General features: G+C 35.3%; 90 protein-coding genes. 43 read left to right on the forward strand and 47 right to left on the reverse strand.

The genetic code is table 11. The features are described from left to right. The first annotated feature begins 103 nt into the window (after window positions 1-103). The 8 genes from ACQUQZ_RS15615 (at window position 104) to ACQUQZ_RS15650 (ending at window position 10,613) form a co-directional block, all read left to right on the forward strand. Window positions 104-1,009: a dihydrodipicolinate synthase family protein gene (locus ACQUQZ_RS15615; RefSeq protein ID WP_435355954.1), complete on the forward strand. Its 906-nt coding sequence runs from the start codon at window positions 104-106 to the stop codon at window positions 1,007-1,009. Between the two features lie 2 nt (window positions 1,010-1,011). Then, window positions 1,012-2,013, forward strand: coding sequence for a 4-hydroxyproline epimerase (locus ACQUQZ_RS15620; protein ID WP_435355955.1), 1,002 nt, complete (start codon window positions 1,012-1,014; stop codon window positions 2,011-2,013). 15 nt (window positions 2,014-2,028) lie between these two features. After that, on the forward strand, window positions 2,029-3,318 hold the full coding sequence (locus ACQUQZ_RS15625; protein WP_435355956.1) for an NAD(P)/FAD-dependent oxidoreductase: 1,290 nt from the start codon (window positions 2,029-2,031) through the stop codon (window positions 3,316-3,318). A gap of 87 nt (window positions 3,319-3,405) precedes the next feature. After that, the gene (locus ACQUQZ_RS15630; protein ID WP_435355957.1) at window positions 3,406-4,578 is read left to right on the forward strand and encodes an aminotransferase class V-fold PLP-dependent enzyme; all 1,173 of its coding nucleotides are present in this window, start codon (window positions 3,406-3,408) and stop codon (window positions 4,576-4,578) included. A gap of 439 nt (window positions 4,579-5,017) precedes the next feature. Continuing rightward, window positions 5,018-6,850 (forward strand): tetratricopeptide repeat-containing sensor histidine kinase, encoded by a 1,833-nt coding sequence (locus ACQUQZ_RS15635; RefSeq protein ID WP_435355958.1) that lies wholly within the window; start codon window positions 5,018-5,020, stop codon window positions 6,848-6,850. Window positions 6,851-6,853: 3 nt separating this feature from the next. Continuing rightward, window positions 6,854-7,585: a LytR/AlgR family response regulator transcription factor gene (locus ACQUQZ_RS15640; protein WP_435355959.1), complete on the forward strand. Its 732-nt coding sequence runs from the start codon at window positions 6,854-6,856 to the stop codon at window positions 7,583-7,585. 200 nt (window positions 7,586-7,785) lie between these two features. After that, window positions 7,786-8,115: a LytR/AlgR family response regulator transcription factor gene (locus tag ACQUQZ_RS15645; protein ID WP_435355960.1), complete on the forward strand. Its 330-nt coding sequence runs from the start codon at window positions 7,786-7,788 to the stop codon at window positions 8,113-8,115. A 41-nt stretch (window positions 8,116-8,156) separates the two neighbouring features. Beyond that, the gene (locus ACQUQZ_RS15650) at window positions 8,157-10,613 is read left to right on the forward strand and encodes an immunoglobulin domain-containing protein (protein ID WP_435355961.1); all 2,457 of its coding nucleotides are present in this window, start codon (window positions 8,157-8,159) and stop codon (window positions 10,611-10,613) included. A gap of 83 nt (window positions 10,614-10,696) precedes the next feature. Here ACQUQZ_RS15650 and ACQUQZ_RS15655 read toward each other — a convergent pair whose 3' ends face one another. From ACQUQZ_RS15655 to ACQUQZ_RS15670, 4 genes are all read right to left on the reverse strand, one after another. After that, a complete protein-coding gene (locus ACQUQZ_RS15655) occupies window positions 10,697-11,725 on the reverse strand; it encodes an LLM class flavin-dependent oxidoreductase (RefSeq protein ID WP_435355962.1) in 1,029 nt (342 codons plus the stop codon). Between the two features lie 4 nt (window positions 11,726-11,729). After that, a complete protein-coding gene (gene hemH, locus ACQUQZ_RS15660) occupies window positions 11,730-12,764 on the reverse strand; it encodes a ferrochelatase (protein ID WP_435355963.1) in 1,035 nt (344 codons plus the stop codon). Between the two features lie 81 nt (window positions 12,765-12,845). Next, window positions 12,846-13,613, reverse strand: coding sequence for a hypothetical protein (locus tag ACQUQZ_RS15665; protein ID WP_435355964.1), 768 nt, complete (start codon window positions 13,611-13,613; stop codon window positions 12,846-12,848). Between the two features lie 457 nt (window positions 13,614-14,070). After that, window positions 14,071-15,963, reverse strand: coding sequence for an amidophosphoribosyltransferase (locus ACQUQZ_RS15670; RefSeq protein WP_435355965.1), 1,893 nt, complete (start codon window positions 15,961-15,963; stop codon window positions 14,071-14,073). A gap of 135 nt (window positions 15,964-16,098) precedes the next feature. Here ACQUQZ_RS15670 and ACQUQZ_RS15675 point away from each other — a divergent pair, with 135 nt between their 5' ends. Further along, window positions 16,099-17,178, forward strand: a complete 1,080-nt coding sequence (locus ACQUQZ_RS15675) for a hypothetical protein (RefSeq protein WP_435355966.1) — start codon at window positions 16,099-16,101, stop codon at window positions 17,176-17,178. 20 nt (window positions 17,179-17,198) lie between these two features. On the opposite strand, the gene ACQUQZ_RS15680 is transcribed toward ACQUQZ_RS15675, so the two are convergent. The 3 genes from ACQUQZ_RS15680 to nuoL form a co-directional block, all read right to left on the reverse strand. Beyond that, window positions 17,199-18,668 carry an NADH-quinone oxidoreductase subunit N gene (locus ACQUQZ_RS15680; RefSeq protein ID WP_435355967.1) on the reverse strand — a complete coding sequence of 490 codons (1,470 nt, stop codon included), beginning with the start codon at window positions 18,666-18,668 and terminating at the stop codon, window positions 17,199-17,201. A gap of 94 nt (window positions 18,669-18,762) precedes the next feature. Then, window positions 18,763-20,340 carry a complex I subunit 4 family protein gene (locus ACQUQZ_RS15685; protein ID WP_435355968.1) on the reverse strand — a complete coding sequence of 526 codons (1,578 nt, stop codon included), beginning with the start codon at window positions 20,338-20,340 and terminating at the stop codon, window positions 18,763-18,765. Between the two features lie 213 nt (window positions 20,341-20,553). Next, a complete protein-coding gene (gene nuoL / locus ACQUQZ_RS15690; RefSeq protein WP_435355969.1) occupies window positions 20,554-22,626 on the reverse strand; it encodes an NADH-quinone oxidoreductase subunit L in 2,073 nt (690 codons plus the stop codon). Window positions 22,627-22,679: 53 nt separating this feature from the next. Here nuoL and ACQUQZ_RS15695 point away from each other — a divergent pair, with 53 nt between their 5' ends. Continuing rightward, a complete protein-coding gene (locus ACQUQZ_RS15695; protein ID WP_435355970.1) occupies window positions 22,680-23,159 on the forward strand; it encodes a VOC family protein in 480 nt (159 codons plus the stop codon). Window positions 23,160-23,167: 8 nt separating this feature from the next. Here ACQUQZ_RS15695 and ACQUQZ_RS15700 read toward each other — a convergent pair whose 3' ends face one another. The 15 genes from ACQUQZ_RS15700 to ACQUQZ_RS15770 all read right to left on the reverse strand — a co-directional run bounded on the left by ACQUQZ_RS15700 (window position 23,168) and on the right by ACQUQZ_RS15770 (window position 40,383). After that, on the reverse strand, window positions 23,168-24,109 hold the full coding sequence (locus tag ACQUQZ_RS15700) for a formylglycine-generating enzyme family protein (protein WP_435355971.1): 942 nt from the start codon (window positions 24,107-24,109) through the stop codon (window positions 23,168-23,170). A 100-nt stretch (window positions 24,110-24,209) separates the two neighbouring features. Next, window positions 24,210-26,072 carry a putative porin gene (locus tag ACQUQZ_RS15705; protein ID WP_435355972.1) on the reverse strand — a complete coding sequence of 621 codons (1,863 nt, stop codon included), beginning with the start codon at window positions 26,070-26,072 and terminating at the stop codon, window positions 24,210-24,212. A 214-nt stretch (window positions 26,073-26,286) separates the two neighbouring features. Next, a complete protein-coding gene (chrA, locus tag ACQUQZ_RS15710; protein WP_435355973.1) occupies window positions 26,287-27,468 on the reverse strand; it encodes a chromate efflux transporter in 1,182 nt (393 codons plus the stop codon). Window positions 27,469-27,594: 126 nt separating this feature from the next. Further along, a complete protein-coding gene (locus ACQUQZ_RS15715; protein WP_435355974.1) occupies window positions 27,595-28,554 on the reverse strand; it encodes an isopenicillin N synthase family dioxygenase in 960 nt (319 codons plus the stop codon). A 133-nt stretch (window positions 28,555-28,687) separates the two neighbouring features. Next, on the reverse strand, window positions 28,688-29,851 hold the full coding sequence (locus tag ACQUQZ_RS15720) for a DUF819 domain-containing protein (protein ID WP_435355975.1): 1,164 nt from the start codon (window positions 29,849-29,851) through the stop codon (window positions 28,688-28,690). A gap of 91 nt (window positions 29,852-29,942) precedes the next feature. Then, window positions 29,943-30,761, reverse strand: a complete 819-nt coding sequence (locus tag ACQUQZ_RS15725) for a DUF4405 domain-containing protein (protein WP_435355976.1) — start codon at window positions 30,759-30,761, stop codon at window positions 29,943-29,945. An 81-nt stretch (window positions 30,762-30,842) separates the two neighbouring features. Continuing rightward, the gene (locus ACQUQZ_RS15730; protein WP_435355977.1) at window positions 30,843-31,988 is read right to left on the reverse strand and encodes a 4-oxalomesaconate tautomerase; all 1,146 of its coding nucleotides are present in this window, start codon (window positions 31,986-31,988) and stop codon (window positions 30,843-30,845) included. Further along, window positions 31,989-32,768, reverse strand: a complete 780-nt coding sequence (locus tag ACQUQZ_RS15735; protein ID WP_435355978.1) for an NAD(P)-binding domain-containing protein — start codon at window positions 32,766-32,768, stop codon at window positions 31,989-31,991. It lies immediately after the preceding gene. Between the two features lie 21 nt (window positions 32,769-32,789). Next, entirely contained in the window at window positions 32,790-33,401 is a 612-nt protein-coding gene (locus ACQUQZ_RS15740; RefSeq protein ID WP_435355979.1) for a 4-carboxy-4-hydroxy-2-oxoadipate aldolase/oxaloacetate decarboxylase, read from the reverse strand. A 230-nt stretch (window positions 33,402-33,631) separates the two neighbouring features. Beyond that, window positions 33,632-34,348, reverse strand: coding sequence for a PIG-L deacetylase family protein (locus ACQUQZ_RS15745; RefSeq protein ID WP_435355980.1), 717 nt, complete (start codon window positions 34,346-34,348; stop codon window positions 33,632-33,634). 39 nt (window positions 34,349-34,387) lie between these two features. Beyond that, window positions 34,388-35,545: a dipeptidase gene (locus ACQUQZ_RS15750; RefSeq protein WP_435355981.1), complete on the reverse strand. Its 1,158-nt coding sequence runs from the start codon at window positions 35,543-35,545 to the stop codon at window positions 34,388-34,390. A gap of 118 nt (window positions 35,546-35,663) precedes the next feature. Further along, the gene (locus ACQUQZ_RS15755; protein WP_435355982.1) at window positions 35,664-36,617 is read right to left on the reverse strand and encodes a VOC family protein; all 954 of its coding nucleotides are present in this window, start codon (window positions 36,615-36,617) and stop codon (window positions 35,664-35,666) included. A gap of 29 nt (window positions 36,618-36,646) precedes the next feature. Continuing rightward, window positions 36,647-37,861: an MFS transporter gene (locus ACQUQZ_RS15760; RefSeq protein ID WP_435355983.1), complete on the reverse strand. Its 1,215-nt coding sequence runs from the start codon at window positions 37,859-37,861 to the stop codon at window positions 36,647-36,649. Window positions 37,862-37,936: 75 nt separating this feature from the next. Continuing rightward, window positions 37,937-38,821, reverse strand: a complete 885-nt coding sequence (locus ACQUQZ_RS15765) for an AraC family transcriptional regulator (RefSeq protein WP_435355984.1) — start codon at window positions 38,819-38,821, stop codon at window positions 37,937-37,939. Window positions 38,822-38,871: 50 nt separating this feature from the next. Continuing rightward, a complete protein-coding gene (locus ACQUQZ_RS15770) occupies window positions 38,872-40,383 on the reverse strand; it encodes a hypothetical protein (RefSeq protein ID WP_435355985.1) in 1,512 nt (503 codons plus the stop codon). A 143-nt stretch (window positions 40,384-40,526) separates the two neighbouring features. On the opposite strand from ACQUQZ_RS15770, the gene ACQUQZ_RS15775 reads away from it, so the two are divergent. The 4 genes from ACQUQZ_RS15775 to ACQUQZ_RS15790 all read left to right on the forward strand — a co-directional run bounded on the left by ACQUQZ_RS15775 (window position 40,527) and on the right by ACQUQZ_RS15790 (window position 43,585). Further along, window positions 40,527-41,612, forward strand: a complete 1,086-nt coding sequence (locus ACQUQZ_RS15775) for a hypothetical protein (protein ID WP_435355986.1) — start codon at window positions 40,527-40,529, stop codon at window positions 41,610-41,612. A 79-nt stretch (window positions 41,613-41,691) separates the two neighbouring features. Further along, window positions 41,692-42,288, forward strand: coding sequence for a type VI secretion system tube protein Hcp (locus ACQUQZ_RS15780; RefSeq protein WP_435355987.1), 597 nt, complete (start codon window positions 41,692-41,694; stop codon window positions 42,286-42,288). A 12-nt stretch (window positions 42,289-42,300) separates the two neighbouring features. Further along, window positions 42,301-42,858 (forward strand): hypothetical protein, encoded by a 558-nt coding sequence (locus ACQUQZ_RS15785; protein WP_435355988.1) that lies wholly within the window; start codon window positions 42,301-42,303, stop codon window positions 42,856-42,858. A gap of 520 nt (window positions 42,859-43,378) precedes the next feature. Next, window positions 43,379-43,585 (forward strand): hypothetical protein, encoded by a 207-nt coding sequence (locus ACQUQZ_RS15790; protein ID WP_435355989.1) that lies wholly within the window; start codon window positions 43,379-43,381, stop codon window positions 43,583-43,585. A 171-nt stretch (window positions 43,586-43,756) separates the two neighbouring features. On the opposite strand, the gene ACQUQZ_RS15795 is transcribed toward ACQUQZ_RS15790, so the two are convergent. Then, window positions 43,757-43,918, reverse strand: a complete 162-nt coding sequence (locus tag ACQUQZ_RS15795; protein ID WP_435355990.1) for a hypothetical protein — start codon at window positions 43,916-43,918, stop codon at window positions 43,757-43,759. Between the two features lie 240 nt (window positions 43,919-44,158). Between ACQUQZ_RS15795 and ACQUQZ_RS15800 the strand changes: the two genes are divergently transcribed. Next, window positions 44,159-44,413: a hypothetical protein gene (locus tag ACQUQZ_RS15800; RefSeq protein ID WP_435355991.1), complete on the forward strand. Its 255-nt coding sequence runs from the start codon at window positions 44,159-44,161 to the stop codon at window positions 44,411-44,413. Window positions 44,414-44,417: 4 nt separating this feature from the next. Here ACQUQZ_RS15800 and ACQUQZ_RS15805 read toward each other — a convergent pair whose 3' ends face one another. Both ACQUQZ_RS15805 and ACQUQZ_RS15810 read right to left on the reverse strand, forming a co-directional pair. Continuing rightward, window positions 44,418-47,756: a ligand-binding sensor domain-containing protein gene (locus tag ACQUQZ_RS15805; protein ID WP_435355992.1), complete on the reverse strand. Its 3,339-nt coding sequence runs from the start codon at window positions 47,754-47,756 to the stop codon at window positions 44,418-44,420. A gap of 33 nt (window positions 47,757-47,789) precedes the next feature. After that, window positions 47,790-48,431: a response regulator gene (locus tag ACQUQZ_RS15810; protein WP_435355993.1), complete on the reverse strand. Its 642-nt coding sequence runs from the start codon at window positions 48,429-48,431 to the stop codon at window positions 47,790-47,792. Window positions 48,432-48,592: 161 nt separating this feature from the next. On the opposite strand from ACQUQZ_RS15810, the gene ACQUQZ_RS15815 reads away from it, so the two are divergent. The 4 genes from ACQUQZ_RS15815 (at window position 48,593) to ACQUQZ_RS15830 (ending at window position 52,754) form a co-directional block, all read left to right on the forward strand. Continuing rightward, entirely contained in the window at window positions 48,593-48,910 is a 318-nt protein-coding gene (locus tag ACQUQZ_RS15815; RefSeq protein WP_435355994.1) for a LytTR family transcriptional regulator DNA-binding domain-containing protein, read from the forward strand. Between the two features lie 38 nt (window positions 48,911-48,948). Then, a complete protein-coding gene (locus ACQUQZ_RS15820; protein ID WP_435355995.1) occupies window positions 48,949-50,595 on the forward strand; it encodes a hypothetical protein in 1,647 nt (548 codons plus the stop codon). A 21-nt stretch (window positions 50,596-50,616) separates the two neighbouring features. Beyond that, window positions 50,617-51,708 (forward strand): M43 family zinc metalloprotease, encoded by a 1,092-nt coding sequence (locus ACQUQZ_RS15825; protein ID WP_435355996.1) that lies wholly within the window; start codon window positions 50,617-50,619, stop codon window positions 51,706-51,708. Between the two features lie 170 nt (window positions 51,709-51,878). Continuing rightward, window positions 51,879-52,754: a glycoside hydrolase family 16 protein gene (locus tag ACQUQZ_RS15830; RefSeq protein ID WP_435355997.1), complete on the forward strand. Its 876-nt coding sequence runs from the start codon at window positions 51,879-51,881 to the stop codon at window positions 52,752-52,754. A 79-nt stretch (window positions 52,755-52,833) separates the two neighbouring features. On the opposite strand, the gene ACQUQZ_RS15835 is transcribed toward ACQUQZ_RS15830, so the two are convergent. Then, window positions 52,834-54,729, reverse strand: a complete 1,896-nt coding sequence (locus ACQUQZ_RS15835) for a YgiQ family radical SAM protein (RefSeq protein ID WP_435355998.1) — start codon at window positions 54,727-54,729, stop codon at window positions 52,834-52,836. A 272-nt stretch (window positions 54,730-55,001) separates the two neighbouring features. Here ACQUQZ_RS15835 and ACQUQZ_RS15840 point away from each other — a divergent pair, with 272 nt between their 5' ends. Next, entirely contained in the window at window positions 55,002-55,556 is a 555-nt protein-coding gene (locus ACQUQZ_RS15840; protein ID WP_435355999.1) for a hypothetical protein, read from the forward strand. A 98-nt stretch (window positions 55,557-55,654) separates the two neighbouring features. On the opposite strand, the gene ACQUQZ_RS15845 is transcribed toward ACQUQZ_RS15840, so the two are convergent. The 6 genes from ACQUQZ_RS15845 to ACQUQZ_RS15870 all read right to left on the reverse strand — a co-directional run bounded on the left by ACQUQZ_RS15845 (window position 55,655) and on the right by ACQUQZ_RS15870 (window position 63,633). Next, the gene (locus tag ACQUQZ_RS15845; RefSeq protein WP_435356000.1) at window positions 55,655-56,866 is read right to left on the reverse strand and encodes a DEAD/DEAH box helicase; all 1,212 of its coding nucleotides are present in this window, start codon (window positions 56,864-56,866) and stop codon (window positions 55,655-55,657) included. Between the two features lie 308 nt (window positions 56,867-57,174). Beyond that, window positions 57,175-57,876, reverse strand: coding sequence for a hemerythrin (locus ACQUQZ_RS15850; protein WP_435356001.1), 702 nt, complete (start codon window positions 57,874-57,876; stop codon window positions 57,175-57,177). A 244-nt stretch (window positions 57,877-58,120) separates the two neighbouring features. Continuing rightward, the gene (locus ACQUQZ_RS15855) at window positions 58,121-58,684 is read right to left on the reverse strand and encodes a YceI family protein (RefSeq protein WP_435356002.1); all 564 of its coding nucleotides are present in this window, start codon (window positions 58,682-58,684) and stop codon (window positions 58,121-58,123) included. A 200-nt stretch (window positions 58,685-58,884) separates the two neighbouring features. Beyond that, on the reverse strand, window positions 58,885-59,742 hold the full coding sequence (locus ACQUQZ_RS15860) for a dienelactone hydrolase family protein (RefSeq protein ID WP_435356003.1): 858 nt from the start codon (window positions 59,740-59,742) through the stop codon (window positions 58,885-58,887). 157 nt (window positions 59,743-59,899) lie between these two features. Further along, on the reverse strand, window positions 59,900-60,916 hold the full coding sequence (locus ACQUQZ_RS15865) for a DUF3500 domain-containing protein (protein WP_435356004.1): 1,017 nt from the start codon (window positions 60,914-60,916) through the stop codon (window positions 59,900-59,902). A 167-nt stretch (window positions 60,917-61,083) separates the two neighbouring features. Continuing rightward, window positions 61,084-63,633: a TonB-dependent receptor domain-containing protein gene (locus ACQUQZ_RS15870; protein WP_435356005.1), complete on the reverse strand. Its 2,550-nt coding sequence runs from the start codon at window positions 63,631-63,633 to the stop codon at window positions 61,084-61,086. 422 nt (window positions 63,634-64,055) lie between these two features. Between ACQUQZ_RS15870 and ACQUQZ_RS15875 the strand changes: the two genes are divergently transcribed. The 9 genes from ACQUQZ_RS15875 to ACQUQZ_RS15915 all read left to right on the forward strand — a co-directional run bounded on the left by ACQUQZ_RS15875 (window position 64,056) and on the right by ACQUQZ_RS15915 (window position 78,736). Next, the gene (locus tag ACQUQZ_RS15875; protein WP_435356006.1) at window positions 64,056-65,099 is read left to right on the forward strand and encodes a sensor histidine kinase; all 1,044 of its coding nucleotides are present in this window, start codon (window positions 64,056-64,058) and stop codon (window positions 65,097-65,099) included. A 140-nt stretch (window positions 65,100-65,239) separates the two neighbouring features. Then, the gene (locus ACQUQZ_RS15880; protein WP_435356007.1) at window positions 65,240-65,977 is read left to right on the forward strand and encodes a LytR/AlgR family response regulator transcription factor; all 738 of its coding nucleotides are present in this window, start codon (window positions 65,240-65,242) and stop codon (window positions 65,975-65,977) included. 653 nt (window positions 65,978-66,630) lie between these two features. Next, window positions 66,631-67,377 carry a DUF6261 family protein gene (locus tag ACQUQZ_RS15885; protein ID WP_435356008.1) on the forward strand — a complete coding sequence of 249 codons (747 nt, stop codon included), beginning with the start codon at window positions 66,631-66,633 and terminating at the stop codon, window positions 67,375-67,377. Window positions 67,378-67,527: 150 nt separating this feature from the next. After that, entirely contained in the window at window positions 67,528-73,686 is a 6,159-nt protein-coding gene (locus ACQUQZ_RS15890; RefSeq protein ID WP_435356009.1) for a hypothetical protein, read from the forward strand. A 12-nt stretch (window positions 73,687-73,698) separates the two neighbouring features. Further along, the gene (locus ACQUQZ_RS15895) at window positions 73,699-74,082 is read left to right on the forward strand and encodes a hypothetical protein (RefSeq protein WP_435356010.1); all 384 of its coding nucleotides are present in this window, start codon (window positions 73,699-73,701) and stop codon (window positions 74,080-74,082) included. Window positions 74,083-74,498: 416 nt separating this feature from the next. Then, on the forward strand, window positions 74,499-75,860 hold the full coding sequence (locus ACQUQZ_RS15900) for a M23 family metallopeptidase (protein ID WP_435356011.1): 1,362 nt from the start codon (window positions 74,499-74,501) through the stop codon (window positions 75,858-75,860). Further along, a complete protein-coding gene (locus tag ACQUQZ_RS15905; RefSeq protein ID WP_435356012.1) occupies window positions 75,857-76,561 on the forward strand; it encodes a hypothetical protein in 705 nt (234 codons plus the stop codon). The genes ACQUQZ_RS15900 and ACQUQZ_RS15905 overlap by 4 nt, the downstream gene beginning before the upstream one ends. Window positions 76,562-76,568: 7 nt before the next feature. Continuing rightward, on the forward strand, window positions 76,569-77,309 hold the full coding sequence (locus ACQUQZ_RS15910) for a hypothetical protein (RefSeq protein WP_435356013.1): 741 nt from the start codon (window positions 76,569-76,571) through the stop codon (window positions 77,307-77,309). Between the two features lie 320 nt (window positions 77,310-77,629). Next, window positions 77,630-78,736: a pyridoxal phosphate-dependent aminotransferase gene (locus tag ACQUQZ_RS15915; RefSeq protein ID WP_435356014.1), complete on the forward strand. Its 1,107-nt coding sequence runs from the start codon at window positions 77,630-77,632 to the stop codon at window positions 78,734-78,736. A 7-nt stretch (window positions 78,737-78,743) separates the two neighbouring features. Here the strand turns inward: ACQUQZ_RS15915 and ACQUQZ_RS15920 are convergent, their stop codons facing one another. The 8 genes from ACQUQZ_RS15920 to ACQUQZ_RS15955 form a co-directional block, all read right to left on the reverse strand. After that, window positions 78,744-79,691 (reverse strand): glycerophosphodiester phosphodiesterase, encoded by a 948-nt coding sequence (locus tag ACQUQZ_RS15920; protein ID WP_435356015.1) that lies wholly within the window; start codon window positions 79,689-79,691, stop codon window positions 78,744-78,746. Window positions 79,692-79,701: 10 nt separating this feature from the next. Beyond that, window positions 79,702-80,232 carry a hypothetical protein gene (locus ACQUQZ_RS15925; protein ID WP_435356016.1) on the reverse strand — a complete coding sequence of 177 codons (531 nt, stop codon included), beginning with the start codon at window positions 80,230-80,232 and terminating at the stop codon, window positions 79,702-79,704. A gap of 29 nt (window positions 80,233-80,261) precedes the next feature. Further along, entirely contained in the window at window positions 80,262-81,551 is a 1,290-nt protein-coding gene (locus tag ACQUQZ_RS15930) for a DUF3570 domain-containing protein (RefSeq protein ID WP_435356017.1), read from the reverse strand. A gap of 48 nt (window positions 81,552-81,599) precedes the next feature. Beyond that, on the reverse strand, window positions 81,600-81,821 hold the full coding sequence (locus ACQUQZ_RS15935) for a DUF4266 domain-containing protein (RefSeq protein ID WP_435356018.1): 222 nt from the start codon (window positions 81,819-81,821) through the stop codon (window positions 81,600-81,602). Next, on the reverse strand, window positions 81,818-82,750 hold the full coding sequence (locus ACQUQZ_RS15940; RefSeq protein WP_435356019.1) for an FAD:protein FMN transferase: 933 nt from the start codon (window positions 82,748-82,750) through the stop codon (window positions 81,818-81,820). Before ACQUQZ_RS15940 ends, ACQUQZ_RS15935 begins: the two co-directional genes overlap by 4 nt. Next, window positions 82,737-83,180 (reverse strand): thioredoxin family protein, encoded by a 444-nt coding sequence (locus tag ACQUQZ_RS15945; protein WP_435356020.1) that lies wholly within the window; start codon window positions 83,178-83,180, stop codon window positions 82,737-82,739. Before ACQUQZ_RS15945 ends, ACQUQZ_RS15940 begins: the two co-directional genes overlap by 14 nt. Before the next feature lie 49 nt (window positions 83,181-83,229). Further along, complete coding sequence (locus ACQUQZ_RS15950; protein WP_435356021.1) at window positions 83,230-83,796, reverse strand: (2Fe-2S)-binding protein; 567 nt, start codon at window positions 83,794-83,796, stop codon at window positions 83,230-83,232. A 138-nt stretch (window positions 83,797-83,934) separates the two neighbouring features. Continuing rightward, the gene (locus ACQUQZ_RS15955) at window positions 83,935-85,305 is read right to left on the reverse strand and encodes a protein-disulfide reductase DsbD family protein (protein ID WP_435356022.1); all 1,371 of its coding nucleotides are present in this window, start codon (window positions 85,303-85,305) and stop codon (window positions 83,935-83,937) included. 312 nt (window positions 85,306-85,617) lie between these two features. On the opposite strand from ACQUQZ_RS15955, the gene ACQUQZ_RS15960 reads away from it, so the two are divergent. Next, the gene (locus ACQUQZ_RS15960) at window positions 85,618-86,385 is read left to right on the forward strand and encodes a CDP-alcohol phosphatidyltransferase family protein (RefSeq protein ID WP_435356023.1); all 768 of its coding nucleotides are present in this window, start codon (window positions 85,618-85,620) and stop codon (window positions 86,383-86,385) included. A gap of 59 nt (window positions 86,386-86,444) precedes the next feature. Further along, window positions 86,445-87,365 (forward strand): NAD(P)/FAD-dependent oxidoreductase, encoded by a 921-nt coding sequence (locus ACQUQZ_RS15965; RefSeq protein ID WP_435356024.1) that lies wholly within the window; start codon window positions 86,445-86,447, stop codon window positions 87,363-87,365. 150 nt (window positions 87,366-87,515) lie between these two features. Here the strand turns inward: ACQUQZ_RS15965 and ACQUQZ_RS15970 are convergent, their stop codons facing one another. Together ACQUQZ_RS15970 and ACQUQZ_RS15975 are read right to left on the reverse strand one after the other, a co-directional pair. Beyond that, window positions 87,516-87,830 carry a hypothetical protein gene (locus ACQUQZ_RS15970; RefSeq protein WP_435356025.1) on the reverse strand — a complete coding sequence of 105 codons (315 nt, stop codon included), beginning with the start codon at window positions 87,828-87,830 and terminating at the stop codon, window positions 87,516-87,518. 138 nt (window positions 87,831-87,968) lie between these two features. Continuing rightward, a complete protein-coding gene (locus tag ACQUQZ_RS15975; protein WP_435356026.1) occupies window positions 87,969-88,709 on the reverse strand; it encodes a hypothetical protein in 741 nt (246 codons plus the stop codon). A gap of 150 nt (window positions 88,710-88,859) precedes the next feature. Between ACQUQZ_RS15975 and ACQUQZ_RS15980 the strand changes: the two genes are divergently transcribed. From ACQUQZ_RS15980 to ACQUQZ_RS16035, 12 genes are all read left to right on the forward strand, one after another. Further along, window positions 88,860-89,975, forward strand: coding sequence for a YncE family protein (locus tag ACQUQZ_RS15980; protein ID WP_435356027.1), 1,116 nt, complete (start codon window positions 88,860-88,862; stop codon window positions 89,973-89,975). A 108-nt stretch (window positions 89,976-90,083) separates the two neighbouring features. Continuing rightward, window positions 90,084-90,689 (forward strand): RNA polymerase sigma factor, encoded by a 606-nt coding sequence (locus tag ACQUQZ_RS15985; RefSeq protein ID WP_435356028.1) that lies wholly within the window; start codon window positions 90,084-90,086, stop codon window positions 90,687-90,689. After that, window positions 90,679-92,268 carry a hypothetical protein gene (locus ACQUQZ_RS15990; RefSeq protein ID WP_435356029.1) on the forward strand — a complete coding sequence of 530 codons (1,590 nt, stop codon included), beginning with the start codon at window positions 90,679-90,681 and terminating at the stop codon, window positions 92,266-92,268. Before ACQUQZ_RS15985 ends, ACQUQZ_RS15990 begins: the two co-directional genes overlap by 11 nt. Window positions 92,269-92,623: 355 nt before the next feature. Continuing rightward, the gene (locus ACQUQZ_RS15995) at window positions 92,624-93,040 is read left to right on the forward strand and encodes a ubiquinol-cytochrome c reductase iron-sulfur subunit (protein ID WP_435356030.1); all 417 of its coding nucleotides are present in this window, start codon (window positions 92,624-92,626) and stop codon (window positions 93,038-93,040) included. Between the two features lie 100 nt (window positions 93,041-93,140). Further along, complete coding sequence (locus ACQUQZ_RS16000) at window positions 93,141-94,088, forward strand: DUF5777 family beta-barrel protein (protein WP_435356031.1); 948 nt, start codon at window positions 93,141-93,143, stop codon at window positions 94,086-94,088. Window positions 94,089-94,205: 117 nt separating this feature from the next. After that, window positions 94,206-94,754, forward strand: coding sequence for a YceI family protein (locus tag ACQUQZ_RS16005; protein ID WP_435356032.1), 549 nt, complete (start codon window positions 94,206-94,208; stop codon window positions 94,752-94,754). A 92-nt stretch (window positions 94,755-94,846) separates the two neighbouring features. Beyond that, entirely contained in the window at window positions 94,847-95,581 is a 735-nt protein-coding gene (locus ACQUQZ_RS16010) for a c-type cytochrome domain-containing protein (protein WP_435356033.1), read from the forward strand. 98 nt (window positions 95,582-95,679) lie between these two features. After that, window positions 95,680-96,228 carry a hypothetical protein gene (locus ACQUQZ_RS16015; RefSeq protein WP_435356034.1) on the forward strand — a complete coding sequence of 183 codons (549 nt, stop codon included), beginning with the start codon at window positions 95,680-95,682 and terminating at the stop codon, window positions 96,226-96,228. Between the two features lie 94 nt (window positions 96,229-96,322). Then, window positions 96,323-97,012 (forward strand): VIT1/CCC1 transporter family protein, encoded by a 690-nt coding sequence (locus ACQUQZ_RS16020; RefSeq protein ID WP_435356035.1) that lies wholly within the window; start codon window positions 96,323-96,325, stop codon window positions 97,010-97,012. Between the two features lie 102 nt (window positions 97,013-97,114). After that, on the forward strand, window positions 97,115-97,780 hold the full coding sequence (locus ACQUQZ_RS16025) for a hypothetical protein (protein WP_435356036.1): 666 nt from the start codon (window positions 97,115-97,117) through the stop codon (window positions 97,778-97,780). A 700-nt stretch (window positions 97,781-98,480) separates the two neighbouring features. Further along, the gene (locus ACQUQZ_RS16030; protein ID WP_435356037.1) at window positions 98,481-99,158 is read left to right on the forward strand and encodes a response regulator; all 678 of its coding nucleotides are present in this window, start codon (window positions 98,481-98,483) and stop codon (window positions 99,156-99,158) included. Window positions 99,159-99,252: 94 nt separating this feature from the next. Then, on the forward strand, window positions 99,253-100,617 hold the full coding sequence (locus ACQUQZ_RS16035) for a sensor histidine kinase (protein ID WP_435356038.1): 1,365 nt from the start codon (window positions 99,253-99,255) through the stop codon (window positions 100,615-100,617). Window positions 100,618-100,746: 129 nt separating this feature from the next. On the opposite strand, the gene ACQUQZ_RS16040 is transcribed toward ACQUQZ_RS16035, so the two are convergent. The 5 genes from ACQUQZ_RS16040 to ACQUQZ_RS16060 all read right to left on the reverse strand — a co-directional run bounded on the left by ACQUQZ_RS16040 (window position 100,747) and on the right by ACQUQZ_RS16060 (window position 115,261). Next, complete coding sequence (locus ACQUQZ_RS16040; protein WP_435356039.1) at window positions 100,747-101,649, reverse strand: aldose 1-epimerase family protein; 903 nt, start codon at window positions 101,647-101,649, stop codon at window positions 100,747-100,749. A gap of 77 nt (window positions 101,650-101,726) precedes the next feature. Then, a complete protein-coding gene (gene hslU, locus ACQUQZ_RS16045; protein WP_435356040.1) occupies window positions 101,727-103,121 on the reverse strand; it encodes an ATP-dependent protease ATPase subunit HslU in 1,395 nt (464 codons plus the stop codon). Window positions 103,122-103,520: 399 nt separating this feature from the next. Then, on the reverse strand, window positions 103,521-105,533 hold the full coding sequence (locus tag ACQUQZ_RS16050; RefSeq protein WP_435356041.1) for a T9SS type A sorting domain-containing protein: 2,013 nt from the start codon (window positions 105,531-105,533) through the stop codon (window positions 103,521-103,523). Window positions 105,534-106,367: 834 nt separating this feature from the next. Further along, complete coding sequence (locus ACQUQZ_RS16055; RefSeq protein WP_435356042.1) at window positions 106,368-109,868, reverse strand: hypothetical protein; 3,501 nt, start codon at window positions 109,866-109,868, stop codon at window positions 106,368-106,370. A gap of 143 nt (window positions 109,869-110,011) precedes the next feature. After that, window positions 110,012-115,261 (reverse strand): beta strand repeat-containing protein, encoded by a 5,250-nt coding sequence (locus tag ACQUQZ_RS16060; protein ID WP_435356043.1) that lies wholly within the window; start codon window positions 115,259-115,261, stop codon window positions 110,012-110,014. Window positions 115,262-115,343: the final 82 nt, after the last annotated feature.

Here is a 115,343-nt window from a genome sequence, read left to right on the forward strand (position 1 = left end):
CGAAATTAGGATAAGTTTTTGATTTTTCTGACTATTACTTTTGCACTACATTCAAAAACGGGCGGCGTTCCGCTTGTATCATTCACTCATTCAAAATTAGCAAATGAAACCAACATGGACTGGCGTTTATCCTGCCGTAACAACTCCTTTTTTCCAAGACGAAAGCCTTGATTTAGACATGTTCAATTTCAACATCGAAAAACAAATCGAAGCTGGAGTACATGGTATCATTATTTGTGGTTCATTAGGCGAAAATGGAACGCTTACAAATGACGAAAAACTAACACTTCTTGATTCAGCTAAAAAAACAATCGCTGGGCGTGTGCCATTAGTGATTTGTATAGCAGAATGTATCACTCGTGAGGCTGTGGCTCTCGCTAAAACTTATGAACAAGCGGGTGCTGATGGTTTTATGCTATTACCACCGATGCGTTATTCAGCTGATGAACGTGAGATTCTTCATTATTTACACCGTGTCGCTGATTCTACTGATTTACCAGTTTTGGCTTATAACAATCCTTTGGCTTATAAAAACTTTATTTCGATTCCAATGTTCCATGATTTGGCAGCGAATCCTCATTTTGAGGCTATGAAGGAATCTACTGGAGATGTGCGATACATGACTGATATTATCAATGAGTTTGGCGGACGTTTTAAAATCATGTCAGGTGTTGATGATTTAGCTTATGAAAGCCTCGTGATGGGTGCTGATGGCTGGGTAGCAGGTTTGGTTGATGCTTTTCCTCGTGAAACGGTTGTAATTTATGAATTAGTAAAACAAGGTCGCTACGAAGAAGCTCGTGCTATTTATCGTTGGCACTTCCCGTTGATGCACTTAGATGTTTCGACTAAATTTATACAAAATATCAAACTTGCACAAGTAGCAACTGGACTTGGCACTGAATGGGTACGTGAACCAAGATTACCTTTGGCTGGTGAAGAAAGAGAGCGAATTTTGAAAATAATCAATGATTCTTTGGCAACAAGACCTTTTTTACCGCAGATTTAATCATGAATAAATCATTCTTTTGCATAGATGCCCATACTTGTGGGAATCCAGTTCGTTTGGTAGCTGGTGGAGGGCCAAATTTAGAAGGTAAAAATATGTCTGAAAAACGTCAGCATTTTCTGCGTGAATATGACTGGATTCGTAAAGGTTTAATGTTTGAGCCACGAGGACACGACATGATGTCGGGAAGTATTTTATACCCACCACATGACCCACAAAACGATGTAGCAGTTTTATTTATCGAAACATCGGGTTGCCTTCCTATGTGCGGACATGGGACGATTGGCACAATTACAATTGCTATTGAACACGGGCTTATTCAACCCAAAAAGCCAGGTTTTGTGCGAATGGAAGCACCTGCGGGCTTAGTTATGATAGAATATAAACAAGAAGGCAATAAAGTAAAATCGGTAAAGTTAACCAATGTTGCTTCATTTTTAGCGGCTGAAAATATTGAAGTTGAATGTCCAGATTTGGGGACTTTGAAAGTTGATGTTGCTTACGGTGGAAATTTCTATGCAATTGTGGATGTACAGGAGAATTTTGCAGGTTTGGAAAATTACCGAGCTGATCAATTAATCACATGGGCAAAAGTTTTGCGTGAAAGAATCAATGAAAAACATACTTTTATCCATCCTGAAAATCCAACGATTAATGGTCTTAGCCATATTGAATGGACAGGAAAAGTGATTGATCCAACATCAACCGCTCGAAATGCAGTTTTCTACGGAGATAAAGCCATCGACCGCTCACCTTGCGGTACAGGAACTTCGGCACGTATGGCTCAATGGGCAGCTAAAGGTAAACTCAAACAAGGCGATGAATTTATTCACGAAAGTATTATTGGAAGTAAGTTTATCGGTAGAATTGAAGGCACAACTAAAGTTGGAGAGTTTGATGCAATTTATCCAAGCATCGAAGGTTGGGCAAGGATTTATGGCAATAATACTATCACTATTGACGACCAAGACGACCCTTATGCGTTTGGGTTTCAGGTGATTTAATTAACAAATATAAAAATGAAAACAACCATCATAGGTAGCGGAGTAATTGGCTTATTTTCAGCCTATTACCTCAATAAACAAGGATACGAAGTGACAATTATCGAACGCTCAAATGGCGATGATAGTTGCTCAATGGGCAATGCAGGTATGATTGTTCCAAGTCATTTTATTCCATTGGCAGTTCCTGGAATGATTGAAAAAGGTATTCGATGGATGTTTAATGCTGAAAGTCCATTTTATGTAAAACCCCGCTTAAATCTCGACTTAATTTCTTGGGGTTTGAAATTTTATCAAGCTGCTAACAAAAAGCAAGTCGAACAAGCCATGCCAGCACTTCGAGATATTAGTTTGTTAAGCAAAGCTTTATATCAAGATTTGGCAAAAACCGCAGATTTCGATTTTGCTTTTGAAGAAAAAGGCTTGATGATGCTATGCAAAACCCAGCATACTTTTGAAGAGGAAGTTGAAGTGGCACACCAAGCCAACGAACTTGGTTTAAAAACTAAAATTCTTTCTACCAAAGAATTACACGAATTTGAACCAGAAGTAAAGCCCGATGTAGCAGGAGCTGTTTTTTATGAGGGTGATGCTCATTTGTATCCAAATCAATTAGTAAAAAACCTAAAAAAACACCTCGAAAACAAAGGGGTAAAATTCCTCTACAATACTGAAGTAACAGGCTTTGAATTTGAAAAAAATGAGATAAAAAGTATTAAAATAAAACAATCAGTAGGCGAAGCAACTCAGAATCGCACGGCGAACCGTTCAGAACTCAAAACTCAGAACTTAATCATCGCTACTGGCTCATGGTCTCCGCTCTTAGCTGATATGCTCAACATCGGTTTGCCGATGCAAGCTGGAAAGGGTTATAGTGTAACTTATGAGCAAAACGAAGGCAAAAAACTCAATATCCCATCAATTTTGTTGGAAGCGAGAGTAGCTATCACACCCATGTCTGATAACCTAATTCGCTTTGGCGGAACAATGGAAATTGGGGGCTTGAATGATGAAATTAATATGAATCGTGTGCGAGGAATAATCAAATCAGTGCCAAATTACTTTCCTGATTATCAGATAGCTGTGCCACAAAAAGAACAGGTTTGGTATGGTTTACGCCCATGCTCGCCTGACGGCTTACCTTATATTGGCCGAACTAACAAATATAAAAATCTTGTAATAGCATCTGGTCATGCCATGATGGGTCTGAGCCTTGCTCCTGCCACTGGCAAATTAGTACAAGAGATTATTGAAAATCAAAAAAATAGTATAGACATTGGTCTTTACAAACCCGAAAGGTATGATTAATTTGATTATTTTTGTAGCATGATATACTGTGGCACACTTTGAAGTGTGCCACAGTTGTTTACTAATCATCATCTGCAAACAAAAAATATGATTTTAAACAACCAAAAACATCTATTCTCAATCGAAGATGGTGTTACCTATCTAAATGGTGCGGCCTACTCTCCTACCCTAAAAAGTTCGGTCGAACGAGGGATTGAGGGAATTCAGCTAAAAGCTTCACATACACACCTCATCAAAGGTAGCGACCATTTTACTCTACCTCAGAAAGTACAAAAACTTTTTGCTCAGCTCATTAACGAGCCTGATTATGAGCGAATTGCCGTTATATCATCTGTTTCTTATGGAATGGCGGTTGTTGCCAATAATTTTCATCGACTCCCTCATCTTTCAACTAAAAAACATATTATTCAGATTCAAGATGAGTTTCCGAATAATGTTTATGCTTTTGACCGTATTTGTCAAAAACATAATTTAACCTACAAAACAATCGCCAAACCTGATATTCTTGAAAATCGTGGTGGTCTTTGGAATCATGCAATTTTGGAAGGTATCAATGCAGAAACGGCAATGGTTGTCATGCCAAATATCCATTGGATATACGGAGTAAAGTTTGATTTGGAAGCTATTTCGAAACGTTGTAAAGAAGTAGGTGCATTGTTGGTAATTGATGGCACTCAATCAGTGGGGATTCTTGATTTTGATATTCAGAAAATTCAGCCAGATGCCCTTATTTGTGCAGGTTATAAATGGCTTTTGGGCCCATACAGCATCGGGGTAGCATATTTTGGAGAGTTTTTTGATGAAGGTGTACCCGTTGAAGAATCTTGGATGCATCGAGCCGAAAGCGATAATTTTGCTCAACTGATACGTTACGAGCGAGCTTACAGGCCTAAAGCCCAACGCTACAATATGGGAGAACATACGCAGTTTATTCAAGTACCGATGCTGGAAGATTCACTTACTCAAATCTTAAATTGGGGCGTTATAAATATGCAAAACTACTGTGCTGAAATCATCAAAAAACCCTTAAAAGCACTTCAAGAGTTAGGTTGTTGGGCTGAAGATTCAACAAACAGAGCTAATCATTTATTGGGTATTTCCTTACCACAATCAATTAATAATCAAACTTTTACAGAAAAACTTTCGGCCAATAAAATTTTTGTTTCTAATCGAGGGGTTGCCATTCGTGTTTCGCAAAATGTCTATAATTCCGAAGTGGATTTATGGGCTTTAGTTGAGGTATTGAAGGGAGTTTTATAAAACCTATTTACTAAGATTCAAGAGTAGATTCATATAAAGCAGAGAATTTTATTTAATTTACAATTATTATCTAAACTCAGTTTATTTGAGAGGCTTATGTAAAGCTATTGTAAATTAAATAGCTAAAACTTCGTTCTTGCAACAATAAGCTAAGTTTTGACCCAATAGACTAAATGATTGGTCAAAAGGACAAACATACAAAACTTCTTATCTCCTACCTTTGAATCAACCTTTTAGTATTTTTCTTTTTCAAAATCATTAAGAAGAATCAACTAAAATCAATCATTGCAATGCAATTTTGATGAAATAAATGATATAAAAATGTTGGTTCATTTTACGGATAAATTAACTTCCAAAAAAGTAAGATTCTGTGAAAGCTATTTATAAAAAGTTTTGTCTAATTTACACAGAAAAAATATTCAAAAAACACAGATTATTCATGAGAAAATATGTTCTATTCGTTTTTTTCATCTTTCAATCTGTATTTACTGTAAATGCACAGTCAATATCACTAAAAGACAGTCTTTTACAACTGCTAAAAAAACTTCCTAATGATACGAATCGGGTAATAGTACTTAATGAACTTGGTTTTGAATATCGACATACCAAGCCAGACTCGACCTATATATTAGCTCAACAAGCCGTTGAATTAGCACAAAAACTTAAATTTTTAGGTGGAGAAGCTCGGGCTTTGGGTACCAAAGCTGCTGCTTTTAAGTTTTTAGGCGATTATGCAAAATCTTTGAAAATGTATAATCAAGCATTTGAATTAAACTCAAAATTGGGTGATGATTACCGAAAAACGGTTATTCTAAACAATAAAGCCGACCTCTTTATGCAGCAAGGCGATTGGCCAAAAGCATTAAAAACCATGAAGGAGTGTTTTGTGATTTATAATACACTCCCCAACCCTCCAGCGGGCTCAAAACCTGTGTATTTTTCCAACATGGGTGAATGTTTTTTAAATTTGAATCAATTAGACTCAGCCAAATTCTATTTCACCCAAGCCTTGCCATTGGCAGAGGCAACTAAAGAAAGTATATTAACAACCATTTACTATTTGTTGGGGGATATGGCTTTAGCCGAAAACAATCTTAAGCAAGCCTACTCATTTTACAAAAAAAGCATAAGCAATGCCGTCACTGAAAATAGGTTTTCTGATTTGTTTGAAAGCTCTATTAGAATGGCAAAATTATTTCAAAAAACGAAAAAGTCAGACTCGGCTTTATATTTTGCAAAACAGTCATTAGTTTTTGCTCAAAAAGGAGCTTATTTGGGTGGAATATTGAAAAGTAGTGAATATTTAGCGAAATTGTATAAGGGCAAAAACGATACTGAAGCCTTGAAATACTATACCATTGCAGTAACTGCAAAAGACAGTTTATACAGCCAAGACAAAGTTCGTCAATTACTTTCCATCAATTTCGAAGAAAAAGAAAAAGCTCAACAAATAGAAGCGGAAAATATTCTTAATAAAAATAAAATCAGGCTTTCGATTCTTATTGGCATAATAACTATCATGATAGGTATTGCCTTAATATTGTATAAGAATAACAAACAAAAACAACAAGCCAATAAAATATTAAAAGATAAAAATGAAGAAATAGAAGAAACTGTAGCACAGCTTAAAGCTACACAAGTATCATTGAGAGCCAAAAACGCCGAAAATGAGTTGCTCTTGAAAGAAATTCACCACCGAGTAAAAAATAATTTGGAAGTCGTAGCAAGCTTAATAGCACTACAATCTGCCAAAATTAATGACCCTGAAATACAAGATGCGATGCTTGCGAGTCAAAATCGAGTACAAAGTATGGGAATTCTACACCAAAAGCTTTATCAAAGTGAACATTTGGGCTTTATCGAAATGAAAAACTACTTTCAAAATCTTTCTGAAAATATACTCGATTCTTATAACCAAACCGATAGAATTGAAGTTGATATTAACATGGAAGAAATCGAATTAGATGTTGATACTGCTGTTTCTGTGGGTTTGATAATCAATGAATTACTCACAAATTCCTTAAAATATGCCTTCCCGAATGAGAAAAAAGGCAATATAAAATTAAGCTTAGAAAATTTAGATAAAGATAATTTAAGTTTGAAAATTAGCGATAATGGCATTGGTAAAAGCCCGAATACAAAAACAATTGGTACGGGTTTTGGCACTCAATTGGTAGAATTACTTACTCGCCAAATTGAAGGAAGTTTTCATGAAAAAAATGATAATGGCACGATGATTTCAATTAATTTTAAACGTCAAAAAGCAACTTAAACTATGCAAAGTCCACTCAAAATATTAATTATTGAAGACGAAATGTTGATTGCAGCCAACTTAGCGAATCAGTTAGAATCTTTTGGTTATGAAATAATTGGAATAATTCCAAGAGGCGAAGAAGCAATAAAAGTAGTTCAAAATGAGAAACCTGATTTGGTGTTGATGGATATTAATTTAAAAGGAGAATTGGATGGTATAGACACTGCAAAAAAACTACAACAAGAAGTACCAATTCCAATTATTTACTTGACAGCTAATAGTGACGATGCCCATTTTAATCGAGCAAAAGAAACCAATCCTTATGCTTTTATATCAAAACCTTTCAAAAAAATAGATTTACAACGGTCTTTAGAATTGGCAGCTGTACGAATCTTACAAGAAAATAGTGAGCCAAAAGTCGAACAAAATGTTTTTAAATTAGAAGACCGAATTTTTGTAAAACAAAACGACCTCATGTGCAAAATTCTCATTGCCGACATACTCTATCTTGAAGCCGACCGCAATTATTGTCAAGTTTTTACGAAAGACAAAAACTATCTTTTGGTAAATACTCTTAAAAATATGGAAGAAAAGTTGCCAACTAAGAGTTTCCAAAGAGTTCATCGTTCATATATCGTAAATCTCAAAGAAATCAATGAGTTTAACCATAATAACATCACCATCGGTAATAAAATTTTACCTTTAAGCAAAGAACTACGACCAGAATTATTGGCAAAACTACAAACTATTTAAGCCTTTTTTACCTTTCTTTCACCCCTTTTAGATTCTCGAAATCTATAAGGTTTTTTACTACTCGTCTTCGGTAAATAATTCAATACTTTCGGACAGTTTCTAACGGTCTTCGTCCATGATGTATTTCCAAAATAAACTTTTTGGGATAGTTTAGTGAAATGTTGTGGGTTTCTCAATTCAGACGAACAAGCATCAAAACCATGAAAACTAATAAGCTCATTCACCTCGGCAGTAGAAAGAATATCTCGCCAGCTAATATTCTGATGCTTAAATCAGACAGCAATTATACCATCATTTATTTGAATGATGGTAGTAAAATTATGTCATCTACTACTTTAGGAATAATCGAAAAACGTTTGAAAGATTTTGGTTTTTTCCGACCCAATCGCTCAACCATTTTTAATCTTGAATTTATGGCTGACTATGAAAATAAAGCCCAATCGGGCTATGGAAGGATTTCACTAAAAAACAATGAAAAAATAGCTCTTTCAAGAAGAAAAAGTGAAGCTTTTTTAAAAATTTTTCAGTAGAAACTCAAACTCTCAAACTATTCTCCCAAATAATAACTACTATGAAAAGATATTTTGTAAAAAACATTTTTGGCATCATTACAATTTTATTCATACTACTTAACACAGTAACAAGTTTTAGTCAATGGATTCAACCCTTGGGTATAAATGGAGCGGTTGGCACCCTCAAAGTAACCAGTTCAGGTGGTAGTGTGGCTGGAAATAATACTTATTATGGCTCAGCCAACTTTGGTACTAATGACATTATACAAGCAGCAAACAATGGATGGATAGGGAATACCTTAAATGCTCTGGGTCCATTTTCCCGATTCAAAGCCACCGCTGGCAAACCCGTCACGATTAGTGTTGAATTCAATCTAAATATGTACGCACCATATTTTGATTCGCACATTACCAATTACCAAAATCTATCAGGAGGAATAGGGAAAAATGAGCAAAATTATGCCTATGATGCCTATATTAACCTACCTTTTGTTGAATTTATTAATGAACCCAGAACTTACAAATATCAAGGCACTTATACTTTTACAAACGCTCGTTCGCAAGCATGGTTAGTATTTGGTTTTGAAATTCAACAAAATAACGGTTTACAACAATACACTATGGTATTACCTTTTATCGTAGATGGCGTAAAAGAGCCAAATGTACCATTAGTTTTGAACGATTCAGGGCAGCCACGAATCATTACCCAACCATCACTACCAGTTACTGTACTTCATGCTCCTCCAGGCGACCAAAGTTATAGCAAGTTTGAAATAAACAAAACATCTTGCCAATCTGTAGAAAATAGTATTACAGAAAGTTTGGCCAATACAGGTAGTGGTTCGGTCAAACTTGGATTCAAAGGTAGTGTTGGCTTTGTCGCTACGATTGATATTGAAGCATATGTTGAATTTACAGCGTCTGTAACGGCAGGAAGCTCGAATGTAAGGATGAAAAATACTGAAACCTGTATATCCTCCACGACAGGATTTGGAGCAACACCAGGTTCGGGTGAAGATATATTTATATGTGAAGGACTTGATTTTAATTATGCCGTCTATGATTTATTGGTCATTGACCCATCCTCCAATTACGGTACCTATGTGAAAAAGGGGCTTGCTATGGTACCCATTGATAACTCCAAAAGGCTCAATTTCTTTACACGTAGTGGTATTATAAATGAAATTAATTCACTTGCGTTAGATACCCTTAATAACGCCCTTAGCCTAAAGCAACGAATAGATGCAAAGAATCAATTGAGTGTTTGGAAGCAACTCATAGCCATCAATGATGCCAATGTTGCTAATGCAACTATACCAAATCCTGACTATGGTCTAATAAATCTATCAGGTGGAGCTCCTTATTTAGATCGAACCACCAGCGTAAGTACCAGTCAAACCAACACAATTATAGTAGATAATTATATTGAAGGGAATGTTGGTGTACAAGCCGTTGTAAATATTGGAGGCTCTGGGTTTTCACTTGGCTATAATTTACGCACCAGCAAAAGTTATGGACAAACCAATAGTGCCACAAGCAGCAATACTCAAACCATGACTATGCACTTAGAAGATAACGATCCAGGAGATTTGTTAAAAATTAATATCTACCGTGACCCTATGTTTGGTACACCGCTATTTAAGTTACAAAGTGGTAGTAGAACCTCATGCCCTTACGAAAGTGGCTATCAAAGAGACCAACCTCGCTTAGAAATCGTTGGTAGCAATCAAAGCAATATCACGATTCCGAATGTAACTTTGGGAACTCCAGCTTCGTTTCAAATCAAACTTTGTAATAATAATACTACCGAAGAGCGTACTTACAATTTGGGCTTTGTGCCGCAGACAAATTTAAACGATTTATTGATTTCGGCCGCAGGAAGTACAGGTTCTCAATTTGGTCCTTTCACAGTACCTGCCAATAGTTGTAAAGTACAGAACTACGATGTAAATATTGCGAGAAGATTTCCATCCAGTAATGTAAATTTTTCAAATCTTGAACTTGAATTATACTCAGCTTGTGAGCCGAGCATCAAATCAAGTATTATTGCCAATGTTAGTTTTGCTGCACCGCCAGCAGCCGTTGTAACCACTAATAACACCGCTATTTGCTCTGGTTCATCAGTTACATTGACAGCAACCTGCCCAGTCAATTATACCACCAATTGGTACACCTCATTTACAGGCGGTTTCGTAGTAGCGAGTGGAAGTAGCGTAAGCCTAAACCCAACAGTCAATACAGTGTATTATGTTGGTTGTGAAAGTACCAATCACTTGCCTCCAAGAGTTGCGAGTAAATTGGTTTTAGTAGGCACACCTTCTACCGTATTAAATTTAACTACAAATTTTACAACAAGTACCTTACAAATAGCCAATACAACCATCACAGCGAGCAATAAAATATTCTCGCCTGCAAGTGTAACTTATAAAGCAGGAAATTCACTGACTTTTAATCCAGGTTTTGAAGCCAAAAGTGGATCAAATTTTATGGCAAGGATTGGTGGGTGTGGGAATTGATAGAAGTAATAATATTTTCTAAATAAAAAGCAGCCTTATTTTGAAATAAATAAGGCTGCTTTTAGATATTTTTATTTAAAAAATTAATTCTTCCGATTAACAATCGGTGATACTTTTGTACCAATTAATTCAATAGCCTTCATTAATTTTTCGTGAGTCAGACCTGCATTATCCATCTGGAATGTCACCCTTGTGATTCCGCCGAGTGCCTCGCTGTGACGAAGTATTTTCTCAGCAACTTCTTCTGGATTGCCAATTAAAAATGCACCTAACTCACCAGTTTGTGAGTCGAAATGTGAACGCCTAACTGGTGGCCATCCTCTCTCTTTACCAATATTGGTAAACATTTCGGCATAACCTGGATAAAATTCTTCATGGGCATCTTCAGTAGTTTCAGCTACATAGCCTAATGAATGTAAGCCTACTTGCAATTGATCGAGAGAATATCCTGCTTTCAAACCTGCATTTCGATACAGGTCAATTAATGGTCTGAAACGGTGCGTTTCTCCACCAATAATGGCAACCATTAAGGGTAATCCCAACATTCCTGCACGAACAAATGACTGTGGTGTACCTCCTACACCAATCCAAATTGGTAATTTTTCTTGCAGAGGTCTCGGATAAATTGCTTGATTATAAAGTGCTGGGCGGAATTTTCCTTTCCAACTTAAAACCTCATTCTCTCTAATTTTTAGTAAAAGATCTAATTTTTCCGTAAAAAGCTCGTCATAATCTTCTAATCTCAGACCAAATAACGGAAAAGCATCAGTAAATGAGCCTCGACCAACAACCATTTCGGCACGGCCCTGTGAAATTAAATCAAGTGTAGCAAAATTCTGAAATGCTCTTACAGGGTCAATGGCACTAAGTACCGTTACAGCACTTGTCAATTTTATACGTTTTGTACGGGCAGCAGCAGCAGCTAAAATCATTGTTGGAGCCGAGTCAAGAAATTCTTTACGATGGTGTTCACCAATGCCAAAAACATCAAGACCAACTACATCCGCTCTTTCTATTCTTTCCAATAACTCTCTTATTGCCTGTTCACTACTTATTGTTTCACCTTGGTTGTTTTTCAAAACCGCCGCAAAACTATCAATTCCTATTTCCATTTTTCTATGCAATTACCCCTTGTTTTTCTTTAACCAAATCAACCAATAATTCAATCCAAGCATCAGAATCATTCAAGCTTTCTACTAATTGCCAATGTTCACCACCATTTTCTTCAAATAATTCTTTGTATTCCTCTCCTACTTCAAGAGTAGTTTCTAAACAATCTGCTACAAAAGCTGGTGAAAATGCCAAAACTTTCTTAATACCTTTCTTGGCTAAATCTTTAACCACATCTTCAGTATAAGGCTGAATCCAAGTTTCTCTGCCTAATCTTGATTGAAAACAAGTTGTATATGTTCCTTCTTTCAAGCCTAATTCTTTGACTAAAAGGCGAGTTGTTTCAAAACATTCAGCACGATAACAATGCTGATTCATGTCAGTGATTGAGTCACAGCAAGAACCAAGTTTACAAGTGTTTCCAGTGCAATCTCCTTTGCGAATCTGTCGAGCAGGAATTCCGTGATAACTAAAAATCACATGTTCATAATCCTGAGCATCCAGATGTTTTTTGCCCATTTCGGCAAAAGCATTGGTGAATTTTGGGTGATTATAAAAATAATTTAAAAACTTAATTTCGGGAATTACTTGCCACTTAGTTATAATCCGCATAACTTCCTCATAAACCGAACCCGTTGTAGCCGAGGCATATTGCGGGAAGAATGGAATCACAATGATATTATTCAATCCCATTTGCTGAAAAGCTTTCAAACCGGACTCAATACTTGGACTTTGATAACGCATTGCCAATTTCACAACGTATTCATCTCCCAAGGCTGCTTGAAGTTGTTTTTCATTTGCTTCTCCATAGATTTTTAATGGTGAGCCTTTTTCTGTCCATAATTCTTGATAAATTTTGGCAGATTTTGGCGAACGAAATGGTGCAATAATCAGATTCACCAACATCCAGCGAGGAATAGTAGGATAATCAATCACTCGACCATCCATCAAAAATTCTCGCAGATATTTCCTTACATCTGGTACACTCGGACTATCGGGCGTACCTAAATTTACTATCAAAACACCAGTTTTTCCAACCATTTTTCTTAGAATGTGGAATTTTGAATTGGGAATGTAGAATTCTGCATTAAATTCCTCATTCCTAATTCCAAACCCCTAATTTTACAATTCAAGTTTATCTTTTTTCTTATTAAAATCTTTTGCTTTGCTAAAATCTGGCTTTTTGAAATCTGTATAAATTGATTCTGGTAAAGCCTCAAAAACTTTGATTTCTGTCAAATCACGATCACCACGCTCACCTGAAAGAATGATTTTTCCATAAGGCTTATATTCAGTCCATGGGCGAGTAAATCCAGGCTTTTCATCAGTTGACTTTGCAAAGTATGACCATTGCGTCATTAAGTTTGTATCTTTCTCAACCAAAATTTTATACATATTGTTTGGTGTATTGCCAACTTCTTTGAAAGTCATTTGTAATAGATACGCATCTTTACCTGCATCGGTTTTTGCTTCTCCAAGATATTTTAATGTTACACCGTTATCTCTCAATTTAAATGGCATTGTCAACCAATACGAATCATTTATCCAAGCACCTTTGCCTTGTTTCATGTATTTTTTTAATGAATCAGCATTGGTTTGTTCAGCTCCATACTTAAAAAGTTTGCCTGTTTCGGTATTGATGTTCATTAAAATCACCGAGTTGTCACGCAAATTATCAATTCTTACATTACCAGTCCATTTGTCCCAAGTGAGTCTTCTTGCACCGAAAAAATTCCATGTGATATGACGAGTTTCGTCCCAAGCTTTCTTGCCACCCATCGCTTCCATTACTTTATCAGCAATTTCAATAGCTTTGGGGTCAGATGCTTCTTGAGCTCTAAGATTTAGCGTAGATAATGCTAAAATGCAGAAAATAATTACTTTTTTCATTAAATTTATATTAAAGGGTTGAAAGATATTAGGCATAAATTTTGCTTGATTTAATGTGTCCCGCTGATACATTTTCAAGAAATTTCAAGTGTTACCGTATAATAAATTTTTCAACAAATTTATTAAATAAAATTTTGCGAATATTCGCTTTTTGTATTAAATTTGCTAAACTAAAATGTACAAAACTCCAAATAATAACATGAAAACTTCTACAATCTCGTCGACAAGTACTATGCCAATTTCTAATGAAACAGTAAATCTCCTTGATTTGTTAAGAGTAATAGGCATGCAAGAAGTTACCAATAATGTTTTTAGCATACCAACGAAGAAGAAAAAATAATACCAATGACGAGGTACGAATGTCGAATTATGAGTAACGAATAACGATTGGCGAATTCATCAATCGTCATCTCTGCGAAAAATTCATTCGTCAATCGTTATTCGTACCTCGTCATTCTCAATAAGCTCTCACCAATTTTCCTTCCATAAAATTCACAAAAGCACGGTTGACCACTCGATTACCTCCACGAGTTGGGTAATTTCCTGTGAAATACCAGTCACCCGTATGATTTGGACATGCTTTATGTAAGTTTTCAACGGTTTGATAAATCATCGAAACTTCAGCTTTCATATTTTCAGGTGTTACAATTTCAGCAATTTTCTGAGAAATTTCTTCGTCAGTAAATTTATCGTACAATTGTTTTACGAAGTTTTCCTCATAAGCATTATCGGTTTGTAATGCTCCCACACTTTGGGCATAAACCTCATGTTTCATATATTCAATGCCATTTTTACGCAATAAATCAAGCATTGCTCTAAATGCCACAAATTCTTTCATCTTCGACATATCAATACCATAACAGTCAGGATAACGTATTTGCGGTGCAGATGAAACGATAATAATTCGTTTTGGACTCAAACGGTCGAGCATTTTCAAAATGCTTTTCTCTAAAGTTGTCCCTCTCACAATTGAATCATCAATCAAAACTACGGTATCAATGCCTTTACGAATCACTTCATAAGTCATCTCATATACATGAGATACCATCTCATCTCGTTCGTCGTCATTGGTAATAAAAGTACGCAATTTCACATCTTTTGAAACCAATTTCTCAATTCTCGGACGGAAAGAGAGCACTCGTTTGATTTCGTCTGGAGCTAAATTATCTTGTGTAATTCTTCTTAAACGCCAATCGGCTAAATACTGCTCCAAACCTTCTACCATACCAAAGAAAGCAGTTTCGGCAGTATTTGGAATATAAGAAAAAACGGTATTTTCGAGGTCGTAATCAATTTCTTCTAAAATTTGTGGAATCAACAAACGACCCAATTGTTTGCGTTCTTCATAAATTTGAGGATCAGAGCCACGAGAGAAATAAATACGCTCAAAACTACAAGATTTCTTTTCTAAAGGTTTCATAATCTGAAACTCATTGTACTCGCCATGTTTGTCGATAATTAAAGCGTGACCAGGTTGAACTTCTTTAATGTCATCATAATTGGCATTGAAAGCTGCTTTAATGGCTGTTTTTTCAGAAGCCACAATCACAACTTCATCATCGGCCCAATAGTATGCAGGACGAATACCTGATGGGTCACGTACCACAAATGAAGCTCCAAATCCTGTTACTCCAGCCATTGCGTAGCCTCCATCAAAATCACGGCAAGCACGGTGAAGCACACGTGGCAAATCCATGTTATCTTCAATGATGTCAGACAAAGCAGGATTTTCATAAATACCTTTGAAACGGTCGAAAACTCTTTGATTTTCTTCATCCAAAAAGTGCCCAATTTTTTCCATTACCGTGACAGTATCGCCCAAATCTTTGGGATGCTGTCCAAGTTTTACCAATTTATGGAAAAGTTCATCGGCGTTGGTCATATTGAAATTCCCTGCTACCAACATATTTCTACTACGCCAGTTACTTTGACGAAGCATCGGATGGCAATTTTCAATTTCGTTTTTACCATGTGTTCCATATCGAAGATGCCCCAACCATACTTCACCTGAGTAAGCAAGGTTTTCTTGTAGCCATTTGGCATCTTTGAATTTATCAGGATTATTTCGTAATACCTCCTTATATTTCTCATTGATTTTATTGAAAATGTCAGTAATCGGACGATTTTCAACAGAACGATAACGGCTAATATAACGATGGCCTGGTGGCACATCTAATTTTACATTACCAACACCTGCACCATCTTGCCCACGATTTGATTGTTTTTCCATCAAAACGTAAAGACGCTTAATGCCATAAAGAGGTGTGCCGTATTTATCAATATAGTATTGGAGTGGTTTGCGAAGACGAACAAGGGCAATGCCACATTCGTGTTTAATTGCGTCGCTCATTTGGAGTTTTTTGGAGATTTTATAATACAAAGTTGTGAAGAATATAGGAGCGTTACAATGTTTTTTTTAGATATTTGAAAAAGTACTCGAATTGTAGTATTTTGCATTAGAAAATTCATAAAATTCCTGCCAAAAATGAAAGAATCAAATAGTTTTTTTCTCAAATTCTTTGAAGTATTTTTCACTATTCTTGTGCTTATTGGTCTGAGTCAAATCTCTAATGCAGCAGGTCAATACCAATGGAAAGTGGTCAATGATGCCACCTTGATTTGGCGTTTTTGTGGTGGAATACTTTTATTGAGTGGTATTTTAGCATTTTTATGGCAAAAATTTATTCAAAATCCTAAACTCCACATTTGGCTCCAAACAATTATTACTTTTTATGTGGCATTTGAAATAACAACTTATGGCTCCGCAAAAATTTTAAAAACACAGTTCCAAGCACCAAATTATATTTTGGACACCCCAATTGGAGATTTAAATGGCTTTTGGATTACATGGACTTATTTTGGTTATTCCCAAACCCTTGCTTTGATATTAGGTCTTATCCAAGTAAGTGGTTGTATATTATTACTTTTCCGTAAAACCCGTTCGCTTGCCATCATGATTTTATTGCCAGTAATGGTAAATATTGATTTGATCGACCATTTTTACAAAATATCTCCTTTGGCATATTATAATGCTTTACATTATACATTCATGCTGACTTTCTTACTATTTCTTGATTATGAGAAACTTAAAGAAGCTTTTTTCTCCTATCAAGAATCTTGGGTAATCAATTGGAAAAGTATTGGCTTGAACCTATTACGAGTTTTAGTAATTGGTGGAGCATTTTGGCAAATAAGTAAATTAAGAAATGAATTTCAGCCAAAAACAGCCATTAATGGCGTGTGGAAAGTAGAAGAAATTACACAAAAAAATAAAACCATCATTCCAACCGTTGTTCGAGATTCTGTTTGGTCAAAAATCTATTTTGAATGGCGTTATGGCTGTATTTTTAAATATAATCCAGATAAATTTAATGATAAAAAAGATTTAAATGGTGATTATAAAGTCAATGAAGCAAAAAAAGAGTTGACTGTCAATTTTTATAAAGAAGATGGAAGTAAAGGAGATTCTCTTCTACTTAACTACCAAATTAAAGACAGTACGATGGTATTAAATGGAAAATACATGAAAGATTCATTGGTAATGAAACTTAAAAGGCTAAAATAAATATAATTAGCCCAAATTTCTTAGAGTTTGCCAATTACTTCCAATAGCTTAGCAGGGCTAAAGAACAAGTAAATAATGACACAAAGAAAAAAAAGTAAAAAGGCTTTTCGAAGAATGCCGACATGGTAGAACTTTACACCTATTTTGGCTTCTTTGAAAATCATATAAAATGGAATTTTCAAATAATAGAAAATTGAAATAGCTGTATTAAGTAATCCAAAAAGTAAAACGATTAGTAAAATTGAGCTACCTGAAGTTTGATATCCTTCCCATAATGCCGTGAAAATCAGCAATTTAGCGGTAAAACCAACCGTGGGTGGTAGTCCTACCAAAGCGACCATAATTGTAACAGCCGCCAAGCCTAAGAAGATATTTTCCTGCCCTAAACCTTTCAGGCTCTCTAATTCGTAACTTTCTGTTTTTAGTGCCAATAAATCAACCAATAAGAAAGCAGCAAGTGTAATGAAAAGATAGGTTGTAACATAAAAGATTGTTGCCTGCAATCCCAGCATATTAGTAGCTAAAAGTCCGACAAGCATAAAACCCGCATGAGCGATGGTTGAATAACCAAGCATTCGTTTGGTGTTTGTTTGCCAAAGTGCAGAAAAGTTTCCAATAGTCAAAGATGCCAAAATAATGACTGCCGTTATCAATTTAAAATCAATGCTCAATGAGCTAAATAAGCGTATCAAAATCAAAACAACCGCCGCTTTAGGAGCGATTGACAAAAATGCCACTACTGGTGTTGGCGTAGCTTCATATACATCGGGAGTCCAACTATGAAATGGAGCAGCCGAAAGTTTGAAAAGTAGCCCCCCTATTGTCATAAAGATAGCAACATTAGCAGTCCACGCAGGATTTTGTCCAAGAAAAGCAGCAAACTCTTGCCCAACAAAGTTCAGCGTGCCTGTCATTCCATATAATAAAGAAATACCATAAAGCATAACTGCCGAACTTGTTGCACCAAAAAGCAAATATTTGATACCAGCTTCAGCATTCGATTTCCCTTTATTCATAACAACTAAGATATAAGAACAAATTGAAACCATTTCTATCGATACATAAAGCATCAACAGATTGTTTGTCATTGTCAATATGTAAAGACCAAGTATCAGAGCAACAAAAATTGCATAAAACTCCCCCATTACTTTATAACCGACTATCCAAACATGGAGCAAAACTCCGATAGCTGCAATAGTGATTAAGAGTTTGAAAAATATACTTTTGCTATCAAGATAAATTAGGTCGCCAAATAATGAGTTTCCTGATTCTAAATTTTGCTCTTGAATACCTAAGTATGAATAAAACACATAACCAATGCTGATTAAAATACTTATTATCAATACATTAAAAAAATTATAGATATTCTCGCTATCCAATTTCTTTGAAAAAGCAATTATTGCTACTATCACCAAAAAAGAAAATCCAAACAGAAAATCAGGTAATAGCACATTAGCACTGAAAAGAATATGTGTTAATTTTTCAAGCATTATAAATAGCTGTTGGCTATTAGCTACGGACGGCGTTCCGCTTAGCTTTTAGCGAAAAAATAAAATGTTACAAAATTTGAAAATGAATAGCTTTCTAAAATTTTTCTAAAAATAATTTGACCGATTCTCCAGAAATATCGAATATCAGGCTTGGGAAAATGCCAAATATGACAGCCAAAAGTGCTAATGAATATAGCATAATCATTTCACGTAAATTTAAGTCTTTGAGGTTTTCTTCTTGATTACGATTTGCCCAAAATGTACCAAAAAACATTTTTTGCAAAGTCCACAGAAAATAGGCTGCTGACAAGATAATCCCCAACATAGCTAACATCGAAAACCAATCTGGTAAGACTTTCGACTGAAAGCCTCCCATCAAAGTAAAGAATTCACCAATAAAACCAGGTAAAGCAGGTAAGCCTAATGAACCAAAAAAAGCAATGGTAACTGCTAATGTAAATAATGGCATGACACTTGAAAGCCCTCTAAAATTTTCGATGAGACGGTTATGTGTTCGGTCATAGATGACACCTGCTATCAAGAAAAGCATCGCTGATAAAATACCGTGTCCAAACATTTGATAAATCGCACCATTGACACCCTCGGCAGTCATCGATGCTAATCCTAACAACACAAAGCCCATGTGAGAAATAGAAGAATAAGCAATCATTTTCTTCAAGTCTTCTTGTGCAAGAGCATTAAATGCTCCATAAATAATAGAAATAACTCCTGCTCCTGCCACTATATAAGTAAATTGATAAGCGGCATCAGGGAAAAACCCATAGGCAATTCTAATAAAACCATAGGCCCCAACTTTCAATAAAATACCTGCTAAAACTACAGAAACAGGGGTAGGTGCTTCGACGTGAGCATCAGGCAACCATGTATGAAAAGGAACAGAAGGCAGTTTTATTCCAAAACCAATAATAAGCAAAACAAAAGCAAAAAGTCGTGCTGGTACACCAAAAATCAATTGTTTCTGCACAGGATGAAGCAATGTATTGGGGATATAATTCTTAAAATCGCTTAATTGTCTAAAGTCAAAAGTATGTACGATACTACCGGTTTCCTGCGAAAAAAATGAGTCCTGAACAGACATCGACAAGCCAATCATAACGACCAAAATAAAAATCGAACCAACAAGCGTATAAATAAAAAACTTAATGGCTGCATATTCTCTTCTTTCGCCACCCCAAATGCCAATCAAAAAATACATTGGCAATAACATAAACTCAAAAAACAAGAAGAACAAGAAGAAATCAAGAGCTGCAAAACAACCAATAATACTTCCTGAAAGCAATAAATAGAGTGAATGATAAGCTTTTTGGCGGTGTTCGATGCTAAATGAAGCAAGTGAACCAACCATCAATACAATACCTGAAAGTAAAATCATAGGCATATTGATGCCATCAACCCCTAAAAGATAGTCAATGGAAAGAATACCTAAATTACCCAAACTCATACGAATCCATTCGTGTTGCTCAACAAACTGAAAATCAGTTATTTGTCGGTCAAATGAATTATACAATGTGAAGATATTAAGTAAATTAATGATACTTACCAACAGAGAAATCCATTTGAAAGAATCTCGGTAAGCACTTGGCAACAACAAAACCATTGCAGCTCCTGCAAGCGGCAAAAAGATAAGTGTTGAAAGTAAAAAATTATTCATATTTTTTGAATGACGAATTACTAGAATGACGAATGATGAATATTTAATCATACAATGATTATCAAATATTTATCATTTAGTTAAACCATTCTCATTTGTAAAATTACTCACATAAATTTTTTAAGAAAAAGTGTTTATTTTCATCTCAAAATCATAATAAGCAACGATTATTTGCCTATTAGTCATTCGTAAATCGAATAATTCATCATTTTCTTACAACATCAATAAAATCATTATCAAAATCAAACAGACAAAAATTGTGATGATATATGTCTGGGCTTTACCATTTTGGATTTGTCGAGTATATGAACCCGCTTTGCCAGTTAGCATTGCTGCCAAATTTACAAATTTGTCAATTATTTCTCTTTCTACCCAACTATTCACTATGGAAAAAAGGATAGTTAATTTGGCAATACCATTCACTACACCATCAATCACCATTCTGTCAAAATAGAAAACTTTTGGACTTATCCAAAGTATAGGTTTCACAAAAATAGTGTGAAAGATTTCACTCAAATAATAATTATGAAAAATGATTCTTGCCAAAAGGCCTTTTGGTTCGACTTGCTCATTATCAAGACGATAACTTTCTTCTTTTGTAAAAATATAGCCTAATAAAACACCATTGAGAGCAATCAAAATAGCTACATACGCAATCCATTGATAACTTTTTGATTCATAATGAAATATATGAAAAAACCAGCTACTTTCGGCTGAAAATGGATTCATTGAAAAAACAAAACCTATGGAAGCAGTTGCCATTACAATCACTGAAAGCTCCATAGCTCCGAGTTCCGAGAGAAAATCAGCAATTGTTACTTCGTCTTCATGAGCCTTTGCCGCCTTTCTTCTTTGTTCATCATCTTCAACATTCACAATGCCTTCAATACGTTTGGCTACATTTTTATAGATATTTTTCGCACTTGATGAAATAAGTTCAAGTGGATTGTCTTCTCTTTCCAAAAAAATCAAAAATACTTGTCGCATCATGTAATAAGCACTCATACCCGACACTACCAAACATACTGCTGGAATAACAAAATAGATCTGTTTGGGTTGGCTTGCAGCCCATTCAAAAGCAGCCACTACAATAGCATCTTTCGACAAGAAACCAGAAAACAAAGGAATTCCTGCTAAAGCAGCTGCACAAATCGTAAATGTGTAATAAATAATGGGAATTTCTCTTCGAAGATTACCCATTTTACGCATATCTTGTTCGTGATGCAAATGATGAATGACCGCTCCTGCTGATAAAAAAAGACCTGCTTTGAAAAAAGCGTGTGTTACTAAATGAAAAAGTGCTGTATTTACCGCTCCAACGCCAATACCAACAACCATCAAACCTAACTGTGAGATAGTTGAAAATGCCAAAAGCTTCTTAATATCATATTGTACCAATGCCGAACAAGCTCCAAAAAACATAGTAAGAGTACCAATAATTGCCATCACTAAAAGTGCATCAGGCGAAAGCATCGGAAACATTCTTGCCATCAGAAAAATACCTGCAGCAACCATTGTAGCTGCATGAATCAATGCTGAAACGGGCGTTGGCCCTTCCATGGCATCTGGCAACCAAATCTGCAATGGCAATTGAGCTGATTTTGCTATACAACCACAAAAAATCAAAAGCCCCATTGTAGTCATCATTGGGCTATTATGCAGAGCTGAAGGGATAAGGTTCGTCTTATCAATTATTTGAGTAATTTCAAATGTACCGAAATAGCGATAAATCAAGATAATACCAATCAAAAAACCAATATCTCCTACCCTATTTACCCAAAATGCTTTCATGGCAGCATTGGTGGCAGATTTTTTTTCGTACCAAAATCCAATGAGTAGGTAAGAACACAGACCTACTAATTCCCAAAACATATAAATCATCAGCAAATTACCCGAAACAACAATACCAATCATTGACGCCACAAACAAATTGATGTAGGCAAAATATCGTCCATAACTGGGGTCATTTTTCATATATTCCATTGAAAAAACCTGCACCCACAAAGCTATAAATTGTACTAAAAAATACATCAAAAAAGTCAGCTCATTGACCAATATATCAATCGTAAAGAGTCTTTCTCCTATATAAAACCAATGATAAGAGATGACATCGCCTGTAATATCACTTAGGCGAATACCCATTGAAAACAATACACCAATGAAGTTAATTATTATGGAAAGCAAGCCAATAGACTGCTCGCTCAGTTTGTTTCGTTTGTAGAGTAAAAACGAAAAACCGAATATATATAATAATAAATTGATTAAAATGACTCTTTCTGCTGACATCCAATAGCGGGTCTTTTTTGCAAATATCCAACCTTAAAAGCGATAATGCAAAAATGAAGCCGAAATTTGTGAAAGAAAAGAAACACGAACAAGCCTTTCGAGAATTTATAAAAATGTTTTATGTTTGTTTTATCATTCAATTTTTAATAAAATTTCCTCCCATGAGCCAGCCATTACTTGGTCTAAGAACCACAATTTACAGAGTTGCTGATATTGAAAAAGCTAAAATTTGGTACAGTGATTTTTTAGGAATTGAACCCTATTTTGATGAGCCTTTTTATGTGGGATACAATGTAGCTGGCTATGAACTGGGTCTTCAACCAGATGCAAAAAATGAAGCGAAAGTTGATGGTGTGATTACTTATTGGGGCGTAAATGAGGTGCAGGAGGTTTTTCAGAACTTACTTTCTTCTGGAGCAAAATCTTATGAAGAACCAAACGAAGTTGGCGGAGGAATCATTGTTGCTGCTGTGAAAGACCCTTGGGATAATGTTTTGGGAATTATTTATAATCCTCATTTTTCATTGGCATAATTAAAATTTCATTTCACACAACGAAATCCAACGTGCATCAATGAGGTTTCGGGTGAAGTAAAAGAGCGACCAGAAACTCGGTAGCCATGACACCAACCTGGCTCACAGAGAAATGAACCACCTTTTTCAGATTTTTCGATGGTATCGCTTGGCATGATTCCGTTGGCAATATCGGCATAATTGAGTTTCCAATTATCGCACCATTGCCATACATTTCCTGTCATGTCGGTTAAGCCAAGTTTTGTTTTGCCAAAATATCCTACGGGTGAAGTATAAAGGAAACCATCGGTATTTTTATTAAAATCTGGAAAAACGCCATTCCAAGTATTGGCAAGGGCTTTCCCTCCTTTTTCGATTTCATTACCAAATGGGTAAATATTTCGATCGTTTATAGCATTTCTTGCAGCATGCTCCCATTCAATTTCTGAGGGCAAACGTTTTCCTGCCCATTTGGTGTAAGCTACGGCATCGTACCAAGAAACCTGTGTAACTGGATGATTATCAGGAGCTTTAGGAAAATCTTTTCCTTGCGGATATTCCCAAGTTGCCCCTTTTTTCAAAAGCCATTCTTTGGTTTTGTAGTCAAAAAAACCACCATCACCAAAGTTTTCTGCATAAGTTTTGTAATGCGTGGCTTGAATAAATTTGCGAAATTGTGCCACCGTTACGGGCGAAATATCCATAAAAAATGGTTTCACTTCCACCCAAAACATAGGTTGCTCAAAAGGCATTCCATCAGTTGTACCGATTTGTGTATATCCACCTGGCACATAAACCATTCCTTCGGGAATGACAAAGTTTTTGGGGATTTCTTGCTTTGGAAAAGTTTTCGGAGCTTTTTTTAGTATTTTTACTGTTGGCGAGAAATCAAAGGAAGTTCGTTCTGCTTTTTTTTCGGAATTGCAGGAGAAAAGAAAGATACCAATAATTAGAATGACACAATTTTTCATTTTTTTTATTTGCCACTAAGAAACGTAAAGTTACACTTAGCCGCTCTTGGTGAAACTACATGTTCTTTGTACCTTCATGGTAAGGTTACGTTTTTGTATCTCAATCAAAAAGTGGCCAATTTACTCCTAAAAAGAACGTTCGCTGCAAGCCTGGGTAAGTGGAACTCACATAATAGCCAGTGCTTGGAAAACCTTGATTTACATGTGCAAATTTAAAGAAAAGTCTGACTTTACTGATTTTTAAATCGGCAAAAACATCGGCAACTGGCGTTCCCCACACTTGTTGATAATCTTGCAAATAAAACTGTCGAGTGAGCGGCATATAATTATCAGCTTTGTAAGCCGAGCGATAATAAATTTCTACGCCAGTATTGATATGCAGTACTTTTGCATAAATAAATTCATAAGAAATTTTGGTATTGTTTGCCAGTTTGGGCATACGAATCAAATTCGGCTCTGAATTAGCTATAAAATATAACTGATTAGCTATCAATAATTTACGCCAACGAAATTCTGCACCAAGGGCTACTTTAAAAATACTGATAGGCAACGAAGTTTGAGCAACTTGGGCAGTTTGATTATAATAAATATAATTTTTTATCAATGAATAATTTACACTTGGAGAAATTAAAAAACGTCCACTTTTAAGATTTGTAGAAGCTGAAAGATTATTGGAAAAAGTATTTTTCAGTCCTTTATTCCAGTTATAAGCTGCACTCAAGAAACGCTCATCCAAAATAGTTGCAGGTATCGAAAGTTGCGAAAAACTTGCTTTTATTCTTGGACTTATGTATTCGGCTTGTAATCTAAAATTACCATTGGAGCCAATTTCTGCTTCTGCATAAGCTCTACGAACACTATCAGGAAAAAAGTAATTTGCCCAACCACCTACCAAGGTTTCTGATTTTAGTTTTTTATCTAGATAGGTTTCCCCTTTTGATTGCAAACCATACAAACGCTGACGTAAATATAAACGATAAGCAAAACCTCTATAAATGCCTTTGACACCAAACTTATTTTCTAATAAACGATAACGAAAGTTCATCGAAAGCGTATCAAGTGAGTTGGCAGGTCTTACTTGATAATAAGTAGATCTACCTGCAGAATCTGATCCGAAGTTTAAGTCAGTGTAAAAATCTCTGCGTTTTTGATAATCTAAAATATGATAAACCTGAAAACCATTGGTGAGCTTATATTGATGATACAAATGAAGTTCATTTCGCCAATCACGAGAAGTTGCTCCAGTCAATTTTGAAAGAAAATCTCGGTAATTTCCTAAATCATTTGCTGCGATAAAAGCAGTTGTATCTGCCAAAGGTTTGATTCCTCCTTGCTCAATCGGAGCATGATTGAAGTGATTGTAGGTTCCCAATACAATATATTTTCCATCTTTCGACTCATAATTGCTGTGCAACATAAATGCCCAACTATCAATCAAGCGAGTTTCACGGGTTCGAGGAGCTCCGTATTGTTGCGAGGATGATAGCCTCCTGACTTCAACGGTAGCATTCAATCGAGGTTTGATATTTTGAGAATGTGTAAAATGTAAAAGTCCCGTTCCTCCACCTGACTGCACATAATACATATTAGTATAAGGTGATTTTGTATTGTAGTATTTAGTTTTTCGAGCATCAAAAGCATAACGAGCGTAGGCAGAATACCCTAACTGTTTCCCAATATCTTCAGAAGACTCATAAAATAATGGTTTGATAGCCGTTCCAATATTACCCAAATCTTGATAAAGTAGTCCACTACGAAAGTTAAAATCAAATAAATGAAAGCCATCAAGCGTGGTATCTGGATTGTAAAGGGTCTTCCTATTATTCAGAATATCTTCTTCGAGGATATAGCGAACAGTCTTTGTACTATAAACTTGTTTGGTAGAATCATCAAGAATTTGGGCATAAGAAAAGCCATAAACAATTGATAATAAGAATATTATGAGTATTTTTCTAAAATTCATTGGGATGCGATACAACAGATTTCCTGCTCTGTTTTTTTCTATTCTAAGCAAAGACGAAGTAGGAACTCCGTCGTACGATTTAATTATAACGCAATTTACGGCAAAACTTTGAAAGAGATTTATGAAATAGGTGTTAATTGTTGTTAATGAACTCACCTAGATTATATAGTAAAGAAAAAATTCGCTGGATTACAAACCATGTTTAATTGACTTTTCATGTAATCACCCACCCCAAGAACAAACCTCCAAAAATAATTAAATACGTAGGTACAAGACGAGTTTGAAGTAAGATCAAAGTAAATATAATTGTCAAAATAGCAACTAAATCGCTTGACATTGGCTGAAATAAAGAAAGAGCAGCAGCACCCGTTAGGCCAGTACTGGCAGCATTGATCCCTTCGAGTGAAGCACGAATACCACGATATTTTTTTAATTCATTCCAAAAACGAATCACAAAAAATATTAAAAAAGTACCTGGAAGAAAAATACCAACTGTGGCAACTATACTACCTAAAACTTCGCCACTTGTCCCCAAATCTCTCATTGATAAAGCTCCTACGAATGCCGAAATTGAAAAAACTGGCCCAGGAGCAACCTCCACTATTGCCAATCCTGAGAGAAATTCATCCGCAGAAAGATAATGTTTAAACTCAACAAACTCATTATAGAGTAAAGGTTTCAAGATATGTCCACCGCCAAATGCTAAACTACCATTTCGATAAAAATTTTCAAAAAGACGTACAGGTAAATTATGAGTGATAGCTCCTAAACCTGCCGAAAAAACCAATACTCCTATCCATAAAAAAAAGTTACCCCATTCTATTTTGATTGGCTGTTTTTGCATTTTTTCTTGTTGCCCAAACTTCAAAGAAGTAGCCAATCCACCTAGTAAAATCCAAATAGGTGTAATATATGGCGAACGAAAAAAATAGGCAGCAATCGCAGCCAAAAGCATCAAAACTACGCTTGTTTTAGTCTTAATTACCTTTATCCCGATAGAAAAAGTTGCAAAAATGATAAATGCCACACCCATCGGTTTGATGAATCGAGTGATATTCGCAAGCTGATCTTTTTCAACATAAGTAACACCAAGAGCAGCCAAAGTCATGATCAATGTTCCTGGAAGAATCCATACAAAAAGTGTCAAATAGGCCAAACTTGGCCCTCCTAAACGAAAACCAATAGCAGTGATAGTTTGAGTAGAAGTTGGGCCTGGTAATATCTGACAAAGAGCTTGAAGCTCCATTATTTCAGCTTCAGTGATGTAGTTATGTTTTTTTACGAGTCTGTCTAAAAACATTGTCAGATGCACTTGCGGCCCACCAAAACAAGTGAGAGCAAGTATCAGCACGTCTTTCAAGAAAATGATATAACGAATCTGACGGGTTTTTGCCATGCTTTTGGGTTATTATTGTACCACTAAGAAACAAAGAAACATAAAGTTACACTGAGAAAATGCTTAGTGCAACTTTATGAGCCTAGTGTCTAATCAGCCCCTCCGAAGAGGTGGTCAAAATTTATATTATTTTTTAAATCCTAATTCTGTCAATCTTTCAGCTAAAAACTCACCCGCTGTCATATTTTCATATCGACGTGGATTTTCAGCATCAATACAAGAATCCAAACAAGTTAAATCCATATCACTACGTGGGTGCATAAAGAAAGGAATCGAGAAACGAGAGGTTTTCATTTTCTCACGTGGCGGGTTAACAACTCTGTGAATCGTTGATTTTAATTTATGATTGGTCAAACGGTCGAGCATATCACCTACATTGATGATAATTTGCTCAGGCAAAGCCGTTACTGCAATCCATTTTCCGTCTAAACGTAATACTTCCAAACCTTCAGCCGACGCCCCCATCAATAACGTAATCAAATTAATATCTCCATGAGCTGCCGCACGTACTGCTCCTTCTGGAAGGGCTTCAGGGTTTTCAATTGGAAAATAGTGTAAAGCTCTTAAAATACTATCTCCATTACGAACTTTTTCTTCAAAAAAGTCTTCTGAAAGTCCCAAATAAAGAGCAATAGCCCGCAAAAGTGTCTTTCCTGTATTTTCAAAAGTTTTATAAACTTCGGTTGTATATTTTTCAAACGCTGGCACTTCGGAAGGAAAAATATTCGATGGCATATTGCCTTCAATTACAGGCTGTCCAACATGATAGAACTCCTTTAAATCAGGTTTAGTAAAACCTTTAGCAGTTTCTTTACCTTTGCCAACATAACCACGTTGTCCCAGAAGTTCAGGAAACTCATACTTTTGTTTAAGTTCATCTGATTGATAAAAGAACGTTTTTACGGCTTCATATAGTTTTTCACGGAGTTCATCAGATAGTCCGTGATTTTTAATTGCTACAAAGCCAATTGTATTGAAAGCATTGCCAAGTTCTTGTACAAATTTACTTTTTCTTGCGTCATCTCCAGAAGTAAAATCCGCTAAGTCGAGCGATGGGATTGTGTCAAGTAGTGTTTGCTGTTCCATAAGATGAAGTTTTTTTGCAAAATTAAGGAAAGTTAGAAATGAGATTGCAGATAATAGTTAAAAGATTTTTCAAAAACATGCTGATTTCTTTATTTTTAAATACATTTCTTCAATCTTTCATTTTATTCAGCTACTAAAACCAGCCTGAATTCTTGATTAATTCTGCTATTAAAATTCCCCAGTAAGTGCCAGTGGCATTCCCTAATGCACCTACCAAAATTCCAGGCAAAGTTAAATCATTCCTATCAAGACTTCGAGAAAGAGCCATTGCTGAGGCCGAGCCACCCACATTTGCTTGAGAAGCAATTGATACAATATCCCAGTCTTGTTTCATTAAAGCCCCCAAACCATAAATAATAAGTCCATGAATACCAACAAGAATTGTCACAAAAGCCAATAAAACGACGGCCAACTTCCCATCTTTTATCAAAGCTGGTACATCACAATAGGCCCCTATCACTGCTAAAAACAAATAAACGCCTAATAAACCCAATAATTTATGACCTTTTAAACGATTTACAGCTGGAACTTGAGCTAAAATCAGGGCAATCGTTGTCAACCATAAAATCGTTGGAATCTGAGGAATTTGGCTACTTAGCCAAGTTGAGGTTCGGATTCCTGCAAAGCTTATTAAAAGTAAAAAGGCTAAATCAAATGGTCGAACACTTTCAATATCACTCGTATATTTATGTGTTTCGACTTTATTTTCTTCTGAAATTTCCATGACTTTTTTTCTTGGAAACTTTCGATTCAGTATTTGTGGCAATGCCAAAGTGGCAATCACCCAAATCGCCGTGATAATATTATCGGCAACAGTTGCTGCTGAGAAAAGTCCACCTTGCTGTGAAACTCCATAGTGGAGGGCGACGGCATTAAAGTTGATACTTCCACCTATATAAGTACCTGTGTACATCCCACCGAGTGCATAATAAAACTCCCCTATTTGACTTTTCCCGTCAACCAACCACATCGCCACCAAAGCACCAGTCATGGTGGCTATTGAGCCAATCAAAAACATTATTAGCATAGGTTTACCCGCTTTTTTGAGGCTATTAAGATTGACGTTCAGCAACATCAGAAATATAGAAAGTGGGGCTATATAAGCAAAAATGCCATCATACAATGGCGTAGCTGGTGATGAAGCAGGAATAATACCCAAATTGGCAACAATAGCAGTAATGATTATTACCATTAAGCCTGTGCCAACATGTCTAAAAAAAGGCTTTTCGCAAAGCCATTCTGAGATTACAATATTTAGGCACAAGACTGCCAATATTGAGAGTGTATCACTAAACATTTGGTGGCTTGGGGTTTATTTTAGATTTGAGAGACTGGTTTCGAGATAGGAGAAAAATACAAACATCTATTCTCTCCTATCTCGAATCTATTTAAAACTCAACTAAAGCACTTTTAATTAAGCCCCCATCTTTCGATTTCAACTTAAAAACATCCCCTGTTGCTTGATTGACTGCTGCCTCATAAAGTTCGGTTTTTTCTTTACTTTTTACTTCAAGTATAACAAAAAATTGGCCTTTTGCTGCAGTATTAGTCTTTACAATGAAGTTATCATGAGGGGTTTCTTGCTCAAAATTTGGCGTTTTTGTTTTTGCTTTTCCAGCCCAAGTTGCTAAAGTTTCAGTTTTGAAATCACTCATATCAAAATGTCCTTCACGTGCTTCTTCTTCGTCTTCTGGCATGGCAGCTATTTTTGCAGGTACAAATAAATTTTCTACGAAATTATGAGCAGAATCTTCTACCCATATAGCGGTAACAGGCAATTCGGTCTCCTTAGCTTTTTGTACCATGATGCTCAAAGCTGTTCCTTTTACATCTTTATTGGTTGTTACTTCATTAAAACTCAATTGTTCTGGTCTTGGTGGTCTTTTTCCAGCAAAGATTCTACCTGCTTCGGCAACTGGCTCTAATAATTCAGTGACAGCTCCAGCCAAAATCACTAAAAAAGCAATTCCTGCAATGATAAACTCCTTTTGATATTTGCCGCTCTTGCGTTCTTTTGAATAACCAGTAATCGAAGACCAGTTATTGATGATATGGAAAATAGCAAAGCCAACGAAAATCAACCCAAAAATAGTGTGGGTCATTTCAACAGCATGGGCTTTCTGCTTGATATACAACAAAATACCTGTGATTGATAATGCTAAAAATGCAAACGCAACTGAGAGACTAATGATATTCTTCTTTTTCATTGAGGATAGGTTTAATTAATTTTTAAATATAAACAAATATTGTGAATCAGAAAACTACAATAGAAGTTTAGTGTTTTGATTTTATAATTCTGGAATAAAAAGCTCTCCTTTACTCAAAATCCGAGCAGTGCGAATAACACCAGATTTATGAATAATCATTTTATCATTTTGAAATTCGTATTCAAGATTTACGGTGAATTCACCTGAAGGATGTTCTATGGAAAGTTCTGAGTTTTGAGCGGTACGCCGTGCGATGCTAAATTCTGAGTTCAAACTATACGTATCTTCTATCTCAGTGACAAACTGCTCACTAATCATAATTTTTTCACAAACAGAATTAGGTAAAATACACGCCGTAGCAACCGAAACCGCTGCCAAAACCCCAATCGCTTCATGTACTACATGAGGAATAAACATTCGGGTATTCACGACTCCACCATTTTCTGGAGGAGAAACCAAACACATTTTAGGAATAGTTTGCTCTTTTACATCACCTAAATTCATTAATTGCCCCGCTTTCAATCTTATTGCTTCTATTCTTTGTCTAAGTGGCTCATTGGCTTCTAATATTTCTTTACTTTCATTACCAACTAATCCAAAATCTTTTGCCCGCATGATTACTACTGGCATTCCATTGTCAATACAAGTCACTTCTATGTCATTAATCATATCAATAGAATTGCCTGTCGGTAGCAATGCACCACATGTTGAACCTACAGTCTCTAAATAATTACAAATGATTGGAGCGGCAGTACCTACTACACCATCCACTTTAGCATTACCTTTGGTTTCAATTTTTCCGTTGGGCGTCTGCACAACTACCTCGCAAATGCCACCAGTATTGATAATACTTATCTTAGCAGAAGTAGTTGGATGAGTCGCTTTAATCATACCTGTTTCGATGGCAAAAGGCACAATTCCAGCCAAAATATTGCCACAAGTCTGAGTTGTTGAAATCTTTCCTTTCCCAACGACGACCTGCACAAAATTATAATCTAAATCAGATGCTGGATTTTCTGATTCACTAATGATAGCTACTTTACTGGTCAACGAACTTGCCCCACCTAAACCATCAATTTGACGAGGGTCGCCTGCCAAAGTTCCTTCCATTGCTAATAAAATAGTTTCATTACGAAGTTTTTCATCAGATGGCAAATCTTTAGCATTGAAGAAAAGCCCTTTTGAACTTCCTCCACGTATTTGCATAAAAGGAATCGACTTTTGCATTTATTTGATCAATTTTTCAAGATTATTTCTGGTACCACGAGTCACGATTGGATCTAACCCTTTTGCTTCGAGCATTTCTATTACCGCCTCCATTTCGTGCATTCGACGAAGAGCGTGCGTGCGACTTCCTTCTACAAAACGATCAATTAAGTCATCATTTCCACCAATAAGTGAACCTATTTGACCACGAATATATGATTCCATTCCAAATGCTTCGCCTGCTTCCATCGCTTCACAAACAACTGCGGCTATACCCTTATAAACAATAGAGCGTAATAATTTTCGAGTGGCAGCATCGCCTATATTTCCATTATCTACTTGTTTTATGTCAAGATTTAGCGGTTTTACTTTTTCAAGAAATTCAGTGGCATTTTCACCCGAAGCCAAAAAGGGCGTCATTATTCCCTTTGGGGGAACTGGAGCCATAATGGCCAAATCAATTACTTTTACACCCGAAGTTTTTAATATTTCAGCAATTTTAATCTTTTTTTCTGGCCCCGAAGTATTCATTTCACAGAAAAATTGGTTGGATTTCAGAACATCCTTCAATTCTTCAGCAATCTCTATCGAAACCGACGAAAGGTTAGCACTAAATACAATATCGGCTTGTTTTACAGCCTCAGCATTACTTTGAGCTAGAATCATATTGTCATGAAGTTTTCTCACAGGATTTGGGTCAAAACCTGTCACTTCTACGCCTAATTTTATTAAATCATTAGCAAAGTGCGACCCTGCTTCGCCAAGTCCTAAAATGGCTATTTTTAATTTTTCATTATTCATTAAACATTCTTTATTAATGTATTACCAACCAAATTTTTCTCTCCAGCCATAAATATCAATCGAAACTCTGCCTTTACGGAGTTCGGCACGAGTACGCTCTTCTTTGGCTTCCCGAGCCATTGCTTTTTCTATGGTTTCTTCCATTTTATTTTGAGGTACAACCACTACTCCATCACGGTCACCAACCACAATATCACCTGGATTGATCAAAACATCACCAATGATGATTGGTTCATTCAATGTGCCATCACCATGATTGGATGTACCACGAATACATAAACCTCTTGAAAAAACAGGAAATCCCATCGCTTCAATATCATCAGCATCTCGCACACACGCATCTATTACTAAGCCATTTATACCTTTAGTTTTAGCACCTAAGCTCATCAAATCGCCCCAATAACCCGCTTCATAAAAGCCTGAACAATTGGCTATCAATACATCACCAGCTTGGGCATAAGCATACGCACGATGCAAAAGTACGTTATCTCTTGGCATCGTTTGAATCGTATAAGCTGGTCCACATACTTTCATTTCTTTAGCAATTGGTTTGATACCAGAAGGCAAAAAACCTTGATTACCCAAAGCTTCGCAGATAGTAGCAGCAGAAAACTTTGAAAGTTCTTTATACATTTTTGGAAATGATTTATTGGTAATTAGTTACAGGTTAACTTAAGTAGTAAGCAAAAAATATAGAACGCAGATTTTTATGATTTTTAAGATAAATTATGATTTTTTAGGTTACTTTTCATCATAAAAACCATAATTATCATAAGAATCTGCGTTCTATATTTATCTTCTAAATAAATTACAACTTACATTACTAGTTATTAGAAAAATGTTTTTTTACAAATAAGCATTAACTAAAATATCGAATTTGTTACTCTCGGCAAATGACTTTGGAATGCTTCAGCATATTTCACTTCTTTTTTACCTGAGATTCTCCTTGCGTGATTGGCTCTTCTTCCGCCTAATTCAGTATAATAATCTACCAAATACTTTTGAGCACCCATACAATTCATGGCAGCTATTTTTTTGTCAAAAACAGAAGAAATATCAATAAAAGTATCGGGTTTGAACTCACAAATCTCAGGCTGGTGCGGCTCGAAAGAATACCAAGCAGGTGGGTCAATATTTTTGAAGGCACTGGCAACACCCGCTCCACACGAAAGCAATCTCGCACGTTCGGTGGCTTGATAAGCCAAAGGATGGTCAGGATTGAAAGGATCTTTTGCAGTATGTGTCAAAATAACGGTTGGTTCAAATTCACCGATTATTTTGGTCAATTGTGCTATTCTTTCATCCGAAATCAACATTGGATAATCACCCCAATCTAAAAACTGAATGGGTGTTCCAAAAATATCAGCAGCTTGTTGGGCTTGCTCTTTTCGAATAATTTTTACACTTTCTTCACTACGATTTGGGTCTTCTTTCCAAAGTTCCCCAGATTCACCTCTTTCACCAAAAGAAAGGCAAATCACTAAGGTTTCTGCTCCTTGTTCTACACTCTTGGCAATTGTGCCTCCACTTCTCCAAACAAAGTCGGCTGAGTGAGCAGAGATTACTAATAGTTTATTCATCATTCATTAAGTTTAGTAATTTATACAAAACAGAATTTATCACTTCGTTGATGCCTCAAAAACTCGACAGAAATTTCCGCCTCCAATTTTAACAATATCATTTTCAGAAAATCCAGTTTTTAGCATCGCATCAACAACTTCGTAGAAAAATCCAGTTTCCTGATTTTGCCAAATTCCGTTGGTAAATTCTCCCTGTCGAGGAGTACTATTATCATTTGGTTTGACGGCACGAGTTATTTTAGTATCAGTACCGATACAGACATTATCTACTCCGATGACATCAACCATTGCAAGGATATTTTGTGCATAATCTAATGAGTTATCGGTCAAATGTCGCCATACGCCAATTACACCACCTGCATTTGCTACAATTTTAGCTTGCTCTTTACTGAGAAGTCTTGGTTTCATCATGGCAGCCATTTTTTCATTTTTACCCAATTGCGTATCCAAACTTGTATGGGTAATGATGACTGGTTTAGTAGCAATTTGTAAGGCATCATCAATAGCTTTGTTGCTACAATGTGTAAGGTCAACCAAAATTCCAAGTTTATTACATGCGATTAAAACTTCCTTCCCAAAAGGGCTTAAACCTCCAAATACTGGTTCTTTTGTATAAATATCGCCCAACGGCACAACAGCATCGTTATCATGTAATAATCCAAGAACTCTTAGCCCTCTGTCATAAGCCATTTTGAGTCTATCAATTTTTCCTTCGAGAAAATGCCCTCCTTCAACTGATTGAATAATAGCAGGTTTCTTCTTTTTAAATGACGATTTTAGACCTGATAAATTCAAAGAATGCTTCAAATCATTTGCTTTGAGAAGTTCATCTGCCGCATCTAATCCAGCCATGAAACGATTATACGCATCACCTTCATTTTGAAGTTTTTGATAATCAACCGCAAAAGTCAAGACGATAGCTGCTAAACCTGACTTTTTGAAATCTGCCAATAAATCGTATTTGGGCAATGGTTGGTCAGGATAAATTCTTACATCCACATGATTATGTGTATCAATTGCCAAAGTTTTAGCAACAATTTGCTCTACTCGTGGATCGAGTTTCGTTTGGAATATGTAGTTTTGAATTGGGAATTTATTGCCCAATCCAAATGAATTATTAAGCAATGTCAATGAACTCGCCCCAGCCAACGAAGCAATAAATTTCCTTCTACTCCATTCTTCTTTTATCAATTTCATCTTGTAGTTTTTTATCTTTAAATCTTTACTTCTCGAAAATCGAACACTAAATTCTCAGATATTCGAACAGAAATTTCTGCATTTGAAAAATTATAATTCCAAAATCCCAATTCCAAAATCAAAGCAGTTCTTCTGGCATAGGAGTTCCTCTTGTATGAAAACTTTCCACAGTTTTTAGTCCCCATGCTTGTCCTTTCATGCGTTCTTCTTTGTTCCAAACGATGGTTTCGTAATCGGGGTCAAGAATAAGGCGAGCAGTAGGATTTGCAATTTCTATGCGATTGCCTCCTGGTTCATATAAATACAAGAAAAAGGTTTGCTGAATAGCGTGTTTGTGCGGCCCTGTCTCGATAAAAACACCATTTTCAAGTGCAATATCGGCCGCTAAAAGTACTTCTTCACGACTATTAACAGCATAAGTGAGGTGATGAAAACGACCATTCATGCCCGAATGGTCTTCTGTAATTGCCAAATCATAAGATTTATTATTGACAGAAACCCAAACTCCTTTCGGTTGCTCATCAAAAATAATCGTTTCTGTCATTCTACCGCCTACAATGCCAAATTGAAAATCTCTGAAAGCTACAATATCTTTGGCCAAGAGATTTAAGTGGTCAATCCTTCTAACATTCATTCCTTTCCCTGGAAATCTACTTGCCGTATTTTTTAAAGCAGATTTCTGGTCACCTTCAGCCTTAAATTTATGAGAATCAAAATAAAGTTCACATTGATGTCCATCAGGATAATAAAATTTATAAGCTCTCCCATAGCCACATTCATGGTCTTCCCAACCAATACCTAAGCCAGTTGCTTCAATCGCCATTACACGTGTTTCAAGTGAATCTTGACTACGAGTACGCCAAGCAAAATGCCCCATACCTGAATGCCGATGAGCGGTAAGTTTCAAAGTATGATGTTCATAATCATCGTAGGCTCGTAAGTAAGCAGAGTCACCTTCAATACCGGAGATGTACATTCCCAAAATTTCAGTAAAAAAGCGAATACTTTCATCTAATTTTGGTGTTAATAACTCTACATGAGCCAGGTGAGCAAGTTCCCAAGTAATCTTCATTTTTTAAATAATTGATGTGTTAAACTCACTTATCTGCTATCCTTCGTAGATATATAAAGCATTGCTATACCACTTATGACTGTAGGAACAGCAAATACTATAAAATTAGTAGTCATTGATAAGCCAGCTCCAATTAAAACGCCTCCTAAAAGTGGTCCTACAATCGCTCCAATTCTACCAATACCCACAGCTCCGCCAACCCCAGTTGCTCTTATTTCAGTTGGATAAAGTCTTGCAGCCAAACTATACATTCCAACAAAGCCACCCTGAATACCGAATCCAATTAAGCCAAACAAGACCAACACCATTACAGAACCTGCAAATTGCCCAAAAATAAGCATTAAAAAGGCAGTAAAAATAAGATAGCCAAAGATGGTTTTCTGTAATCCAAATATGCTCGATAAATAGCCTTGTGAAATAATTCCAAAAAATGCACCTAAGTTAAAAACCGTTCCTGCATAAATTGCCAGTTCGACAGAAAGACCAGTAACAGAAGCCAATTTAGGAATCCAAGTAGTAAGAAAATATAATGTTGCAAATGCCATAAAAATGGCCACCCAAAGTCCAATCGTGGCCTTTTTATACTTTTCAGCTAATAATGCTGTCAAAGCAGGTCTTTCTCTTGACGCTGATTTATTTAAAAATTCTTTCGATTCCTTCAAGAAGAAATAACCAATCGGAAGTGTAACAAAGGAAGCAAATCCAGCAATTTTAAAAATTGCAGGCCAACCATATTGAGGAATTACGCTCGCAGCCACCAAACCCGAAAGTACCGCACCGATGGGGTAGCCTGCCATTACAAAACTCACCCAAAAATCTTTGGTTTTTTGTGGTGCATTTTCGGAAGTTAAAGTTGCCGTACTGGCCAACATTCCACCAATACCAATTCCACTGACTACACGCATTATTGTAAGCATTTCTACTGAATTTGCCCAAGCTGTGGCAAAAACACTTACACTCATTAGCACATTGCTAATCAAAATGATGCCTTTACGGCCAATTTTATCCGCTCTTGAGGCAAGAAATATTGCACCAATGGCCATACCTAGTAAACCTGCACTAAAAACGACACCCAAAGATTGTGGACTAACAGACCAATCTTTTGAGATATTCGGAGCGGCATAAGATACCACCATTACGTCCATGCCATCGAGCATGTTCATTAAAAAACAGACGAAAATAGTTAACAGTTGTACACTAAATACACTGCTTGGACTTGAAGAAGTCTTTAGGGTTGAATTCATTTTGCTTAGAAGCCATTTTTGGATTTTATGGCTTTTGCAAAATTACATTTTTTTGTGAGAAATCAAATAGGACAATCAAGGCAAGTTTAGGTACTTTTCGGACTCTTTATTTCTGAAGTCACTTGGAGAAAGATGGGTAATTTTACGAAAATATCTAGCAAAATAGGAAGTATCTTCAAAGCCTAATTGGTCAGTTATTTGACTAATTGTAAAGTTAGTATAAGTAAGTAAGCGTTTAGCTTCTAAGACTATTCTTTCTTGAATCACATCTGTAATACTTTTATTTGCTATATTTTGAATAATTCTATTGAGATGCCGAGTAGAAACCGCAAGACTATCAGCATAGAAGCTGGCTGAATGATTTTCAGTAAAATGCTTTTCAAGCAGACTAATAAATTGCTTGAAAACAACCATTTGATGCTTTGAGGAATTAGAGCAATTTTGGGTATTAAACAGACGTTGGATATTGATTAGCAATACAAACAAAAGGGAACGTAAAGCATCTTCACTTTTATCTTCTAATTGAAATTCTTCCAGCATCAAATCAAAACATTTATTGATTTGATTGGCACTATTGTTTGAGAGTTTGAGGCATGGATTATGATATAAATTATTCAAATAAATGAGTTCAAAAAGAATATTTTTATTAGTCTGATTGAGCAACAAAAACTCTTCAGTAAACATCAATCGATAGCCTTCAAAAACAGTATTATTACGTTCCCATTGATGAAGTTGGCCTTCTGAAATAAAAAAAAGCATATTTTCTTCAATATCAAATTCCTTGTAATCAACACTTTGTTTGATTTTACCTTTTTTGATTAAAAAAACCTCACAAAATTGATGTTTATGTGGTCTGATAATATTTTTTGCAGGAGGAGTGCCTTCCAATCTATTTATATGGAAATGAACATTTTTCTTATTTGTGTTAAGAAAATCAGCTATTTGGTAGGTTTTGAACAAAGAGATTATCGATAGTTTTTATGTCAATACTTGAAAAATATTAGATTGGATTATTCATTAAAATCAGTCTTATAAACAACTTTACCTGTATATGAATTAGAAACTTTTACCCAATCTATTGAGCCAGCACCTTTGAAAACAAGACGTGCATCTACTATGCCCAAACAGGCTTCATATGTTTCAAACGCACCTTTAAACGCTAATTTATCATTTACAAACACCTCCAAAATTTTACCTTTTACGACCAATTTGAAAACATTCCATTCATCTTGATTTACGCCAAAACTATCTAAATCAATGTTCTTTCGTTTGTTATTTTGAATCCTGAAATATGTTTTCCCTACAATTAAGGAAGCAAAATCGGTGCAACCTTCTGTTGTAAATTTAGCACCGACTGAGTTGAAATTCTTATCAAAAAAGATTATTTGCATATCATAGCAGCTTTCTCCACCTTCGTTTTGAGGGTTTTTCATTCGGGCTTCCATTTGCGTACTGTCTAAATTCAAACCAAAATCTTGAACAAGCACATGAGTCGTATTTTTCAAATCATCTTCTTGTTTAATTTCTTTCGGCAATTCGTTTGGGTCGAAATGAAAAATCCCACCTTTGATGTAATTGCTTGTTGGGTTGATATTCGTAATCCAGTCTTTTCCGTAAGCCACACCAAAGCCCCAAGCCGTCCATAGATTGCGTTTAGAGTAAACTGTATGGTAAAGGTGCTTTACTACTTTATTATTGACAGATAGTGTCAGATGATAAATACCAGGAAAAAAATAGGTTTGAGCTAGTGTATCATTTTTTTTATTGGAAACCACCGTAAAGCCTTCAAAATGAGTCCCTGTAACAATTTTTCCTACTCCAGTTTCTATTTCTATATTTTTCACATTAGGCAAGCTCGAAACATCGTATTTAATTCTGACTGCCTGTGGATATTTTCCTACAGTTTTGATGATTTCAAACTTAATTCCATTCAAATCTTCTTCGGTGAAGGGTCGGTTTTGCCACCAATTAAAGGTAAAATATGAAATAACACCAATTAAAACTATTCCAAGAAAAGCAAATAAGTACTTTTTGAGATTTCGTTTGGGCTTTAATTCTTGATAATTAACAAATCCTTGATTATCAAGAACTAAACTTTGATTTTTCAGCAAAATTGGCAAAAGGCTTTCATCAATATTGACATAGTTAATATTAATATTCTGAGAATCGTTTAGTTGATTTTTTTCGATAAAATCCTCCCAACCATCATAAACTAAATATATTGCTATACCTGAGCGAGAATGACTCTGAATACGAGCCTCCTTACTTCCGTATTCGTAGATAAATCGTCGTAGAAAATCTTTACTGAATAAATATTTACTGCTTTGTCCGTTAAGTTTTTGATAAAGACACACTTCAATATCGGCCAAGAGTGCTTCCAGAAAAGCATTTTTGTTTTTGATGGCTTCAAAACTTTCAAATTCATTAAAATCTGACTGCCATTTTTCATTCCACTCATCAATTATCTTTTGAAGAAATTGCTCTCGGAGTTCTTGCAGAAAGATTTTGTCTTTGATTTTCATTTTAGTTTTAGGCAAAAGAATATTTCATAAAAATAGTGTTTTGCAAAAGTTTTTGCAAATAAAATTCATTTGCAAAAGTCATTTTGCAAATAGAATGTAGCTATTTATTGCTTTTTTTACTTCGTAAACAAAAAACAATCCCCATGAAAAAACTTATTCCCATCATCTATTTATTGTTTGGAGCAAATCAGCTTATCCAAGCCCAATCAATAACATTACAGCCAAATACGGGTAATAATGGCAATTTGCTTATTAAAAGTACGCAATATGTCTATGGAAATATTTCTACCACAGATGCCTCTGGGGCAGACTTATTTTTTAGAATAAGTGAGCCTACCAATGGTATCGGTATTGCTGGCACTCAGATTGGTGCTATCTCTACTTATCCAAGTATGTTTCAATTAAGCACTTATAATTCGAGTATGCTAAATTTCAATGTCAATAACAAAAACGTTCTAAGAATATTGCCAAATGGTTATATAGGCATCAATCAGACTGCCCCAAGTCGATTTTTTCATGTAAACGGCAGTACGATTTTGAGCGAAACATCTGATTCTTCCAATGTGCAGATTGGCTCTACCAATTTGACAAATGCCAAATTGGTAGTGAATAATACCAATTTTCAGCATGGCGTTTTGATTACTTCGCCTTTTAACCCTGGTGGATTTGCCCTAAATGTTGATGGCACTACCCGCTTACAAGGGCTAACGATAATTGAGGGAGTAACCAATATTCAAAACGCCCTTAATGCACAACAAGGGACATTTAATGGTTCAGTAGCCATTACTGGTAATCTAAATGTAAGTGGGTCTGTTTCAAAAGGCAGTGGTTCGTTCAAAATTGACCATCCGCTCGACCCCGAAAACAAGTTGCTTTACCATAGCTTCGTAGAAAGCCCCGACATGATGAATGTCTATAATGGCAATGTAGTTACTGACGAAAAAGGCTTTGCCACCATCACATTGCCCGATTATTTTGAGGCACTAAACAAAGATTTTCGCTATCAACTCACGCCAATCGGCTCTTTTGCACAGGCGATGGTAGCAAAAAAGGTAAAAGACAATCAATTTATTATCCAAACCGACAAACCAAACATCGAAATCAGTTGGCAAGTAACAGGTATCAGAAATGATGCTTATGCTAAAAAATTCAGAATACCCAATACAGTAGAAAAATCTGCCTCCGAAAAAGGAAAATACCTATACCCAGAGGCATTTGAGAAGCAGTAAAGGGTAAATTAACTCATGTTATACACTTTCTGAAATTTCCCCCTTGAAAAAAGGAGGGGAAAAAAAAAATCTAAAAAAAATGAAAAAAACAATACTCATATTACTCCTCCTACTGTGCCAAAAAGGTTTTGCACAGATAACCACAGTCATGTTTTTGGATATTCCAACAGTCGATGGTGAGTATGTCATAGTCAATGCTAACCGTACTACCGTAACGCCCGCACCTACAAAAACAAGCAACCTTTTGATTAGCAACTACTCATTTAGCTGGGTAAATGATACCAGGATTGTGAAAGGCACTACTACTTCAACCGTGAAAAATGGGAAAGTGAATCTTTTTGGAGAAATGACGGTGAATTTTCAGATAGATAAATCGGTCATTGCTTTGTTTGATAGATTGGTCAACAATACCAACGTGCCTATTATAGATTTGTTTATTGATAAACCTGCCAATATACCAACACCTCAAACCGAAATCAAACGCATACGGATGGAGGGCGTTACGATAAGTGAACTCAGCCTGACCAGTGCAGAAATACCTCAATACTACATGAAATTGAAATTTGAAAAAGTCTCTATCATAGAGCATAATATCAATGGAGTGGGAGTAGTAACAAAAGGAACTTCTTATGGTTGGAATTTTCTTACAGTATCGCCATATTCTTATTCATTCTAAAAATTTATCAAAATGAAAAACAAAACATTAAAAATATCATTCGTATTGCTATTTATCGGACAAATACTGTACGCACAGTCGGCAAGGACTTTTATCAAAGGTACAAACATAGTAGGCGAAACTCCAACATCTGGCTTCGCTGTGTACATAGAAATCTTTAATGTCAGCTACTCAACTACCAATGATAGGCTGATAACAACACAACCTGTACTCAATAAACCCAATGAAAAAGCCCAGACAGGGGTTTTGTCGTTTAAAAAAATAAAATCAAAAAATAGTCAGATTTTTTTTGATATAATGCGAGGGAGCGTAAGTGACGGCTTTACAGATGTTGAAATTGCCTTTGCGAAATTTATTCCAAATAGCTATCATACCTATCTCAATTTCAAAGCAAAGAATGTGCGGGTTTTGTCTATCAAAGATAATGGAGATTTTACCGAAACCATAGAGTTGCTAATGCCAAAGGTATTTATTTTTTACAGACCTACCAACCCCACCACAGGGCAATTAGACCCTCCAATAAACTACGGTTGGGATTTCTTGACTTATGCAGCTTGGAATGGAAGTTGATTTTTAGATTAATAAACCCAATATTTGAGCGATAAGTTTCGGATTTATCGCTCAGATACTTGTGATTTTTGATTGATAAAAAACAGTTTATTAATCATTTTTCCTAAATCATGATTTAAAAAATTTAGGAGAGATTGGAAGGTATTTTGAAGGAGTTTAGAAAGTAAAATCAAAAAAATCTAACTATTAAAATAACAAAATATGCATAAATTGTATTGAGTATTCTCCCAAAAAACCATGAAAAATCTAATCCTTTTCCTACTCCTTGTTTGCTCGTAGACAGCACTGGCTCAGATAGTTCAGTACTTCAATAGCAATGGTAATGAACTAAATTTCTATAAACTTGGAAGTTATTCTTATACCGAGCAAAATTTGCCTTCGGGTGTGCAAGCAACGCCCAACGTCCGTATGGGGCCTACGCCACAAAATGATTTTATGTATGTAGCCACTGCCAGACTGCATCAAAAACCTAAACGATGCCATTTCTACGACCAATGTTAGCACTGGTATTACGCTCAAAATGAAAACCAACAATATCAGAAAATTTAGTGCAAATGTAATCACAAGAACTCCTGATGGAACATTTATCACTGGTGAAGCAATGATTTTGAGCGTTTACACCATTCAAGGCATTGGGCAGTCTTATATTTTTAGCAATTCTTCTATTACTTGGATGGGCTTGGTAGCTACAGTACATAGATTCGGTAAAAGTAAGATATGTAAGTGACTCGACCAATGTAATTACGATTGGAAATACAATGGTGGACCTAATGTAAGCAAAATAATAGTCGCACGCTACAATGGAATTGCCAACCCGACAATTTTGTCATCGGTTTCAATTGATGATAACAAGTAGCACCATACTATATTGGTAGATGCTGTAGGTATGACACATTACCTACACCAATTGCACCATTGCAGGTACTGCCCCGCAGGCAATGACAATTGAAGGCCAAACTTCGGGCATTGTTAACTTGACCCTAAAGAATGTGTTGATGTACGGCAACGGAAGCGGTATCACTACCAACAATTTCAATGGCGGAAGTACCCCTACTACCATCACATACAGTTTAGTGCAAGGCGTCACTCCTAGAACGGGCAACCTCAACTGCAATACGATCAACCCCAACTTTATAGATCTGCCGAGGTTTTCTTCGGCACCCACCACAGCGGATGATTTTTACGTCAAATGGGGTTCCAAAGTTATCAATACAGGCATCAATCCTATAACAGGTAATAATGGGAGGCACTTGCCGTCGGATTTGGACCGAACCCCCGCTCCATTTGAAGTCCCTATGACATGGGTGCGTATGAGTATGTAGGCAATCTGCCATCACAAGTTAAAAATAGCAACATCACAGGCACTATAGATTTTCCTGATTATGCAGGCAGGTCAATTCAAACTATCACTTCAAAAGCCAAAATCTTAACCCCTGCAGGAGCAATAGATTTTAAAGCACCAAATTCGATAACTCTCAACCCAGGACTCGAGATACATGGAATGAGTAGTTTTTTCAAGGCACAGATTGTGGCGAATGTGGCTTGTTTTAGTTGAACTATTAATCAATGCTTAGTTCAACAGAAAAGCCATTTTCGTAAAATATGTTTAAAGTTGCACCAATATTTTTGGCTCGCATTTTCATATTATTTAGCCCCAAACCATCGCTATTGATTGTATTTTTTTTAGAACCATCGTCATGAATCAATAAATACAAGGAGTTTTTTTCTTGTCTAAAAACAATAGTTACGTTTTTTGCGTCAGAATGTTTACAAATATTAATGATAGCTTCTTTCAATATCAAGTAAACATTCTGCCTTTTTTCAGGGTTGATAAATTTCTTCGAGTCTTCGACTTCGACCTTGAATATATGTTTGATTTGCTTCATATTGAGGTTTTTCTCAGCAAAAGCCCTCATTCGGTCAATCAAGTTTTCGTATTTATCCTTTCTTGAATCAATTGCCCAAACAGTATCTCGCATTCGTTCCATGGCATCATGGCTCATGCTACTGATTTCTAGTAATGACTCTTTTTGTTCTTCTTTGGCCGAAAAAGCCAACATTTGCGACTGCATGGCAAGCCCCGATAAAACTGAGCCAACATCATCATGCAAATCAACTGATATTTTGGTACGAATTGCTTCTAAGGCTCTTATTCTGTTGATACCTTGTTCCACCCTATAATTAATGAGTCGATAAATAGTATAGCCAATACACAAAATATAAATCAAATATGCCCACCAAGTTTTCCAAAAAGGTGGACGAATCGAAAATTGGTATGAATAAATTTCACTCCAATTACCATCACTATTCATCCCTTTCACCTTAAAAACATAATTGCCTGTAGGCAAATTCCCGTAGGAAGCCTCCGAACGTGCTGACGGAACGCTCCAAGTTTTTTCGAGTCCTTCTAATGTGTATTGGTAAATCAGTTTTTGTGGGGTATTGGTATTGATGCCCACAAATTCAAAATTGAGATAACTATTATTGTAGGCAAGTTGTAGTTTTTCTGGGAGATTATACCATTGAGATAAGCCCTCAAAATGAAAATCACCAACTTCCAAGCCATTTTTCAAAACAAAACTTGTATCTTTTTTCCAAGTAATAGGTTCGTTAAATAATTTTATATTGGTTAACTGCATCACAGGTTTCTCTTTTTTTATCAATTCTTGGCTCGGGTCAAAAATGGTTAATCTATCAGTCATCGGAATCCATATTCTGCCAGTTGAGTCTTCAACAATATCAAATCTTCCACCACCAAAACCTAAATAACCTTGTTCGGCTGTGTAATTTTTGAAATAAATCGGCTTTGAAAGTGGTTCTTTGGAAGCAAGTTGCTGCAATACATCGCTTGATAGTTTGCTTAGACCATTTCGAGTATTAAACCATAGATTACCCACTTTATCATTCAAAATACCAAAAGCAGAATTATTACTCAAGCCATCTTTTTCTGTAAAATGAATAAAAGTCTTATTTTTATAATTGAGATGAGTAATTCCATCTGCTAAATTACTAAACCAAAAATTCCCATATTTGTCTTCAAACACACTTTCCACAATACTTAGCTTCATTCCTTCTTTTTCAGTAAAATTGGTCAGTTGCTTGCCATTTTTATCAAGTCTTGATACGCCATTGAAGGTGCAAAACCAAATATTGCCACCACTATCTTGCCAAATCCTAATAACTTGGCTGTGAGGCAAACCTTGTTTTGTTGTAAAATGAGTAACCGTACTATCTTTTTTATTGATTCGTAGAACTTCTCCTTTTTGTCTTGAGCTATACCATATATTTCCATCCTTGTCTTCAAATATACAAACCACGTAACTTCCACTATCTCTGAAATGTGTCAGGGTTTTTCCATCAGCATTGAGTCGGAACATATTAAAGTCTTGTGTTCCGCACCAAATATTACCGGCTTTGTCTTGCAACATACTCGTAATGTTTTCATTACTCAAGCCTTCTTTAGGTGTGTAGTTTTTAATTTTATTTGCTTCAAAATCAATTTTTGAAATTCCTCCTGCATGAGTACCCACCCAAATATTTTGTTTTTTATCTTTCAATACACAATTTACTTGAAATCCAACTAAGCCATCTTTCTTGCTAAGGTTGTTTACCATTTTACTGTGTTTTACCACACCATTTCCAGTTCCAAACCAAAGATTATCATTAATATCAATCATTGAAGATATTACTTGATTATCGGGCAAACCTTCATTGCTCGTTATTGATGTAATCGTTGCAAAAGTTTTGTCAATTTTATAAACCCCTCCTGGCATTGCTCCAAACCAAATATCACCTTTCATATCTATCGAGATTTTACTTGCATAACTATTCTGATTTCCTGTTAAATGATAAAAGTTATTACCGTCAAATCTTGTTACACCCGTCCACATGGCCAACCAAATATTACCAGAGTGGTCTTCTTTTACATCTATAATTGTATTATAAGTAAGTCCTTCATAATAACTAAATCTTGAAAAACTTTTTGAATCATATTTTACTAGTCCATAATCTTGAGTAGTAAACCAAAGATTCCCTTTTGTATCTTCTAAGATACTCAATACATTAGGCGGCATCCCCTGTTTCATTCCAAAATGAGTAAAAGTATTGTTTTTGGGAGTAAACATCGTAACACCGCCGCCTAAGGTTGCGAACCATATATTACCTTTTCTATCTTCGATGATTGATTCGATATTATTATTACTCAATCCTTCGTTTGTTGTATAATTTGTAAAATTTACCCCATCATATTTCGTTACCCCTCCTCGAAAACCCAGCCAAATATTTCCTTCTTGGTCTTCCAGACCACATTGATAAAAATTATCAACTAAGCCTTCTTTTCGAGTATAATTTTCAAAAGTATGTCCATTATACTTTGAAATACCATTGAAAGTGCCCAACCAAATATTTCCTTTTTTATCTTGAAAAAGGTTATGTACTTGGCTTTCTATCAGCCCTTCATTCAGTCCAAAAATTCTTAAATTAAATGGATTATAATCTTTGCTATAAAACTGTTTAGCGACATTGATTTGGGGACTTCCTGCACGCAAAGGCTGATGAATAGCTGGCACAGATTTAGGAAATGGTACAGAATCTAAGCCTAAAGTATAAACTTTTGGATTACCTGCTTTTGTAGTTTTCCATTCAATTGGCTTTGTATAACTTGGAATTGGTGATTCGGTGGGTTTTCCAAGTGGAATCGTCTCCATTTTTCCAATAGGAAGAGTTTCCAATGGTGGCATGGTATCCAGTGCAATCTGATAACCATTGGCGGCTAAGATTTTTAAGGATGTTTGCTCTCTTTGTGAATTACCCTGTTGACTACATGCAAACAATAGACTTATAGGAATACAAATCAGCCAAGTTCTCACAGCAAAAGTGCGAAGTTTATTAGTTTTCAATTTTAGGCAAATATTTATTTTTTGAGTCAAATACTAACCAATATGCCCCTTCATGTATTTTGTAATGGCCTCCGTTTTATTATTTACATGAAGAACTTTATACATTTTTTTGATGTGCGAGCGTACCGTTTCTATTGAAATAAATAGCTCTTCTGAAATTGCATTATAGCTTTTACCATCAACTAATTTCTCCAAAATCTCTTTCTGCCGTTCAGAAAGTATGGTAGCTTTACTGACTCTTCCCCCCATCAAATGGTTGATAATCTCACGGGCAATGCTCGGCGACATATATGAGCCACCATTAACTACTATCCTGATAGCCTCAACTATTTCTGTCAAACTCGCTTTCTTTGATACATACGAACAAGCTCCTGAACAAAGAGCTTTCAAAATCATGTCTTCTTCTTCATAAGTTGACAAAATGATGATATTCATCTCGGGTTTTCTTTCAAGCAATATAGGTAAAGCATCAATACCAGACATTCCTGGCAAACCTATATCTAAAAGTAAAATGTCCGTGTTTTTCTTAGGATTTGCTTCAATTTCATACAAAAAAGACTCAACAGAGCCATGAATCATGGCTAATTCAAACTCTTCGTGAAAGCCAATAAACTTGGATACATTATCTCTGATTACCTTATTATCTTCTATAATACTGATTTTTGTCTTTTCCATAATCAAAAAATTTCTACAAAAATACCTTTAAAGGCTTTCTTTTCCTATCACCCTGTCGGGTGATAGTTGGCAAAAAATTACATGAAATTTCACCTTTAAGGGTTATTTTTTGAGTTTTTTTTTTGTAGCAAATTTGTAGAAACAACTGGCATACATACACCATGAAAACACCCAAAATCTTAAATGACCTCAGCCAAGAAAGCATCTGCTATCTTGAATCTTCTATCAATTATACTTTGCTTTATTTGCAAGATGGTAAAAGTATCGTTTCAGGCTACAATATAAAAGTTTTTGAGAAAATATTTCACAAAGACGATTTCATAAAAGTCAATCGCTCTAAAATTGTCAATGTAGCTTTTATCAAAAAGACATTGATGACAAATAATGTTTATGCTGTTCAATTGGTCAATGGCGACCAAATCAATATCTCCCGTCGTAGGCTTAATAAGATTAGAGAAACGTATCCCACTATATTTTAAGGCATTCATATTTACCAATCAAAAACTTATTTTTACCCATGAAAAAACACTTTATTCTCGTCATTATTTTTTGTATCGCTTGTTTTTCTGGTTTTGCTCAAAGTAGCATTACGATAGAACCAACCACAAATAATCAATTAAAATTACGTGGAAATGGTAATGGTGGATATTGGCCCAGTATCATCGGATATAGGTCACTCGGAACATCTGCCGCTCCAATAGCAGTCAATAAAGATAATTGGTTATTATCAATTGATGGCTCTGGTTATAATGGAAGTGTTTATTCAAACGCTGGTGGTGGAGGCAACACTGCCATTCAGATAGTAGCTGATGAAAACTTTACACCAACAGCCAATGGAACTTATTTAAGATTTTCAACCATAACCAAAGGGACTGTGAGTTTGCCAACAGAAAGAATGAGAATAAATAGTGATGGCAATGTAGGTATTGGTTCAACCACTCCAAATGCACCTCTGCAATTGGCGAATACCCTTGCAAATAGAAAAATTGTTCTTTATGAAACGGCAAACGATGACCATCAATATGTCGGTTTGGGCAGTACCTCTGGAGAATTCAGGTATCAATCAAATCGACCTGGAACGAGTCATGTATTTTATTCTGCAATAAATTCGACAAGCTCGAAAGAATTGATGCGAATCAAAGGTGATGGCAATGTAGGTATTGGAAACTCAAATCCAACAACTGCAAAATTAGTAATTGGTGGTACAGCGGCAAGCCAAGGTCTTGATTTATCAACGGCTGACCAATATGCCAATGTAAGAGTTTTGCAAAATACTAATGGAACAGCAGATAAAGATATATACATGGGTTATGGAAGCGGAGGTACAAGTTCATTACATCTATATTCAAATAATACTGAAGTTATGACTGTGAAAAATGGCAAAGTTGGAATTTTTAATAATAACCCATCAGGTCTTTTACACTTCGATGACGGCCTAAGAACCCGAAAAATAGTGCTTTATGACGATGGTGATAATGATAATACTTTTGCTGGTTTTGGTATAAATCCTGGTACATTTAGATACCAAATAGAAAATACTACCTCAAGCCATGTTTTTTATGCTGGTGTAAATACAACTACTTCAAATGAGCTGATGCGAATCAAAGGCAATGGAAATGTAGGAATTGGAAATGCTACGCCAGGCTTTCCACTAAACTTTGCTTCATCAACAGGTGATAAAATCTCACTGTTTGGTAATTCTGGCAATCACTATGGCTTTGGTATTCAAGGAAATGCCTTACAAATTCATACTGACTTAGCTGCATCAAATATTTTGTTTGGTTATGGCAATAGTGCTTCATTTACTGAGACCATGCGAATCAAAGGCAATGGAAATGTAGGTATTGGCACAGCAAATCCTGTCAATAAATTAGACGTTTTAGGAACGATTAGAGCTTATGAAATGGTAGTTGAAATTGGCTGGGCAGATTATGTTTTTGATGAAAAATTCAAGTTAAAACCCCTCAATGAAGTGGAGAATTTTATCAAAACTAACAAACATTTACCTGATGTTCCTTCGGCGAAGTATTTACAGGAAAATGGAGGCAAAGTTTCTGAATTAATGACAAAAATGATGCAAAAAATAGAAGAATTAACGCTTTATAGTATTCAGCAAGAAAAGAAAATAGAAGATTTGGAAAAACGTTTTGAGCAAAAAAAGTAATTATCAAAAACATCTAAAATAATGAAAAAATTATCCTTATTAATCAATATATTATTGGGAAGTTTTATAGCTCAAGCACAGATTGATTGTGGCACTAAATCTGAAAAAAATCCTATTGTTTTTACGAAAGCACAGTTAGAAAATATCAGAACAATAACCGCAATTAATGAACCCCTCTGTGTCAGAATATACATAACGGTTTTTGCTGATGATAACGGAACTAACAGAGCCAACACAGATGCCGAAATTATGTCGCAATTTCAGAATATGAGGAATCATTATAGTCCACAATCAATATGCTTTATGCTTATCAATCTAAGACAAATAAATAGTACAGACCTCAACGACCAAAATGCAGATACCGAGGTTGATGAACTAATACCCTATACAGTACCTGGCTGCATAAATATTTTTATTCATAAAAATCTTCCAGGGCTAAATGGTGTGTCTTATGGGGGTATCCTTAGTATGTGGAGTGGAGCTATTGGCAGTACAACAAATTTAACAACTTTAAGTCATGAAGTTGGGCATAGCCTCGGATTGGCACATACATTTGACACGGGAGCAGGTAGAGAAAATGTAACCAGAGTTACAAGCAATCCATGCTATAATTGTGAAACCAAGGGAGATTTAATATGCGATACCCCAGCCGATGATAATATTGACCCAAATAGCGTAGATGAGAGTTGTGTCTATACTGGAGGCCGATTCGATGATTGTTCGCCTGCTGAATCGTATGCTCCTATGACTAACAATATAATGGCATACGGCAACAGAGCTTGTCGCACAACATTTACGAATGGACAAGGCCTGCGAATGAATGCCATGATGCGAACAAATCCAACTGTAATGGCTTATGTCAACGAAGATGTTGTTGCGAATCCTAATAGTGCTGGCGTTTTTACGCCAACTTTTAGTAGCGGCGAAACTCAACAAACTGCAAGAGATTTGTTAACTCTTAGTCCATACGCTTCTAATCAATATATAGTAAATGGCACTGCAATTCATCATATTCAATCAAAAAAAATAGTGATGAAGCGAGGAACAAAATTTAGTCCTGCTGCGGGTGGTAAAGTTACTATAAAGGTAAATACTTATTGTAATGGCTTATGAATAGTTTGGCAGGGCACACTTTCAACGACAAACAATTTCGTATTAGAATAGTCAAAAAAAGCCCTCATTAAAGTGAGGGCTTTTTGCTTTATTCCACTTTAAAAGCCTTATTTTTTTTGTAATAATCGTAAATAATCTGATATTTATGTTTTATAAATATTTGAAACAAAATGAACAAAAACTTCTTTTTTTTACTCTTTTTAAGCATTTCAACTGCTTTTGGGCAAAAAACAAACCCTCAAATCTCAGATTTCAGCGAAGCGAAACCCATTGCAGGCATGAAGCTCGTTTGGCAAGATGAGTTTAATGAAAACGGCAAGCCCAATCCAAAATTTTGGAAGTATGAAAAAGGCTTTGTACGCAACGAAGAATTACAATGGTATCAAGAAGAAAATGCCAATTGCAGTAATGGTGTTTTATTAATTGAAGGAAAAAGAGTACAAATAGCTAATCCAAATTATGAAGCTAATAGTCAAAATTGGCGAAAAAATAGAAAAGAAATTAACTTTACATCGGCAAGTATTCAGACCAAAGGTTTGCAAGAATGGCAATTTGGTACATTTCTCATCAGAGCAAGAATTGATACAACACTTGGTTCGTGGCCAGCCATCTGGACTTTAGGAAGTTCGGGGCAATGGCCATCAAATGGCGAAATCGACATTATGGAATTTTATCGAGTAAAATCTGAACCAACAATATTGGCCAATGTAGCTCACGGAACAGAAAAGCAATATGTTGCTAAATGGGATGATTCAAAAACTAATTTGAAGTATCTTACTGATAAAAATGAAGATTGGGTAAAACAATTCCATATTTGGCGAATGGATTGGACACCTGAAAGCATTAATTTATATTTAGATGATGAACTTTTGAATTCAACCTCCCTTTCAGAAACGATTAATCCAGATGGGAAAAACCCTTTTTTACAGCCACATTTTCTGTTGCTAAATTTGGCTATTGGTGGGCAAAATGGCGGTGAACCAAAGCACGAAACTAAGCTAATTAAGTATGAAGTTGATTATGTGAGGGTTTATCAGAAACAGTAAATCGGTGCTAACTCAGCTTATAATAAACGACGGCAAGGTTTAACCCTCAGTGGAACTGCTTGCCGTCGTTAAAAATATTCTACCATTTCTTCTTTTTCTTCTTCTTATCACCAATAGCTACAGAATCTTGTTCTTTTTTCTTAGGGCTTGCCAATAATCTTTCTGCTAAATCGGGGCGATTGAGTTTGTGCAAACGACTACGAATCCAAGTTCTAAATTCAGGTTTATACCAAAAAAAGAATCGATTTTGTGCCAATTTCTCTTCACGAGTTTTGGCTGTTTTGATGGGTTGTAAAGTATATGGATGAACTCCCGAATAATAAATCACCTCGGCAACTGTCATTGGCGTAGGTGTAAAATCCTGTACTTGCTCCAACTGAAAACCTAAATCTTTGGTTTCAGCAGCGAGATTTGCCATATCAGCTTCTTCACAACCTGGGTGTGATGAAATAAAATAAGGAATTAAAGGCTGCTTTAAATTATGTTTTTCTTGAATCTTATCGTATTTGTCTTTAAATTTTCTAAAATACTTAAACGAAGGCTTACGCATCACACGAAGCGTATCATCAGATGTATGCTCAGGAGCAACTTTCAAACGTCCCGAAACATGGCGAGTTACCAACTGTTCCATGTATTCGTCGTGATTGCCATCTTTATTATTTTTATTGAAATCATCAACCAATAAATCATATCGCACACCCGAACCAACAAAAGCCTTTTTCACTTCTGGATGAGCATCTACTTGCTGATAAATCTTTGTCAAGGGCTTATGAGAAGTATCAAGGTTAGAACAAATAACTGGATGAATACAACTTGGACTTTGACAACGATTACAAATATCTTCGTCTTTGCCCTTCATTTTATACATATTTGCCGACGGCCCTCCCAAATCTGAAATATAGCCTTTGAACTCAGGATGTTTTACAATTTGTTCAACTTCCTTCATAATTGAAGTTTCAGAACGAGAAGCAATAAATTTCCCTTGATGTGCCGAGATTGTACAAAAACTACAGCCGCCAAAGCATCCACGGTGCATATTTATCGAAAACTTAATCATATCGTAGGCAGGAATTGGCCCACGATTTTTATACTTTGGATGTGGCAAACGAGTATAAGGTAAATCAAATGATTGGTCAATTTCCTTTTCATCCATAATTTTGAAAGGTGGATTTATCACCAAGGTCTTCTCTCCTACCTTCTGAATAATTCTATTGGCTTGCCATTTATTCGATTCAACTTCTACAATCTTAAAATTGGAGGCATATTTGATTTTATCTTGCAAACAAACTTCATGGCTTGCTAATTCGACAGTATTCCAACCTTTATAGTCGGGCAATCCTTCATGCGAATCATGTAAATAAGCAATCTGATTTACATCTCTGATTTCATTAAATGGCACTCCTGCTTTCAGTAAATTGAGCATTTCACGCAAAGGTTGCTCACCCATGCCGTACACCAACATATCGGCCTGTGAATCTGCCAAAATCGTTGGCATTAGCTCATCTTTCCAATAATCATAGTGTGTTACACGGCGAAGAGATGCCTCGATTCCTCCAATCAAAACAGGAACATCAGGATACAGTTGTTTTAATATTTTGGAGTAAACAGTTGTGGCATAATCAGGTCTAAAACCTGCTTCACCCCCAGGAGTATAAGAATCATTGGAGCGTAAGCGTTTGTTGGCTGTATAATGATTCACCATCGAATCCATGCAACCTGCTGTGACCCCGAAGAAGTATTTTGGCTTGCCAAATTTTTTAAAATCACGTAAATCGTCTTGCCAATTGGGTTGAGCTACAATCGCAATTCTAAAACCTTCACTTTCTATAATCCGCCCGATTACGGCAGTACCAAAAGCAGGGTGGTCAACGTAGGCATCGCCCGAAATCAATACTACATCTACATCATTCCAGCCTCTTTTTTCAACCTCTTTTTTGGTAAGCGGCAACCAGTCGGTTATTGGTCTTTCTATCATAAAATAGTTTATATTCTTTGGTTCACCGTCGGCAGTCATTGCCAAATGCTCCCCAAAAGCTATTTAGTTGTATTCTTGATTATTCAATCTTATCAACTTTTTACAAAATTAAGCAAATTCTGCTTAGATAAACTAATAAGGTAAGCCTTTGGTTTCAAGTTAGTATGTATTTAAAGATAAAACTTTCCCAATCGAAGGTATTATGCTTGCAACAAATACGCCACTACATCGTTTTGTTAGTCTAAAAATATCTTAACTCAAATAAACTTTTAATGAAGCAACTGATTTTTTTATTTCTTTCATTGCTTGTCTTTTCATCCTGTCGAAAAGATTTTGCCTACTTTCAAAAATCGACTAATCTCAGCTATTCTCCTAAGAAAAATAGTCCTAAATCCGAAATTCTGACAAATTTCACCAAACTTAATTTAATGGTTTCAGCTGATACTTTTGCTTTTGATTTAGATAAAAATGAGTCTTTTTCACCTCAATCGACAGAAGATATTGCATTAAATAAATATGCATCATGGGATGACAGAAAAAGGCAAAAGAAGCAATCAAAAATCAATAAAAAAGAAGGCAAATTTTTTCAAAAAATATTCCCAAATCAGTCTCATCATGAAAATAAACATGTAAAAAAGCGACGAAAAGCAGTTCCTTTCAATTCAACAATCTATACAGGGTTTATCATTTTGGGTATTGCGGTGCTACTTGCCTTAGTTTCGCTCAATTCTCTATCATTGCTTTTTGGTGTGGCATCAATTATCCTTCTTTATTTGGGTTTCAAAAGGTATTTTAGAAGAAAAAGGAGGCGTGATATTTTCCGATAGAAATGTAAGCTTAATAAAGTAAATTTCTTGCAATAGAAAGGTTGATATAGTAAATTTAATACTTGGGGCTATCATAAAAACAGCCCCTTCGATTTCTATCATTTTTCTCCACTTTTAGGAGCACTTTTTTCATTCCCGTTGCTTTTTTTATTATAAAACTTCTTTTTACTGCCGCCTTCAGGTTTTCTAAAAGGTTTTCTTGGAAGAGATGAAGCCTTGTATTCAGGAGCTTTACCCAAACCTAAGCTTTCGGTAATGTTTTGCTTTTCTACTTCCCTTTCAAGTAATTTTTCGATGCTTGCAATGCGATATTGGTCTTTTTCATTAATAAAAGTAAAGGCTGTGCCAGTAGTTTCAGCTCGTGCGGTACGTCCAATGCGGTGAATATAATCCTCAGCATCTCGTGGCACATCGAAGTTAATGACTAAATTCAAATTATTAATATCAATTCCCCTTGAAAGTACATCAGTTGCAACCAATATTTTGAATTGTTTATTCTTAAATCCTCTCAAATATTCTTCCCTTTCTTCTTGAGAATTATCTGACGAAATACCTTTAGCTTCAAATTTAGCTTTTGCTAAGGCTCTCACAATTCGCTCAATCATCATTTTTTGTGAAGAAAAAATAATCACCGATTGTGCGTCCGTATTTTTCATCAAATGTATCAACAAAGGCAATTTTTGTTCATCCGATGCTAAGTAAAATTGTTGATCAATTCCTGCCGCAGGTTTTGAAACGGCCAACCTAATTTCTTCGGGATTATTGAGTATTTTATTAGCGAAATCTCTTATTTTCTTAGGCATTGTTGCCGAAAACATTAGATTTTGGCGTTTTTGTGGGAGATGTTTTAGCACAAAAAGAATATCATCAGAAAAACCCATATCGAGCATTTTGTCAGCCTCATCTAAAACCAAACACTTGATATGTTTAAAATTTACTTCGCCCGAATTCATGTGAGCCATCAAACGTCCTGGTGTTGCAATGATAATATCGGCTCCTTTTACAAGGGCTTTCCTTTGTTGGTCCCAATCTTCACCTTTTCCTCCACCATAGATGGCAATGCTGGTTGCATTGATAAAATAACTAAAACCTTCGATTTGTTCATCAATTTGTTTAGCCAACTCACGAGTAGGTACAAGCACCAAAGCCGATGTCTGATTACTTTGTTCACGGCTGATTTGGTCAAGCAGGGGAATCAAATAAGCTGCTGTTTTTCCAGTACCTGTTTGAGCAGAAGCAATTAAGTCTTTTCCTTCAAGAATTATTGGAATCGCTTGTTCCTGAATAGGTGTAGTTTGTAGATAATTCATGGCATCCACTCCGTTTAGGACGCTTTCATGAAGGTTAAGTTCGTTAAATTGCAATTGTTTTCAGTAAATTAATAGGATTATCAAAGCATTATTATTTACAAATATACCATTAAGTAGCTAATGGTCAATAAACGATAGCCGATAGTTTTATAAAATATTGATAATTAGCCATTTATTGATAAAATTATTGATTTTAATACCCTATTTAGTTTTTAACATCTCCTTTAAAAGGCCTATTTATTATAATTGATTAAAAAACAAAAACCCCAACTGAGAGTCGAGGCTTGCTTTTTAGAGGAAAGATGGTTTTAATTTCTCAAAGGCATTTTTAATTTTTGCTCTAGTTCTATGACCATTGGAACTAAAATATGGTCTTCGATGATAGCGTGTTTTCTTAGCTCAAGTTCAAAAAGTTCGACTTGATTTAAGAATATTTTATATGGCAACGGAATGGCTTCATTACTCGAATAATTCTTGATAATTTGACTCACTTCTTTCAATTCATCTTCAATCGGCGAGTGACTCGAAATAAACTTTTCGATTGAAAAATTAGGGTCAATTTCCAAACTTCCAGCACATACAGTCTTAACCTTCGAGGCAACAATCACCTTTCTGATATAGGGAAAAAGTTGTTTTTCTTCCATCCGAATGTGGTCAACTAATTTGTTTTTATAGTCATTAAAGAAAATGGCTAAACTTGCCAATAGTTGATGACTTTGACCATATTTACTAAAAATATGCAATAATGACTGTTCAATTTCAGGCAATTTTTTGCTCAAATAATATTGGTGTGTTACTTGCAAATAATCCAATATATCTTCAACCGAAAACTTTCGCATTTTCTCGAAAGGAAAATCTTCATCATCATTGTACAAATCTAAGATTAGCTCAATCAACTCATGATTCATTTCCAAATGATTAATTGCTTTAGTCTTTGGTGTATTGTCTAATCTTTCAGTTATCAACTGAAGCATTTTTGAGTTATCAATGAGGTCGTTTACGGAAGTCATAGGAATAATTGGAAATTTAAAATGAATAACGACTGATGATAAAATTTCATTATCAAATGTACTGATTTTTAATACTATTTATTCTACAAACCTATGGAAATGAGTTTATGTAAAATATGATGAAAATCATAAATCAAGAGAAAGGGGAGTTGAAAATCGAAATAAACAAAAAAGCATTCCGAAAGATGAAACTTTCGGAATGCTTTTATATAATCGTGGACGTATTATCCATTGACTATGATTATTAGTTCGCTACAAACTCACCACTTGCTCTTAGCTCAACTTCTTCGCTAACAACTGCTGATGGCATTGCACCTACGCCAAAATCAGTACGTTTTACAGTACCAGATGCTTTGAAACCAACTAATTTTTTACCTTGACGGTTTGTACCTGTTCCAATCAAAGTAAGGTCTAAAGTAACTGGTTTTGTAACACCTTTCAATGTCAAATCACCTTTTAAAACGTATTTTTTTGCTCCTGCTGGTGAGATTGAAGTACTTTTGAAAGTCATCGTTGGAAACTTCTCAGTATCAAACATATCAGCTTTTTGCAAATGGCCATCTCTCATTTCTTGGTTGGTTGTAATTTGCTTTGTATCAGCAGTTAATTCAAAAACTGCATCCGAGAAATCTTCTTTTGAAGAAGTGATACTTGCATCAAAACTTTTGAAAACGCCATCAACTTCTGACATCAATAAGTGAGTCACAGTGAAAGTCATTTTTGCGTGAGCTTTGTCAACTGTCCATTTTTGAGCATAAGAAGCTGCTGATACTAATAAAGCAATAGCGAGAACGGTAATTTTTTTCATTTTAATTGTTTTTTTTGGTTAATACTTATGAATAATTAGACTAATTCTTTAACAAATGTAACAACATATAATGTTCCGACAAACTAATAAATATTCTTTAACAAATCATTAACGAATAAAATTGATAGACTTGATAGGTTGAGCCAAACATTTTAATAATACAGAACACTATCATTAAACTTAATAATTGTTAATGCACCCTACAACGTTTCTTTAAATAATTTTAGTGTACGCTCCCAAGCTAATTTTGCAACTTCGGCATTGTAACGGGTCGGTGCAGTATCATTATTGAACGCATGATTTGCTCCATCATAGACAAAGATTTCATACTTTTTACCTGCTTCTTTAAGGGCAGCTTCGTAAGCCGGAATTCCAGCATTGACTCTTTCATCCAAACCTCCATAATGAAGTAGAAGTTTTGCTTTTATTTTTGGTACATCAACAGCATCAGCTTGACGACCATAATATGCCACTGCCGCTTTCAAGTCTGGTGAATTGACGGCCAATTGATTGGCTAATCCTCCACCCCAACAAAAACCAACACAGGCAGTTTTTCCATTACAGTCGGAGCGTGAACGCAAATAATCAAAACCTTTCAAGAAATTATTGATATTTTTTGGAGCATCTAATTTAGCAAATAATCCACGAGCTTCGTCTTCATTGGCTGGGGTTCCACCTAAAGGAGATAAAGCATCGACACCAAGAGCTAAATAGCCTGCTTTGGCAACTCTACGTGTTACATCTTTGATGTGAGGATTGAGTCCTCGATTTTCATGAATCACAAGTACTGCACCTAATTTTCCTGTTGCTGCTTTAGGTTTAGCAAAGTATGCTTTCATGGTTGAGCCATCGCCTTCATAAGTGATGTCTTCGGTAATTAAATCTTCATCATTTTCAGCAATTGTAGCTGCATTGGCATAATTTACTTCTAACAAAGGTAAAATGGCAATAGCTGCGGCAGTACCACCTGTCAGTTTAGCCAAACGTTTCATAAACTCATTCCGACTGAGCGGCTTATGAGTATATTCGTCAAATAGGTTGATAATTTCTTGATTCATAAAATTTCAATTTAAAAGGTTGATTTTCTAAAATTACAATATAATAAAAAAATGTAACACATTTTGTCAAAGTATTTATGAATAATGGAGTTTAGAAACCTGTCCTCCTTGTTGCACTAAAATAATGTATTGGAAGAACATTTAGTTCTTCAGCTAACTAATTACGGGTTCCCCCATAATCACTTTCTCTGTCACGCCAAATTGAATGAAAATGGTAGGGTTCATTAGGGAGCACTTGTCCCCGTTGCACACTAAATTCGAGCCAAATACTAGGCCCATCAATTCGTATATAATCGTTCTGATTTGTCAATGAAGTAGTTCCACTAAATGTAATGTAGGTATTGTCTAATTCACTAACATATTTTGCCAATATCAAGGCAGCATCATCATCATTGATATCAGCTGTGTACGTTTTAATGGCATCAATTACTAATTTTTTCTGTAAGGCTGTCAAGTCAACTAATTGTAATCCTGTATGTTTTTCGGGAAAAACCCAATTTTTTGAAGGTGTTAAAAGTATATTTGTAAATGTATTTGGAGATTTTGCAAGGCTCAATTGTGCTTCAGTCAGTCCTTTTAATAAAGCCGACATGGCATCTCTTTCTTGACTAATAGGTGAATAAACTTTACCATTTGTTTGAAAAACGTATGGTTCAACCGCTTCAAAGCGAGGGGTTGCACCGATCAATTTCCCATCTTTGTAAGTATTGGCAATTGTATAATGGTGGCCAGTCAATATTATTTCAAAGGTACTTGTCATTGATGGTTTTCCTAAAAATGCAAGGTAATAATTACCAGCACCATATTTTCCACCAGCTTCCTTTGTATTCAGAAAATCATCGGCTAACCAAACTTGTTGAATTTCATCCCAGCCTTCATTAGGAGCTGAACCAGTCATTTCTTTTATGAGATTTTTCAACGCTTTTAATTGTGTTTCATTTAAATCGCCAATTCTAATTCCTAATCTTGGAAATAAAGAAGCAGGAAGATTTGACCAAACTTTAATATTGTCCATTGTGTAGGCAAATTCCAATTCGGTGATTTGAATCGGAGAAAGTGCCGCTTTAAAGTCATTGGCAAGGGAGACAATTTTATTAGTTTTTAGTACATTATTATTATCAATGGATTCTTTTGCTGTTTTCTTAGTTGCAAATCCAGAAAAGATTATTGCCATTAAAATTGAAAGTATTATAAACCTATTTTTCATCTTAGTAAAGATTTAAAAAATTATTTGAAATTCTCCTCGCCTAAAATAGTCACAAACATCATTTTAATATTTAAAAATTAGCTTGCAGCAAAGCCGCAAGCCATTTGAAACCTAATCTTACAATTTATAAAGTCTTAATTATTATTATTATCCCCACCTGACTTCACATCATCATTTTTCACTTTAGATTTTTTAGTCTCGGTAAATTTCATTTTACCAATTTTATAGCTGAATGTCAATTTGATATTTTGGTTATAAATATTATTAACACTTACTTGGTTGAATTGTGGTGAAGTTAATGTGCTTCTCATGGTCATTCCACCAAAAATATTATCAACAGCTAAACCAAGGCTTCCTTTTTTGTTTTTGAAATCTTTTCTTGCACCAACCGAGTACATCCCCATTCCACCTTGTGTTCCTTGTAATTGTACACGGTTTCCTCTGTATCCACCGAATGCTTGAATTGCCCAACCATTTTTAAGAGAAAGTTGTGATTGTAAACGTCCACCTATCACGATACCATCATTACTGATTTTAGAAGAAATACCATCTAAGCCAACTTGTTGTCCTTCCAAATAGTTGTAGAATAAATCAATTCCACCATTAACTGTCCATTTTGAAGTGATAAAAAAGTTACCAAAAATATTTGTACCGATGGTTTGCTCTTTACCAATGTTCTGGAAAGTTGAAATAACTGCTCCTGGCAAAGTATCTGATGGCATGGTAATACGAGTAATTGAGTTGTTGGTCTGACGAGTAAACACTGACATATTCAAATATGTTTTCTTGATGTTTGTACTTAAACTCAATTCTACGTTGTTTGAAATTTCAGGTTTCAAACTTGGATTTCCAATTGAAATACTTTGAGGGTTGGCAGCATTATAATTTGGATTCAATTGTTGCAAACCTGGGCGTTGAATACGGTTATTATAAGCCAATTTCAAAGTTGAAGATTTACCTAATGGTTTTGAAATATTCACACTTGGCACTAAATTTCCGTAAGCAGGAATCACAATTGCTTTGTTTTGATCGTTTGCATCAATTTTTGTGTATTCATAACGAGTACCAGCTTTGAAAGTAATCTTATTTTTAGTAGAATATGTATATGATACGTATCCTGCCGCAATATTCTGACTATAATTCAATAAACCTGCTGGATTTTTCGCATCAGAAGCAAACGAACCTGTTGCACCTGCAATACGGTATTCATAATCACTGTTTACTTGACGAATCACCGTTTTCAATCCAACTTCAAACATTTGGTTTGTTTTGATTGGTGTTTGGTAATCTGTTTGTAAAGTAATCTCGTTGTTAAAGTTCGTATTCAAGTTTTTCTGACGACTCAACAATTCTTGTGAATTATTCAATAAATCTGCATCGAAGTTATTAGTTAATTTATTTTGGCTAAATTGACCAGAAATTGACCATTCTTGAGAAGGTTTGAAAGTACGTATATAATCTAAGTTAATATCAACCGAGTTCGATAAGTCTCTACTGGTTACATCACGAAATGATGTCGAATTCAAGAGATTGTTGGTAAATTGATTGATTGTATAATCTTGCGTACGGGTAAAGTTACGAGTACCAAATGCAACCGAGGCTGTTAATGATTGATTTTTAGCTAAATCATAATCAAAACCTAAGTTATAACGACCAAATAAACCATTATCAAAAGCATTAGCAGTTTGGTTTGTCAAAATTGTATTGCCACCTCTGATTGTACTTTGGTCTAATGTTGTATAAGATTTATTGTAGAATGCACGACCAAATCCACCAAGCGTAACACCTAATTTACCTTGACGATAATTTCCATTTAAACTCAAGTTAGAGCCACGAATACCAACTCCCGAGTCAAGATTTAAAGTTAAGCCTTGTAAAGTTGATTTTTTCAAGATGATATTAATGATACCACCCGAGCCTTCTGCATCATATTTAGCTGAAGGTGAAGTAATAACCTCAACAGTTTTAATCAAATCGGCTGGAATCATTTTCAAGGCATCAGCAATACTGCTCGCAACGATTGTTGAAGGTTTGTTATTAATCAAAACTTTTAAGTTTGACGTGCCACGAAGGCTTAAATTTCCATCTAAATCAACCGATAACATGGGCACTTTGCGAAGTACATCAGCAGCATCGCCACCTCTTGAAGTAAGATCTTTTTCAGCATTATAAACCAATCTATCTACTTTTTCTTCAATCATTGATTTTTCTGCAGTTACCGTTACTTCATCTAATTGTTTTACACTTTGAGCTAATTTAATTACACCTAAATCATTGTCTTTGCCTTTTTCTACTTTTACTTCAATTGTTTTATCAGTAAAACCAATAAAAGTAATGACTAAATTATATTCACCTGCGGCAACTCTGTTCATTGAGAATTTTCCTTTTTCATCAGCTACTGTTCCGTCAACTACTTTTTTTGTAGCTTTATTATATAATGCCACGTTAGCAAATTCTACGGCAGTTGTCACTGTTTCATCTATTACGAAACCAAATATTTTTGAATTTCCTTTTGGAGCATTTCCATCAAGATTAAGTGTTGGAGCTTGAGTGTTAGATTGAGGCCTGCCATTGCCGTCCCCTCTTTGTCCACCCATACCTCCTGGGCCACCAGGGCCAAACTGTGCCGATACCAATCCAGTGGTAAATATGATAAGGCTGAGTATTGAGATTAACTTTTTCATTGTAGTATTTTTTAAATTGTAATATTTTAATTTGTTTAGAATGTCTTGTCTTTAAATTCTTTTTGTTTGAATTATGCTACAAATCAAAGGGTAAATTTTGACATACATTTTATAAATAGATAATTAGGCTTTACGGCTCGACAATTAGGTCAATAACTCGACAATACCGAAGTGTAGAATAGATCAGCTGAATTATCGGATAAAAATGCCGAAATGTAGAAAAAAGGGCAAAAACGAAGCATTTTGATACAAAATGTTTGCTTTTAAAAGTGTTTTTTAGCAAACTTTGATACTTGGTAATCAGCCATTAGCTCTCGACTTTTGCTTTTAGAATCGTTTATTTAAGTTTTAGCAATCTATTTTTGAAAGATGATTAACGGTTGCTAAGGAAAATCATTACCTAATATTTATACTCAAAAAATATGCAAGCTTTCATTCAGCGTAATAGGATATTTTTGTTGCACTTTTCTTTTTGGTGCTTATATTTTTCATTCTTTTTCTATCAAATCACCTTCTCCCGTCATGGCGAAGAAACTGATTATGGAAGAGCTTTTTTGGATGCCTCAACTCAAATACTTTTTACAGCCAGTGTTAGTTATTTGAATTATTTTTATTGGCTTCCTCGCTTTCTTTTACACAAAAACATCGGCCGATATTTATTAGAATTTTTTATTCCTTTTGCAATCATTATTGCACTTCATATCTATTTTAAAAGGTATATATATATTGATTTGAAAGAGGCTAAAGGATTTCTTTATTCTACAAAGTTTATTGTGCAACATAGCATGATAACGCTATTCATTGCGATTTTTGTTGGTATGCTGAGATTTGCTCAAGATTGGTTTGAATTAGAAGCTAAGAAAAGAGAAATTGAAAATGAAAGATTGACTGCTGAATTACGTTTTTTGAAAGCCCAAATAAATCCACATTTTTTGTTCAATACACTTAATAATTTGTATTACCTTGCCATGATTAATTCTCCGAATACAACGGAGGTGATTGAAAAACTCTCGCAAATGATGCGTTATATGCTCTATGACTCAAATCATCCGAAAGTTTCGTTGAGTAAAGAGATTGAATACATGAAAAACTATATTAGTCTCGAAAAACTACGATTGGATAATCAAGTGCCTATCAACTTTGAAATAAAGGGAAATCCTAACGAAGTTCAGATTGTACCATTGATATTTATTACCTTTCTCGAAAATGCGTTTAAACATGGCGTAAGTAATAATTCAATTAATGCCTATGTAAATATTCTGATTGATATTGAAGGCAAGGCTTGCACCTATAGTGTAGAAAATAGTAAATTGCCTCAAAATATGGAAAACACGAATGAAAAATCAGGAATAGGCTTACAAAATGTTAATCGTAGGTTAGATTTAAGTTATCCAAACAATTATGAGTTAATTGTAAACGAAGACGAAAAAGATTATAAAATTGTATTGAAGTTGAATTTAGGGTAGGAATTAGGAGTTAGGTTTTAGGAGTTAGGGATTAGGAGTTAGATTTTGGAAGTACAGAATTTATAAATACCTAATAATTAACACTTTACTTATTACATTAACAATTTATAATTAACCATTAATAATTAATCATTATTCAATTGTTTACTTGTATCATCATCGAAGATGAGCCATTGGCTCGTAATTTAATGGAGGCTTATGTCAAGAAAGTGCCACAATTGACTTTGGTCAAGTCATTTTCGAGTCCATTGGCTGCCTTAGATTTCTTGCGAGAAAATTCGGTTGATATTATGTTTTCTGATATCCAAATGCCTGAGATTACGGGTATCACTTTACTTAAAATTCTTCAAAAAAAGCCTTTGGTTATTCTCACAACCGCTTATTCTGAATATGCCTTAGAAGGCTATGAATTGGAAGTTTTTGATTATTTATTGAAACCTATTAGTTTGGAGCGTTTTCTTAAAGCCGTAGAAAAAGCTACCATTCGACTTACTGCTTCACAGCCAGTTGTACAAGAAAAAATCGTACAGGAAATCACTGTAAGTTCAGAAGGTAGTCAGGCTTTTATTTTTGTAAAAGATGGTACAAAATTGGTTAAAATTCGTTTGAATGAAATCTTATACATCGAAGGATTGAAGGATTACGTAAGCATTCATACCAAAGATAAAAAAGTAGTTACGCTTCAAACCATGAAAAGTTTGGAAACACAATTACCTGATAATCAATTTATTAGAATTCATAATTCCTTCATCATTGCCTTCGATGCAATTGATGCCATTGACAAAGAAAAAGTACAAATCGGCAAAAACTTCCTCCCAATCAGCGATACTTACCGCAAAGCGTTCAAAGAATTTATTGAGAAAAAACAGGTGAGTTGATTACTAGCTTATGATAGTTAAGACAAAAGTCCAAATTAAGCATTTGAATTAATAGGAATCTTCGAAATAATGATAGTATTATCAAACAATGCCGTCTCATATTGAGATGGCTTTTTTGTTGCTAAATTTTCATGCTTCAAAAATTTCCTACTTCGTAATTAGCTTAAAATATAAATATAATCATACATAATCTAATTTAAGTACATTTTTCATTTGATTTTATCATTTCATTTATTGTATTTTTGGTAAAACGAAGCCACTTTAACTATCAATAACTTTACCCTTCCCTACAATAGACAGCAGTTAATTTATAACTAATTTACTACACAACCTTGAGATTGATGCATAAGAACCTTTCATTGCTACATATAATTGATTGTGATAGTGCAAGAACCTTTCGAGACTTCCTGAAAGCTTGCTGCAATGGTGCGACAACCTTGCGGAACTTCCCGCAACCTTGCTGCAATGTGCGAGAACCGTGCGGAATCTTCCGCAACCTTGCTGCAAAGTGCGAGAACCTTGCGGAATCTTCCGCAACCTTGCTGCAAGGTGTGAGAACCTTGCGGAACCTTCCGCAACCTTGCTACAAAGTGCGAGAACCTTTGCGGAAAAATAAATAATATAAACCAAACAAACTTTTAATTTTATATACAATGATTATTTCAATTGATTTACCAAAACTTAGAAATGCAGAATACATACAATTTTGCAAAAACTTTGCTACTTTAATACAAGCAAACAATCCAGTTGCTTTGTCGATTCAGCCTCAATATGAGACTTTCTTAGGAAAGATTAGTGAATTAGAAACATTATTCAAGCAAACTACTTCAAGTGCTATTACACCAGAAATAGAAGCTTTAGACTTACGTAGAGACCGAGCCATTAATGGTTTGGTAGCTATTATCAATGGTTATTCTTCTCATTTTGAAGCGAGTATTAGTAATGCAGCTTCGGTACTTCAAAATAATTTAAAGCTATATAATTCGAGTATTGCCCGAGAAAACTACCAAAGTGAAACAGCCATATTAAATAATATTATCAATGATTGGGAGAATAAACCTGAATTCAATAGTGCTTTATCAACTCTGAACTTAATCTCTTGGAAAGATGAATTGAAAGTTGCTAATCAATTATTTAATGAAAAATATATCGTTCGTACACAAGAATATGGAACAGCCTCAACAGAAACGCTTAGAGCCAAAAGATATGAAACAAATGAGTGTTATTTTGAGCTACGCAAGTTGTTAGAAGCCTTTGAAATAATAAAAAATACAGCGGAATATGCTAAAACTATTAAAGAATTGAATGCCCTCATTGAGCAATATAATTCTTTACTTTCTAACCGACAAAGAGAAACCAATAAAATTGAAAGTAATAGTTCGGCTAATTTAAAACCCTAAGGCAGTTCAGTTCCCCCCTTGTTTATGATATATGCCATTTATCTTTTTTTAGGTTAATCTTTTTTATCCTTGATAATAAATGGCATATAATCTCCCACACAATTGCTAAGAACTTCTATTGAAAATAGTAGAAGTGATATTTAAAAGACTATGCACACACGAATCTCACACCATTTGCTACTATTGGTATTTTTACTAATATCCAATATACTTTTTGCCCAAAACTATCCCGTTACGTGTACACCCATCGTTAAGCCAAGTTTCTCTTTGAAATGGTCAGAAATTAGTACCAGTACCGAGATGTTTAAGGTGCATTTATTGCTCAAAGATTTAACAAAACCTTCGGTCGATGTTTATCTGAAAATCCGTTTGTCGGGTGTTGGTGTGGATATTCGTACAGTTGATGGGTTTATTCCAAGTAAAACGATTCTCTTACATCCTGGTAGTGCAATGCTACTTACTTCGGCAGACTTGGCAGAGTATTTTAATATTTCAAATTTGGTGGTAGATGGAATTGACATAAGTGCTTTGTATGCAGGTGGAAGATTACCCGAAGGACTTTATACTTGGACGGTAGAAGCTTATGAAATTGATAGACATAGACAAGTCTCCAATACTGGAATGGCTTTGATGAATGTTTTCAAAAATTATCCTCCCATCATCAATATTCCGCAGGAAGGGGCTATTCTTCCTGTTACAAATCCTCAAAATATCTTATTTTCTTGGACAAGTCGAAGCACAGCTTCATTGAATACTGCTCAAGGAAAAACTTATAAACTTCGCATTTATCCCTTAAATGCTGGAGAAGACCCAAATATGGTAGCCAATAGTGGCATTCAACCCATTGAAATAACTACCACTACTCCTTATTTCAACTATGGGGCTGCCAATATCGCCTTAGAAAAAGGTAAACGTTATGCCGTTCAAGTACAGGAATCAGACATAAATGGTTTTGATGATTATGAAAATGAAGGCAAAAGTCAGGTCGTAAGTTTTAGTTTTGGCAAGCCTTGTATCGCTCCTGAAGGTTTGACTATCAATCCAATTGAGAAAGGAAGAGTAGAACTTACTTGGGAACAAAATGATGAAACATCGACAACAGTTTGGTACAAACAAAGCCAAAGTAATGTTTGGAATAATTTAACTGTTGATGGAAAAAGTACGGTTATTTCTAATTTGAAAGACAAAACTGCTTATGAATTTAAAGTTAGTTCCAACTGTGGAGCAAATACCAATGCCTTTGGTGCTTTAGATAATAGCAATCCTGTTATTGGCGGGCCAAGTTCTGATATTACTGAGTTTCTTGTTGACGACTCTATTTTTGATGAAAAGCTTGAAGAATTAGACCGGGTGGCGTTCCACCCCGCCATTCTTGATCCATTCAGCATCAAAGTTGAATTGTTGAGCGATGGAACTTCAATAAAACCCAAGAGCGTAGCTGATATTTTTGAAAAAATAATCAAACCTAAATGTGCCAATAATGCCAGTTCTTATGAAGAATGTAGCATTGACCATCCAAAAATCCCAATTCCAACAGGTGAGGATTTGACTTCTTTAGCTATTGGTGATGTATTGGGTATTTATGATTTTGCAGTTTTGGTGACAGAAGTAAGTCCTAAAAATGCTTTTTCGGGTAAAGGTTTAGTGAAACTCCCTTTTCTGGATGATGCTTTTATGGCAGTTGAGTTTGCAGGAATAAAAATCAAAAAAGGTGAAGACGGTACGCATGGTGGTTGTGTTTATGAAGTTCCTGATACGGGTTATTTCCGTAATCGAAACATTGGTCAAAGTGAACTACAAAACGAGCAAATCAAAACCATTGCCGACATCATCAAGTTGACCGACCCAACGATATTTCATGGAGATTTAGAGGCTACTTTGCTTAAATACAAAGAAAAAGGCGAAGAAATAGCTACAAAAGGAACAGCCATACCACAAGAAAAGCAAGATTTATTAACTTATACCAAAGGAATTGAAGTGGCTATTAACACTTGGAAAGATAAGTTTACTGAAACTTTTTCTAATGAAAGTAGCCCAAAATTAGCAGAAATAATGGACGATATGAAAGCCATCATTTCTCAACTCAAAGCTGATAAGCAAACCATTGATAATGGGAATGCTTATCCTATCATCCCTCATTTAAAAGAAAAGATTGATGTTATTATTGAGAAAATCAAAGCATTGCAGGAAGAGCAAAAGCCTAAACTGCCGAAAATACAGAATGTCATTGTTGCGGATATAACAGCAAACGAATCAACCATTATTTGGGAAAATGACCCAAGATTTACCAAATATGTGGTCAGTTATAAAACTTCATCTGGTGGTGAACTAATAGAAATTACTAACAGTAATCGCTTAGACCTTAAAAAACTACAAGAAAATAGTTTGTATAAGTTTAAAATTGAAGGATATATAGGTGATAAATTGGTCGATACTTATACCAATGAGTTTACAACATTAGAACGTAAACTACCCATTCCTGAAAATGTTAAAATAACCAAAATTGATAAAAATACCCTCACCCTTGCTTGGGACAAAAACAAACTGCATAAAGGATATAAATTAGCCTATAAAGACATCAGTGGAACAGAAAAGTTTGTACCAATTGACAAGGGAAATACAGTAACACTTAAAGAATTAGACCCCGAACAAGTTTATCAGTATGAATTAGTTGCTTTTGGCACTAATCTAACAAGCGATGCTAATTCGGGTAGTTTTACTACTTGCCAAACAGCAGCAAGTGTATTGTACTATGATAGAATACAACGCAAAAACGTTTGGTCGAGTAAAGCTATTTCTATTATTCAAGGAGATGGAATTACGCTACAATTACAAGGATGCAATGGTGCTGTGACATGGAAACACGATGACGAGCTAATCAATGAAACTCAACCTTCTATATGTCCCTCAAAAAGCACTACCTATATAGGTCTCTGCAAAGATGGCTGTGAAGCTATGCCCTTGACTATCAATGTAAATCCACCTGAATGTACTGCTGCTATTACTGCTTCTTCTGAAATTGTAAAAACATCTATAGAAGATGTTCATTTGACAACATCTTGCACAATGGCAAGTGAATATACAAATGTTTCATTGAAATTCATCAATGTGAATGGCATTTCTGGAGAGGCAAATAATCCAAGCAAAATTGATTCAAAAACAACATTTACTTTATCTTGTACAGGCAAGTATGGTGGTATTTGTGGCTACAATACTGCATATACTAAAACCTGCCAAAGTGAAGTAACAGTAGATGTGTATTTACCCTGTGAAAATTATTTTGGTACTCCTTTTTCTGTCAGCAGTTCTAAGACAAATAATATTGATATTGGTGAAGAAATTACACTTACTGCTACTGGTTGCCCAACTACTGTTACTTGGAATGTAGGAAAAACAGGCAATACAATCATTGAAAAGCCTAAAAAGACCTTTACTTACCTTGCTTTATGTAGCCGAAGCCCTTTGACCTCTTGCGGAGATATAATAAAGCTTACAGTAAATCCATTTAAAATTATCGTACAACCCTCAAAAGAATCTTATAAAATAGCAGATGAGTTGACGCTAATAGCACAAGGCTGTGCCGATAAAGTGACTTGGAGTACAGGAGAAACAGGACAATCTATTCAAGTACAGCCCACAGAAACAAGCACTTATGAGGCATTATGTATGGGTGAAAAGGCTTCGCAAGAGATTAAGATTATTAAAACTGTTGCTCCGACGCTTATTTGTGAAGATTTTCAACCAATAGCTTCGCCAAGTATAGTTTATAAAAATGAAAACACGCCTGTAAAACTACTCGGACAAGGCTGTACGAATGGAACAGTTACTTGGAAAAACAAAAATACAGGAGAAATAATACCTAATCATTCAGCGACTGATGCTTCAATTGTCTTAAATACTTCGGCAGTTTTCATTGCTACTTGTAAAAAAATAGGTTTTTCACCAACAGAGATAGAAGTGACAGTTGGGGCTACATTAAAGAATTTCCAACTAACAGCCAATAAAACTCAAATTCCTTTTGGCAAGACTGACTTAGTTACCCTTAATGCAAGCGGATGTGTCGGTGGAACGGTTTATTGGTCTGATGGAAATGCTCAAGGAGAAGCATCTCGCACACTTAGTGTTAGTCCACCTCAAACATTCGAGGCTATTTGTAAAGGAGATGATTTTGAAGCAAGCAAAACCCTGACAATTAAGGTTCAATTAATAGGTTCTGGGGCGGTGTTGGCTGGTAGCACTGGCAATTGCCCTAAAAACTTTGGTATCAATTTCTACAAAAACTCCTCCGATAAAAAGCCATATTATGGTTTTCCTGTGGTAAAACCTGGACAAGAAATCAAAGTAGAAGTCGTAGGGTGTAGTAATCCTATTTGGTCGTGGGATAATCAATTTAGTGCAAATACGGTCATTAAAACCAAACAAAATGACCGAACAACTTTTTATACAGTCAAGTGTGGGAGTAATTGCAGTGCATTTATTGGCGTTATTGCTTTTGACTGCGAGGGTTGGCAAAATACCACAAAAGAGGAAACATGGCTTATCAATGAACAACTCGACCTAAAACCCAATGTACCTTGCCCTGTGGTAGTGAATTGGTATAAAAATGATGGTGCTGGATTTAGTTATTATGGCGTAGAAGAAAATGAACTAGGAGGAATTGCTATTCGAGTAAACAATAAACCCACTACTTATAAAGCAGTTTGTAGCATTGATGGCACTGATTGTTCGTTAAGTTATACAATCAAACCTAAAGTAATTGCTCAAACAGAAGCCTCTCTTGCAAGTGCAAGAACTACGAATACTTGCAACGAAACGAAGGTGCAACTCAAACAAGCAATGGCTGGCTATATTGCCAGTCTAATATGTGCCGATATTAATCTTTTAAAAGATACAGATGGAAAAATATCTGCTGAAAAAGTAGCTATATTCTTGCCGAAATTAGAATCTGCTTTAAATACCATAGGTAGCTATAAACTGCCCGAGAATAAGCAGGAAGTTATTAATGCTATTCTCAATGGCAATATTGAAAGTTGTGATTATGGAAATGCAGCAGAATTATTGGCAAATACTTATGAGGGTGAAATTCTTATAAAGGATTATAATGAGAAGACTAAGACTTCATCAGACGTAAATGAGAGGATTGTTAAAGAGACTATTGAAGAAATAAACGACTGTCTTAAAGTAAAGCCACTTTGGGAAACAGATGGACACTTTTCTACTGTTTATCTTATTGCGTTACAGTTAGGAATGAGTGACAATGAAGCAAGAAAGTTAGCAATTGCAACAGAAGACCCTGATACTGATATTAATTTTAAAAATAGAGATTACACAGTAGATGATACTTGGTCTAAAGGTACATTACAAAAGATATATCATACTTTAAATGGAGGATTTCATGGAGTAGAAGAATTTCTTACTGCTATTGGTATTATGAGTACACCCACTTCTGATTTGAAAACTTTAGGATTTTTAATTCATAGATTTGGAGATACCTATGCACATACAAGACTAAGAAGTATAAACCCCAGTGATTTGAAGAAATTAGATATTAAGGGGGTAAATGTGGAAGATGGTATATCTGAAGCAGAAGCTGATATTTTACAAAAACTAATGCTATCTTGGCAAAATGTGAGTAGTGGAATGATAGAAAACAAAGTGCCTGAATGGATGCAATTAATCAATGAATATGTACGAAAATATGGAGGGAATCTTGATTATGGCTTAGTTTATAAAAGTAGTGTTTGGGTAAATTCAAGAGGAGAAAGAGTTAAACTTTCAGATTTTCTTATAGATGTTTATAAAGCATATGCTCAAAACCCTACTAAAAACGGCAATTTGAGATTATACGGCTGTTCGGATTGTTTTATGACTTGGGAGCATGCTACAGTGGATAAAGCAAATGCAGATTATATTTTTATTAGAGGTGATTGGTATCTCTCTTATGTGAAGAATTTAGCTGCACTACTAAAATCTAAATTTAATTTATCTGGTCAACTAAATATTGGTGTATTTCGGCGAATGGTTGATTATGTTACTAAAAATAAATGCTCGATGAGAGGAGTGATTGATGTTGAAATAGCCTTGCATAATAAAAAAAATAATATTGATATATATAAATTCTTAAAGAATTGGCAAGCCCACATGATAGCAACAGCAGTAATAACACAAGAATCATTAGATTTACAATATCAAAATGATGTAAATAGAACCAGAGATTATTTAATAAATGTAAAAAATAAAGAAATAGTAAATGAAACAAACTCCTTGGGTGATTTTACACGATTTATATTTCACAACAAATGCAAATAATAGAATAAAACAATGAAAAAAATAGCTTTAAAATCAGCCTTGTTTGTTATTGAATGGATACTAATTCTTGTTTTCCATATATATTTAAGAGACCATGCGTTATCAAAATTTGTAAAAGTCACAAGTGGTTCTATTGATGTAATGAGTAGTTTACTTTATATCGTTTATATATCTCCATTTTTTTTACTAATAAGATTATTATTTCAAAAAATCAATAATATTAATAAACCCGTATTCATTTTACAAAATGTCTATATGTTTACTGTGTTTCTTTTAAGTAGTATAAATGATGGAGACAGCTTGATGAAATTGTATCTTTTTGGTGCCATCTTAAATTTAATTTTCTACTATGTAGATGGTTTTTGTGTTAAAATGATAGATTCAATGGCAGAATAAATAGATAATTAGTTGAAATCTATTTAACTAAATAAAAATGAAAAAAGAATATAAACATCTAATAAAATTACTATTTTATATAGTCGAAGTAGCATTAATTTTATTTTTCCATAAGTATATCATGAAAAATCATTTGCGTGATTTTGTAAGCTATAAACAGCCTACAAATATCTTTGAAGGATTGTTTGCAATTTATTTTATACCTATATCCTTAATCTTAAGAATATTTCTTCAAAATTTTAAAATAGTCAGTACAATAATATTGCTTCTACAGAATATTGTCATATTTAATGTTATGTTGCTGGATAAAGTTCATTTACAAAATGACATAATAAAAATGTATGTTTTTGGAGTAATCTTGAATTTATTATTTTGTTTCTTAGATTATTTCTTTTTTAGAAGTATTGACAAAATGTTTGATAGGTAAATTCCCAGAGATTATTACTTGCAATGAAACGAAGGTACAACTCAAACAAGCAATGGCAGGCTATATTGCCAGCCTAATATGTGCTGATATTAATCTTTTAAAAAATAACGATGGAAAGGTTTCTGCTGAGAAAGTAGCCATCTTTTTGCCTAAATTAGAAGCTGCTTTAAATACAATAGGGGGCTATCAATTGCCTGAAAATACAGATGCAATTATTAATGCGATTGTCAATGGCAATGGTGAAAGTTGTGATTATGGAAATGCAGCAGAATTATTAGCCGATACTTATGAAGGTGAGATTCTTATAAAAGATTATAATGAGACGACTAAGACTTCGGAAAAGGTTAATGAAGGATTGGTAAAGGAAATGACTTCTTTGCTTCCATGTTTTGGGATATTTGATGACTGTGACGACATTATACTTTTGCTTAAAAGGATGCACGAAATAAAATTGAGTGAAGGCAAACTTTTTGGCAAATTTAAGTTTAAACAAACAGGCAAAACCTTTACAGGAACAAACTTTACAATTGATGGAATTGATGTTGAGAGAATGAACATTCTATATTTGGGAGAAGCAAATAAAGACTACCAATTGACAATGGCTGAATATGAGGTTACAGAAACTGGATTTATGATTAAGCAAAATGGTGAAGCAGTTATAAAAATTGTTATTTCTTATGATGACAACAACAGTTCAACTAAAAAAGATTTAAAAAACTATTTGTTTTGGGAAAAGGAAAGTGCTGAAATCACTTATAGCGACCCCTTTCCAAATCCAACCTTGAGGAAGAATAGCAATAACTCTAATGTTGGTAAATTTGGATGTCCAAGAACCATATCTGGTGCTACTTGTAGTTATGATGATTATCCAGAACTTGTCATGGGAAATAAATCTCATCATGGATTAGATATTTTGGCATCAGTTGGTACAGAGTTAAAGTCTATGTATAAAGGTGAAGTCGTTGAGGTAATAAGAAGCTATGCAAAAAAGAAAGAGGATACTGATAGTTACTTTGGATGTGATTATAATGCGAATAGTTTTGGGAACATAGTGGTTATGAAGTATGAATTTAAGGATGGACTTATAGGAATAGATGGAAAAAAATACAATACTATTTATGCAAAATTTTGCCATTTGGATGAAGTAGATGCTACTATTCAAGTAGGTGAAAAGATTGAAGTGGGCAATAGATTAGGTACATGTGGATGTTCTGGTAATGCTGGAGGAGTAGATAGCAAAGAAGAATTTCATTTACATCTCGAAACAAATACAATTAATAGTTTTAGCACAAGTACTGGTGCAAGAAAAATAAATCCTGAGTCATTATTTAAAAATGGAATAAAAAAATGAAAACGATTTTAACATTAATATGCTTATTTATATTATTCGGTTGCAATGCCCAAAACGCAAATACTGTTACTGATAGATTCCAAACTTCTATTAAAGTAAAAGACGTTTGTTTTAATGGGGTTTGCTTGTTTGATAGTCTATCGTCTGCATTGAAAGTATTTGGTAAACCTAATGAAATTATCACTGAAAAGATAATTGAACCTGTTGATGGTAGAGAATATATCTTCATACATTACAGATATTATAGTGGAAATGATGAAAATAAATATTTTCAATTCAGTGAAAATATCGTAGGTAAAAAAGGTATAATAATAGATTTTAAAAACGTACAACATCCTGCTTACATTTTTGGTAAAGAAAAACAGTTTTATATCAACCAAGATACGATAGAGTTAAAAAATATTGCTCCGATGAAATATTATAAAGCAAGACAATGGGTTGAAGGTTATATTAAAGAAAGGACAAAGGATATTTTACAAAAATTTGAAAAAATAAAACAATTTAAGGAATTTGAAACAGATAGCACTTTTAGAAAGTCAAAAACAAATGAATTTAATCAGAAAATTAAGGAAATAGAAAAAAACAGGTGTTGTTTATCAATTAGTCTTGGTATTGAAAACAATAATTATGGATATAATGGTGTGGTCTTACAATATGTAAATAGAAAGCTATCTTTTATTTGGATAAGTAAAGAATTATAAAGGCTCCTTGAGTTATACAATCAAACCTAAAGTAAATGCGACCATTGATGCTCAAACAGAAGCACCTCTTGCAGGTGGAAGAACTACAAATACTTGCAACGAAACTAAGGTACAACTCAAACAAGCAATGGCAGGCTATATTGCCAGCCTAATATGTGCTGATATTAATCTTTTAAAAGATAACGATGGAAAGGTTTCTGCTGAGAAAGTAGCTCTATTTCTCCCTAAATTAGAATCTGCTTTAAATACAATAGGAAGTTATCAATTGCCTAAAAATACACAAGAAGTCATTAATGCGATAGTAAATGGAGACATTACCCAATGCAACTATGGAAATGCAGCGGAGTTATTGGCTGATACTTATGAGGATGATATTCTGATAAAGGATTATAATGAGAAGACTAAGACTTCGGTGGTAGTAAATGATGGGATTGTATGTATGTTAAGAAAAATAACAGATGAAGAATGGTTGAAAAACTACAAAAAATCGCTATTATATCAAACTGATGGACACTTTGGAACTGTTTATTTAATTGGTTTAATGCTTGGACTAACCAATGCAAAAGAAATTGCAAAATGGACTGAATTTCCAGACAATATTATTAACGAACAAACCCAAAAAGCAGAATTAAGAACAACTTGGGGAAATCCCGATTTTCAAGGTGCAATTCACGCCCTTACAAATGGATTTCATGGCGAAGAAGAATTTGTTACATTAGTTCCCTCAGAGTCTCCCGAAGGCACGTAGGGGACTCTGAGGGCGAGGGTTTATGCGAAAAAGGAGATTAAAATATTCACCCAAAAATATAGACCAATGCCTCAGAGTCCCGTGAAAAACGGAGACTCTGAGGGAACGACTAGCTATGTCTTGTCCTGAAATAGGTTTACACAAAAATATGTAAACAAATGGCAAGAACCAAGACAAACAGGGGGTCAGGTTACAACCAACAGAAGCAATGCAACGGCTACCAAAGCCAAAAACACGAAAGAATTTAAAGTAATAATTCAATAAATACAAAAAATAATACAAAATTTTCATAACTTTGGTTTTCACTTAAATCTAAAGTTATGGAACGCCGTGATTGGTTAAAAATTAGTGGATTAACTCTTGCTGGGGTTTCGACTGCTGCCTCTACTTTTGCATTTTCTGACAAAATTCGTCCATCAGATGATGGGATGATTCATTTGGATAAAAATGAAAATCCTTATGGCGTTTCCCCAATGGCACTTAAAGCTTTGAAAGAAACCTTACCTGAAGGCAATCGTTATCTGGTTTCTACCATTACTGCCAATCTTTACCAAAAATTAGCCGAAAGAGAAAAACTTAATCCTAATAACTTTTTAATAACAGCTGGTTCAGTAGAAGTTTTAGGACTTACCAGTATTTATGTTTCTCGTAATGGCGGAAGCGTGGTTTGCCCCTACCCTACTTTTGCCACATTGCCCAATAATTGTAAAAATTTAGGCATGGAATTAATCAATGTGCCAATAACAGGCGATAAAATCATTGACTTAGAAGCCATGAAAAGCAAGATAAAAGCCGATACAAAATTGGTTTATTTGTGCAATCCGAATAATCCTACAGGAACAATTTTGGATGCTAAAATCCTTAGAAATTTTGTTGAAGAAGTGAGCCAAAAAACAATGGTGATGGTGGACGAAGCATATTTTGAATTCTTAAACCAGTCGGTATCTGATATGGTAAAAGAAAATAAAAATGTATTGATAAGCCGCACATTTTCAAAGGTCTATGGTTTTGCTGGGCTACGGGTTGGGTATATTATTGGTCATGCCGATACCATCAAAGACATGGCAAAATACCAAGCATCAGGTTCATTGGGAGTATCAAGGATTTCGATGAATGCCGCTATTGCGGCACTGGATGATAAGGATTTTTTAGCCATGTATCTCAAAAAAAACCGAGAATCCGCCGACTATACTTGCAAAGCTCTCAATGATTTGGGCATCGGAGCTGTGCCTTCTCAAGCCAATTTTGTCATGTTTCCGATAGATAGCTACAAAGGAACATTTGCGAAAGATATGGCAAGTAAAAAAATCTTGTTGCGTGATGATTTTAAAGAATTAAATGGCAATAAATGGGGACGTGTAAGTATTGGCACAATGGATGAAATGAAGGCGTTTTTAGATGCTTTTAAGCAAATCTGGAAAGTATAAAGGGTATTTATTCAGTAGCAATGGCTGTTTTTGTGACTCGTTGTACTTTACTTGTAGAGTCTGACTTGCAATTTTTTAATGAATCAATTTTATACATTTGTTTCGACAAAGGTTGAATAACATCATCCGTTGCACTCAGTGCCGAAACCAAATATTTCACCTTATCAGTTTGTATAAAATCAGGATTTTTTCTGATTGCATCTAAGTTATTCTGTTCAGTTTCAACATTCCAAACTGCCACTCTAAAGCCTTGATTATGAGCCACTAACATCTGCTCAGCTGAAATATCATCATTAGAAATGGTAATACCATATAAATTTAGTTCGGTGGCCGTTGCAAGCCCTTCTTCAAAAGTTTGTGGATAAATGAAAAGTTTAAATCTTTCGTTTTTGTTGGCTAAAAGACTTAGGAAATTCTTATCATTAGACTCAATGTAAATTCTTCTTTGCAAATTGTATTTCTTTGAAATCTTCACAATTGCATCAGCAAAAGTAGTCAAATACGCATCATTGCTGGCATCAGCATTATAGAGTTTGCAATCGAATGTGAATTTATAAGAAGCCAAATCTTCAATATTTGAAAACAGTTGGTCTAATGAAACCAACGAATATGTCATATAAGGCGTTTCGTCATAATACGCGTCTTTGATTTCGTCATAATTGTGCTGACTAATCATTCCGCTGAGGTTAGTTTTTGTATCTAAATCAGAATCATGAAAAGCTACTAAAAAGCTATCTTTGGTCATCTGAACATCAATTTCACTTCCATCAGTGCCCAAATTTAAACAATTGACAATTGATTCATAAGTATCAATCGGATAAGTAGAGGCTATTCCCATGCCTCCATGCCCCAAAACGGTAATATTATTGCGATTAAGATTGACAATATTGAAAATTTCATCTTCTTTCTGGCAAGAAAACAATAGTAAAACTAAAATAAACGAGATGTTTTTCATGAAATTATTTTTAAAAACCATAACCTATTGATACACCAAACCAATTGGTGAATACCTTGTTTGAAGAAATAATAGGTGAATAGTTTAAGCGAAAAATAACCCCTCGCTCATTTTTTTGATAACGATAACCAGCAGTAAAATTAGAGTTAAGTGTGGTTTTTCTTGTTGCTTCAAAAGTGGTAGCATTTGCCTGAACAACATTAGAAATCGTTTGTCCAAATCCAACTTCTATATGATGGATTTTGCCATAAAATGCATTGACCGAAATTGGAACGATAATATCAGGATTGAAATTATCCTCAAAATCCCTGATATGTAAAGTACTAAGTCCAACTCTCAAACCAATATTAAACGTTGGCGATGGGCTTTTATTTTTATATAAAAGCAATCTTTCATAATTAATTGAAGCATAACCACCAATGCCTAATGCTTCAAGATAAATCACATTCTTGACAGCGTTTTTTGTTGCTGTTTGTGAAAATGATTTACCTTGAAAAAGGCAAAAAAGACTGAGAAATAAATACTTCTTTCTTCTAATCATCTATAAAAAATGATTCAAAAACAAGGTTTTTATTTAAATTTAGCACTTAAAGTAATAATATTTGCTACCATACCATTGCTTCGGTTATAATGTCCATAACGAAGCTCGGCGGTATTCCAATGTTTGATTCCCAAGACACCATCTGGTGGGGCAATTCTGATACCAGCTCCCCAAAAAGCACTCTTAAAATCTGAAATATCAAAATCAGATGTATAATAGGTTTCTGTTAATTTATGGCTATTGATTGGAGCAAAATATTTAACAGCAGTTTGACTATTGAAACGATAATGTGGTGTAATTGACACAAATGACGTAATTTTAATCGGTACTTCGATACTTGCCGTATGAGCAGTCATACCCCAATTATCTTGGTAGTAGCGATAGAAAGTACGGATAATAAAGCGATCACCTAAGAAATAACTTGCACGTAATCCCATTGGTAATTTAGCACGAGTGCCGGGCAATTTTTCAACTTTTAATGTTCCGTCAGTAAAGTAAACACGGTGGTAAGGTGTACTCAAAAGCCCTTCTTGATATGATGGCTCAATTACGGCCATCAATTGTAAACGCTTATTAATTACCTGTGAAACGCCAATCGAGGCGTTGTAAGAATTACGTCTTTTAAAATCAATATTATTATCACCTTCGGCACCAGAACCATATCCATCTGGACGAAGTTCATACGGAAGAATAACCGACCAAGTATCAAAAAATGCACCTGCTTTTAAGCTAAATTCGGTATTATTATCCTTTGAAGATTTCGAGTAGCTCAGGTTTACTCCATGTGATTGGTAATCCCATTCGGTTGAATATGAAAAACTTGCTCCAACAGTTGAGTGTTTTTTATCATCTTTTCTACTCCAAGAAAGTGTTGGGTAAAAATGGACATCTGACATCGAAGCCGAAGAAACTGAACGTGGGTCAATTTTATCAGATGAAGCTGAAGAATAATAATCAATAGCCGCTTCACCAATAAGGGTGTGTTTTCTTGCTTTTTTGTCAATAAAAGATAGTTTAATATCTAATGAATTGGCAAAATCAATCAATTTCTCTGTACCAATCCCACCAGTTACAGCAGAATGATTTCCGTCTTGATTATAATATGCCGAAACCAAATTGACTTCTTCCAATTTCAATGTGCGGAAACCAGATTTTGCTTCTGCATTTGGATTCGAACTTAATTTATATTCTTTACTTGATGTTGGTTTTGAGTCAACTTTTGGTTTTGTTTTAAACAAATATTTAGTATTGTCATACTGAGCAAACGCTCCGCTCAACAAACTTGCATATAAACCAATTGTGATGATTGTTTTCTTCATAAGAGATGCTTTACATTAGCATTTTGAAATCTCAATTTTACATTTTTATTAATTACATCCGCATCCACCGCCACTCTTTCCACCATTTGCTCCTGAAGCACCCTCTCGATAGAGATAAAAACTTGTTTCAAATTTTTCTGCTTTTCTGGCAGCCAATTCCATTTCAGAATCATTGATTCGGCTTTTTTGGTACTCTTTGACAGTCACACATGAAGCCATTGAGCTTAGCATAAAAGCAAGAATAGCTACTATTTTGATTGTTTTTTTCATGATATTTTGATGTTATTCGAGGTGAAAACATTGTTTTCATCATCAATGATGATACAAGCGATTTGTTGCATTTGATTAATCAGGCTCAAACCGGCCTCAACGCCCATAACAGTTACTGGTGTTGCCATTGCATCAGCAATTTCAGCATTCGGACAAATAATCGTTACGCTTTTAATACCCGAAACAGGGAAACCTGTTTTTGGATCAATTGTATGTGAATACTTTTTGCCTTCAATCATCACATATTTCTCATAACTTCCTGAAGTAGCAACTGCTACGCCACTGATATTGAGATAAGAAAAGGCAGTATTTTGAGTATCAGGGTCGGCAATGGCGATTGTCCAAGGTTTACCATTAGGTTGATTCCCCCAAGTAGTTAAATCTCCAGCAGCATTTACGATGCCACTTTTTACGCCATTTTGTATCAAAACTCTTTTAGTTTGTTCGGCGGCATAACCTTTACCGATTCCTCCAAAGCCAATTCGCATACCTTTTTCTTTTAAGAAAACTGATTGATTTTCAGCGTCTAAAAGTACATTCTTGAAATTAATTAACTTCACGGTTTGCTTGGCTGTTTCGGCATCGGGCAATGAAGTCATTTCCTTATCGAAATTCCAAAAACGCTTATCAATTGAGCCATAAGTAATATCAAACGCTCCATCGGTAAGGGTTGAAATTCGGAGTGAGCGACTGATTAGTTCAAAAACCTCTTTGTCAACTTTTATAGGTTTAATACCTGCATTTTGGTTGATTTGGTTAGTTTGGCTGTCATCACTGAAAGTTGTCAATAGCTTTTCGATTCGACTAATTTCAGCAATTGCTACATCAATTTGTTTTTTTGCCCAAGTTTCTTCATCACTTACTACGCTGATCGTAAAGCGATTACCCATCAATCGAAGCGTTTTTGAATAAACCTTATTTTCGGGCATTGATAATTGCTTGAATTTCCTGAACAAAAGATTCAGTAGAAATGCCTGATGGATAACCATCCCATTCTTTTAAAACTTTTCCATCAGCACCCACCAAAACTGTAAATGGAAATTTGCCTTCTTGGTTATATTTTTCTGCAAGAGCTTCGTTAAGAGCGGTTTGTTTTTTATCTAACTGATTTTTCTTTAATCTTGGGAAGTCAGCTCTAACTAAGGCTAAGTTTTTATTGGCATATTCCAAAAACTCTGGTGTGTCTAATACATCTCTTTTGAGCTTGATACATGGCCCACACCAATCCGAACCCGAAAAATTAATAACTATAAATTTATGATTTTGTATGGCATCAGTTTTTGCTTTATCAAAATCTAATCCCCATTGAGGCGAGCCTTCCAAAAGGAAAAATGTCAGAAAAATGCTTAAAAATTTCATATTTAAATCTAATGATTGAATGAGCAAACAATTTAATCAAAAACTGCAATCAATAAACCACTAATGTTTTTCCATCAGTTGCTACTTTATACACAGCTAAACCTTTTCTGCCATTATTGTTCAAGCCAGTTCCAGTCAGCGAAAATCTTGCTCCATGATCAGTACAATACCATTCATTATTACTATAAATGATTCTGTTTTTTGGTTCATGCGAGCAGGTTACTGTTGCAGCCACATAAGTATTCGCTTTCGAGAGTGCTACAACAACTCCACTTACAACTACATACCCACCAACCGTTTTTAACTTAGCATAAGTCGTTGATGTAAGATCAATTTTCAATTTTGTACTGGTAATTTTATTCAATTCTTCAGTAGTAATTACTCCAACAACATTGGAAGTTGCAGTACCAGTATTGGTAGCAGTTCCTGTGCCAGTAGCAGTTCCTGTGGTTACAGTAGTAGTTGTACCCGTCGTTGCAGTTCCAGTGGCGGTTGCTTCTGGTGCAACAGTCAAAGCATCCACATACTTGTCACTTTCTCTCACACAAGATGTTAGAAGAGCCATCAAAGCTCCACCACTAAAACCTGCTGATTTCAAAAATTCGTAGCGTGTCATAATTATATTCTTTTCTTAAATAATGGTTTGTACTTTCTATTACGTAAAACTACTCAAAAGGGTGGGGTTGTTTTTTTTATTGTATCTACTTGATACATTAAAGACGAAATTCTTATATGAATGGTTGACTCTACATATTTATTTCTTTTTGCCTTCCTCTAGAAATTTCACAAAATCTTCTACACTCGAATAGCCAATTGGATTGACAATTGTTTTACCACTGGCATCCACAACCGCATAATATGGCTGAGCATTATTATTAAATTTAGTGATTTCAAAATCCATATTTTTGTCGCCAATAGTTGTTTTTACTTCATCATCATATTCTGATTTATAATGCTTTTCTTTTGGCAATTCTTTCTTATCATCAACATAAAGCGACGCTATCACATAATCTTGTTTCAACCTTTCTAAAACTTCTGGTTTTACCCAAACATTTTCTTCCATCTTACGGCAATTGGCACAAGCATAGCCTGTAAAATCAAGTAATAGTGGTTTATTTACTTCTTTTGCATAAGCCAAAGCATCATCATAATCGCTAAAACCTGACAAACCATGTGGCATTGAGCGAAGTTTATCGGCCGAAACACCAGCCAATAATGACTTATTATCTTGTGGAGGTAAGATTCCTGAAAGCAATTCCAATGATTTTCCTTGCACAACGCCTGGAATCAGATATGCTGTAAATCCCAAAAACAATGCACTAAAAGCAATACGTGACCAATGATAAGTTTTTACTTTCATATCTTTCGGTAAACGAATGATGCCACTGATATAAATTGCAATTAAGCCAAAAATAACAATCCAAAAGCTTAAAAATATATTGCGATGCAACCAATTAAAATGATAAGCTTGGTCGATATTACTTAAAAATTTGAGTGCTAAAGCAAATTCAGCAAAACCCATGACCGCCTTCATTTCGTTCATCCAACCACCAGATTTTGGCATACTTTTGAGCCATTGAGGAAACATCGCTAATAGTGTAAAAACCAAACCGAATGGCAATCCAAAAGCTAACATTCCCCAAAGTGGTCGCCAAACCTCACCTTGTGCCGCCAAAATCAACAATGAACCAACAAAAGGAGCTGTACAAGAAAATGAAACAACCACCAAAGTAAGTGCCATAAAGAAGATACCTAACCAACCACCACTTTCTGACATTCCGTCAATGCGGTTGACACACTGATGAGGTAAAACAATTTCAAATGCACCTAAAAGGGAAATACCAAAGACAATGAAAATAACAAAGAAAATTAAATTTGGCAACCAATGTGTACTGATAAAATTTAGAAAAGGAGCTCCAAATGCCATTGTAACAAATCCAATCAAGGCAAAAACAAACATGATAGAAAAACCATAAAACATCGCTTTTCGAGAGCCATCAGTCTGCTTTGTAAAAAAACTGACTGTCATCGGCATAATTGGATAAATGCAAGGCATAAATAAATTGGCAACTCCTGCCAAAAAAGCTACAGAAAGAAAACCGAGCAATGATTGTTGTTCGTGCATGAAAAAATGATGTTTAATGAAACGCTATTTAACTATACGTTAAAACCAATAATATCGTGGGGTAAAAGGGGAAAAGTTTATCAATAGCGGTAGAATATTGAAATGATTGTTTGACATGTTTTTTTTAAGGTGTCATTCGTACATCTAATTTAATAGACGAAAGTCAAAAAAGATTGGTTGCAATGACTTTGTTTGATGATATAAAAACTTTGAGAATTAGAAAATTAAAACATCTTTCTTCACAAGTAAGTTATGAATTAGTAAAAACAATTACTACCTTAAAACAATTAGTCGAAATAACACCCCTCACGAATGCCAAAACTCTCTAACGAAGATAAATTTATTGATTTTTCTGATTATGCTCGTCCAATTGCCACATTTTTAGCTCACTATCTTTCAAAAATTAAAATTAATGCAATTCAAGTTACGCTTGTTTTTCTTTTAGCTGGTTTTGCCTGTGTTTATGCTATTTACACTGGTCACTGGGTTTGGGCTGCAATTTTCTTGATGATAAAAAATATTTTGGATGCCGTAGATGGTGAAATCGCTCGAATCACCAAACACCCTTCTATCATTGGACGTTATCTTGATTCCATTTTTGATTTTGCTATCAACTTACTTATTTTTATCATTGTTTTTAGTATAACTAATGCCTCAATTTACATTTTTATATTGGCTTTTTTGGGCGTAGAGTTTCAATGTTCTATTTATAATTATTACTATGTAATCCTAAGAAGGCGATTAAATAATGAGGAAACCAGTCGCATCATTGAATATCGAAAACCTGTTGCTTACCAATATGAAAGTCAAAAAACAGTCAATTTTTTGCATGCAATATTCTTGAGTTTATATTTTATTTTTGATGTTTTTGTAGTCTTTTTAGATAAAAAAGCTGTTTCTGTAAAAAATTTCCCCAAGTGGTTTATGAGTTTAAGCTCTTTGCTTGGGCTTGGATTTCAATTACTACTTATTTGTCTGTTGCTCTGTTCAGGATTGATAGAAATCCTACTCCCATTCTTTGCTTGGTATAGTATTTTTGGGTTGTTTGTTATTTTAATAAGAAAGTGGTTTGTGAAATAATTATCTAAACATCTTTCACTGAAATTGAGTTATAATTTTAGTAAAAACTAAACGATATTTTGAAAACAATTATCATCGGAGCAGGCATGGCAGGCCTTTCAGCGGCCAAAAATTTAAGTCAAAAAGGACACGAAGTTATTATCTTAGACAAAGGTCGTGGTGTAGGCGGCCGAATGTCCACTCGAACCATCGAGCAAGGTAAAGCCGACCACGGAGCTCAATATTTCTCTGTCAAATCATCTGAATTCCAAGCACTTATCAATCAACTTCAAGCTGAAAATATTACAACTAAGTGGCAACTTGCTCAACGTGAAAATGTGCGTTATATCGGAGCAAAAGGCATGAATACAATTCCAAAAAAATTGGCAGAAAACCTAAATATTCATTTAAATGAAAAGGTAGTTTTAATTAAAAAAAATGAAGTAAAAACCGAGTCGGGAAATAGCTATTCATTTGATAATTTAATAATTACGATTCCAATTCCACAGGTAATTGAACTTTTTGACAACTCAGAGATAATTTTTTCTAAAAATGACGAAAAAATCATTGATAAAATCGAATATGCTCCTTGTATTGCTGTGATGGCAGTTTTGAAAAGTCCAACTGAGATTCCAACAGGAGGAATTATTTTAGAAAATCAAACTGTCGCTTGGATTGCTGACAATTTTCAAAAAGGCATTACATCAGTCCCTACGGTTACTTTGCATGCTTCAGCAGAATTTAGCAAAAAGTATTTGGAAGATGATTTACAATTAGTAGCAATAGAAATATTAACATCTGTCAGACAATGGATTAAGCCTAAAAATCTTGTTTCTTGGCAAGTACATCGTTGGCGATATAGCAATGCCATTAAGCGTTTTGAAGAACCTTTTTATCAACTCGAAAACCAGCCCATTTATTTATCAGGTGATGGCTTTGGAATAGGTAATGTAGAAGGTGCTTTTTTATCAGGGTATTTTTGTTCAAAAAACCTTTTATAAAAAGTAGGAACGCAAAAGAGATTTGATTTTTTCAAGAATTTTAAATCATTAATGTGGGATGAAAGAACCCAAATTTGACTTCATCAATAAAAAAACTTCCTGAGCAATGCCCAGGAAGTTAAACCAAATAATTATAACCATGAAAAAAAATTAATTTTTCTTTGGACCTTTCTTAGGTTTATGTCCCAACGAATCAAGTTTTGGAGGCTTTACACCCAATGAATCTTTTGGTGGTTTATGTCCAAGTGAGTCAAGTCTTGGAGGTTTATGTCCAAGTGAATCGTGAGGAGGTTTTACTCCTAAAGAATCGCCATGCGGCCCTTTATGTTTGTGTTTAGTTGAATCTGCAGTAGCTGCTGAAGTGCCATCGACAGCCAAAGAGTCTGGACTCAAACTCTCTTTATTACACGCTACAAAATAGATGCTCCCCAGAGCAAAAAAAATCAATACGACTATTTTTTTCATTCAATATACTTGTTTAAATAGGTGAATAAATTTACACGGAAATAAAATTTCTGTAAATAGTCGAGGCCTCAACTGAAATATAAACTAATGACGGTAATACAATTTAAAATGGTTGCACTAAGTCAAATTAAAAAATAATTACTCACTTAAATGGCTTTTAGTTTTTGTTTTTTTACTCTTCACAGCATAATCAAAAATACCTAATTTAAGACCTACATTGGCTGAAAAGCCTTGATAATCAGAACTATAACCAGCTGAACTAAAAGCAAAACGATAATTTGCCCCTACAAAAAGTTTAGCAAATCGAGCTAAGTTTGCCTCGGCAACTACTCCTGGTTGAATCACTTGATAAACATCATTTCTAAAATTTCTATTATCAATTGGCGTAGCATTAGGATCTGGTGTTCCATCAGGCAAAACACCGCCATCACGATTTCCTCTAAAACCATCGTGGTGTTCACCAAATTCTCCAAAATGGAAACCTCTACCACCAACTCCAACCATTAACGGAAATGAAACATGTATTGCAGCATCGGGTTTTACAGTATATTCTACTTTTAAACCCGCAAAACTCCCATTAATGTTTGAATTGTTTTGTTCATTTCTAAAGCTGCCATAGCCAGTGAAACCTACTGCCAATTTTTTGTTGAATTGCAACATAAAAGAAGCTCCTCCTAATGAAGTAAATGCTCCACCTAATTGTCCAAATTGATATTCTGGTGCTAAATAAACTCCTAAATAGTGAATTTTTGTATTTACTTTTTTTCCACCAAAAACAGTCCTAATCGAAGACTTTGTTGAGTCTTGTGCCATCACGCTAGTTGAAATAACCAACACTAAACTTGCCATAAAAATAATTAATCTGCTGAAATGTCTCATGTTTTGTATATTTGTTTGATAAATTTGACTTCATTGACCATTACGCTTGGTTTTCAAAAAGCGTGGGGTAAATTTTTTATTTATCTCAAAAAAACGATCCTATCTTTTTAGATATCGTCAAAAATTATTCAACCTAAAATATCAATTACTATGTTCAAAACAGTATTAATACTCTTGAAAACGATAGGATTGTCGGTGATGGCTTTCGTATTATCGATTTTTCCTCATCCTCCGAAAGTGGAGCAACATCGTTATCTCTATGTGGCAGTGCCAGGAATAAGAAATTATTTAGAGTATGGTGGACATGGCTTATTGATTTATGATATTGACCATAATTTTAATTTGGTTAAAAGAATCCCTACAACTGGACTGGCTACTGATGGTACACCCTCGAATGTAAAAGGCATTTGTGTAAGCCTTGCAACGCAATCGGTTTATATCAGCACAATTCATACTTTACAGTGTATCGACCTTCAAACAGAAAAAATAAAATGGGAAAAAACTTATGAAGGAGGCTGCGATAGAATGGCTATTTCTCCAGATGGATTAACGATTTATCAACCCTCATTTGAAAAAGATAATTGGAACATTATCAATGCTGTAGATGGAGAAATCATTGGTCAAGTGATTCCAAAATCAGGAGCTCACAATACTATTTTTGGCCCTGATGGGAAAGAAGTCTATTTAGAAGGTTTAAAATCTCCATTTTTAACAGTCGTAAATGCCAAAAACCCACAAGAAACTCGAACAGTAGGCCCATTTTCGGCAAGTATAAGACCTTTTACGATTACGCATAATCAAAAAATTTGCTTTGCTAATGTCAATGATTTATTAGGATTTGAAGTTGGAGATTTGAAAACTGGCAAAAAGTTACATACTGTCAAAATCAATGGCTTTGAAAAAGGCCCTGTAAAAAGGCATGGTTGCCCAAGTCATGGCATAGGACTTACCCCTAACGAAAAAGAACTTTGGGTAGCTGATGCGTATAATCAACGCTTCCATTATTTTGATGCTACCAAAATGCCTCCTGTGCAAATGGGAAGTATTGCAGTCAGAGACCAACCAGGTTGGATAACTTTTAGTTTGGATGGAAAATACGCTTTCCCGTCAACTGGAGAAATCATTGATTTAAAAACCAAACAAATTGTAGCTACTTTGAAAGATGAGAACGGCAACCCTGTTCATAGTGAGAAAGTAGTTGAAGTACACGTATTAAACAATAAAGCAATTATCAAAGGTGACCAATTTGGAATAGGGAGAAAATAGAGTTCTTAAATTAATAATTGACAGTTAAAAATTATTAACCCCACCCCACCCTTTTTGAAAACCTTGCGTAATACATAATAGATCACCTAATAACTAACTATACTCATCTTGTTTTTCAAGAAAAAAACATTTTCAGAAGATAACCTTGAAAGCGTTATTGCTGCTTGTATTGACCAAAACAGTCAAGCACAGCGAACGCTTATCAAACTTTTTTTGGGTTTTTCAAAAAGTATCTGTACACGTTATTCGAGTAATGAGCAAGAAGTAGAAGAAATTATCAATGATGGTTTTTTGAAAGTTTTTACTAATCTTTCAAAATATGATACATCGCAACCATTCAAGGCATGGCTACGTACAATCATGGTTAATACGGCCATTGATTATTATAGAAGTAATAAAAAACATCACCTCCAAATTGCTGTTGATGAGATAGAAGTTACAGATTTTGACGATGATATTATTAGTAAGTTATCAGTTGAAGAAATCATGGGATTGGTTCAAAAACTTTCTCCTACTTATCGAATGGTTTTTATGTTGTATGTAGTAGAGGGCTACAAACACCGAGAAATCGCCGAAAGATTAGGTATTCAAGAAGGCACTTCAAAGTCAAATTTGCAAGATGCAAGAATAAAATTACAAGAAATGATTCGCATTCATTACCCTCATTTATTTGATATTTACTCAGTTCGAAAAAATAAATTAAATGAAAACTGAAGATTTTGATGAAGCATTTAGACGTAAAGTTGAGAGCTTCCACCCACCGTTCCGAGATGATGAAATTGACCGAATTCAAGGGTATGTAAACAAGCATATTCCTATGAGTTTCTGGCAACGTTTTGGTCATACTTTTACTTATTCTTTAGGTACCGTTATCATTGTTTCCTTATTGACAACTATAATTTATCAGGCGAATGAAAATAAAAATTTACTAAATAAAGTAGCTGATTTGAATAATAAATTGGAGCAAAAACAAGCAGTTGTTGCGATGGAAAATGCTCCAAAGAGCATCATTATTGAAAAAACTGATACAGTCTATGTAGTGAAACATATTAGGAAAGAAATTCCTAATTTAGAAGAAGCCAGTTCTGACAATCAACTTTCAGCAACAAAAGACTCATCACCTGCTGTCGTTTCTAAAGAAAATATCAATGGCACTTTAAGCTCCAATGAAACAACGAAAGACAATACGCAAGAAGATTTCAATCTAACAAATTCAGCAAAACTGAACGAAGTAGCAATTGCTAGCAAACAAGAAAAAACTATACTTACCAATGCAAGAAAGTCAGTAATATCGTCTACGAAAACAGATGGAGTTCGACAAGTTTCCAAGTTGTCGAATGATACAAAATCTACTGAAAAGATGGCTGAAGGAAACATCATTGATAGTCAGCCAAATGCTAAGAAAACTTTAGAAAAAAACGATTTCAAACAAAATTCTAACTTATCAAAGCCAATACAATCAAATGCTGTAACAGTAGATAATTTGGCTAATAATACAGAAAAACTTTCCAATTTATCTGAAAATACATCTCAAGAAAATAAAAATAAAATACTGACTATCAATGATTTAAAAAGAAAAGCATTTAGCCCTATTGATTTGAAATTTGCATTTGATTTATCAAACAAGAAATTACATTCACCCCATTATGTAGCAAATCCCAAAACACGAAAATCATTTAAGTTACCAAGTATATCAATGCCAAATCTGAAATATCGTGTAGGTATAGGAGCTAACGCTGACTTCGGGCAATTAGGAACGAGCATATTGACCGATATATTATTTGCTAAGCGATGGAGCATGACTACTGGGGTAAATATGTCCTTTTTAGGTTTTGAACACTTTGGTGATGAAGATGATTTTAAACGACGAACCGACAAAGATTTTAGAGATGAACATGATGTAGTGCTACCATTGAGCAACTCAATTGAAAACATTGATGCACACCAAGTTTTGTTGCGTTTGCCTATTTACTTAAACTATCGCTTACCACTCAGAAAAGATTATACAGTTCTATTTTCGACTGGTACTGATTTAGATTTTCACTTAAATCAGATTACATCCTTTTCACATCACGATTTGGTAAGAGATGAAAGACAAGAAGGAATTCAAGAAAAAATCCCAGTACCACTCTTCAATAATTGGATGATTTCGGCAGGAATTGAAAAACGTTGGAAACATTTTTCGGTACAGCTAAGTCCATATTTGAGCTACCAAATCAAACCGGTTTCTTATCGAAAAGAAGATTTTATTTTTGGTTTCAAGGCTAATGGTTTTTACCGAATAAGTAGATAATTAATCTATATTTATAAAAGTTACAATCTCAAAGACTGTCCTAAATGTCATAATTTAAGACAGTCTTTTTTATATATTTTGTCTTAAAAACAAATAAACATTTGTCCTCTCACAACTTAATATAATAATCGTTCGTAGAATATACATGCAGTAGCCAACCTTTTTATAGAGTAATGCGTATCTAAGATAAAGTAATGCAATGTGATAAATATATAACTCATTTTTCTAATTATGGAAAGCTTGAGCATTCAGATTCTAATACCTTTATTCTATGATTAATAAAAAGTTGAAAAATTAATCAAACATTACTTAAGCAATATTTTACTTTATTTATTCCAATTTTTAACAACTTATCATGTTAACACAAGAATCAATTTCACGAAAAGACTTTTTAAGAAGTATGGGTTTAGGCGGAGCGGCCTTGATGGCAGTACTTACATCATGCAAGAATACCGTAGATGTTGTTTTACCATCAGGCGGAATTACTGTAGATTTATCGACTAAATTATTAACAGTAGGGAGTTTTATTTATAGTAATGGTATCATCATTGCTCGTATTGCTGCTGGTAATGCCTCTACATCTTTTGCAGCCGTTGCTCAGGCTTGTACACATGAAGGAACCTCAGTTGTATATCAAAGTAGTGGAAAGTTTCATTGTCCCAATCATGGTGCTGAATATAATACAAGTGGTGCTGTAACACTTGGACCAGCCACCAAAAGCCTTACCAAATATAATACTTTGGTAAATGGTACTACACTAACCATTTCATAAATAGTAAGCAACCAAAGTTTTATTACCAACGTATATGAAAAAGGGAGCGTCATTTTATATGATTTCTTCCTTTGCTTTCACCATCAAATGTTCCTCAATCATGAAAAATATTTTTTTCTTTATTTTATTCCTAACAACTATAAAAGTCTCTGCCCAAGATGACCCAATGGATATTCTCAATAATAATACGAAGCCAACAACTACTGTTGCTACCGCTACTTTTAAATCAACGAGGGTAATCAATGGGCAATCGGTTGAGACCATAGCTAAGAAGCATTTAGACTTCCGTATTTCTCACCGTTTTGGTGCATTAAATACTGGTGCTTATAATTATTTTGGATTAGACCAAGCCACCATGAGAATGGGTTTTGAATATGGCATAACCAATGATTTGATGATAGGAATTGGAAGAAGTAGTACACAAAAAACATTCGATTATTTTGGCAAATACAAATTACTCAAACAATCAAGTGGAGCCAAAACGATGCCTGTGAGTGTAACACTTTTTGCAAGTCTTGCAGCAGTTTCTCTTAGTTCTAATGCCGAAAACTCTGCTTCATCACCTTTATTTGATAATAATATCGAAAGATGGACGTATTGCAGCCAACTCTTAATTGCTCGCAAATTTTCTGATGATTTCTCCTTACAGATTAGTCCAACCTATTTGCATCGTAATAAAGTCTTTAGAATAAACTCTTCAGATGGAAGTGAAATACTTGAACCTAATGATATTTTTGCTATTGGATTGGGTGGTCGTTATAAAATCAATAAACGAACTTCAATCAATGCCGAATATTTTTACAGGCTCCCTTCATTAAACAGTCAATATGCTTTGAATGCTAATTATCATAATTCCTTATCAGTTGGTGTTGATATTGAAACAGGAGGCCATGTTTTTCAATTACATTTTACCAATTCTTTAGGTATGATTGAGAAACAATTCATTGCAGAAAACACCGAAAAATGGACAAACGGTGGTATTCATTGGGGTTTCAATCTTTCAAGAACATTTAGTTTTGATAGAGAAAAGAAAAAGAAGACCTGGTAAGAAAAAAGCTCAACTTTTAGCATGAAAACTAATAAACAATGCCATTTAAAATAATTAAATCTCAACTTTTAGCATGAAAACTAATTACAAATTTAAATTCATTAAAAGCCAATTATCATGAAAAATATAGTAAAAATATTGTTTTTAAGTTTCTTAATTTCAAACAGTACGATGGCACAAAACTTCATTTGCCAAAGTGGTGAAACAAGTTTTTTTTCGGAAACACCCCTTGAGAATATTGCAGCTCTAAATAAAACCGTCACTTCGGTCTTAAATATTTCCACCAATGAAATTGCAGTAAAAATGACAATGACTGAGTTTAAGTTTAAAAATCATTTAATGGAAGAACATTTCAATGAAAACTATATGGAATCAAGTAAATTCCCAAATGGTGTTTTCAAAGGAAAAATCAATGAGGCAATTGATTGGAAAAAAAATGGCGTTTATGATGTTACAGCCAAAGGTACGCTCACCATGCACGGTGTTCCGAAAGAGCGTATTTTGAAAGGAAAAATAACTATTGAAGGCGATAAGCTGACTTTAGTTTCTGATTTTAATGTGCCACTTGTTGACCATAAAATTGATGTTCCAACACTTGTTGTTGCAAAAATCGCCGAAAATATTTCCGTAAAAAACAAATTTGTTTTCACCCCTTTAAAAAAATAAGACATTGAAAGCAATCTTGCAAAAACTGAATTAGCCAATTAGGTCAATTCAGTTTTTGCTAAGGCAAACTATAGAATAAACCTAACGCTAAAATGAAAAAATTAACTCTTTTTGTACTTGTTCTTGGAATAATTGGCTCTTGTACCTATAAAAAGGCAACGCTTGTTGTTCCAACAACTAACACAGAAATACCGACAGACACTGAGCCAACAGCAACTGCACCTGAAACAACACCTCCTTCACAATTGGCTTGTGCAACCTCAAATCCCCCCCCTACCACCATCTGTTTTGACAGCCAAGTATTACCGATTATATATGCCAATTGTGCTGAAAGTGGTTGCCATGATTCAAGGAGAAAGGCAGAAGGGTATGATCTTACCAGCTACAGTGGTATCATGAAAGGTGTAAGTGCAGGAAATTCAAAAAACAGTAAGATTTACTCAGAAATGGCAAATGGTAAAATGCCCGAATCACCACGCAAAATGGCAAGTTCACAAATCGCAATTATTAAGCAATGGATTGAAGAAGGAGCAAAAAATACCACTTGTGGGGCTATCGTTACAGACGCTTCCAATCCAACCTTCTCAAAAACAATTAAACCCATTCTTGATGTGAATTGTGTGGGCTGTCATCAAGCAAAATCTGCCCAATCAGGTGTGATTTTAGATAGTTATAATTATGTCAAAAACTATGTTGATAATAGAAAACTTTGGCATGTAATTAACTATCATGTAGGCTATGTAGGTATGCCTGAAAATAGAAAATTGGGGGTGTGTCAAATTGAAGCTTTTAAAAATTGGATTGATGCAGGAGCATTGGATAACTAATAAAGAAATATTTTTTAATGCAATAATTCAATATTATTATTAATTTTGATAGATTTTTAATAAAATTTCTCTTTAAAACCTATTTCTAAACATCTCTTATGAGAAATCGTCCATATATTTTAAAAATTTCTTTCATGCTACTCTGCTGTTTAGCATTTGGAGTTTCTACGTCTTATGCCCAATATGGTGGCGGTTATGGCGGAGGATATGGTGGTTATGGAGGTGGCGGTTATGGCCGTGGTGGTTATGGTGGTTATGGCAGCCAATTCGGTGGACAAGATTTCGGTAATGGCAAACCTAAACCCCCACCCGACCCAGATGAGGTGGCGAAAGAAGAAACCAAAATAATGGTAAAAAAACTTAAATTAAACGAAGAACAAGAAATATTGATTTCTTCTCTCAATGAAGACTATGCTTACCAACGCAAAGATTTATACGATTTAATTAAAAAAGATTTTGGTAATACTCGACCTACTCCCGAGCAAATTGATAACGCCAAAGAGAAAATGGCAGCTTTGGAAGCAAGAAAAGATAAAGAATTAGAAAAATTGTTGACTCCCGAACAATTTAAAACTTATCAAGAAATGAAAGCAAAAATGCTCAAACAAAGTGGTGGTGGTAAAGACCCAAAAACAAAAAACCAATAAGAGTTGAGATAAGTATTTATTGAAAGTTAATAATTGTAAAATACGAATAATTATATAAAAATCCTTATTTTTGTTGAAAAAATAAGGATTTTTTATGCACGACCCTCACCACGAACATCATCTCCAAAGTTCTGAATTTATTACTGATATTGTCATCGGAATGTCTGATGGATTAACCGTTCCATTTGCTTTAGCGGCTGGTCTTAGCGGTGCGGTTGCTTCAAATTCCATCATTGCTACTGCTGGAATCGCAGAAATCGTAGCAGGATCAATTGCGATGGGTTTGGGAGGATATTTAGCTGGACGAACAGAAATTGAACATTACGATGCTGAACTCAAACGAGAATATGACGAGGTAGAGCGTGTGCCTGAGCGTGAAAAACAAGAGGTAAAAGACGTTTTTGCTGAATATGGACTTAGCCCTCATCTACAAGATGAAATTGCAGAAGAATTGGCCAAAGATAAAGACAAATGGGTCCATTTTATGATGAAATTTGAGTTAGGTCTTGAAAAACCAGATGTCAATAGAGCTTCAAAAAGTGCTGCAACGATTGGTATTGCTTATATTGTTGGAGGATTAATTCCACTATCACCTTATTTTTTTTCAGAGTCACCTGCTGATGGTTTAAAATACTCTTGTGTCGCTACTTTGATTTGCTTATTTATATTTGGCTTTTTCAAAAGTAAGGTCACTGGACAGCCTCCACTTTGGGGTGCGATAAAGGTAACAACCATCGGAGCTGTAGCTGCTGCTGCTGCTTTCTTTGTTGCAAAGATGTTTTAATGAAATATCTTGCGTAAAAAAACGTTTATTAGTTTTATTCTTCCAGTGATAAAAATATATCTACTTACAATTTTTAAACAGCCAAAAACTACAGCTTACTGTTTGTTTTTGACACTTTTTTGCACAAAAATCTTCGCTCAAGAAGCTGATACTGTGGTTGTTCGGTATCCCGATAGTTTACGAGCAAAATTAAGCTATGCTATCAACTGGGATGCCCGAAGCTCATTTGTTGCTAACAAACGAGTAAATATTTGGGGAGTTAACTCGGGCATCACTGTTGGTCGAAAAAGAAATCAAATTACAGTTGGCTATTATTGGATGAATTTTAATTCCTACTTACGCCTCCTTGATCTACGTAAAAATACTGCCAAAAGAGTAAATCTCGATTATTATACCAAAACAGACCTGTATTTCTTTAGCCTAATGTATTGGAAAAATTTTGTCAATAATAAACGTTGGCGAATTAGTGTTCCAATAGAAATTGGTATTGGTGCAACAAAAAATCAAGAAGTGAACCTTTTGAATGAAATTCAAATTTGGAAAAGAAAAGATTATTTTATGCCTGTCCAAGCAGGGCTTTATATTGGATGGAAAGCAACACGCTGGGTTGGATTGGCAGTGTGCGGTGGCTATCGCTATGCTTTGATACAAAGACATGTGGAAGAAAATTATAATGGTTTATATTTTAGTGTAGGTGCCGAGCTGCAATCTGCTATTTTTAAAGATACCTATCATTGGATTTTCAAAAAGAAAAATTCTAAAAAATAATATACGAATTTTATTAGGCAACAACTTACAAACGCCATTCATAAAAATCTGATTATAAGCAAGTTAAGTTTAACTTGCAACTCAGTTTATAAAAAACAAATAATACAGCAACGAATCTAATTGAAGAAAATTGTAAAATTACTTGCTTTTACCTTGAAAACTTTTTTATATTTGCTCCATCATAAAAAAAGTATTTTTTAAAAATAGTTGTAACTACATATAATTTATTTTTATATTTGTATCGTTAAATAAAAAATAAAAAAAAGATGCAACCTTTTGCACATTTCAAACGTCATTTCTTATAGAAAATAAAAATATCAAAGATAAAAGTTGTGTGGATTTAGTAGCGGGAAAGGCTGGAGTTATTTACTCCAGTCCTTTTTTTTTTGTATATATAGTTTTAATTACTTTTTAATTTAGCATTAATGTTTCCTATAAACCATTAAGCTAAATTTGTATTGTTTAAAAAAAGAATTAGTATAGTTTTTTCATAAAAGTTGTGTGGATTCAATAGGATAAAGGCTGGGCATCTTGACCCAGCTTTTTTTTAAGCACTTTCTACTCTTTAACTACATTTTAATCTCAAATTAAAGCTATGTTCATCTTGTAGTCTCATCTTTGCTTATGAAATGTAGGCAATTCACATTTATCGTTATAGCTTTGTTACATTGTTTTTTATTAGAAAAAAAGGAATAAAAATATGAAAATATTAGTTGTTGAAGATGAGCCCAAATTAGCTGAATTTGTCAAAAAAGGATTAGAAGAAAATGCCTGTACAGTGGACGTGGCTTATGATGGTCAGATTGGCAAAAATATGGCATTGAGCAATTCTTATGATGTTTTGATTTTGGATGTAAATTTGCCTAAAATCAATGGATTTGACTTAGCTCATCAACTAAGAACTGAGCAAATGAGTACACCTATTTTATTACTCACCGCAATGGGTAGTATTAATGATAAGTTGATTGGCTTTGAATCTGGAGCTGATGATTATTTGGTAAAACCTTTTGAATTTAGGGAGTTATTGGCTCGCTTGCGTGCCTTACAAAGACGTTCAAATGATTTAATGCCTCAACAAAATATTTTAAAAATTGCTGATTTAGAGTTAGATTTGAACGAAAAAGTAGCACGCAGAGGCGGTCATAATATCGAACTAACAGCCAGAGAATTTGCTTTACTCGAATATTTGATTAGAAATCGTGGTCGTGTTGTTTCACGTATTGATATTTCAGAGAAAGTTTGGGACATCCATTTCGATACTGGAACCAATACAATTGATGTTTACATTAATTTTTTACGCAAAAAAATAGATAAAGATTTCAATACTAAATTGATTCATACCGTAGTAGGTATGGGTTATATTTTGAAGGAAGAATAAAAAAGTAATAAATGGGAAATGGCGACTTACGAATTAATATTGATTAAATAATTCGTAAGTCGTTGTTTTTTCTAAACAAATCCCCATCTAAAACATGAAAATTGTAGATCGACAACCGCTTCGAGCATCGCTTATTGTGTCTATTCTTTTTGGAGTATTCTCAGTTGTTATCTATAATTTTTATGCTGACTTTCGCCAAAAAGAATTCCTCAAAATTCTGAAACAAAATGCTATTTCTCATGAGCGGCTATTGGCTGATACAGCTAATTTTTCTCCTCAAGTATTAAAACACATTGAAGAAAAGTCAAAAACTCAAATGACCGACGAGACTTCTGCAATTTATGATACTACTGGAAAAGCAATTTATGCCTCTTTTGCAGAACCTTCTTTGGATAAAAACTTAGTCAAACGTGTTTTGAAAAACAAAAGTATTTCAATTGAAAATGGTTATTATGATAAAATTGTTTTTCTCTATGAAATACCCGAAACCAATCAAAAGGTAATTTTGATGGCAGTTGCTTTGGATGATTTTGGCTACGCAAAACAAGATAGATTACGAGATTTATTGCTCGTTGGCACTTTGATTGCCATTGTAGTGTTGGTGGCTGTGATGCGAATTTTTGTAAAAAGAGATGTAAAACCAATCGGGCAGATTGCCGACAAAATGGAGCAAATTACCGCTCACGAACTCAATCAAAGACTACCACAAGCTTCCCTTCCCGATGAAGTTGGGCAAATGGCTCGAACATTTAACGATTTACTCGACCGTTTGGAATTTGCATATTCCCAACAACGAAATTTTGTGTCTTATGTAACCCACGAACTTCGTACGCCGCTCACCATCATGCAAGGACAAACGGAAGTAACTTTGATGAAGGATAGAAGTGAAGCTGAATACAAAGAGGCTTTGGAATCGGTGAAAGCGGAAGTGCAAGATATGATTAAATTAGTGAATGAACTATTAGAATTGGTAAGAGCAAATGCTGATGCACATTTAGTTGATTTAGAACCAGTGAGAGTCGATGACCTACTTTGGCAGGCTCGTGGACAATTATTACAAAAAAAACCAAAATATACGATTGAAGTAGGCTTTGATGAATTTCCTGATTCGGAAGAAATAACTGTCAATGGAAATGCCGCTTTACTCAAAATGGCATTTATGAATTTGATGGAAAATGCTTGTAAATATAGCGACGAGCCTCATGTGAGCGTGTTTATCCATATCCGAAAAAAGGAAGTAGAAATAAGATTTGTGGATAATGGATTTGGTATTTCTGAGAAAGATTTAGAGCATATTTTCGAACCTTTTTTCCGTTCCTTAACTACCAAAGAAGTATCTGGACATGGGATAGGGTTACCACTTACGAAACGTATCATTGAAATTCATCTTGGGAAAATCTCAATTGAATCGAAAGTGGGTGAAGGTACAAATCTGATGATTGTTTTGCCAACTGTATAAGGTATTTGTTTAAAAATCACCATAATTGACTTTAGAAGATTGGAATGGCAAAGTTTCAGAAACTTTGTAAGAATATGAGTAACAGTTTTAAGAATTATGAATAGTAGAACAATTTTTCAAATTGTTCTACTAAGTCAACTTCACCGCCCAAGCACGTTCAAAAACATCGCCTGCCGCAAGAACATTTATTCCTTCTTTCTCTGTAAGTTCTTGTGTATGGTTTACCGAATCGGCAATACCGCACCAAGGTTCGATACAAATAAAGTCAGCATTTTTTGCAGCCCAAATTCCTAAAAAAGGGAATCCAGCAAAATCAAATCGAAGTGAATGTTCACTTTTATCTGATTTCAAAATAACATTTGTAGAGTTTAACTGCTTAAAAACCAAGGCATCTTGATGAAAAAGCTCTTTGGTCAATGGCACAATCTTGGTTTCTTCAACTACAGATTCTTCATCAACGATTTTCTCCCCAAATAAAGGCTCAGGTTCTTCCAAAATCAATCCTTGTTCGCTCAATGGCCAACGATGGAATATTTCATCTTCTTCAAATTCTAAATAAAAATCTTCATAAGTTAAATCATCAGTCAAAGGAACAGCAAATGCTGGATGTCCACCAACCGAGAAGTACATATCTTTTTCACTCAAGTTAGTTACATGATATGTTACGCTCAATAGATTTGCATAAAGTTCGTAAACGATGCGAAATTCAAAGGTAAAAGGGTAAATTTTCAAAGTATTTTCATCAGAACGAAGTAAAAAGCTAATCCCATCGTCCCAATGGTCTTCTACTTCAAATACATAATCACGAGCAAAACCATGTCGAGGTAAATTGTATTTTTCACCTTCAAAAGTATAGCTATTGTCTTTTAGACCACCCACAATTGGAAATAATACAGGTGAAGATTTTCCCCAAAAAAGAGGGTCTGCTCCCCACATGTATTCGATTTCATGATCTTTATGAAAAAGACTCACTAATTCAGCTCCTTTGGCATCAATCCCAACTTCTAAAAATTCATTTTCAATATAATACATACCCTAATTCTCTTTAAAAACATTCCCTTTTTCTTCCTATTTTTATTGTTCTTTTGGAGAAAGAAGGAATCAATACATTATAAAATATACTGGCTTAAATCTCTATTTTTTACTAATCCTGAAAGTCTTTCCGAAACTAATTCTTTGGTTATCAATATTTTAGAACCAATTTCTATTTTATCAGGAACATCAAACATGATTTCATTGAGCAAATGACTCATAACCGTTTGGAGTCGTCTTGCACCGATATTTTCTACGTCGCTATTGGCTTGAAATGCTATTCTGGCAAGTTCACGAAGAGCTTCATCATCAAAACTGAGCGTTACGCCTTCCGCTTCAAGCATGGCTTCATATTGCTTGGTCAAAGCATTTTTGGGAGCTTTCAAAATTTGATAAAAATTATCTTCGGTCAAACTTTCCAATTCTACTCTTATTGGGAAACGACCTTGCAATTCAGGAATCAAATCTGAAGGTTTTGACACATGAAATGCACCCGCTGCCACAAATAAAATATGGTCAGTTTTCACCGTTCCATGTTTTGTATTGACTGCACTTCCTTCAACAATTGGTAGTAAATCTCGCTGCACACCTTCACGGCTCACATCTGCTCCACCCGACTTACCACTTGCATTTGCAATTTTATCAATTTCGTCAATAAAAATAATCCCTAAATTTTCAGCTTTCCATATTGCCTCTTCCTTTACTTCATCCATGTCTATCAGTTTTGAGGCTTCTTCTTCCAATAATATTTTTCGAGCTTCGGCAATAGTCAATTTACGTTTTTTGCCACGTTTTGGCATCATTCCACCTATCATTTCTTGGATATTCATCATCGACATATCATCAATAGGCCCGCCCATCACACCAATATTAGGCATTCCGCTGCTTTGAACATCAATTTCTACTTTTCTGTGGTCGAGTTCGCCATTGCGAAGTTTGCCTCTAAAAGCTTCACGAGTTTTTTCGTTAAGTAGAGTTTCGGTATAATCTTCAATTTCTTTTTTGGTTTCAGCAGGAATAAACCCTGTATCTTTTTGGTCTTTTACAGGGGGAATGAGAATATCCAAAAGCATATCTTCTACTACATCCAAAGCTTTGGCTTTTACTTCTTCTTTCTTTGCCAATTTTACCATATTGACCGATTGTTCAACCAAATCTCTTACCATACTTTCACAATCACGCCCTACATAACCAACTTCGGTAAATTTTGAGGCTTCTACTTTGATAAAGGGAGCATCAGCAATTTTTGCTAAACGACGGGCAATTTCTGTCTTACCTACACCCGTTGTACCAATCATTAAAATATTATTTGGAATGATTTCAGAAACCATTTCAGCAGTAGCATTCATTCTACGCCAGCGATTTCTTAAAGCAATAGCTACATTACGTTTGGCATCTTTTTGACCAATAATGTATTTATCAAGTTCTTGTACGATTTGTTGCGGTGTGAGGTTTTCTATCTTTTTCGACATCTAAAATTAATTTGAGGATTTGAGTACGATTCGTTGGTTTAACGACTCGAAAGTTCGTCGTGGTGATTTAAAAATTTGCAGGTGCAATTTTTGACATAATATCTTAACAATCAACAGATTATGAGATAATTTTCAAATTAACAAATTTCCAAATCTCCAAATTGAATTACAAAGGTAGCTTTCGTTTGGAGAAAACAAAAAAAGGAACCACAAATTGTGATTCCGATTTCTAAATTAATAAAGTGTGACTTATTTTATTCCATAAGCCGTCACTTCTTCTCAATTAAAATTCCCTTTTACAAGAAGGCCACCCACGCCTAAGTGCCTCCTCGCAGTCCACTCAACAGACAAGGGAGATACTCAATTTGTATTTTTATAGCACAATTTTGAAAATTGCGTTTAGTTGTGCATTACTAAGAACTTATTGCTTGCCATTTTTCGGCCATTGACCGAAAGTTGGTAAAAATAAGTGCCTTCATTCCAAGTCAAGGTACTCACTTTGATAGTTTTGTCATTGTTTTCTAAGCCAAAAGACGCAACTACTGTTCCTGAAAGATTGAAAAAAACCAATTTGGCTATCGGTAAACTTTCAGGTAAATTGTAATCAAGGGTTAGGTGGTCATCTGCTGGATTTGGGTAAAGTGCAGTAATCGTCACTTTGCTGAAATCATCATCAGGCAAAATAGTCACACTTTCACATTTACAAATGTTGTCTTTGAATTTACCATCTTTTTGTGGTATAATTTCAGTCATTGTCAGTTCTCTTTTTGTACTCAAAGCTTTGGTTTTACGATCACGAGCAGCTACAAAATACGTTCCTGCTTGTGTTGGTGTAAATACACTGCCTGTGGCAATAGGTTTAGTAGCATTTTCATCATCAAACCAAACAACATCTGTACCTTTTGCCGAGCTTATTACATTAAAAGTTGGTATGGCTGCTCCGCTTGTAAATGTTTCAACTTGGTTCAAAACTAAAGGTGTTTGTACCCCTGGTAAATTACAATTTGGAGCATTTACAATCTTATTGCTACTACATTTTCCTGAAATATCCGTCGCTACCAAAGTTACGTTTGGCATAAATGCAGGAATGTTTTCAATGGTATAAAAGCTATTTCCATTGGCAACAACATATCCAGCACTCGATTGTAAAGGTAAACGATTCAAACGTTTGAGATAATCAATTGTTGTCGGGAAACCTATGTTGCTGGTAGCAGCATAAATTTGCTGAACAATACTCCAATCGTCATCCAATAATTTTACCCTGATATTATAGCTGTCAACTTTTTTATTACAATAAATTGAATCAATGATGATTTTAGGGCCAGAACAACCTTCAACTGTAATTGGACAACAACTTCCCACATTACAAGAACCAACGAGTTTGGAAAAAGTATATTCACCTCCTCTTAAAATATTCAAAGAACTATCCGAATTAACAGTGGCAATATCAGGCGAAGTATTTTTGTTAATTTCTTCATACACACCCGAAGAAACATTTTTATAATACCATTTTACCCCTGCATACGATTTAAGAGCTACTTTATAATTTTCTCCTCTTTTCAATGATATTGGCACACTTACACAACTTACGCCATAGTCATCACCCCCTTCTGCTGAATTACGAGCCTTAATATCTCTTTCTTTACCATTTTGTTTCCAGATATAAGAAGTTAAATACGACAAACCTTGTTGTGTTACTTTTGCCTTAACAACCAATTTGATGGTTTCGCCTCCATTAATAGCTCCAATACTCCAAAGCCCTCCATTAGAATCATACGCCCCTTTGTCGGAATAATAATAAACAATTTTTAAACTACTACTAAGCAAAGTTTGAATATCAACACCTGTGGCAACTTTGCTTCCCTTATTCATGATGATGGTTGTGAAAGTCACCGTTTCATCAACTTGAGGATTATGATTATCTACTGCTTGAATTAATTCTAATAGAGAATACTCAGCAAGTGTGGCAAAATTGACATGCTCTAAAGTGATTGTTTGTTCGGCAAAACAAGTTTCCGAATTATACATTCTGACTGTATAAGAGGTATAACTTTCAGGATTTGCTAAGCCTTTGATCTCGATTTCTTTTTTGATTGGGTCAATTAATGTTGCATTCGCATAAGCCGCAGGTTTAGCTCCTTTTTCAAAAAAAGTATAGCGTTTAGCATTCTGAATGTTTGAGATGATTAATTTAGCATCGCTCACATTTGGCAATGTAACATCAACACTTCTCAGTGTGAATACAGGTGGCATACACGCTGCTTTCGTCAATTTGACTCGACCTTTGCTTGGATTGAATCGTGCTTGTAAATCGTAGTTATTTGAGCTTAATAATATAAAACCCGAAAATAACAACAACATTACAAGTAGATTACCAAAGGTACGCTTTAGTAAACCTTGAAAATTTTGCATATAGAAAACTCAATAGCGTTTATAGAAACTCAATAGCGTTATAGTAAATTCACAGCAATAGTAAAACTCAATAGCAATTTGGCAATAGTGCCTTTTTAATATGGTTGGGACATAATTAAAAAAAAAGGGGACATTTAGTATTGATCACAAATGATACCGAAAGATAAGTATTTTTTTAGAAAAAATGATTAAAAGGTGTCGTTTTTTGATTGCTCAAAGTTGTTTTATTTTCTTAAAAAGAATTTTTTATAAAATTCAATAAATAATTTGGGAATTTTTAAAGCTCTGTTCTCTTGAAAAGCACTGGTATTTTTCTGCCCAAACTTTCTTTTTAATTCAAACCCCTTGAAATCAGAGGTTTAATCGAATTTTGTTTTAATTTGAAAAACAATGGCTGTTATTCAAAAAAGTGCTTTAATCATTAAGCCTATACAAAAATCGTAAAAGAAAAACGTTACAAGTGTAGTTTTCGATAAACTGCTTAATTTGTAACTTTTTTGGACAAAAATAAGGTATAGAAAAACCTAAGAAGTCGATAGCTAATTGCTAAAATTATTTTAATAAAAAAACATAAAACACTTATTATCAACTATTTAACAAAAAAAATACATCGACTTAACAATTTCAAGTATTTTACTACTTAACAAAAAAAGTATGTAATGGTAAAAGTTTACTCCAAGAGGTAAGTTCTAAAAGTGTAAAAAAAAAACTCATTTTTATTTTAATCTATATCCAGCTTACAGCCTTTAAGCCATAAGCTGGATAAGATATTTATAGGATGTGTGAACTTTACTTTTACTAAAAGACTAACTCACATATCGAGTATTATTTATGTTACTTCGTTTTGGTAACTGTTGCTGGTTCGCAATAACCTCCTGGACAACCACAATCGGTTTTTGTAAGTGTTGCTACACGGTCAATAGTACAACCAAATGAGTTTTTGATTCTAACTGTATAATCTTGTGATGCTGTTGTTGGGTTATTCAAATTACTTGCAAATACGCCACCAGCTGGGACAGTTGCATAAGCAGTTGCTGTTGGTGGTGCAACATAAGGATTACCTATGCTATACGAAACTTCATCTGAGTTACGATATCTTGTCAAAATCAATTTAGCATTGTTTTGAGACACGGTTCCGATACAAAGTGAGTTTACTGGGATAACAGTTGCTACTGGAAGTGGATTAACTGTGACAGGTATTCCTGACATTCCTGACTCGCAACCAGTTCCTGGAATGGATTGAGATACATAGTAGTAAGTCAAACCAGCCGTTGTAGTTGTTGGCGTCGGAGCAGTTGTTGATGTTGAACCTCCATAATACCAAATAACTGTATTTCCATTTTCAGTTCCTGCCGTAAGTGCAATTGCTGATGAAGTTTTTCCTTGTTCTGTTTGGCAATAAGCTATTGCATCAACTGTTGGTGCACCTGGTGTACGGTTTACGATTACGATAGCATCATCACGATTCGATTCGCAACCAGTTACATTGTTTTTCTGACTTACATAATAAATGGTTGTACCTGTTGTATTCGTCAAAGGAACCGGTGTTGTTGTTGTTGTTCCACCCGTTGAGTTTGTGCCATACCATAGGAATGTATATTGATCTACACCTGTAACTTTAAGAGCTTCAGCAGCTACACCCTGGCAATAAGTTTTGTCTTCTGCTTTTGGTGCTGCTGGTTTCTCATTAACCGTCACTACCAATTCACTACGATGAGACTCACAACCTGTTGAGGTTATTTTTTGACTAACATAATATCTTGTTACTCCTGCAGTTGTTGGATTCACAATTTCTGCTGTTGTACTACCATTACCACCTGTTGAGAGATTACCATACCATTGTAGGAAATCAGCCCCTGAAAGTTCTGCTGTAAGTGTTACTTGAGGGTCTCCAGCACAGAATGTTCTTGCAAGTACTGTAGGAACATCTGGTAATGGATTCACTATTACCACTACTGATGTACTTGCCGAACAACCTACACCATTCGTGATAGTTACATTATATGTACCACCGTTTCCGTTACCAGTATTGCCAGCAATTGCATTTGCAATAGTAGGATTAGCTATATTGCCTCCTGTGAAACCAGCAGGACCACTCCAAACATAATTTGTAGCACCAGTAGGCGTTGCAGTCAACTCAATTGTTCCTTCTGCACAAACAGGGCTATTAGATGCAAGTGTTGGTACTGGTGTTGCACGAATCTCAACTGGGATAGTAGAACGGTTTGATTCACATTTGTGTTCATCTTCTTTCCAACTAACATAATAATTGGTTGTTCCAGCTGTATTGGTTGGAGCTATGTCCTTCGCTGTTGAACCCGTTCCACCAGTTGAGTTTAAGCCATACCATAATACTGTGTATCCTGTGCTACTTTCATTAATATCCAAAGTGATTGGTGCTGAATCTTTACAAGCAGATACTGGTAGTACTTTTGGAGCAGCAGGTTTAGGATTAACAGTTACAACCAATTCCGAACGATTTGACTCACAACCAGTTGTGTTTACTTTTTGACTAACATAATATCTTGTTACTCCTGCAGTTGTTGGATTAACTACATCTGGTGTCGTACTACCACTACCACCAGTTGAGCTATTTCCATACCATTGTAGGAAATCAGCACCTGCAATGGTTGCTGTAAGAGTTACTTGTGCATCTTCAGCACAGAATTCTAAAGCAACTACCTTAGGAGCAGATGGTTTAGGATTAACAACAACTGATGTAGTTGCAGTAGCAGAACATCCTACACCATTTGTTACTGTTACTACGTAAGTGCCTGCACTTGTAAGTAATGCACTTGCAATAATAGGTGTAGCTGTACTTCCAGTAAATCCATTAGGGCCACTCCAAGCATAAGCAGTAGCACCTGCTGGGGTTGCTGTGAAGTTAATTGGACTTTCTTCACAAACTGGACTGTTTGATGCGAGAGTTGGAGTCGGCAAATCTTTGATTTCTAAAGTCAATGTTACAGAAGCTTCGCAATTCTCATGTCCATTTTCATACGCTTTCAACTTATATTGATAAACACCAACCGCTGTTGGGAATGCAGTAAATGAAAGTGAAGTTTGTCCTGCAATAGCTGTTGTTGTTGGATTTGCAGCTCCGTTATCGTTGTACCATTGATATACATAAGTACCATTAGGTGATGTTTCGGTATTTGAAACAGTAACTGCCGCAAAAGTTGCATTGAAACAAATTGATTGAGCAGTTGGAGCAACCAAAACAGGTGGCTTACCAGCTTCAACACTAATAGGGCAACATCCACCACTTGCACAAGCATTTGGTCCAACAGTCATGCTATATGAATATTCACCAACGGCAAATACAGTCATTGAGCCATCACCATTCAATCTTACGCCATTGCCAGCAGCATTACCAGCTGTCAGCTCTGTTGTACCTTTAAACCATTTAATGCCTGTATAGCTTGGTAATGTAATAGTGTATTCATCATTTGTACAGTAATCAAATGGTGTAGAAATACACACTGAACCAAAATCATCTTCACCTGCACTATTTGAAGGATTAGTAACTGAGGTTGCTCTTGAGTCAAAATCCGTTTCTGTTTCTCCAGTTAAGTCAGCAGTTAAATATTTTACACCTCTTGTGCTTACTGTTCCTGTTAAAGTTAAAGTTTTTGTTGTAGAACCATCATTTGCTACATACACAGGAACATTTCCAATAGTCCATTTTTTAGTGGTATTATCATAAGTACCATTAGCGGTTGTTCCAGTAACACCAGTAAGACCTGCAGGAATACCTACGGTATATTCAACTCCAGAAGCAGGTCCTGTTCCTTTATTTTGAACTGTTATTGTGATTGAAACAACTGTTCCTAAAGCAACAAAGCCAGCAGGCGTTTTGGCTACTGTTACTTCAATATCAGGGGTTAATGGAGCAGAGTTAAAGTTTACATATTCTAAAGTAAATTGCTTGTCGGTATAACAAGAACCATCTTCTGAAAAAACCCTAATGGTATAAACCCTTCCTGCTGTTTCAGTAAGTGTTGGTGTAGCTAAGGTCTGTGAGATATAGCCACCTGTAAGTGTCGAAAATTTAGGTGCGGCTGCATAAGCAGGACCAGTATAAGTTGAACCTTCTGAGTAACCTACTCTATTATCTCCTGATAATGCACCAGAAATTCTGATTTTTGCATCATTAGAAGTTGCAGTACTCGCATCTTCACTTACTACTGTGAAGGGAATAGGAGAAGTACATGGTGTTTGTGCGAAAGCAACCTGCTCTAAGAAAAGCGTCAAAACGCTAATAATCAACAGATTACCCCATCTATAAAGCCATCTATGATTGACTTTTAGCATGTTTGGTAAATTTTCTTTCATTTGACAATTGAGTAATTGAGTAATTGAGTATTAATAATTGAATTTGAGTGCTTTATTGATTGTTTTTGTGTTCTATTCTATCCATTTGACAAAAACTGTACCACTTAATCATTTTTTTATAAAAAAAATTAAAATAAAAAATATTACTTCGTTTTAGTAATCGTTGCTGGCTCACAATAACCTTCTGGACAAGCACAAATCACTTGCGTTGTCTGTGCATTTATATCAGCCGTACAGCCATATATATTTTTTACACGAACAGTATAAGAAGTAGTAGTATTTGATAAACCATTTGCAAAAACGCCCCCAGCAGGAATGCTATTAAAGGTTGGTGTTGTCGAGATTGGAGAACCATAAGCTACTGTATCTGTATCACGATATTTATTTAAAATAAGCATTCCATTATCTCTCGAAACGCTCGCCAAACAAACAGCATTTACAACGATTACTTCTGCATTAGGAATTGGATTCACTTCTACCCAAACACTTTTTGTAATACTACATGAAGCACCAGAGTTGATAGTCAGTGTATATAATGTTGTTACGGTTGGATTAACTGTAATTGATGATGTTGTTGCTCCCGTACTCCAAGAGAATGTTGCAGCACTATTTAATCCAGTTGGTGTTAATGTTGTTGATTGGCCTGCACAAATCGTTGGAGATGTAAGGGTAGCTGTTGGCATTGGATTGACTGTAACCAATACACTCGATGTTGTGGTACATCCGCCTGTTCCTGCCGTTGCTGTAATGATATATTGTACTGTGCCTGCTACTGTGCTACTTGGATTAGTCAAAGTCTGTGCGATCGTTGCTCCTGTGCCTGCACTCGCCCCTGTGATGCCTCCAGTTATTGTACCTAATGTCCAACTATATGTACTCGCTACACTTGAACTTATGCCTATCGATGGGGCTGTCCCGCTACAAATTGCAGCATTCGAGGCTGTAATCGTTGGTAATGGATTTACTGTAACCAATACACTTGCTGTTGTGGTACATCCGCCTGTTCCTGCCGTTGCTGTAATGATATATTGTACTGTGCCTGCTACTGTGCTACTTGGATTAGTCAAAGTCTGTGCGATCGTTGCTCCTGTGCCTGCACTCGCTCCTGTGATGCCTCCAGTTATTGTACCTACTGTCCAACTATATGTACTCGCTACACTTGAACTTATTCCTATCGATGGGGCTGTCCCACTACAAATTGCAGCATTCGAGGCTGTAATCGTTGGTAATGGATTTACAGTTACACTGGCACTCGCCGTTGCTGTACATCCGCCTGGTGTACCTGTTACGGTTACTGTATAATTAATTGTACCTACTGTACCTGTGGGTACACTCAAAGTAGAACTTGTTGCTCCTGTACTCCACAAGAAACTTGATCCATTACTCACTGTTGGTATCAATGTCAAACTTGTATTTTGACACACTGTTTGGTTTGTTAAACTAACGGTTGGTTTTGGATTGACTGTAACCAATACACTCGCAGTTGTCGTACATCCGCCTGTTCCTGCCGTTGCTGTAATGATATATTGTACTGTACCTGCTACTGTGCTACTTGGATTAGTCAAAGTCTGTGCGATCGTTGCTCCTGTGCCTGCACTCGCTCCTGTGATGCCTCCTGTAATTGTACCTACTGTCCAACTATATGTACTCGCTACACTTGAACTTATTCCTATCGATGGAGCTGTCCCGCTACAAATTGCAGCATTCGAGGCTGTAATCGTTGGTAATGGATTTACTGTAACCAATACACTTGCTGTTGTGGTACATCCGCCTGTTCCTGCCGTTGCTGTAATGATATATTGTACTGTGCCTGCTACTGTGCTACTTGGATTAGTCAAAGTCTGTGCGATCGTTGCTCCTGTGCCTGCACTCGCTCCTGTGATGCCTCCAGTTATTGTACCTACTGTCCAACTATATGTACTCGCTACACTTGAACTTATTCCTATCGATGGAGCTGTCCCGCTACAAATTGCAGCATTCGAGGCTGTAATCGTTGGTAATGGATTTACTGTAACCAATACACTTGCTGTTGTCGTACATCCGCCTGTTCCTGCCGTTGCTGTAATGATATATTGTACTGTGCCTGCTACTGTGCTACTTGGATTAGTCAAAGTCTGTGCGATCGTTGCTCCTGTGCCTGCACTCGCTCCTGTGATGCCTCCTGTAATTGTACCTACTGTCCAACTATAAGTACTCGCTACACTTGAACTTATACCTATCGATGGAGCTGTCCCGCTACAAATTGCAGCATTCGAGGCTGTAATCGTTGGTAATGGATTCACGGTTACCAAAACACTCGCTGTTGTCGTACATCCGCCTGTTCCTGCCGTTGCTGTAATGATATATTGTACTGTGCCTGCTACTGTGCTACTTGGATTAGTCAAAGTCTGTGCGATCGTTGCTCCTGTGCCTGCACTCGCTCCTGTGATGCCTCCTGTAATTGTACCTACTGTCCAACTATATGTACTCGCTACACTTGAACTTATGCCTATCGATGGGGCTGTCCCGCTACAAATTGCAGCATTCGAGGCTGTAATCGTTGGTAATGGATTTACTGTAACCAATACACTTGCTGTTGTGGTACATCCGCCTGTTCCTGCCGTTGCTGTAATGATATATTGTACTGTGCCTGCTACTGTGCTACTTGGATTAGTCAAAGTCTGTGCGATCGTTGCTCCTGTGCCTGCACTCGCTCCTGTGATGCCTCCAGTTATTGTACCTACTGTCCAACTATATGTACTCGCTACACTTGAACTTATTCCTATCGATGGGGCTGTCCCACTACAAATTGCAGCATTCGAGGCTGTAATCGTTGGTAATGGATTTACAGTTACACTGGCACTCGCCGTTGCTGTACATCCGCCTGGTGTACCTGTTACGGTTACTGTATAATTAATTGTACCTACTGTACCTGTGGGTACACTCAAAGTAGAACTTGTTGCTCCTGTACTCCACAAGAAACTTGATCCATTACTCACTGTTGGTATCAATGTCAAACTTGTATTTTGACACACTGTTTGGTTTGTTAAACTAACGGTTGGTTTTGGATTGACTGTAACCAATACACTCGCAGTTGTCGTACATCCGCCTGTTCCTGCCGTTGCTGTAATGATATATTGTACTGTACCTGCTACTGTGCTACTTGGATTAGTCAAAGTCTGTGCGATCGTTGCTCCTGTGCCTGCACTCGCTCCTGTGATGCCTCCTGTAATTGTACCTACTGTCCAACTATATGTACTCGCTACACTTGAACTTATTCCTATCGATGGAGCTGTCCCGCTACAAATTGCAGCATTCGAGGCTGTAATCGTTGGTAATGGATTTACTGTAACCAATACACTTGCTGTTGTGGTACATCCGCCTGTTCCTGCCGTTGCTGTAATGATATATTGTACTGTGCCTGCTACTGTGCTACTTGGATTAGTCAAAGTCTGTGCGATCGTTGCTCCTGTGCCTGCACTCGCTCCTGTGATGCCTCCAGTTATTGTACCTACTGTCCAACTATATGTACTCGCTACACTTGAACTTATGCCTATCGATGGAGCTGTCCCACTACAGATTGTAGCATTCGAGGCTGTAATCGTTGGTAATGGATTGACTGTAACCAATACACTCGCAGTTGTCGTACATCCGCCTGTCGTTGTTGTTGCAGTTATTATATATTGAACTGTACCTGATGATGTATTGCTTGGATTGGTCAAGGTTTGTGCGATCGTTGCTCCTGTGCCTGCACTCGCTCCTGTGATACCTCCTGTAATTGTACCTACAGTCCAACTATAAGTACTCGCTACACTTGAACTTATTCCTATCGATGGAGCTGTTCCACTACAGATTGTAGCATTCGAGGCCGTAATCGTTGCTAATGGATTCACAGTTACATTAACTGTTGAAGTTGCACTACAACCATTCCCATCAGTTACAGTAACTGTGTATAATGTAGTTGTTGTTGGATTGGCAGTCGGGTTGGCAGTCGTTGTTGATGATAAACCAGTTGCTGGACTCCATAAATATGAATATGGATTTGTACCTCCCGTAGCTGAAGCATTAAGCGTAGTTGAGTTACCATTACAAATTGATGGACTTGCTGGTGTAACATTAACAGTTAAAAGAGCTGGTTGTGTTACAACAGTTGTTGCAGTCGCAGTACAACCTAAATAATCTTTTGCTGTAATTGTGTAATTTCCTGCAGTTAAAGAACCAAATGCTCCAGTTGATTGAAAAGTTGTTCCATTTTTACTAAATTCATAAGGTGTCGTACCACTTGTAGCCGATGCAGCAATTGAACCATTGCTTCCTCCATAACAACTTACAGGAGAGGGTGTCAATGTTAAAATTGGTAGCGGAGCTGCAATTACTCTAATTGGACAACACCCACCACTTGGACAGGAAGTGCCACTAATATTAACTTCATAGGTATAATCACCAATTGAAAGAATTGTTAATGAGCCATTGGCATTAAGCGTATATTCACTGTTACTGCCTGTGATGAGCGTACCATTTTTATACCATTTTATTCCTGTATAAGAAGGCAGTGTAATAGCAATGGTGTTTCCATTACAATATTCATAAGGTGTGGAAACACAGGCTGTACTTTGATCATCCTCACCTACATTTGTTGTCGTTGGACTTGAATCTAAATCTGTCTCAGTTTCTGCTGTTAAATTCGCTGTGATAAATTTCAAGCCTTCTGTAGTAGATTGAGTATTAGCAAATGTCAATGAAACAGTTGTACCTGTTGCTAATGAAGGAATAATCCATTTTCCTGTTCCAGCATTATAAGTACCTACTGAGGCAGTTGCTGTTCCAACAGTTATTCCAGAAGGTATCGTGATAGTTACTTCAAGACCTGTTGCAGTTGCTGTACCTTGGTTTCGGACAGAAACAGTTGTTGTAAAAGCTGTATTTTTAGTTACAAATTGCCCACCATTATGAGCTACGATTACATCTATATCTGGCTTGGTTGGAGTTGAAGTAAAATTGATTTTCTCAAAACTAATGCTTTTATCGGTATAACAAGTCCCATCAGGCGAATAGACTCTTATATAGTAAGTCTGCGTTGTATTGGGAGCATTGGTTTTAATATAGCCATTTGTAAATGTGGAAAATAAAGCTGCATTAGTAAATTCTGTATTCCCTGAAGGTGCAGCAAGGGCCGTAGTCGAAACGACAATTTTATGACTCGCAGTGACATCGCCATAAAGTTTTATCTTTCCATCGCTTGTAGATGAACTACTTACACTTTCAGTTGAAAGAAAATAGACTATCGGACTTGCACAAGGGGTAGCTTGGGAAAAAACCTGGTGGATGGTAAGGAACAAGAAAATTGGTAAAAAGAATAGTGTCTTTTTGCAAAATTCCCTCCTTACAATCAAATTTTGGACACTTCTTTTCATGATTCCTAATTTATTATATATGGGTTGGTTGCTTGTATGCCACTATGTTTTAAAATCACCCTTCTCAACTGATTGTGATAAT

Source organism: Emticicia sp. SJ17W-69, from assembly GCF_051209875.1.
In the GTDB taxonomy this organism is placed as follows: Bacteria; Bacteroidota; Bacteroidia; order Cytophagales; family Spirosomataceae; genus Emticicia.

Excerpts from the sequence above, each read along its gene's own strand:
- ACQUQZ_RS15955 (WP_435356022.1), bottom strand. The coding sequence starts at position 85,305 with ATGCACGAACAACAATCATTGCTCGGTTTTCTTTCTGTAGCTTTTTTG.
- ACQUQZ_RS15870 (WP_435356005.1), bottom strand. The coding sequence starts at position 63,633 with ATGAAAAAGTTAATCTCAATACTCAGCCTTATCATATTTACCACTGGA.
- ACQUQZ_RS15935 (WP_435356018.1), bottom strand. The coding sequence starts at position 81,821 with ATGAAAAAAACAATCAAAATAGTAGCTATTCTTGCTTTTATGCTAAGC.
- ACQUQZ_RS15760 (WP_435355983.1), bottom strand. The coding sequence starts at position 37,861 with ATGAATTCAACCCTAAAGACTTCTTCAAGTCCAAGCAGTGTATTTAGT.
- ACQUQZ_RS15715 (WP_435355974.1), bottom strand. The coding sequence starts at position 28,554 with ATGGAACAGCAAACACTACTTGACACAATCCCATCGCTCGACTTAGCG.
- ACQUQZ_RS15885 (WP_435356008.1), top strand. The coding sequence starts at position 66,631 with ATGATTATTTCAATTGATTTACCAAAACTTAGAAATGCAGAATACATA.
- ACQUQZ_RS15745 (WP_435355980.1), bottom strand. The coding sequence starts at position 34,348 with ATGAATAAACTATTAGTAATCTCTGCTCACTCAGCCGACTTTGTTTGG.
- ACQUQZ_RS15800 (WP_435355991.1), top strand. The coding sequence starts at position 44,159 with ATGGGTGCGTATGAGTATGTAGGCAATCTGCCATCACAAGTTAAAAAT.
- ACQUQZ_RS15770 (WP_435355985.1), bottom strand. The coding sequence starts at position 40,383 with ATGAAAATCAAAGACAAAATCTTTCTGCAAGAACTCCGAGAGCAATTT.
- ACQUQZ_RS15680 (WP_435355967.1), bottom strand. The coding sequence starts at position 18,668 with ATGCTTGAAAAATTAACACATATTCTTTTCAGTGCTAATGTGCTATTA.
- ACQUQZ_RS15750 (WP_435355981.1), bottom strand. The coding sequence starts at position 35,545 with ATGAAATTGATAAAAGAAGAATGGAGTAGAAGGAAATTTATTGCTTCG.
- ACQUQZ_RS15980 (WP_435356027.1), top strand. The coding sequence starts at position 88,860 with ATGTTCAAAACAGTATTAATACTCTTGAAAACGATAGGATTGTCGGTG.
- hslU (WP_435356040.1), bottom strand. The coding sequence starts at position 103,121 with ATGTCGAAAAAGATAGAAAACCTCACACCGCAACAAATCGTACAAGAA.
- ACQUQZ_RS15795 (WP_435355990.1), bottom strand. The coding sequence starts at position 43,918 with ATGGTAGTAGGGGTACTTCCGCCATTGAAATTGTTGGTAGTGATACCG.
- ACQUQZ_RS15845 (WP_435356000.1), bottom strand. The coding sequence starts at position 56,866 with ATGAATTATCTACAAACTACACCTATTCAGGAACAAGCGATTCCAATA.
- ACQUQZ_RS16020 (WP_435356035.1), top strand. The coding sequence starts at position 96,323 with ATGCACGACCCTCACCACGAACATCATCTCCAAAGTTCTGAATTTATT.
- ACQUQZ_RS16060 (WP_435356043.1), bottom strand. The coding sequence starts at position 115,261 with ATGAAAAGAAGTGTCCAAAATTTGATTGTAAGGAGGGAATTTTGCAAA.
- ACQUQZ_RS15995 (WP_435356030.1), top strand. The coding sequence starts at position 92,624 with ATGTTAACACAAGAATCAATTTCACGAAAAGACTTTTTAAGAAGTATG.
- ACQUQZ_RS16040 (WP_435356039.1), bottom strand. The coding sequence starts at position 101,649 with ATGTATTATATTGAAAATGAATTTTTAGAAGTTGGGATTGATGCCAAA.
- ACQUQZ_RS15730 (WP_435355977.1), bottom strand. The coding sequence starts at position 31,988 with ATGCAAAAGTCGATTCCTTTTATGCAAATACGTGGAGGAAGTTCAAAA.
- ACQUQZ_RS15830 (WP_435355997.1), top strand. The coding sequence starts at position 51,879 with ATGAACAAAAACTTCTTTTTTTTACTCTTTTTAAGCATTTCAACTGCT.
- ACQUQZ_RS15620 (WP_435355955.1), top strand. The coding sequence starts at position 1,012 with ATGAATAAATCATTCTTTTGCATAGATGCCCATACTTGTGGGAATCCA.
- ACQUQZ_RS16030 (WP_435356037.1), top strand. The coding sequence starts at position 98,481 with ATGAAAATATTAGTTGTTGAAGATGAGCCCAAATTAGCTGAATTTGTC.
- ACQUQZ_RS16000 (WP_435356031.1), top strand. The coding sequence starts at position 93,141 with ATGAAAAATATTTTTTTCTTTATTTTATTCCTAACAACTATAAAAGTC.
- ACQUQZ_RS15875 (WP_435356006.1), top strand. The coding sequence starts at position 64,056 with ATGCAAGCTTTCATTCAGCGTAATAGGATATTTTTGTTGCACTTTTCT.
- ACQUQZ_RS15945 (WP_435356020.1), bottom strand. The coding sequence starts at position 83,180 with ATGAAATTTTTAAGCATTTTTCTGACATTTTTCCTTTTGGAAGGCTCG.
- ACQUQZ_RS15860 (WP_435356003.1), bottom strand. The coding sequence starts at position 59,742 with ATGAATCAAGAAATTATCAACCTATTTGACGAATATACTCATAAGCCG.
- ACQUQZ_RS15615 (WP_435355954.1), top strand. The coding sequence starts at position 104 with ATGAAACCAACATGGACTGGCGTTTATCCTGCCGTAACAACTCCTTTT.
- ACQUQZ_RS16035 (WP_435356038.1), top strand. The coding sequence starts at position 99,253 with ATGAAAATTGTAGATCGACAACCGCTTCGAGCATCGCTTATTGTGTCT.
- ACQUQZ_RS15665 (WP_435355964.1), bottom strand. The coding sequence starts at position 13,613 with ATGAAAAAAGTAATTATTTTCTGCATTTTAGCATTATCTACGCTAAAT.
- ACQUQZ_RS15815 (WP_435355994.1), top strand. The coding sequence starts at position 48,593 with ATGAAAACACCCAAAATCTTAAATGACCTCAGCCAAGAAAGCATCTGC.
- ACQUQZ_RS15835 (WP_435355998.1), bottom strand. The coding sequence starts at position 54,729 with ATGATAGAAAGACCAATAACCGACTGGTTGCCGCTTACCAAAAAAGAG.
- chrA (WP_435355973.1), bottom strand. The coding sequence starts at position 27,468 with ATGGCAAAAACCCGTCAGATTCGTTATATCATTTTCTTGAAAGACGTG.
- ACQUQZ_RS15650 (WP_435355961.1), top strand. The coding sequence starts at position 8,157 with ATGAAAAGATATTTTGTAAAAAACATTTTTGGCATCATTACAATTTTA.
- ACQUQZ_RS15670 (WP_435355965.1), bottom strand. The coding sequence starts at position 15,963 with ATGAGCGACGCAATTAAACACGAATGTGGCATTGCCCTTGTTCGTCTT.
- ACQUQZ_RS15990 (WP_435356029.1), top strand. The coding sequence starts at position 90,679 with ATGAAAACTGAAGATTTTGATGAAGCATTTAGACGTAAAGTTGAGAGC.
- ACQUQZ_RS15930 (WP_435356017.1), bottom strand. The coding sequence starts at position 81,551 with ATGAAGAAAACAATCATCACAATTGGTTTATATGCAAGTTTGTTGAGC.
- ACQUQZ_RS15925 (WP_435356016.1), bottom strand. The coding sequence starts at position 80,232 with ATGATTAGAAGAAAGAAGTATTTATTTCTCAGTCTTTTTTGCCTTTTT.
- ACQUQZ_RS15890 (WP_435356009.1), top strand. The coding sequence starts at position 67,528 with ATGCACACACGAATCTCACACCATTTGCTACTATTGGTATTTTTACTA.
- ACQUQZ_RS15920 (WP_435356015.1), bottom strand. The coding sequence starts at position 79,691 with ATGAAAAACATCTCGTTTATTTTAGTTTTACTATTGTTTTCTTGCCAG.
- ACQUQZ_RS15810 (WP_435355993.1), bottom strand. The coding sequence starts at position 48,431 with ATGGAAAAGACAAAAATCAGTATTATAGAAGATAATAAGGTAATCAGA.
- ACQUQZ_RS15655 (WP_435355962.1), bottom strand. The coding sequence starts at position 11,725 with ATGGAAATAGGAATTGATAGTTTTGCGGCGGTTTTGAAAAACAACCAA.
- ACQUQZ_RS15625 (WP_435355956.1), top strand. The coding sequence starts at position 2,029 with ATGAAAACAACCATCATAGGTAGCGGAGTAATTGGCTTATTTTCAGCC.
- ACQUQZ_RS15775 (WP_435355986.1), top strand. The coding sequence starts at position 40,527 with ATGAAAAAACTTATTCCCATCATCTATTTATTGTTTGGAGCAAATCAG.
- ACQUQZ_RS15855 (WP_435356002.1), bottom strand. The coding sequence starts at position 58,684 with ATGAAAAAAATTACCGTTCTCGCTATTGCTTTATTAGTATCAGCAGCT.
- ACQUQZ_RS15785 (WP_435355988.1), top strand. The coding sequence starts at position 42,301 with ATGAAAAACAAAACATTAAAAATATCATTCGTATTGCTATTTATCGGA.
- ACQUQZ_RS15950 (WP_435356021.1), bottom strand. The coding sequence starts at position 83,796 with ATGACACGCTACGAATTTTTGAAATCAGCAGGTTTTAGTGGTGGAGCT.
- ACQUQZ_RS15705 (WP_435355972.1), bottom strand. The coding sequence starts at position 26,072 with ATGAATTTTAGAAAAATACTCATAATATTCTTATTATCAATTGTTTAT.
- ACQUQZ_RS15740 (WP_435355979.1), bottom strand. The coding sequence starts at position 33,401 with ATGTATAAAGAACTTTCAAAGTTTTCTGCTGCTACTATCTGCGAAGCT.
- ACQUQZ_RS15720 (WP_435355975.1), bottom strand. The coding sequence starts at position 29,851 with ATGTTTAGTGATACACTCTCAATATTGGCAGTCTTGTGCCTAAATATT.
- ACQUQZ_RS15825 (WP_435355996.1), top strand. The coding sequence starts at position 50,617 with ATGAAAAAATTATCCTTATTAATCAATATATTATTGGGAAGTTTTATA.
- ACQUQZ_RS15635 (WP_435355958.1), top strand. The coding sequence starts at position 5,018 with ATGAGAAAATATGTTCTATTCGTTTTTTTCATCTTTCAATCTGTATTT.
- ACQUQZ_RS15940 (WP_435356019.1), bottom strand. The coding sequence starts at position 82,750 with ATGCCCGAAAATAAGGTTTATTCAAAAACGCTTCGATTGATGGGTAAT.
- ACQUQZ_RS15790 (WP_435355989.1), top strand. The coding sequence starts at position 43,379 with ATGAAAACCAACAATATCAGAAAATTTAGTGCAAATGTAATCACAAGA.
- ACQUQZ_RS15725 (WP_435355976.1), bottom strand. The coding sequence starts at position 30,761 with ATGAAAAAGAAGAATATCATTAGTCTCTCAGTTGCGTTTGCATTTTTA.
- ACQUQZ_RS15645 (WP_435355960.1), top strand. The coding sequence starts at position 7,786 with ATGAAAACTAATAAGCTCATTCACCTCGGCAGTAGAAAGAATATCTCG.
- ACQUQZ_RS15975 (WP_435356026.1), bottom strand. The coding sequence starts at position 88,709 with ATGAGACATTTCAGCAGATTAATTATTTTTATGGCAAGTTTAGTGTTG.
- nuoL (WP_435355969.1), bottom strand. The coding sequence starts at position 22,626 with ATGTCAGCAGAAAGAGTCATTTTAATCAATTTATTATTATATATATTC.
- ACQUQZ_RS15915 (WP_435356014.1), top strand. The coding sequence starts at position 77,630 with ATGGAACGCCGTGATTGGTTAAAAATTAGTGGATTAACTCTTGCTGGG.
- ACQUQZ_RS15970 (WP_435356025.1), bottom strand. The coding sequence starts at position 87,830 with ATGAAAAAAATAGTCGTATTGATTTTTTTTGCTCTGGGGAGCATCTAT.
- ACQUQZ_RS15780 (WP_435355987.1), top strand. The coding sequence starts at position 41,692 with ATGAAAAAAACAATACTCATATTACTCCTCCTACTGTGCCAAAAAGGT.
- ACQUQZ_RS15695 (WP_435355970.1), top strand. The coding sequence starts at position 22,680 with ATGAAGCCGAAATTTGTGAAAGAAAAGAAACACGAACAAGCCTTTCGA.
- ACQUQZ_RS15865 (WP_435356004.1), bottom strand. The coding sequence starts at position 60,916 with ATGGCAATAATCTTTTCTGGATTTGCAACTAAGAAAACAGCAAAAGAA.
- ACQUQZ_RS16055 (WP_435356042.1), bottom strand. The coding sequence starts at position 109,868 with ATGAAAGAAAATTTACCAAACATGCTAAAAGTCAATCATAGATGGCTT.
- ACQUQZ_RS16010 (WP_435356033.1), top strand. The coding sequence starts at position 94,847 with ATGAAAAAATTAACTCTTTTTGTACTTGTTCTTGGAATAATTGGCTCT.
- ACQUQZ_RS15735 (WP_435355978.1), bottom strand. The coding sequence starts at position 32,768 with ATGAATAATGAAAAATTAAAAATAGCCATTTTAGGACTTGGCGAAGCA.
- ACQUQZ_RS16005 (WP_435356032.1), top strand. The coding sequence starts at position 94,206 with ATGAAAAATATAGTAAAAATATTGTTTTTAAGTTTCTTAATTTCAAAC.
- ACQUQZ_RS15895 (WP_435356010.1), top strand. The coding sequence starts at position 73,699 with ATGAAAAAAATAGCTTTAAAATCAGCCTTGTTTGTTATTGAATGGATA.
- ACQUQZ_RS15850 (WP_435356001.1), bottom strand. The coding sequence starts at position 57,876 with ATGACTTCCGTAAACGACCTCATTGATAACTCAAAAATGCTTCAGTTG.
- ACQUQZ_RS15685 (WP_435355968.1), bottom strand. The coding sequence starts at position 20,340 with ATGAATAATTTTTTACTTTCAACACTTATCTTTTTGCCGCTTGCAGGA.
- ACQUQZ_RS15640 (WP_435355959.1), top strand. The coding sequence starts at position 6,854 with ATGCAAAGTCCACTCAAAATATTAATTATTGAAGACGAAATGTTGATT.
- ACQUQZ_RS15960 (WP_435356023.1), top strand. The coding sequence starts at position 85,618 with ATGCCAAAACTCTCTAACGAAGATAAATTTATTGATTTTTCTGATTAT.
- ACQUQZ_RS15840 (WP_435355999.1), top strand. The coding sequence starts at position 55,002 with ATGAAGCAACTGATTTTTTTATTTCTTTCATTGCTTGTCTTTTCATCC.
- hemH (WP_435355963.1), bottom strand. The coding sequence starts at position 12,764 with ATGGTTGGAAAAACTGGTGTTTTGATAGTAAATTTAGGTACGCCCGAT.
- ACQUQZ_RS16015 (WP_435356034.1), top strand. The coding sequence starts at position 95,680 with ATGAGAAATCGTCCATATATTTTAAAAATTTCTTTCATGCTACTCTGC.
- ACQUQZ_RS15905 (WP_435356012.1), top strand. The coding sequence starts at position 75,857 with ATGAAAACGATTTTAACATTAATATGCTTATTTATATTATTCGGTTGC.
- ACQUQZ_RS15630 (WP_435355957.1), top strand. The coding sequence starts at position 3,406 with ATGATTTTAAACAACCAAAAACATCTATTCTCAATCGAAGATGGTGTT.
- ACQUQZ_RS15820 (WP_435355995.1), top strand. The coding sequence starts at position 48,949 with ATGAAAAAACACTTTATTCTCGTCATTATTTTTTGTATCGCTTGTTTT.
- ACQUQZ_RS15755 (WP_435355982.1), bottom strand. The coding sequence starts at position 36,617 with ATGAAGATTACTTGGGAACTTGCTCACCTGGCTCATGTAGAGTTATTA.
- ACQUQZ_RS16050 (WP_435356041.1), bottom strand. The coding sequence starts at position 105,533 with ATGCAAAATTTTCAAGGTTTACTAAAGCGTACCTTTGGTAATCTACTT.
- ACQUQZ_RS15700 (WP_435355971.1), bottom strand. The coding sequence starts at position 24,109 with ATGAAAAATTGTGTCATTCTAATTATTGGTATCTTTCTTTTCTCCTGC.
- ACQUQZ_RS15675 (WP_435355966.1), top strand. The coding sequence starts at position 16,099 with ATGAAAGAATCAAATAGTTTTTTTCTCAAATTCTTTGAAGTATTTTTC.